We start from the raw sequence: 115,343 nt of genomic DNA on the forward strand, positions 1-115,343 counted from the left end.
GGACTCAATCACTTATCAAACCAGCTTTTCATCTGTTCCTCGAAACGCTGAGCTACATTTTCCCAACTGTATTTTGAAAACACCAGGGATTTTGCTTTTTCGGCAATCTGGTGGCGTTCCTTATCAGCAAGCGCACGGTTAATATCATTAATTATACTGTCGCTCGACATAGGTTCTGCGAGGTGATAGCCCGTTATGCCATCTAACACAAATTCGCTAATCCCCCCTTTTTTGCTGGCAAGAACCGCTTTTCCTGCTGCCATCGCTTCTACAGCCACCATGCAAAATGCTTCTTCAACCTGAGATGGCACAATAACCAGATCGGCTATATGATAGAAGTTATGCATCTGGTCAGGAGATTGCCCCCCAGCCATAATACAATCAGTTCCAATCTCTTTTGCGGCGTCCAGTACTTTCTTTTGATACTCTGCTTTTTCACCCTTGCGGCTTGCATAAGGATCGCCAACAACGACAAGTTTAATATTACTTCTTAAGGTACGTAATTTTTTGAACGCCTGCAAAAGCAACAGGATGCCTTTATCAGGCGAAATTCTCCCGGCATATAAGAGAACGGTGGCATCTTCCGCAATATTTAATTGCTGACGGAGGTTATTTTGTGGGTTTCTTTTATAAGTCTCAGCACAAAAACCATTAGGCACAATACTAACAGCAGCGGCGGGCAATCTTTCTTCATAAAACGCTTTAAGAAACTGACTGGGCACGATAATTTTTGCATCCTTATCAGGAAGTTCTGGTTCAAATGCGTTATGCATGTGCATAACCAGTTTTGCATTCGGATTGCGCTCTCTGATCTGCCGATACAGTTTCATACTATTATGAATAACAATGACGCTATCTTCCTGGGTAGTCACTTTATCTCTAATATTAAGGACGCGCTGGGAATAGGGTAGTGGGTCGAGACGAGTCCATTTCTGAAAAAGACGCTTATAAACTTTACTAAACCCGATGTAATGAATATCACAGTTATCGTTTATTTTATTATATTCAGGATAGCCAGCATTCTTTATACAAGCAATAGCATTCGGTATTGATAGTCGTTTTGCAACCTGGTAAATCCAGGTTTCTACCGCAGCCGCGCCACGTGGAGGAATTGAAAATATAGGAGTAACAGTAAATATGATTTTTTTAATCATAATAGCTATAATCCAGAATAGTTAACTTTATAGAAAAAGAAATGTTATAGAAAAAGAAATGCGTGCCGAAGCAACTCAAAATAATGATGTATCTAGTGTCTAGACAATTTTATCGTAATATATTTCATCCTCAAGTTCCGAGGCTGTAATATATGGAATAATATCGTAATGAATTGCAGTATCATCTGATAAATTAAAGATATTTAAATCACTCACATTTTTTCTCATAAAAGTAAAAATGGCAGTATTTTAAACAGGTCTTTACTAAGCTCAGATGGCATAGGGCTGGTAGATTCGTCATAGAAACGTGGGCAACTCCCTGTTAAGTCAAGCCCAGAACATATAATACGGCCATACTTGAGGGAATAAGCAACCTGAATAGCGGTATAAGCAATAGTATGGCAAGAGCAATACCCGATGCTGATATCCTTGCAAAATCCAGCCAGTCGCCCTCTTTTCGAAAGGGGAACTGAAATAAGTAATGCTTTATGAACCCGCTTGAGGATATTAAATTTAATTTTCTTTAAAAAGCCCCCTTTTTCTCGGCGATAAAAGGAGCGAATAATTAAACAGTTTTCTTCAATATATTTTTGATCATCCACTGAAGCCTGTTCGTACACATCAAGATTGACGATAGTAAACTGACTGTTACGGCTAAAGTTATAAAAATCTTCGCGCCGGCGATGGAGGAAGCGAACATCCGTCAGAAGGTACAAAAATGGCTTGACGTTATTGTTTAGCAAATATTGAACAGAACCATTGACTGCAATGACATCTTTCATTCGTAACAAGGACAGCGGCGTCTTTCTGGACGTAGGACCAGAAAGAAAAATAATACAATCTTCAGCCGTTCTTTTCGCAATAAGTTGCAGAACATCGGCGTGAGTTATGAAGTTAACGCTGCCCATAAAAAACTCGTATTTTTATCATGCAACCTATAAATAAATGTTATATTCAATAACTAATATTACATCTCAAATTCTCTCAAGTATGTCATAACGCTGCAGCAAATAAAAGTCAGTCAGTCCCTTAAATTAAACCAAACGTGCTACATTGATCAGCGCTTTTCCTTACCCTTAATACGACGCAAGAAATTTCGAAGTTTTTTCTTATAAATCAATAAGTAAAATCCGATATCTCTCACATTATTTTTGATACCATAATGTCTTTCTAAATCAATACGATCCTTTGCTTTTCGTTGTCTGGAAGGTCTTTTTCCGGACAAATCGATAATTCTGATCTCATTGCCTTGCAGGATAAAGTTACCTTTATGGGGATCGCCCGAAACCATACCATGCTGATGCAGAGAATATATCGACTGTTTGATTTTCCCTCTCACCTCGTCAGAAATTTCTGGCATATCAACAAGTTCAATACCTTCAATATACTCAATTATCATCACGTATGTTTTTACATAGCGTAATGTTTTAATTTCCGCCAGCAGGTAAAAATCATTAAGCGCCGTAAACCCTTCTCGCCGAACACGATCTGTCTGATGAAAAAGCTTTTCGTAGTAATCTCCTTTTACTAACGATTTGAAAAATCGTTCAGTATTTTTTACTTTTGGACTAAATACCTTGAGAATATATTTTCCGTAGTCTGTATTAATCAATACAACTTTTGTATCTTCTATATTACGGAAGACTTTAATAACCTGATGATTATAAGATAGAAAATCTTTGAATATCTCAATGTATTTTTCACCGTCTTTTTTGACAAAGACGGTATAGTTTTTAATCTTTTTTTCAATAATCATAATGGAGATTTAGGCAGGGGAATTATTTGTGGAAAAGTTTACGATAAAGATATGCGCTTCCAGCCATAAGGCCTTTAAAATAATGACCCTGCACGAGAAGATGTTTATATCGCTTCTTAAATTCGACTATGGTACGCGCATCTTTTGCAGGAGAATCTTTCCAGGGCGAGTTCAGTCGTGCATTTTTATAATAGATAACTGAAGGATAATTTGCCCAGGCATGCCATGGTTTTGTAGCGCCCGTATAATGAATTAAAACAGTATTATCATTAATTATATTGCTATATTTTTTATGTGACTTATCTTTCAACTCACTTTTGATAGTATAAATGGTATTATATGGTCGCGGTAGAAAAATGACTTTATCCTGTAGGAGAATATTCAAAACATCCTGATCGGGATATTTAAAAGAGTCAGCCTCTTTACCTGCCAAAAGTAAAAATGCCTTTTTGGTTAAGGCATTCTCTTTCCATAATTTCAGGTTAACAAAAACCACGCCGGAGTTAAAATAACCACCTTGTAAATTAAAAGCGCTTAATCTCTCATTTACCTTATTCTGGATGGAATCAACATCTTTTACGACCGCAGCAATCTTCTCTGTCAAATCAAGCCGTAGAAGATCTTGCAAAGATCCTTTGCATACAACATCGGCATCCAAATAAAGTAAGGTATTTACCTTCTTGCTGAGATAATCGAAAGCAAATAAACGAAAATACATTGCTCTCGACCATACTTTAGTTTGAGGCAATACCTCAAGGCTTTCTACTTTAATAAGATAAAGAGAAATTTTTATGTGATGCTGTACGGCTAAACGCTCTATATATTTTACAAAACACGGGGAGTATGAATCACAAATAATGTGAAAAGCGAGCGGGATATTATTGTTTAATACAACTGAAGCGATTGATACCCCCACACCATCAAGATAGTTTTCATCAACACCATAAGAAATGTTTAATACGTTATCATCATTATTATTATTACTTTCATCAAAAACTTTATATTCAGCTATTTCTATCTCAGGAAATGAATCCATTACATCACCTATGGGTTTTATTCAAGAAGTTTACGTTTAAAGTAGGCTATATAGTAATTTATACCCGAAGTATAATGCTTCTGATTAAACATATGCTTTGCCGCATAACGTAACTGATGGCTAGTGACTGGATTTAAAAGTGCACAATGAGACCACGGTGAGTTGCTCTTAGCCTGTAAAAAATATTGTGACACAGGGTAAGCCCCCCAACTATGCCAGGGCTTCGTTGGTCCGATATAATGAACAAATACAGTCTCAGCATCGACTGGATTAATAACTGAATCTTTTAATTCATAGTTAAGACTAAATTGTGTATTAAACTTTTTATCAACAAAACGCGCTTTATTCACTAACAATATATTTAATACATCCTGATCAAGGTGCGTTATGCGCTGTACTACCTCTGGATCTTTTAGCATTTCAATCGCTTTCTTAGAGATATTTTCTGCGGTCCAAAGAGGTATGTTAATTAAAATAAAACCGGCATTAAAATAGCCAGAAACCAGCCCAGGCGTTGCCAGGCTAACCGAGCGCTTAGTCCACCATTCCAACTCGCCTTCAGCAACGACAGCCGCAATCTCATTTTCAGCAAAATTAAGATCAATAAGTTCCTGAATACTCCCCTTACATGCAATATCTGCATCCAGATAAAGTACTCTATCTGTTTTATCTGAAAAATAATCGGCGATAATGAATCTAAAGTATGTTGCATAGGTCCAGTTTTTGGTACTGGGTAGCGATTTTAAGCGCTCACAGTCGATTAGGTAAACAACAATCTGCGTAGCGTACTGTTTTGCTAATGCCTCAAATCGCTGCTGGTCTTCAGAGCCAAAGAAATCGGTAAAAACATGGAAAGCTAACGCCTTCTCTGGGTTAGCGAGGAGAACCGATGCAATAGAGACACCACAGCCAAAAAGAAAGTTTTTATCAATCCCATAAGCTATATTAAATTTAGCAGCATCACTATGTTGTGCATAGTTATAATCTAAAGTCTGTTGAATGACTTCTTCTTCAAAATATTTTCTGCTCATAGTGATCACTTTTGTAATTTCGAGAATATTGCATTATTAAAATTTTTAAAATATAGCACATCGTAAAATCTCTCAATCGTGCCGGGAATAATATCATGCTGATATTTTACTTCACCAGAAATAACGCGATTAAGGTGTCCTACAAAATCATCTATAGCACCCGGAGTGTAAAGCTCACCATTCAAACCGGGTTTAATCATATCGCGCGGGCCAGACATACAATCAGAACTAATACACGGAATTCCATATGACATTGCTTCCAGCAGGGTCATAGGAAATCCCTCAAACGCAGAGGTAAGTAGTAACGCGGTGACATTTTTTATTTTTTGCTGTACGACTTGCCACGGCGCGCTTTGCCAACCATACCAGATCACACGCTGCTCAATACCAAGCTCCCGACTATAGGCCTGGCACTTTTCAAAATCTGAGCCATCACCAATAATATGTAGCTGCCATTCCCCTGTCGTACGAGTTAAGCCATCAAATAAATCTTTAACTCTTTTCTGTCCTTCAAATTTAAGACGCCCTACATAGAGAAATACAGCGGGTTTATCGCGCTCAGGCGGCGGCACAATGATTGTTTTAATAGAGACAGGATTATAAACGACGCTAATATTTTGCGCTGAGATACCCCGTGCCATCATCTGTTCTTTAATACCACTACTTATGGCCAGATGATAATCCGCGTACGTTATACATTCTGCATGTTTTTTATGGTCGAGCGAAAAATGCGGCCACGAGAAAATAGTAAACTGTTTACCACTTTTCTTTCGTGCTTTATTGGCATAAAGACATGAGATGATATCAATACATATCACAATATCCGGTGACGTTTCTTTCAGCCACTGACTAAAATTATAAACATGCTTAGCTCGACGAAGAAAACTTAATTTTATATTTGAGAATGATTGCGCATATTTAATCTCTTTTAGCCATGCTTTATCCATTTTGTCATTACGACAAAAGAAAAACATTTCACAGTTGATTTTCGGAGAGCTATTTTCAAACGTATGGATAACGTTGCTAATAACGGTTTCCATCCCTCCAAAACCAGATACCGCTTCGCCAATAAATGCTATTTTCATATATACCCCAGAGTTAAAACCTTAATCTAAAGACTTTAGATATTAAATAGCAAAAATAGTAATATAACCCTATGGAGTAATTTTTACCTGACATCTCTTTTTTTGCTTTAAGGCGTATTCAATATCTTTATTATTTTCGATAATGGAATATATTGCCACACCTGTTGGCATTATAAAACCATGATCAAAGCAAAGAGCAATGTCCAGTCCTCTTCCAAAAAAATCATCATGTTGAATTATGTTTTTTTGGTTTGAAATATAACTTTTAATGTCAGACATTCTGTCTATCCTTGTCTCACTCATAAATTACTCACTGAGTGCATAATTATTATAATTACAGATTTTTTCTTATTGTTCTTTCTTTAATTCGAGCGGCTTTAACATCCGCCTGGTGAATCAACCCCGATTCTTTTTGCAAAATCTCTCGCAGGGGAAGAGAGAAATACTCACGCATAAACCGGAATATATCTCGCTGAGTCAGGCCAATATTCATTGAAGAAAAATAAAGCCCAATTAAATCTTTGTCACGCCAGCGAAGGGGAACACGCTGGCGTATCTGCGCGCGATGCAGGTCGATTACGGAGATTTTTAAATCCTCTTCGCGACCAGTGAAAGGTAAATGCAGAAGAAAGTGGCAAATATAACAGTCGCGATGGTTAATTCCCCCGGCGTGCATTTTACGTACCATAGTCGCAACACGCTTAATGATCATCCACTTCACCTGCGCGTCCGGTGGATTAACAGCCCAGTCAGCGCAGTAGTCTTCAAGGCTAATGGTAGGCGTTAAATCTTCGGTGATAATAAATGATGTTCTGGTTAGCGGGTTTACGCCTTTTTCACCAAAACCAACGCCGTGCATCGTATCAACGCCCAGCTCATGTAGACGATGAATGGCGTGCCATTCTCTGTCAGCGCCCAGAACAGGCATACGTAACGAAATCAGGTTCTTCACAATTTCTTTCAGCGAAGTACCTTTATGCCACTTCAGGAAGTAGCTTTTACCGTCCAGCTCAAACCGCAATGTTCGACGCGTCTCCAGCTCTCTGAACACTTCGCCCTGTAACGTTTTTACTTCCTCAAAAGCATCTTTACCGCGCCATAGTGTGGTTAACGGCGCTTTCAGCTCAACCATCTAAATCACCTGTAATAATATCCGCGGCCTTCTCCGGTAAGCTGTATAAATCCTGGGTATCAGCATAATACCGCGCATTTTCAGCCCAGGCGTTGCGTAAGGAAGGCTGTGTCAGCGCTTTGAGTAAAACCTCATTTAGCGCATCCTGGCGGAATGGTTCAGTCATCGCTTCGCCACAGTTTGCATCCACAATATAATGTGCATAACCGCACACCGCGGTTGTCAGCACCGGCAAACCAGCAGTAATGGCTTCCAGCAAAACAATACCAGCAGCTTCCTGATAGGCTGGATGCAGTAAAAGGTCGGCTGCCGCCATTAACTCCGCGATATCATTACGTCCGGAGAAAAAATGCACATTCGTGCCGACGCCGCTTCTTTCAGCCAGTGCTGCAAACTTCTTCGGCTTATCCTGCCCGACAACATAGAGCACCGTATTTTGCCGTAAAGATTCGGGTAGCGATGCCAGCGCTTCAATAGAGCGATCCACACCTTTACGGGTAAAGTCAGACCCTACTTGCAACAGTAATTTTTGCTGTTCTGAGATACCATTTTTCTGACGATAAATTTGACGACTGTTTGGGATCTGTTGGCTATATTTTCTGTCCGGGTAAATCCCCGGAGGAAGAATATGGAAACGCTCCGCTTCAGTCTGATAATGTTTTTGGAAGTCAGCAATCTGCTTATTCGTCAGCATTAATAGTTGCGTCGGCTTGCCGTGTTCAAACGTGGCGCGTTCAAAAGCAGCATAATGCCGATAGCGTGATGTCAGGCGATAGAAAAATCCTTTTTCCTGTGCGACTTTTTCGGCGTAACACACGTCTGCGGCGTAATACACATCAAGGCCCGGCATCTTATTGAATCCAACCACCCGATCGACAGGGTGGTCGCGCAAATGGTGTTGCACCCAGGCATAATATTCTGCGTTACGACCGTGGTTCGTCCGGGATTTAACCGGCACGCGGATTAATTCAAAGTTATCCGGGCATTCCCCTTCCCATGACTGAGTATAAACACGAACCTGATGACCTCGCGCCGCCACGGTTTGAGCAATACGCATAAAATCACGCTGCAGACCGCCAAAAGGAAAATATTTATATAAGCAAAAGGCAACTCTCATAGCAGGCTGTCCAAATCTATGGGGCGTGCCTCATGCGGCAGCATTTTTTCCGTCGCGGCGATAACATCTTCAGCCGGAATCACGGAAAGGTATTTTTTATTACGATCAAGCTCATGCCGTTCAGGCATCGGCTGATAATTTCCTGCCCAAAACTGAATGATGTCGTCGGTCCAGGGACGCCAGAATACATGATCCGTCGCGCCAAAAAGACAAATGACCGGCGTTTTGACTGCTGCGGCAATATGACCGGGGGCCGAATCAACGCCGATAAAGAGATCCGCATGGTCAATCAATGCGCCCAATTCAGGAAAGCGAGTTTTACCCGCCAGACCAGTAACCGGTTTTGTCTCACAGCCGCGTGCAATAGCATCCACGCAGGCCATCTCGTCTGCGGCCGGGCCTGACGTCAGTACAACCTGATAACCGCGGCGCTGCACGGCATCAATAACCTGCGAGAATTTATCATTATCCCAGCACTTAAATAGCTGCCGTGCCGTAGGCTGAATAACAACATATTGTCGGGTCACACCAAGTTGTTTGAGCTGTTGTCGCATGTTTTCCCAATGTTCCGGGCGATAGCTCATGGTGGTTTCCGTGACATACTGTTTTAGCGCTAACGGCTTTAGCGCGGATAATGTGCGCTCAACAGCATGTTCTCCCGCATAAGGTACTAAATGCGTAAAGCTCTTTTTCCATAAAGCAGACTGACGATTACCGAAATCCTGCGAGATTTTTATTTTTGCGTTTAAAAAACGCACAATAAGCGCCACGCTCCACTGATCGGTGAGATTGACGACCAGATCATACGAGTTAGCACGCAATTTTTTGATTAGCGATAGCGCGTTTTTGATCTTCTCTTTTGTTCCTGCGCCTTTGTTACTGATGCCGTAGAGTGCATTAATCTCCGGATTTTCCGACAATATCGGTATGGTGTTCTGGTAAAGAAGCACATCGATTTTTGCATCGGGATAATTCTGCTTCAGCGTGCTGATGACAGGGGTGGTAAGTAACATGTCTCCATGAAAACGCATTTTTATAATCAGAATTCTTCGAAATGGCTTTTCCACAAGCGACTCTTTGGTTGAAATTGTCCGGATAAATAAGCAGAAAAAAGCACGCTACCGCCCCAGGCTTCACAGCAACCCGATGGCTAATACCGCACTCATTTTAGATGCGCTAGTGTAACACTTCTTTCGCAGCAATCCGATACGAATAATTTTTATACACAATCATTTTTTTAATCATAAATTCAAAGAGATATTAATTTATCCCTCTCTTGTGAATGGTCATTCCCATTGTCTGGGGCGACAAGGGCGGCAAATTTCAATGGATTGCGTAAAAATGCAAAAATAATGGGGTTCAGCGCCTGGAATCCTCGCTTCTGAGCCAATTTGGCGCAAAAATGGGAAAAGTAATGGTAAAGCCCAGGCTAAATACATAGAATCCCCAGCACATCCATAAGTCAGCTATTTACTATGCTCGAATTGCTTTACACCGCTCTTCTCTACCTTATTCAGCCTCTGATCTGGATACGGCTTTGGGTGCGTGGACGTAAAGCGCCGGCCTATCGTAAACGCTGGGGTGAACGCTACGGATTCTACCGCCGTCCGTTGAAACCGGGCGGAATCATGCTGCATTCCGTCTCGGTGGGCGAAACTCTGGCGGCCATCCCATTGGTCCGCGCTCTACGTCATCGCTATCCCGATCTGCCTATTACCGTAACGACCATGACGCCGACCGGCTCGGAGCGCGTCCAGTCCGCCTTTGGCAACGATGTTCAGCACGTTTACTTGCCTTATGATTTGCCCGATGCGCTCAATCGTTTCCTCAATAAGATTGATCCTAAGCTGGTATTGATCATGGAGACTGAGCTCTGGCCAAATCTGATTGCTGCGCTGCACAAACGTCATATTCCGCTGGTTATCGCTAATGCGCGGCTTTCCGCCCGCTCCGCCGCGGGTTATGCGAAGCTTGGCAAGTTTGTCCGTACGCTCTTGCGCCGTATCACCCTGATTGCCGCGCAAAACGAAGAAGATGGCGAACGCTTTGTGGCATTGGGCGCGAAGAACAATCAGGTCACGGTCACCGGCAGTCTGAAATTTGATATTTCAGTTACGCCGCAGCTGGCGGCTAAAGCCGTTACGCTACGCCGCCAGTGGGCGCCGCACCGTCCGGTCTGGATTGCCACCAGCACCCACGATGGCGAAGAGAGTATCGTTATCGCCGCTCACCAGGCGTTATTACATCAATTCCCGAATTTATTACTGATTCTGGTGCCCCGCCATCCGGAGCGTTTCCCGGATGCTATCAATCTTGTGCGTCAGGCAGGGTTAAGCTACATCACTCGTTCTTCGGGCGAAGTACCGTCCGCCAGCACCCAGGTCGTGGTAGGCGATACCATGGGCGAATTAATGTTGCTCTATGGCATTGCCGATCTCGCCTTTGTTGGTGGTTCGCTGGTTGAACGCGGCGGTCATAACCCGCTGGAGGCCGCCGCTCATGCGATTCCGGTACTGATGGGTCCGCATACCTTTAACTTTAAAGATATTTGCGCCCGTCTGGATCAGGCGAGCGGACTTATCACGATTACCGATGCGGCTACGCTGGCAAAAGAAGTTTCCTCTTTACTGACCGACGCTGATTATCGTAATTTCTACGGACGTCACGCAGTTGAAGTGCTGTATCAAAATCAGGGCGCGCTCCAGCGTCTGCTGCAACTGCTGGAACCTTATCTGCCACCGAAAACGCATTGAGGACTGTCATGCAAAAACGGGCGATTTATCCAGGTACGTTTGATCCGATTACTAACGGTCATCTCGATATTGTGACGCGCGCAACGCAGATGTTCGACCATGTCATTCTGGCCATCGCCGCCAGCCCCGGCAAGAAACCCATGTTCACCCTGGACGAACGTGTGGCGCTGGCGCAAAAAGCGACCGCACACCTGGGTAACGTAGAGGTGGTGGGCTTTAGCGACCTGATGGCCAATTTCGCCCGCGACAGACAGGCGAATATCCTGATTCGTGGTCTGCGCGCGGTGGCGGATTTTGAATATGAAATGCAGTTGGCGCATATGAATCGCCATCTGATGCCGCAACTGGAAAGCGTTTTCCTGATGCCGTCCAAAGAGTGGTCGTTTATTTCATCGTCGCTGGTCAAAGAAGTGGCGCGCCATCAGGGCGATGTGACCCACTTTCTGCCGGACAATGTGCATCAGGCGCTAATGGATAAGTTGAAATAAGTTTCCTTCCCTGCCGGGCCTGGCGTTTTACTTCTGACAGTGACGGCAATAGAACGTCGCACGCTGTGCGTGTTTCGTTGCGACTATCGGCGTACCGCATACCCGACACGGCTCGCCTTTGCGCCCGTACACCTGCAACTCCTGCGCAAAATAGCCCGGTTTCCCATCGCTTTGCAGAAAATCCTTCAGCGTTGTCCCGCCTTGTTCAATAGAGCGCAGCAAAACGGCTTTAATCACCCGTGCCAGCAGGTCGCACTCCTCTGTCGAGAGTGACGACGCCAGGCGGTCAGGGTGAATACCAGCGGCAAACAGCGACTCGCTGGCGTAGATATTCCCCACGCCGACCACCAGCTTGTTATCCATCAGCCAGGGTTTAATCGCCGTCTTCTTCTTCGCGCATTTCTGCTGCAAATATTCGCCATTAAACTCATCGCTTAGCGGCTCCGGTCCCAGATGCGCCAGTACGTTATGCCCTTCCAGCTCTTTGGTCCATAACCAGGCGCCAAAGCGGCGAGGATCGGTATAACGTAGAATTTTGCCGTTGCTCATCACCAAATCGACATGGTCGTGCTTTTCCGCCGGCAGCGCTTCCGACAATATCCGCAAGCTTCCCGACATCCCCAGGTGAATAATTATCCAGCCGTCAGGCAGCTCCAGCAGTAAATATTTAGCACGACGCTGAACGCTAAGGACGGGTGTATCGCTCAGACGATAAATTTCGTCTGAAACCGGCCAGCGCAGACGGCCGTTACGGATATGGGCGTGCAGGATAGTAGCGCCAACTAAATGGGGTTCAATACCCCGGCGGCTGGTTTCAACTTCGGGTAATTCAGGCATAACGTCTCCGGCTGTGTGGCAGGTCTCATTAATATGGGGACGGCCAGAAAACAAAAAACCCCGCCGAAGCGAGGTTTTTGTTACATCAAAGCGAGAATTATTTGATTTTCGCTTCTTTGTAGATCACGTGCTGACGGACAACTGGATCGAATTTTTTCAGTTCCAGTTTTTCCGGTTTAGTACGTTTGTTCTTCGTAGTGGTATAGAAGTGACCAGTACCAGCAGAAGAAACCAGCTTGATTTTCTCACGAATACCTTTAGCCATGATTTATTTCCTCTTAGTACTTAGTACTTTTCGCCACGGGCACGCAGTTCAGACAGAACTGTTTCGATGCCTTTTTTATCGATGATACGCATACCTTTAGCAGATACACGCAGGGTGACAAAACGCTTCTCGCTCTCAACCCAGAAACGGTGAGAGTGCAGGTTAGGCAGGAAACGGCGTTTAGTCGCGTTCAGTGCGTGGGAACGGTTGTTACCGGTCACCGGACGCTTGCCAGTAACTTGGCAGACTCGGGACATGTCTATTCTCCAAAAATCAAATTAGCTCGAGCTTCGTATGGGGTATCGGCGCCTCGTCAGGCTTTACAGCCTGGTCATCGCGCAGTTCTATTGAACTCTCGATTGCCAGGCCCAAATGCCAAACCCGAGATTCTCAAAGGTGGCGTAGTATACGCTGACCCGGCGATATGCTCAAGTCCCGAACAGACAAAGATCCCGATGGATCGCGCAAAGAATCTTAAATCCAGCCGCGTTCGGCAAAAGAAACGTACTCTCCGCGCCCAATTATCAGGTGATCGAGCACCCGGATATCCATAAACTGGCAACACTTTATCACGCGCTCAGTGATAAGTTTATCTGCTTTACTTGGCTCTGCGCAGCCTGAAGGGTGGTTATGCGCCAGAATGACCGCTGAAGCATTGAGTTTAATCGCTTCCCGAACAATCTCACGCGGATGCACCTCTACGTGGTTAAGCGTGCCGGAAAACAGGCGGCTGTGCTGAAGCACCCGGTGCTGGGCATCTAGGAAGATCACCAGAAAGATCTCACGCTCTTCGCCCGTCAGTTGGCTTTGCAGAAATTCCCGCGTCATTTCCGGACTCAGCAACGCACTTTCCTCATTCATGCGCACGCTGTAATAGCGCCTTGCCAGCTCAGCAATGCCTTTCAACTGCGCGAATTTCGCCAGGCCGATGCCGTTTACGCCGCGAAACTGCGCAAAGTCCGCCGACAGCAGGCCATACAGCGACCCAAAGTGCTGCAATATCTCTTTTGCCAACGTCATAACATCTTTTCCCGGCGTGCCGGTACGTAAAAAAAGCGCCAGCAGCTCCACGTCGCTGAGGGAAGCAATGCCGGATCTGAGCATTTTTTCACGCGGTAATAATTCGTCCAACGTATCCATACGCGCACCTCCTTTTTTAAGGAAGCGGCATAGTGGCACAGCCTTTGGGAGAGATCGACGCCCCGATTTTGCTCTTGCGTAGCGCCTCGCAAAGTGGAGCGCAGGCAAAGACACGACGCCGTAGAGATTGTGATAAAATAGCCGCCTTTCAAAGTCACCCAACAGGAAAGACATGATGAGCCTGGCCGGTAAAAAAATTGTTCTCGGCGTTAGCGGCGGTATCGCTGCGTATAAAACGCCGGAGCTGGTGCGCCGTTTACGTGAGCGCGGCGCTGACGTGCGCGTGGCAATGACCGAGGCGGCAAAAGCCTTTATTACCCCCCTGAGCTTACAGGCAGTGTCGGGCTATCCCGTATCCGACAGTCTGCTTGACCCTGCCGCCGAAGCCGCGATGGGGCATATCGAGTTGGGGAAATGGGCCGACCTGGTGATTCTTGCTCCCGCGACCGCCGATCTGATCGCCCGTGTAGCATCGGGTATGGCTAATGATTTAGTCTCCACCATCTGCCTGGCGACGCCAGCCCCGGTGGCCGTGCTTCCGGCCATGAACCAACAGATGTACCGCGCTGCCGCCACGCAACATAATCTGGAGGTGCTCGCCTCTCGCGGCCTGTTCATTTGGGGGCCGGATAGCGGCAGTCAGGCGTGCGGCGACGTAGGCCCAGGCCGAATGCTGGACCCATTAGTTATCGTTGATAAGGCCGCCGCGCAAATCGCTGCCGTCAACGATTTGCGACATATTAATATCATGATTACGGCAGGCCCGACGCGCGAACCGCTCGACCCGGTGCGTTATATTTCCAACCACAGCTCCGGTAAAATGGGCTTCGCTATTGCGGCGGCCGCCGCGCGTCGCGGCGCAAATGTCACGCTGGTCTCCGGTCCCGTTTCGTTACCGACGCCGCCTTTTGTAAAACGGGTTGATGTCATAACCGCGCTGGACATGGAAGCCGCTGTTCAGGCCGCCGTTCAACAGCAGCATATTTTCATTAGCTGCGCCGCCGTGGCTGACTATCGCGCAGAGACTATTGCCAGTGAAAAAATCAAAAAACAGGCGGCGCAAAGTGATGAATTAATAATAAAAATGGTCAAAAACCCGGACATTGTCGCCGGGGTGGCCGCACTCAGTGACAATCGCCCCTACGTTGTTGGGTTTGCCGCGGAAACGAATAATGTGGAAGAATACGCCCGGCAAAAACGTATCCGTAAGAACCTTGACCTGATTTGTGCAAATGATGTTTCTCTTTCAAATCAGGGATTTAATAGCGATAAAAACGCTTTACACCTTTTCTGGCAGGATGGAGATAAAGTCTTACCGCTTGAGCGGAAAGAACTCCTGGGCCAATTATTACTCGACGAGATCGTGACCCGTTATGATGAAAAAAATCGACGTTAAGATTCTGGACCCGCGTGTTGGTCAGCAGTTTCCGCTGCCGACTTATGCTACTTCTGGTTCTGCCGGGCTTGACCTGCGCGCCTGTCTCGACGACGCCGTAGAACTGGCGCCTGGCGCAACGACGTTGGTACCTACCGGACTGGCCATTCATATCGCCGATCCATCACTGGCGGCAGTCATGTTGCCGCGTTCGGGCCTGGGCCATAAACATGGTATCGTGCTGGGCAACCTGGTCGGGCTGATTGATTCCGATTATCAGGGGCAACTGATGGTTTCGATCTGGAACCGTGGTCAGGACAGTTTTACCATTGAACCGGGCGAACGTATCGCGCAAATGGTGTTTGTTCCGGTCGTTCAGGCCGAATTTAATCTGGTGGAAGCATTTGACGCCACCGAACGTGGCGAGGGCGGCTTCGGTCATTCTGGCCGTAAGTAAATTTTACGCATCCCCATAACGTCATAATACTGCCGCAAGCGCTGAGTTTGCGGTTATAGCGTGGGTGCTCGCCTGGCAAGTGCTTATTTTCAGGGGTATTTTGTAACATGGCAGAAAAACAAACTGCGAAAAGGAATCGTCGCGAAGAAATACTTCAGTCACTGGCGCTGATGCTTGAATCCAGCGATGGAAGCCAACGCATCACGACGGCAAAACTGGCGGCCTCGGTCGGCGTTTCCGAAGCGGCGCTATACCGCCATTTTCCCAGCAAGACCCGCATGTTCGATAGCCTGATTGAGTTTATCGAAGATAGTCTGATTACCCGTATCAATCTGATTTTAAAAGATGAAAAAAACACCAGCACGCGTTTGCGCCTGATTATGTTGCTGATTCTGGGTTTTGGCGAACGCAACCCTGGCCTGACGCGCATTCTTACCGGGCACGCGCTGATGTTTGAACAGGATCGCCTGCAGGGGCGCATTAATCAGCTTTTTGAACGCATCGAAGCGCAGCTCCGCCAGGTGCTACGAGAAAAAAGAATGCGTGAAGGCGAAGGCTACACGACGGATGAAAATCTGCTGGCAAGCCAGCTGTTAGCCTTCTGTGAAGGTATGCTTTCACGGTTCGTGCGTAGCGAATTTAAATACCGCCCAACGGACGATTTCGACGCCCGCTGGCCGCTCATTGCCGCTCAGCTACAGTAACGCTGACTGGATAGTGGCTCACGCCTTATCCAGGCGACAGAAACATAAGCCCGGTAAAGCGCCACCGGGCAATTCGCTTACACGCCAAATTCTTCCCGGTATGCTCGCACAGCCGCCAGATGCTCAGCCATATCAGGTTTTTCTTCCAGATAGGCAATCAGGTCTTTCAGCGTAATGATGGAGATAACCTTACAACCATAGTCGCGCTCCACTTCCTGAATCGCGGAAATCTCGCCGCGGCCACGTTCCTGACGATCCAGCGAAATCAGTACGCCAGCCAGCGTAGCCCCGTGCGCCTGAATAATCTCCATCGACTCGCGAATCGCCGTACCTGCGGTAATCACGTCATCCACCAGCATCACGCGGCCCTGTAGCGCGCTGCCCACCAGACTCCCGCCTTCGCCATGATCTTTTGCCTCTTTGCGGTTAAAGCAGTACGGCAGGTCTTTATCGTGATGTTCCGCCAGCGCAACCGCCGTCGTCGTCGCGATCGGAATACCTTTGTACGCGGGGCCAAACAGCAGATCAAATTCAATACCGGAATCCACCAGCGCTTCGGCATAAAAACGGCCTAACAACGCCAGGTCGCGCCCGGTATTAAACAGCCCGGCGTTGAAGAAATAGGGGCTTTTGCGCCCGGATTTCAGCGTAAACTCGCCAAACTTTAGTACCTGCTTGTTAAGCGCAAACTCAATAAACTGGCGCTGATACGGTTTCATGGATTCGCTCCTTTTCTTACTTTCATCATTTACGAAATTTACGGACAAAAAAAAGGCGACTTTTCAGTCGCCTTAAAATCAATTTTCTAACGCCGCCTTCTGCGTCGCCACAATGGATTCAATTCCCCCTCGGGCCAGCGCCAACAAAGTGAGAAGTTCTTCATGGCTGAACGGCTCGCCTTCCGCGGTACCCTGTACTTCAATAATGCGGCCGTCTTCAGTCATCACGACGTTCATGTCGGTTTCTGCGGCGGAATCTTCAACATATTCCAGATCGCAGATCGCTTCGCCGTTAACGATGCCTACGGAAACCGCCGCCACCATGCCTTTCATCGGATTGGTTTTCAGCTTACCGTTGGCAACCAATTTATTCAGCGCATCCGCCAACGCCACGCAGGCACCGGTAATAGACGCTGTACGCGTACCGCCATCGGCCTGGATTACATCGCAGTCCAGCGTAATGGTAAATTCGCCGAGCGTTTTCAGATCGACCGCCGCACGCAGCGCACGCGCGATCAAACGCTGAATTTCCATAGTACGGCCCCCCTGCTTACCCTTTGCTGCTTCACGCGCATTACGGGTATGGGTAGCGCGAGGCAACATGCCATACTCTGCGGTGATCCACCCCTGGCCTTGTCCTTTCAGAAAACGTGGGACGCCTTCTTCAATGGAGGCGGTGCACAACACTTTGGTATCTCCAAATTCGACCAGTACCGAGCCTTCAGCGTGTTTTGTATAGTTACGGGTCAGGGTTACGGGACGCACCTGATTAGCGCTACGGCCTGCTGGACGCATATTGAGATCTCCGGCTTAAAACGAATGTGGCTGCGCATTATACGGACTTCCGATGGTTATTCCTATCCTGACAAGGCATGGATAGCTATAATCCCCTCATCTCTCCTTTAAAAACGGGAACATCTATGATCCGCAGTATGACCGCCTACGCCCGGCGTGAAATCAAGGGTGAATGGGGTAGCGCGACCTGGGAAATGCGCTCGGTAAACCAGCGTTATCTGGAAACTTACTTTCGTCTGCCGGAACAGTTCCGTAGTCTTGAACCCGTCGTGCGCGAACGCATTCGTACACGCCTGACGCGCGGCAAAGTCGAATGTATGCTGCGTTTTGAACCCGATGCCAGCGCGCAAGGCGAGCTTATTCTGAATGAAAAGCTCGCGAAACAATTAGTTAGCGCCGCAAACTGGGTCAAAATGCAGAGCGACGAAGGGGAAATCAATCCGGTTGATATTTTGCGCTGGCCAGGTGTCATGGCGGCGCAAGAGCAGGATCTGGACGCGATTGCCGCAGAAATTTTAGCCGCACTGGACGGTACGCTGGATGACTTTATCGTCGCGCGCGAAACGGAAGGCCAGGCGCTGAAAGCGCTGATTGAACAACGGCTGGAAGGCGTCAGCGCCGAAGTAGCGAAAGTCCGCGCGCATATGCCGGAAATCCTGCAATGGCAGCGTGAGCGCCTGGTCGCGAAGCTGGAAGATGCTCAGGTTCAGTTGGAAAACAACCGTCTGGAGCAAGAGCTGGTGATGATGGCGCAACGCATTGATGTGGCGGAAGAGCTGGATCGTCTGGAAGCGCACATCAAAGAGACTTACAACATTCTGAAGAAAAAAGAGGCGGTAGGTCGCCGTCTGGACTTCATGATGCAAGAATTTAACCGTGAGTCGAACACCCTGGCCTCCAAATCCATCAACGCTGATGTAACTAACTCCGCTATTGAATTAAAAGTGTTGATCGAGCAAATGCGCGAGCAAATCCAGAATATTGAATAATTCTGGCGCTCAATATGTCACAGAGCCCGCCTTATGCGGGCTCTCGCGTTTATCGGTAGTACGTTTTTAATTTCCGGCGAATAGCGTCGATAAGGCGCCGCTTCCACTCTACCGTTGAAGCCCGATACTGCATAAAAATAGCGCCTTCCGCCTGCTCCCCGGCAAGCGGCAGGACAAAAAGACCGCGCTTATCGGATAAATTTTCATACCAGGGGCACGGTACAATCGCCATTAGCGGCGCCGACTGGACAGCAGGCGCAAGTTGACTGTAATCATGACAAACAAACGCCAGCGGACGTTCAAACCCGGCACGAGCCTGCTGCCTGTCCAGTTCGTTGTTCTCTTTTGTCCACGGCAAACAGTAAATGTGTTGATAATGCTGCAGATCAACAAAATTCAACGCTGCGGCATTCTCCAGACGTGAACGCAATGGCGCGCCATAAACCGCGATCAAACGCGTCGTCCCCACCCGCTCGTAATGCAGAGCGCTGACCTGCTTTTGATGGTCGCCAATTGCCAGCACCAAATCAACCGAGCTATCCAACAGTTCATCACGCCAGGGTCGGCGGGCAAAAGGAAGGCACTCGATCACCGCCTGATGAAGATGACCTTTCTCTGCGAGAACGGGCGTAAGCAGCGCGTTCAATGCGGGAGGAAGTACCACCCGGAAACAACGGGAGCCGTTCTCTTTATCGCCAAACAGCTCCTCATTAAGCGAAACAAACACAGGCGCCAATTTGTCACGCAGCGCCTGCGCATAAGGCGTAGCAATCTGGCGGTTCCCTTCCCGTCGAAACAACGGGTCGTTTAGCGCATCGCGCAATCTCATTAACGCATGACTTACCGCAGAAGGCGACAAAGCCAGCTTTTGCGCCGTTTTCCCCGTAGAGCTCGTCTCCAGCAGCACATACAGTACTTTTAACAGGTTCATATCCATTTGCAGCAAGTTCATTAAACGTCTCTCTTATTGAACCTGGCTAAATTACTGCCAGGTATACTGCGGGCGCTTCAATCAGGAGAACATTATGAATCGCTATGCATTATTCTTTGTATGTATATTTTCAACATCAGCACTTCCTGCCATGGCGGCATTAGATCCTTCACAACCGTTATCACCCGCGCCTCCGTTATCACTGTTTAAAGCGTGGGCTAAGCCTATAAAGCCGTTTCAAATCACAGAAGGCGTGTGGTATGTCGGCACGAAAAATCTCTCTTCTATTCTGCTGACCACTCCGGCAGGGCATATTCTTATTGATGCGGGGTTGGATGAAAGCGCACCGCAAATTAAAGCGAATATTGAAGCGGCAGGATTCCGCCTCACAGACGTGCGCTATCTGTTGAACAGCCATGCGCGGCTGGATCAAGCGGGGGGCATGGCACGTTTGAAAGCGTGGAGCGGCGCACAATTGGTCGCCAGCCAACCCAACGCCGATCAGATGGCGAGGGGTGGACGAGAGGATTTTGCGCTTGGCGATGCGCTCCCCTCTCCGCCCGTCACCACCGATAAAATTATCCACAACCAGGAAAGCATCAGCCTCGGAGGGATAACCGTGACAGCACTATTCACGCCTGGACATCTGCCCGGCTCAACTTCCTGGCGCGTAACGCTCCGCAACGGCAAGACGCTAATTTACGCAGATAGTCTCGCCACGCCCGACTATCTGCTGATTAACAACAAAAATTACCCTGACCTGGTTACTGATATTCAGAGCAGCTTTAAGACACTGGCCGCCCAGCATGTTGATATCTTTATTGCCAACAAAGGTGACCGCTTCGGGCTACTGGAGAAACGACAGCAACTTCGCAACGGCGATACACAGGCATTCTTTGATTCCAATGGCTTGCAACAGTATGTGGAACGCTCGCGCCAGCGCTTCATCACACAACTTACCGCACAGCAGCCATAATGAAATAACTCACCGGCGGCGCGTCCAGGGCGCCGTTCTTTTAAATTATCTAAGTTAAAACAGAAAAATCTCGCATACAATAAACCACAAAAATGATGTTCAATTTATTGATATTTATAATAAATAATTATTAATTATAAATTTAAAATCATTACTAAAATTTATTAATCGTGTAATGCCTTAGAAAATCTCAATCGTGATACAGCGCACAAATCGTTAATCTTCGCCCCCAGTAAATTAGGGGGAAATCATGCTGTTGCACGTTCTTTATTTAATTGGCATCACTGCCGAGGCCATGACGGGCGCACTCGCTGCGGGTCGTCGTCGCATGGATACATTCGGCGTAATTATTATTGCTACCGCCACCGCCATTGGTGGAGGCTCGGTTCGCGACATTCTGCTCGGTCACTATCCGCTGGGTTGGGTGAAGCATCCCGAATATGTCATTATTGTGGCGACTGCCGCTGTATTGACCACCATTGTTGCCCCCGTCATGCCCTATTTACGCAAGCTTTTCCTGGTACTTGACGCGCTGGGGTTGGTGGTTTTCTCTATTATTGGCGCTCAGATAGCCCTTGATATGGGCGAAGGGCCAATTATCGCCGTGGTAGCCGCCGTCACTACCGGCGTCTTTGGCGGCGTGCTCCGCGATATGTTCTGCAAACGCATTCCACTGGTGTTTCAAAAAGAGCTATATGCCGGCATTTCGTTCGCCTCGGCGGTGCTCTATATTGCGCTGCAACATTACGTCATGAATCCGGATGTCGTCGTTATCTCTACGCTACTGTTTGGCTTTACAGCAAGGTTATTAGCGCTACGTCTTAAACTTGGCCTGCCGGTATTTTATTACCGCCATGAAGGGCACTAAGACCCAAATCCGGGAATATGCTGAGCAGCCAGCCATCTGCTCAGCGTTTTGATCTGCGGATTATCCCGCCAGTCGATAACTCTCCCGGCACGGCGCTCGCCCGTCGCTGGCAACTGCCGCCAGTGTTGCTCTGTTCGCATTAATAACTGCTCCCATGAGCGATCGCCGCTGGCCTGTAATGCGGCCTGCGTTAAGGGGATATCCATCGCCATGATCCAGCGGGTAAACGGCTGCCGGCGCGCCAGGTTAAATTGCCGCCATATCTGCTCGCTTTTTCCTTTAGCAAAGCCTGGCGTGTTGGCTATTTGTGCTGACGTCAGGGCAAGCCAGGAGAAGATATGCTCAAAGCGATGCGTCTGATGCAAGGCCCGCCAGCTGGCTTCGCCCATTCCGTCCAGACCCAACGCCGACCGTGACCCCAGCCATACCAGCCTGGAGATAAACTGTTCCTGACACGTTTCCGACGCGTAAAAGCAGGTCAGCGAGTTGAAATGGCTATCAGGCGGTACAGGCTTACTCCGCTCACGACTCCGCCAGACGACCTCATCAAGCCGGGGAATGCCTTGCCCCGCCAGACTCACCAGGATCTGATCGCCCGGCGCGATATCCCACGCTTCCCAACGCTTCACAGAACCGATATTGACCCGCTGAACCCGCTTATCATCCAATATAACGGGGACAAGCGACGCTACTACGGTAATTTTGCCGCTTTTCCCCACCGAGAACTGAATAGCGCTCACTTGCGCGACCTGCGCTACTGGCGGATATTTCCATGCTGCCAGCCAGTCGCCCTGCCCGGGTCGCCAGTATTGTGACGCGGGTTCTTTAGCCATGCGTATCACTACGCCATCCGTCACAAAGGGTAATGCTGACGTCAGCCATGACTGGCGCGCCCGCTCGACCTCGCTGGCATCTTTTACCGCCAGAGAATATTTCTTCGTCAGACTGAATCCAGCCTTAGCAAGTTGGCTTAATCTTTCGGGCATATTTGCCGGACCGTCCGGCCACGCCCAAATAAAAATACCCAACGAATTTAGCGCGGAGGCGTTATCCTGGCGCATTAACATTCCTGCGGCTTTCGAGCGCGCATTCATCCCGCCCATCCGTTGCTGGATATGCCCCTCGCGCTGTAGAAAGATTTCGCCCTGCAACACCGCGTTAGCTAGCGCGCCTTGTGTTGTCTGCGGTATAGAGGGGATCAGGCGAATTTTTGGCGTCCAGTCCTCGCCTTGTAGTCCGTTACCCCGGCTAATGGCCCTGGTCAGTTTACCGTTTTGATAAACCAGTGTTACCGCTACGCCATCCACTTTTGGCTGTACCCAAAGCTCGCTGCGCCCGCGCATCCACTGTTCTACCGCCTGTCGGTCCGCGAGTTTACGTACGCCCGTGTGCGCAACAGGGTGCATTGTTGTACCGTTTAACGGCGGTGAAACCGGAGTAGATGAAACATCCTGACCAACACAGCGTTGCCACTGAACCAGCCTTGCGCTGAGCTGGTCGTACACACTATCGTCAACCGCGCTAACACCTTGTTTCCAGTAGATGTCATTCCAGTCAGCGAGCTGTTGCTGTAAACGGGTGATTTCTTCAGCGGCCCTTGCTGGCGGCCAGGCCGGGCAAAGCGCCCCACTCTGCGAATGCCACAATAAAATTCCCCACGCCATACTTTTCCATAATCTCATCACGACCTCCTGCGCACATTGCCCGGCAGGTATAGCGCTTTAGTGAATAAAAACCGACAGGTAAAAATGCATCATCCGAGCCGCTTTCCAGATTTTTTGGTGGGTTGCTGCAACGACGCGATAAAAGCGGAAAAAGGGACGCAAAATGCAATAATCTGGCGCAAAAAGTGTGACAAAGACTACGTCGCATAACGGCGATGTGTATAATAAGCCCGTATCAAGGCTCTATTTCGATAATCACAGACGTAAGATACTCATGGCTCAAGGTACGCTTTATATTGTTTCTGCCCCCAGTGGCGCGGGTAAATCCAGCCTGATTCAGGCTTTATTAAAAACCCAACCGTTGTATGACACTCAGGTTTCCGTTTCACATACCACGCGCGCGCCGCGTCCGGGTGAAGTGCACGGTGAGCACTATTTCTTTGTAAATCATGATGAGTTTAAAACCATGATTGGCAGGGAGGCGTTTCTGGAGCACGCGGAAGTGTTTGGCAATTACTACGGCACTTCGCGCGAAACCATTGAGCAAGTGCTGGCAACCGGCGTTGATGTTTTTCTGGATATCGACTGGCAGGGCGCCCAGCAAATTCGCGAAAAGATGCCGCAAGCACGCAGCATTTTTATTTTGCCGCCATCAAAGATCGAATTGGATCGCCGTTTACGCGGCCGCGGGCAAGATAGCGAAGAAGTCATTGCCAAACGAATGGCGCAAGCGGTTGCAGAAATGAGCCATTACGCCGAATATGATTATCTTATTGTGAATGACGACTTTGATACCGCGTTAAGCGACTTGAAAACCATCATTCGCGCTGAACGTCTGCGTATGAGCCGCCAAAAGCAGCGTCATGACGCTTTAATCAGCAAATTGTTGGCAGACTGAACCCACTTTCAGTATCATGCCCAGTCATTTCTTCACCTGTGGAGCATTTTAAGTATGGCACGCGTAACTGTTCAGGACGCTGTAGAGAAAATTGGTAACCGTTTTGACCTGGTACTGGTCGCCGCGCGTCGCGCTCGTCAGATGCAGGTAGGCGGAAAGGATCCGCTGGTACCGGAAGAAAACGATAAAACTACCGTTATCGCGCTGCGCGAAATCGAAGAAGGTCTGATTAACAACCAGATCCTCGACGTCCGCGAGCGCCAGGAACAGCAAGAGCAGGAAGCCGCTGAATTACAAGCCGTTACCGCTATTGCTGAAGGTCGTCGTTAATCACAAAGCGGGTCGCCCTTGTATCTGTTTGAAAGCCTGAATCAACTGATTCAAACCTACCTGCCGGAAGACCAGATTAAGCGTCTTCGGCAGGCGTATCTCGTTGCACGTGACGCTCACGAGGGCCAGACACGTTCAAGCGGTGAACCCTATATCACGCACCCGGTAGCGGTGGCCTGTATTCTGGCCGAGATGAAACTCGACTACGAAACGCTGATGGCCGCTCTGCTGCATGACGTGATTGAAGATACCCCCGCCACCTATCAGGACATGGAACAGCTTTTCGGTAAAAGCGTTGCCGAGCTGGTAGAGGGGGTGTCGAAACTTGATAAGCTCAAGTTCCGCGATAAGAAAGAGGCGCAGGCCGAAAACTTTCGCAAAATGATTATGGCGATGGTGCAGGATATCCGCGTCATTCTCATTAAGCTTGCTGACCGTACCCATAACATGCGCACGCTGGGCTCGTTACGCCCGGATAAACGTCGTCGTATTGCCCGTGAAACGCTGGAAATCTACAGTCCTCTGGCGCACCGTTTAGGTATTCATCACATTAAAACCGAGCTGGAAGAGCTGGGTTTTGAAGCGCTGTATCCCAATCGTTACCGCGTCATTAAAGAAGTGGTAAAAGCGGCGCGCGGCAACCGTAAAGAGATGATCCAAAAAATCCTCTCTGAAATCGAAGGACGCTTGCAAGAGGCGGGAATTCCGTGTCGCGTTAGCGGTCGCGAAAAACATCTTTACTCGATCTACTGTAAAATGGTGCTCAAAGAGCAGCGTTTTCACTCGATCATGGACATTTACGCGTTTCGCGTGATCGTTCATGACTCCGATACCTGCTATCGCGTACTCGGCCAGATGCACAGTCTCTATAAGCCGCGTCCGGGACGGGTGAAAGACTATATAGCCATTCCCAAAGCGAACGGCTATCAGTCTTTGCACACCTCGATGATCGGCCCGCACGGCGTTCCTGTTGAAGTCCAGATCCGTACCGAAGATATGGATCAGATGGCGGAAATGGGGGTCGCGGCACACTGGGCGTATAAAGAACACGGTGAGACCAGCACCACGGCGCAGATCCGCGCCCAGCGCTGGATGCAGAGCCTGCTGGAGCTACAACAGAGCGCCGGTAGTTCGTTTGAATTTATCGAAAGCGTAAAATCCGATCTCTTCCCGGATGAGATTTACGTTTTCACCCCGGAAGGGCGCATTGTCGAACTGCCCGCTGGCGCTACGCCGGTGGATTTTGCCTATGCAGTGCATACCGACATCGGCCACGCCTGCGTCGGCGCGCGTGTCGACCGCCAGCCTTATCCGCTGTCGCAGCCGCTTAGCAGCGGTCAGACCGTCGAAATTATTACCGCGCCGGGCGCGCGTCCCAACGCCGCCTGGCTGAACTTTGTCGTCAGCTCTAAAGCGCGCGCTAAAATTCGTCAGTTGCTGAAAAACCTCAAACGTGATGACTCCGTAAGCCTGGGCCGTCGTCTGCTTAACCATGCTTTAGGCGGCAGTCGTAAGCTGGCGGAAATTCCGCAGGAAAATATTCAGCGCGAATTGGATCGTATGAAGCTGGCAACGCTTGACGATCTGCTGGCGGAAATCGGTCTCGGCAACGCGATGAGCGTAGTGGTCGCGAAAAATCTGCAGCAAGGCGAAGCCGTGGTGCCGACCGTTGCGCAATCGAATCACGGCCACCTGCCGATTAAAGGCGCGGATGGCGTGCTTATCACCTTTGCGAAGTGTTGTCGTCCGATCCCAGGCGACCCGATCATCGCTCACGTAAGCCCAGGTAAAGGACTGGTGATCCACCACGAATCCTGCCGTAATATCCGTGGATACCAGAAAGAGCCAGAGAAATTTATGGCGGTCGAATGGGACAAAGAGACGGAGCAGGAATTCATTACCGAAATCAAGGTGGAAATGTTTAACCATCAGGGCGCGCTGGCTAACCTGACGGCGGCGATTAATACCACCACCTCCAATATTCAAAGCCTGAATACTGAAGAGAAAGATGGTCGCGTCTATAGTACCTTTATTCGCCTTACCGCACGCGATCGCGTACATCTGGCGAATATCATGCGCAAAATCCGCGTGATGCCAGACGTTATTAAAGTCACCCGTAACCGAAACTAGCGCTATGAATCCAAAACGTTATGCGCGTATATGCGAAATGCTCGCCAGGCGTCAGCCTGATCTCACGGTCTGCATGGAGCAAGTCCACAAACCTCATAACGTTTCTGCAATCATTCGTACCGCAGATGCCGTTGGCGTCCATGAAGTCCATGCTATCTGGCCAGGTAGCCGGATGCGCACCATGGCTTCCGCGGCGGCGGGCAGCAACAGTTGGGTACAGGTGAAAACTCACCGTACCATTGGCGATGCGGTAGCCCATTTGAAAGGACGGGGAATGCAGATTCTGGCAACCCATCTTTCTGATAAAGCCGTAGACTTTCGCGAGATTGATTACACGCGCCCGACCTGTATTCTGATGGGTCAGGAGAAAACCGGTATTACTCAGGAAGCATTAGCCCTGGCGGATCGGGACATCATCATTCCGATGATCGGCATGGTACAGTCGCTGAACGTTTCCGTCGCCTCCGCGCTCATTCTTTATGAAGCCCAGCGCCAGCGTCAGAACGCGGGCATGTATCTGCGTGAAAATAGCATGTTGCCGGAAGATGAACAGCAGCGCCTGCTGTTTGAGGGTGGTTATCCGGTGCTGGCGAAAGTCGCTAAACGTAAAGGTCTGCCTTATCCTCGCGTCAATCAGCAGGGCGAAATAGACGCCGATGCTGACTGGTGGGCGACGATGCAGGCGGCAGGGTAATCACCATGTCAGGCCGCTTGTTAGACGCTGTTCCGCTCAATTCCCTGACAGGCGTCGGCGCAGCGCAAAGCAGTAAACTGGCGAAAATTGGCCTGCACACCGTGCAGGACCTCCTGCTCCACCTCCCTCTGCGTTACGAAGACCGCACCCATCTCTACCCCATTGGCGAACTGCTGCCTGGCATCTACGCCACCGTTGAAGGCGAAGTGCTGAACTGCAATATCACTTTCGGCGGTCGTCGGATGATGACCTGCCAGATTAGCGACGGTTCCGGCATTCTTACCATGCGCTTTTTCAATTTTAACGCAGCGATGAAAAACAGCCTGGCGACGGGACGACGTGTGCTGGCCTACGGGGAAGCGAAGCGCGGCAAGTATGGCGCAGAGATGATCCATCCGGAATATCGCCTGCAGGGCGATCTCAGCACGCCGGAACTTCAGGAAACGCTCACCCCCGTCTATCCGACCACCGAGGGCGTGAAGCAAGCGACACTGCGCAAGCTTACCGATCAGGCGCTGGAGTTGCTCGACACCTGCGCCATTGCCGAACTACTGCCGCCGGAACTGGCGCAGGGTATGATGAGCCTGCCGGAGGCGCTACGTACCTTGCATCGCCCGCCGCCGACGCTCCAACTCGCCGATTTAGAAACCGGCAAACACCCGGCGCAGCGGCGGCTTATTCTTGAAGAGCTACTGGCGCATAATCTCAGTATGCTAGCACTTCGCGCAGGCGCGCAGCGCTATCACGCGCAGCCGCTAAGTACCAACAACATATTGAAAGACAAGCTGCTGGCGTCGTTGCCGTTTAAACCCACCAGCGCACAGGCGCGGGTGGTAGCAGAGATCGAACGTGATATGGCGCTGGATGTGCCGATGATGCGTCTGGTTCAGGGCGACGTCGGCTCAGGGAAAACGCTGGTTGCGGCGCTTGCCGCCTTGCGCGCTATTGCCCACGGTAAGCAGGTGGCGTTGATGGCGCCGACCGAACTGCTGGCTGAACAGCACGCAAATAATTTCCGCAACTGGTTCGAACCGTTGGGCGTTGAAGTGGGTTGGCTGGCCGGTAAGCAAAAAGGTAAAGCGCGTCAGGCGCAGCAAGAGGCTATTGCCAGCGGTCAGGTGCAGATGATTGTCGGCACCCACGCTATCTTCCAGGAACAGGTGCAGTTTAACGGGCTGGCGCTGGTTATTATCGATGAGCAGCACCGCTTTGGCGTCCACCAGCGGCTGGCATTGTGGGAAAAAGGCCAGCAGCAGGGCTTTCATCCGCATCAGTTGATTATGACCGCAACGCCCATTCCGCGCACCCTGGCGATGACTGCCTACGCCGATCTCGATACCTCGGTGATTGACGAGCTACCGCCGGGCCGTACCCCTGTCACTACCGTTGCGATTCCGGATACCCGTCGCCATGAAATCATTGATCGTGTGCGCAACGCCTGCACAACCGAAGGCCGTCAGGCCTACTGGGTCTGTACGCTGATTGAAGAGTCAGACCTGCTGGAAGCGCAGGCAGCGGAAGCCACCTGGGAGGAGCTCAAGCTGGCGTTACCGGAGTTGAATATCGGCCTGGTACACGGCCGCATGAAGCCCGCCGAAAAACAGGCGGTGATGCAGGCCTTTAAGCAGGGCGAACTGCATCTGCTGGTCGCCACTACGGTGATTGAGGTGGGGGTCGATGTTCCTAACGCCAGCCTGATGATTATTGAAAACCCGGAGCGACTGGGCCTGGCGCAGTTACACCAGCTCAGAGGGCGCGTTGGCCGTGGCGCGGTCGCATCGCACTGCGTGCTGCTCTATAAATCGCCGCTGTCGAAAACGGCGCAGAAGCGTTTACAGGTATTGCGCGACAGCAACGACGGCTTTGTGATTGCACAAAAAGATTTAGAGATTCGCGGCCCGGGGGAATTACTGGGCACGCGCCAGACGGGTAACGCCGAATTTAAAGTAGCTGATTTGCTGCGTGATCAAGCCATGATTCCCGAAGTTCAGCGTATTGCCCGTCATATTCACGAACGTTATCCGCAGCAGGCACAAGCGCTGATTGAGCGCTGGATGCCGGAAACCGAACGTTATTCCAACGCCTAGTGAGCACGGCGGCTTTAATGCCGCCGTACAAACCCTTATTGCGCGAAAATCGGTAACATCAGGTACAGCTTAATCACCAGCGCATTGACGATATCGATAAAGAACGCGCCGACCATCGGCACCACCAGGAACGCCATATGCGAGGGGCCAAAACGGTCGGTAATCGCCTGCATATTAGCAATGGCGGTCGGCGTTGCGCCAAGGCCAAAACCGCAGTGACCCGCCGCCAGCACCGCCGCATCGTAGTTTTTCCCCATCATGCGCCAGGTGACGAAGATCGCGTACAGCGCCATGAAGATGGTCTGTACCACCAGAATCGCCAGCATCGGCAGCGCCAGTGACGCCAGTTCCCACAGCTTCAGGCTCATCAGCGCCATTGCCAGGAACAGTGACAAACTCACGTTCCCCAGTACCGAAACAGCACGCTCAAATACGCGATAAAAACCCACCAGCGCCAGGCCATTGCTGAGGATCACCCCAACAAATAGCACACAAACGAAGACCGGCAGTTCAAGCACCGTTCCCGCCAGTAGCTGCGCTACGATTTTGCCCACGGTCAAACAGATAGCAATCAGGGCGATGGTTTCGATTAGCACCAGAGAGGTGATCATACGGCCCACATCCGGCTTTTCAAAGGCTGTCGGCACGGCCTGATCGTCAGGCATTCCATCCGGCGTGGTGGAGTGTTTCACCAGATAACGCGCTACCGGGCCGCCAATCAACCCGCCCAGCACAAGGCCAAAGGTTGCACATGCCATCGCAACTTCGGTGGCATTGGCAAAACCATAACGTTCGACAAACAGTTTACTCCACGCCGCGCCGGTACCGTGTCCGCCGGACAGCGTAATTGACCCGGCAATCAGCCCCATTAACGGGTCCAGCCCCAGCAAACTAGCCATGCCGATACCGATGGCATTCTGCATCAGCAGTAATCCGACCACGACGACCAGGAAGACGCCAACAACGCGTCCCCCCTTGCGCAGGCTGGCAAGGTTAGCGTTAAGGCCGATCGTCGCGAAAAACGCCAGCATCAACGGATCGCGCAGGGTCATATCAAAGTTGACCTCCCAACCGACGCTTTTTTTCAGCACAAGCAGAGCAACCGCGACCAGTAACCCCCCCCGCCACCGGTTCCGGAATCGTATATTTCTTCAGTAAGGAGACAGACTGGACCAGCTTGCGACCCAGTAGCAGCACCAGCGTGGCGGCGACAAGGGTCGATAAGGTATCGAGTTCAAACATTTAAAGCTCCTGTAGTGCGCTGTGACATGTGCGCACAAATCATTTCCTGAGTCAGTTTTTTAGCTCTTTGCGAGTCTTCGGCATGGATTTTAAGCAGAAAAAGGCAAAAAGTTATATAAAAAGGTGCATTTATCTTTTTTAAATATTAAGAATATTCGCTCGCAATCGTTTGCTTTTACCACCTGGTCAGATAAAATCACCGCTTTTCCACCACGAGAATGTCCCTGATGTCCGTTAACGCCATCGAGCCGGCAGATGCGCAACCGGTTGCGCAGACGCAAAACAGCGAATTAATTTACCGTCTTGAAGATCGCCCGCCGCTCCCTCAAACCCTTTTTGCCGCTTGTCAGCATCTGCTGGCCATGTTTGTCGCGGTAATCACGCCAGCGCTGTTAATCTGCCAGGCGTTGGGTTTACCGGCGCAGGATACGCAGCACATTATCAGCATGTCGCTGTTCGCCTCCGGCGTAGCCTCTATTATTCAAATCAAAGCGTGGGGGCCGGTAGGATCGGGGCTGTTATCCATCCAGGGAACCAGTTTTAACTTTGTCGCCCCGCTGATTATGGGCGGTACCGCGCTGAAAACCGGCGGCGCGGACGTCCCGACGATGATGGCGGCGCTGTTCGGCACGCTGATGCTGGCAAGCTGCACCGAGATGGTGCTTTCTCGCATTCTACATCTGGCGCGCCGGATTATCACGCCGTTAGTCTCCGGCGTCGTGGTGATGATTATTGGCCTGTCGCTGATTCAGGTGGGGCTAACTTCCATCGGCGGCGGCTATGCCGCCATGAGCGACAACACCTTTGGCGCACCGAAAAACCTGTTACTGGCCGGCGTCGTCCTGGCCATTATCATCCTGCTGAATCGGCAACGTAATCCCTACCTGCGCGTGGCTTCTTTGGTTATTGCCATGGCGGCAGGCTATCTTTTGGCCTGGTTTATGGGCATGTTGCCTGAGAATAACGCGCCGGTCTCGCAGGACATCCTGATGGTGCCGACCCCGCTGTATTATGGTCTGGGCATTGACTGGAACCTGTTACTGCCGTTGATGCTGGTCTTTATGATTACGTCGCTGGAGACCATCGGAGACATCACCGCCACCTCTGATGTCTCCGAGCAGCCGGTATCCGGCCCCTTGTACATGAAACGGCTAAAGGGCGGCGTACTGGCTAACGGCCTGAACTCATTTGTTTCAGCGGTATTTAATACGTTCCCGAATTCCTGTTTCGGTCAGAACAACGGCGTAATTCAGTTGACTGGCGTCGCCAGTCGCTATGTGGGATTTGTTGTCGCGCTGATGCTGATTGTACTCGGCCTGTTCCCGGCGGTAAGCGGTTTTGTGCAGCATATCCCGGAACCGGTGCTCGGCGGCGCCACGTTGGTGATGTTCGGCACCATTGCCGCCTCCGGGGTGCGTATTGTCTCGCGTGAGCCGCTGAACCGCCGCGCGATTCTGATTATCGCCCTGTCGCTGGCCGTGGGTCTTGGCGTCTCGCAACAGCCGCAGATCCTGCAGTTCGCGCCGGAATGGGTGAAAAATCTGCTCTCATCCGGAATTGCCGCTGGCGGCATCACGGCTATCGTGCTGAACCTGATTCTCCCGCCGGAAAAACCGTAAAAACCCTGCGGCGGCGACACGATTCGCCGCTGCTGTAACGCTCTTTCACCATTCCTGTCTTGAGGATTGCACGCAAATCGTGCATAAATCCCCTATGTGCATTTCACGGGATGGAAGACCATGAAATTGATTGGGAGGTTGCTTCTCTACGTGCTGATCGCCTGTTTAGTGGTGATTTTCGGCTTTTATTTTCTGCTGCAAACGCGCTGGGGCGCAGATCATGTCAGCAACTGGGTATCAGAGAACAGCGGTTATCACCTCACATTCGACGTGATGGATCATCGTTTTTCCGCCCCATCCCATCTTTTACTGGAGAATGTGACCTTTGGTCGTGATGGTCAGCCTGCTACCCTGGTCGCGAAAACCGTAGATATCGGTCTGAGCATTCGCCAGTTAACCGCGCCGCTGCATGTCGACACGATTCTGTTACAGGACGGCACGCTGAATATTTCAGTGCAAACTGCCCCTTTCCCGTTTGAGGCCGACCGCCTGCAACTTCGCAATATGGCGCTCAATAGTCCCGGTAGCGAATGGCGGTTGAGCGCCCAGCGCGTTAACGGCGGCGTTATGCCATGGCACCCCGAAGCCGGTCGGGTATTGGGCAATAAAGCCCAGATCCAACTGAGCGCCGGTTCGCTGACGTTAAACGACGTTCCCGCCACTAATGTGCTTATTGAAGGCAGTATCGACCATGATCAGGTGATGTTAAACACCGTCGGCGCCGATATGGCGCGCGGAGCGTTAACCGGCGTCGCCCGGCGTAACGCTGACGGTAGTTGGGTCGTTGAAAATCTGCGGCTGAATGATATTCGGTTACAAAGCGATAAATCCCTGAGCGAGTTTTTCGCGCCGCTTACTACGGTTCCATCTTTGCAGATTGGTCGTCTTGAAGTGACGGACTCCAGCCTGCAAGGACCAGACTGGGCTGTCACCGATCTTGACCTGAGTTTGCGCAATCTGACTCTGCGCAAAGAAGACTGGCAAAGTCAGGAAGGTAAATTATCGATGAACGCCAGCGAGTTTATTTACGGCTCGCTGCACTTGCTCGATCCAATCCTGAACGCCGAATTTTCACCACAGGGCGTTGCGCTACGCCAGTTCACCACCCGCTGGGAAGGCGGTATGGTCAGAACCTCCGGCGCCTGGTTACGCGAAGGCAAAGCGCTTATTCTGGACGATACCGCTATCGCCGGGCTGGAGTATACGCTGCCGGAAAACTGGAAGCAGTTATGGATGAAGCCGCTGCCCGACTGGTTGAACAGCCTGACGCTGAAAAAATTCAGCGCCAGCCGCAATCTGGTGATCGATATCGACCCGGCCTTCCCGTGGCAAATCACCGCCCTAGACGGCTACGGCGCAAACCTGGAGCTGGTACAACATCATCAATGGGGCGTCTGGAGCGGCAATGCGACTCTCAACGCCGCAGCGGCAACCTTTAACCGTGTGGACGTGCGCCGCCCGTCGCTGTCGTTGACGGCTAATGCCAGCACGGTCAACATCAGCGATCTGAGCGCGTTTACTGGAAAAGGGATGCTGGAAGCCACTGCCAGCGTATCGCAACTGCCGCAGCGTCAGACGCAAATCAGCCTGAACGGACGCGGCGTACCAATGGATGTGCTACAGCAGTGGGGCTGGCCGGCATTACCGATTGCTGGCGATGGCAATATTCAGCTCACGGCCAGCGGCAATATTCAGGCCGATGCGCCGTTGAAACCGACGGTAAACGGGCAATTACACGCGGTCAACGCACAAAAGCAGCAGATAACACAGACGATGCAAGCGGGCGTGGTGTCCGGCGGTGAAGTTACGTCAACGGAGCCAGCGCTGTAATTGAGGGCTTGCCCGGTGGCGATGGCGCTTACCGGGCTTACGGTTCTTGCTCATTTGTAGGCCGGATAAGCGCAGCTCACGGCGCCATCCGGCGATTCAGATTTAAAGCGTAATCACCACTTCATTTCCCAGCGGGGTAACCACTACGCCCAGTTCACTTCCCGCATATGAGCCGCATTTGGTACCGCTAATCTGCGTAATATTACGCAGACACAGCGTCCAGTTGCGCGCCTCGCCTTCGCCGCTCACCGTAATGGTATTGCCTGTGCGTTTCGCCTGCAGCGTAAAGATTGTCGAACCATCCGTAGCAGGGACTTCGCAGACCGCTTCGCAGCCGTCATCCAGATGGAATAACTGGAAGGCCGTACCCTCATGCCAGGCGTAATCGGGCTTCTGGCTATTGTTGCCCAGCGCCAGTAGTGTATTGTCACGCACATACACTGGCAGGCTCAGGAAGTCATGCTGCTGTTTATGCCAGCGACTGCCCTGCACTTCATCGTTGCGCCACAGGTGCGTCCAGCGGCCTTCTGGCAGGTAGAACTCCACGTCGCCCGCTTCACTAAATACCGGCGCTACCATGACCGCATCTCCCAGCATGTACTGGCGATCAAGATAATCACACGCCGGATCGTCCGGGAACTCCAGCATCATCGCCCGCATCATTGGCGTACCGGCTTCGTTGGCACGCGCCGCTTCCCGATACAGATACGGCATCATCCGGCACTTCTGTTCAGTGAAGAAGCGCACCACGTCACAGGACTCGTCGTCATAGGCCCACGGAACCCGGTAGGATTTGCTACCGTGCAGGCGGCTGTGGCTGGAGAGCAAGCCGAATGCGCACCACCGCTTGTAGACATGCGCCGGCGCGGTATTCTCGAATCCGCCAATATCATGACTCCAGAAGCCAAACCCTGACAGGCCGATGGACAGCCCGCCGCGCAGGCTTTCCGCCATCGATTCGTAGTTGGCGTAGCAGTCGCCGCCCCAGTGCACCGGGAACTGTTGCGCGCCCACCGAGGCGGAACGGGCGAACAGCACCGCCTCTTCAACGCCGACGGTCTCTTTCAGCACGTTCCACACCAATTCGTTGTAGATGTAGGCATAATGGTTGTGCATTTTCTGTGGATCTGAACCATCAAACCACTGCACATCCGTTGGAATGCGTTCGCCGAAGTCAGTTTTGAAGCAGTCCACTCCCATCTCCACCAGGCCCTTCAGCTTGTCGGCATACCATTCGCAGGCTTGCGGGTTGGTGAAGTCGTAAATCGCCAGTCCCGGCTGCCATTTATCCCACTGCCACAAGGAGCCGTCCGGGCGTTTTAGCAAATATCCTTTCTCTTTCAACTCCTGGAAGACCGGGGATTTCTGGCCGATGTAGGGGTTAATCCACACGCAGACTTTCAGCCCTTTCGCTTTCAGGCGGCGAATCATCCCTTTCGGATCGGGGAAAGTCACCGGGTCCCATTCAAAATCGCACCACTGAAAAGCTTTCATCCAGAAACAGTCGAAGTGGAAGACGTGCAGCGGCAGATTGCGCTCGGCCATACCGTCGATAAAACTGTTAACGGTCGCTTCGTCGTAGTTGGTGGTGAATGAGGTGGTCAGCCACAGGCCAAACGACCAGGCGGGCGGCAGCGCCGGACGACCCGTAAATTGGGTATAGCGGTTCAGCACGTCTTTCGGGGTCGGGCCGTCGATGACGAAGTATTCCAGATACTCGCTCTCGACGCTGAACTGAACTTTGGAGACTTTCTCGGAGCCAATTTCAAACGACACGCACTGCGGATGATTCACCAGCACACCGTAGCCACGGTTGGTGATATAGAACGGGATATTCTTGTACGATTGCTCGGTGCTGGTGCCGCCGTCGCGGTTCCAGGTCTCCACCGTCTGACCGTTACGCACCAGCGCGGTAAAGCGCTCGCCCAGCCCGTAGACGGTTTCGCCCACGCCGAGATCCAGACGCTCGAACATGTAGTTGCGCCCGCTGTTGGTATCCTGCACATAGCCGTTATTCTTCAACTGGCTACCGGTGATACGTACACCGTTGCGCAGAAAATCCAGAGACCAGATCTCGCCTTTGGTGACGCGCACGCTCAGGCTGCCGCTCTTGAGTTCGGCAAATTCGGCGTTGTTCTGCATCTCCACGTTGATATCTTGCAAGACATTGAGCGGATAATGTGGGCCGTTATCCAAAGCGCCCTGGAAGTGTTCCATCCGTACACCTATCACTCCTTCCTGCGGCGAGAAAAAGCGCAGGGTAAACAACGGGGTATCCAGTTGCCAGGTTCGTTCGCGGACATCACGCGGCGCGGCATAGATCACCATCTCATTCCCGTGCTGTTCAACGTCGAACACCTGAACCGGGTGAATCAAATTAAGGCCAGGCTGGATCAGCCAGTTTCCGTCGCTAATTTTCATAGTCTGTTCCTTTAGTTTTGCAATTCTTTATGGGTAAATTCTTGTTCGTTGCGGTGTGCGCCCTGCGCCAGTTGTTCCAGAATGGTTTTCAGGAACGGGCTTTTCAGGGTGTAATAGCGTTTAGCGATCGCGGCGCTCAGCAGATAACAGATGGCCGGAACGATAGTGAACAGAGCGATGATGATGCTGATCGTGGCGCTGTTTTGCGTTTTCGCCGCCGCGTCGTAACCGCCGCCTGCCAGCATCCAGCCAATCAGCGCCCCGCCGAGGGCAAGACCCAGTTTCAGCACGAACAACGTGCCGGCAAAACTGATCCCCGTCAGGCGTTTGCTGTTACACCATTCGCCGTAGTCGACGGTGTCAGACATCATCACCCACTGGATAGGCGTGACTAACTGGTGCAATACGCCAATCACGAAGATAAAGACGAACATAGCGATCGTGGCGTGCATCGGTACGAAGAACATCGCCACGCTGATTACTGCGAGTAAAGCGTTGGTCCACCAGAAAACGCTCACTTTGCATTTCCAGTCGGTCAACGGTTTTGCCAGCGCCGAGCCAATCAGGTTGCCGACGCAATAGGTGGTGAGGAAGGCGACAAACACGCCCGGTTTGCCCAATATCCAGGTGACGTAATACATCATCGCCCCGCCGCGCACGCATACCGCCAGAATATTCAGGATGGTGAGCAGGCCGACTATGCGCCACTGGTCGTTGTGCCAGATATCACGCAGGTCTTCACGCATGGAGGTATGGGTGGCAGGCGCTTCAACGCGCTCTTTGGTGGTAAAGAAACAGAACGCCAGCATCAGGAACGCCACCACCGAGAGCGCCGCGATACCCCCCTGGAAGCCCAGCGCCTTATTCTCGCCGCCAATCAGTTTCACCAGAGGCATCATCAGTACGGTAGAGAGCATTCCGCCCGCCGTTGCCAGCACAAAGCGCCAGGATTGCAGGGAGATACGCTGCGTTGGGTCATTGGTTATTACACCCCCAACGCGCAGTAAGGGATGTTGACCACAGTGTACAGAAGGGTGAGCAACGTGTAGGTGATGGCGGCATAAATCATTTTGCCGTTCAGACTGAGATCCGGCGTGCTATAAGCCAGCACACAAACGATACCAAACGGCAACGCGCCAAACAGCACCCAGGGTCGGAATTTGCCCCAGCGAGAGCGGGTGCGGTCGGCCAGCAGGCCCATGCAAGGGTCGGAGATGGCATCAAGCGCACGCGCCAGTAAAAACATGGTGCCGACAAAACCAGCGGGAATACCGAAAATATCGGTATAGAAGAACATCATATATAACATGACGTTATCAAAGATGATGTGGCTCGCGGCATCGCCCATACCATAGCCAACCTTCTCCTTAACGGAGAGAATCTCACTTTTCATTACGCATCCTTAACGCTCACAACGCTCACTGATACCGGTTACAGTTTTTGTAAACCTTCCCTGCGAGCGTGAATATTCCGTTATTTAGTTATCAAATTACGATTCTTGTTTTCTGTGATCAGGGTAGCGTCAAAAAGTGTGATGAAATGTAACTAATGGATTTTATGGGGGTTTATATGAAACCGGTCATGGCAGAAGGAAAGGGAAGTTAAAAAAGCACGGGAGGGGATGTGGAAACGCCAGGAAGTAGCTATAATGCGCGCGCCTCCATGTAGCAATCGAGGCGCGGAAGATCGTCGTCTCCGGTGAGGCGGCTGGACTTCAAATCCAGTTGGGGCCGCCAGCGGTCCCGGGCAGGTTCGACTCCTGTGATCTTCCGCCAACATCCTTCTCTCATGCCCACCATTCGTCCTCTATTTCGGGACAAAGTATTTGCTTATTATTAAGACCAGTTCTTGCATATAATACGAAAGGAAAGGTGGAGAGAGAAAGTGGAATATTATTTTATTAATCACCATTTACCGATTTCTAAAACCGAACGTCCATTTATTGTGGGATATCGTCTGCAAAGAAGGGATAAAAGTACGCCAGGACTAACGCGGGCGGGACTTAACTAATCACCAAACGAATTTGTGGGTTATACTTACAGGCTCATCCTTTCTCAAAAGAGATACGCTTACCAGGCCAAAATTATGAGATCAACGTATAGAGCCATCCGGATAAAGATACATGCCTCCCTCCAGATACACGGGTTCTCCTTCTTCTACCGCTAAATTATGATACAGCGATTGCATTTCATCATCTGCACTTTCTTCCGGTTGGTTTTCAACTCGATAATAGGTATCTACATCATAGTTCTGTTTACGGAGATCGTCGTCGCTGTATACGCCAAGCCGTTTTTTTAAGCCTGTTATATTAAATATCCATTTTAACCCATCTTTAATATAATAGGCATCACCATAAGCATTTTCATCGGGGCATTCTTTATAGCCCATCCGCAATGCAACATCACAGCCATGCTTACCAACATATTTATAACTCATATCCCCCCCAATATGTTGCTTCAATATCCCGGATAAAATTCATAACGAAAACCTATCCTGATAACCTATGCCACATGAAGGATAGAATTTAAACTAAAGTACGCGTTATATTATCCCCTAAGTCCGTATCAAGTATGCGTATTCTGTAGTAGTTAGTAATATGTTCTAATTTATTAATGTGAGTTATATATGAAGAGATTATTTACAGCGATGATTATCGCTTTTATTACCGTCACGGCATCATCCAGTGCGCTTGCCTGCCCAAAGGGTCAACATCCACATGGGGATACAGGCTCACATCATAAGGGTGGATGGTGTTCATACGAGCAGTAACGTCGCAGCTTACTCATCTACTTGAAGGCACTATAGCCTTACGTTTATCAACGCAGGCGCTACGTTTGTCGATGCCGTAACTTTCTGAAGAAAAAACATGAACGAGTTGGTATCGATCGCAAAGAATATGGTTACCAGCAACAGTCACCTTGTCTCCAGGCTGTCGATATTCTACGGACACGACAGGAAAGGATTTTATTAATTTCTTATAAAAACCATGTTAATCAACAGGATAAATAGTTAAAACGTGATAAAAGGCGTAACCTTTACCCGCTTAAAGCGGGCAAGATTGCAGGCAAGAGATGTTATTATACTAAAACATAAAAACAGGTGAGGCTAGTGTAATGAGAATCGACAAACTTTCACTGCTTCACTTTCGTTGTTTCAGGCAGCTCGATATTACTTTTGATGAACACATTACGATTCTGGTTGCACCAAACGGCGCGGGCAAGACGACAGTACTGGATGCGGTACGCCTGGCGCTGTTCCCCTTTATTCGTGGCTTGCCGGCCTCTATGTAAAAGATAAATCGCTGGTGATCCGTACAGAAGATGTACGTCTGGTTTTCCGCCCTGAAGCGCTGAACATGGAAATGTCATCTCCGGTCATGATTACAGCTACCGGAGAATGGGAAAGCGGAAAGACGGCAACCTGGATGCTCGACAAGCGAGGAGAACAGCCGCCGCATGAAGATAAGACGGCGGCGCAGCTTACCCGTTGGGGTGAACAACTTCAGACGCTGGTGCGTGAAGAGCATAATTTGCTGCAGGTTGAACTTCTCCTAATGCTTTATCTGGGGACTGCTCGCTTGTGGTATCAGGAACGTTATGAGGCACAGCCTACTGAACAGCGTCTGGATAACAGCGCCTTTTCACGTTTGTCTGGTTATGACGATTGCCTCTCGGCCACATCAAACTATAAACAGTTTGAGCAGTGGTATAGCTGGCTATGGCATAGCTACCGTGAACATCAAATCACACAACTTGAATCACCTTCAACAAAGTTAAAAGAAGATGTTCGTATTCGCGGATGAAAGAAGCTATTCAGGCTATCCAGCAAGCCATTAACTGTCTGACAAAAGACGTAACTGGCTGGCGCGATCTGGAATACAGCTCCAGCCATAACCAGCAACTGGTAATGAATCATCCGCAGCACGGCAAGATCCCCTTAGCCCAGCTCAGCGACGGCCTGCGTAATGCGGTTGCGATGGTAGCGGATATCGCGTTTCGCTGTGTCAAACTCAACCCCCATTTACGCGATGAAGCCGCCTTAAAAACACAGGGGATTGTGCTGATCGATGAAGTCGATATGTTCCTGCACCCAGCCTGGCAGCAGCAAATTATCCAGTCTTTGCGCAGCGCATTTCCACTAATCCAGTTTATTGTCACTACCCATAGCCCGCAGGTTATCAGCACGGTAAAACGTGAGTCTGTTCGCCTACTTGAACAGGACGAGAAAGGTAATGGTCTGGCGTCAATACCACCGGGGCGACCTACGGCGAGCCAAGTAATGATGTACTGCACAGCGTGATGGGCGTCGATCCCCAACCTCCGGTTAAGGAACAGGATGTTTTCGAACGTGGGATTATCAATGTATTTAAGGGGTTAAGCCAGGAGTACAAAACCAATAATCCTTGTTATTTCGGCAAGAAGATTATCGTCAACAATCTGGTGAAGCATGACCGATGGGGCTACAGCCTGAACTGGGGCTGGCGACGCGACCAGCTCGCCGATCTGGAACGAATGCTCTACCTGCTGGATAGTAAAACCATTCCTGACAACCGGCATGATGTCTCTATCCGGTTTATGGACTTCGTGCGCGATAATCCGCGTGAGCAGGTCTTTGAAGACGATATGTTCACCATCCGCTACTTTTAGAAGGGCAGCGGACATATCACATTTAAGCGTCTGGATCTGGTGGAGAATATGAATGATATCGTGGCGAAGCATTATCCGGGGGCGCTGCCCGCAAAATAAACGCTATCTGCGTAATAAGCTTCACCAGGAATTTCTGGCATACTAGGCAGATTACGGCATTGCGAGTCAGATAATAAGCGGAGGCGGCATGGCAGACAAATACTTAACCCAATCCCCGGCAGGCGAATTTGTTATGTTTGCCAGCGATGACGGTGAAGTTCGTGTGGAGTGCCGCTTTGAGCAAGAGACGCTATGGCTCCCTCAGGCAACCATCGCCAACCTTTATCAGATCACTCCCCAGGCAGTTACACAGCACATTAAAGCGATCTATGAAGAAGGCGAACTTGAGCAAAACGCAACCTGTAAGTCTTACTTACAAGTTCAACAGGAAGGTAGCCGTCAGGTAAGCCGCAACAGGCTTCACTACAGCCTGCCTGTCATCCTTGCTGTCGGCTACCGCGTTCGTTCCCCGCGCGGCACACAGTTCCGCCAGTGGGCAACCCAGACGCTCCAGAAATACCTGATCAAAGGTTTTGTGATGGACGATGAGCGCCTGAAAAATCCGCCCGTGGGTTCATCGGCTGTACCCGACTATTTTGATGAGATGCTGGAGCGTATCCGCGATATTCGCGCCAGCGAACGTCGGGTTTATTTGCGGGTACGAGAGATCTTTGCGTTAGCCGCCGACTATCAACCATCGCTCAAAGAAACCACGCAATTTTTTCAAACCATCCAGAACAAGTTGCATTTTGCCTGTACCGGACATACCGCTGCTGAACTCATTCATCAGCGTGCTGACGCCAGCCAGCCGCATATGGGGCTGACCAGCTATAAAGGTGAAGAGGTACGTAAGGGTGACGTGACGGTGGCAAAAAATTATCTCACTCAGGATGAAGTCAGCGAGCTTAACCGCGTAGTTAACATGTGGCTGGATTTTGCCGAGGATCAGGCCCGTCGTCGTCAGCAGATCTTTTTACGCGACTGGCAGGATAAGCTGGATCAGTTCCTGCAATTTAACGACCGTGAGGTTTTACAAGGCGCAGGTAAAGTCACTAAGAAAATGGCCGATGAAAAAGCGCAGGCGGAATATAGTCAGTTTGCTGAACAACAACGGCGCTTAAAAGAAGCCGAAGGTGAGAAGGATATCGCCGGTTTGCTACAATGGAAAACAGAACCTAAAAAGTAGCTCAGAATGCCCCGAACCCCACAAGCAAAATCATTTGGGGGCACAATAGTGGGCACCAGTAAAAATCCAACAAGATAAAAATCAATAAATTCAACAGACCAAGATATCAAATTAGACTCCTGTGATTGCATGATACCGTCGTGAATATGGCGGTTTTATCCAGGCGTAAAGACTGTGGGTAGTAATATCAAGACGTGTTGCGACGCTGGAAACAGAATGGCCGCGCTCAATAACCTGTTTTACCGCTTTAATTATAAACTCTTCGGGATAACGTTTACCGCTCATGGGCTCCTCTCTTTAAGCTATCTTAAATGACTCTGCGGTGTCTGTTAAACCTGTGGCGATTCATTTAATTTTTTGTACGTATCCCACATAATCGTGCTATTCACATTTAGAGATCACGTCATCGATCTGCTAACGAAGGAATCTCTATGTGTAAATCCCGTCTCACTGAGCATCAGAACATCGCCGTAATTAAGTTGGCCGAAGCCGGATGAATGGTTAAAGATATCTGCCAGGAGGCGGATATTTGTGAAGTGACTGACTATATCTATGGACATTGGGTTTCACCACATCCTGTTTCTCACTAATGTGCTCCGGGAAAGAGTTTTCATCAGATGAGCGATTGAAAAGAGAAGCCAGAAGCTGAAGTTGCTTCGACCGATAAGTCTGTCGGTTGCTCAGACTGTCACGATCAGAATTAAGTCAGATCAACTTATTGGCAAGGTATGACTCCCGGCGTTAAGTTACAAAATTTTCTCATGGCATTAGCATTACACCCTCTTAAAGTTTACATGCGTCTCTATAAAATAGTCTTAAATTTGTATATAAGAAGTTGATGAGAGCACAAATGTCACCATTAAGTCATTGAATAACAATGCAATAAAAGAAAAAATCTTAAATTAGCTTTTAATAATAAGAATTCATTACAGGTTTACAGGAATTACTTTTATATTTCATCACATCACCCCGATAGTGACAAAGGCAGCAGACAGATGGTATTGAGAACCGTTATTTATCACTCTCATGATTTAGCAAATAGTGCTGTTTTAAGATTTTTTATGATATTGGAGATACTGTATAAAAATCTCAATGCGTGAAATACAAATCCGAAATGATGTATTACGACTGTCGGATCTGTCATGGTTTTTTAAAGCTGTATTTTAGTGCTTTCCAGGAGTTTATGACACTGACAATATTTCGCGACTTTTGACAGTCGTAGTACTTTATATTATCTGGATTGACACATTTATTTACCAATGAAATATTAATAGAAACATCGACAGGAGTCGTTCAGGATGATGAGAAAGCCGTCACAAATTGTCCATTGCATTAGTTGCGATTTATCCTGTCAATTATTTCCTGACAGCGCAGTACGGGTGCAATACTGTCATAATGCGGCATTTTCCATCTGGCCAGATGTTAATGCTTTCCTGAAAAAAGGGTTTATTGAAAAGTTATTGCTTGATAGACACAACCATTTATCCAGCGGTTTTATCTTTGTTGATTTTTCTTTCCCGAATCTTCGACGATTTACCGATTTGCAATGGGCTGACAGTCTGGCAGACAGTGGCATGCATATTGTCCTGATTTCTGACAGAAGTTTAACTCCGCTGGCCAATTACTGGATTTTGAAAAGCAATAAAATACAAGGAATTATTTATTCCGATGACGATGATATTGTGCAACAGCAAAAGATGCACCGCTTGTTTACCGGTCGGCTTGCCAACAGTAAACGTGGACGAACGCTTAACTATACGGAATTTATATTACTGAAGCGCTTTGTATCAGGAATAAGTATTCAGCAGATTGTAAATATTGACAATATTGATATTAAGAAACTTTATGTGCATAAGCTGCGGCTTGAAAATAAGCTAGGGCATAGCATTCATAAAATAATATCAAATATTTTATAGATCCGTTTCCATTTTTATTATTTCCATATTATTGCGATGTGGAAGACGCTTTACGCCATAATGCAGGAGGCAGAATGCCAACTCCCCAAAATTACTCATTCATCGCCATAGCGGTATCAGCAGCGTTAGCCTCTATGGTATTTCCCTCCCAGGCGGCCTGGGTTGACGTTGATAGTCTGCCATCCAGTGGGCTGGTCAGCCAGTTGCCGCCGGAATTACAGGCTATTATTCCCGCTCAGGCCAGTACCGGTTTCACCAAAGTCGGTACTATGCCCAACTACGTTTATCAGTGGAACACCGGCACCATCCCGGTTTATGGCAATGGCCTCACGCTTAATGGGCCGGGCGCGGAGGCGTTTGAACACACTGTCACGGTTATTCAGAACAGCGGGACGGGAAATCCGGGCGTGATTTTTGGCAACGACCTGACCATTCGGACGCAGTCGGCGAATGCCGCGAATAATGGTAGAGACGTCGATGGCATCCGTACTCACGGCGCAAATACTCCGGATAACCCGGTATTTATTATTACCGGTGACCGTACCAACATCTACGTGGATGGTCAGGATGGTGACGGTATTAACGCCGGATATAACTCACTGGGCCAGGGTTGGACCGGATCGGCCAATATTTACGTCGGCGACGATCTGTATATCAAAACGACCGGTAGCCAGGGACGTGGCATTACAGCTAACGCCATGCGGGATGCGTCACGTGCCAAAAATACGATTGTCGTCGGCAATCGTGCGCATATTGTTACTACCGGCGACAGTTCAGAGGGGCTGCGTACCGGACAAAGCGGTTCGTTGATTCGTCTGGGTGACGATGCAACTATCGAAACATCCGGCGCATCCTCAACGGGGATTTACGCAGCATCCTCCTCCAGAACCGAGCTTGGCAACAACGCTACTATTACGGTGAACGGTGCCAGCGCACACGCGGTATATGCAACTAACGCTACCGTTAATTTGGGAGAGAATGCCACTATTAGCGTTAACAGCGCCAGTAAGGCTGCATCCTATAGTAAAGCCCCTGCCGGTTTATACGCCCTCTCCCGAGGCGCCATTAATCTGGCAGGCGGTGCGGCTATTACTATGGCGGGCGATAACAGTAGCGAAAGTTACGCCATCAGCACGGAGACTGGCGGCATTGTTGACGGTTCTTCAGGAGGTCGTTTCGTCATCGACGGTGATATTCGTGCTGCTGGCGCCACCGCTGCCAGCGGTACGCTACCGCAGCAGAACAGTACGATTAAGCTCAATATGACGGACAACTCGCGATGGGACGGGGCGTCGTACATCACCAGCGCTACGGCGGGCACAGGCGTTATCTCTGTACAAATGAGCGATGCGACCTGGAATATGACCAGCAGCTCAACGCTCACTGACCTGACGCTGAATAGTGGCGCAACCATTAACTTCAGCCATGAAGATGGCGAACCATGGCAAACGCTCACCATCAATGAAGATTATGTAGGCAACGGCGGTAAGCTGGTCTTTAATACTGTGCTCAACGATGATGATTCCGAAACGGACAGGCTGCAGGTTCTCGGCAATACTTCAGGCAACACATTTGTTGCAGTAAATAATATTGGAGGAGCCGGGGCGCAAACCATTGAAGGTATTGAAATTGTTAACGTTGCTGGCAATTCCAACGGTACTTTCGAAAAAGCAAGCCGTATTGTTGCCGGAGCCTATGACTACAACGTGGTGCAGAAAGGTAAAAACTGGTATCTGACCAGCTACATTGAGCCGGACGAACCGATTATTCCTGATCCAGTAGACCCTGTTATCCCTGACCCTGTCGTTCCCGATCCGGTGGACCCTGATCCAGTAGACCCGGTTATCCCTGACCCTGTGATTCCCGATCCGGTGGACCCTGATCCAGTAGACCCTGAGCCAGTAGACCCGGTCATCCCTGATCCGACAATTCCTGACATAGGGCAATCTGACACACCGCCGATAACAGAACATCAGTTCCGTCCGGAAGTGGGCAGCTATCTTGCCAACAACTATGCGGCAAATACGCTGTTCATGACGCGTCTCCATGACCGTCTGGGTGAAACCCAGTACACCGACATGCTGACGGGTGAGAAGAAGGTCACCAGCCTGTGGATGCGTAACGTCGGCGCCCATACTCGCTTCAACGATGGCAGCGGGCAGCTAAAAACCCGCATCAACAGCTATGTGTTACAACTGGGAGGCGATCTGGCACAGTGGAGCACTGACGGTCTTGACCGTTGGCATATTGGTGCAATGGCAGGTTATGCCAACAGCCAGAACCGCACGCTGTCGTCCGTGAGTGACTATCATTCCCGTGGTCAAGTCACCGGTTACAGCGTCGGCCTTTACGGCACCTGGTATGCTAACAATATCGATCGGTCTGGGGCTTATGTGGATACCTGGATGCTGTACAACTGGTTTGATAACAAGGTCATGGGTCAGGATCAGGCCGCTGAGAAATATAAATCCAAAGGAATTACCGCCTCGGTTGAAGCCGGTTACAGCTTCAGGTTAGGTGAAAGCGCGCATCAAAGCTACTGGTTGCAGCCCAAAGCGCAGGTGGTATGGATGGGCGTGCAGGCTGACGACAATCGCGAAGCCAATGGTACCCTCGTCAAGGATGATACCGCCGGTAATCTGCTAACCCGCATGGGCGTAAAAGCCTATATTAACGGCCACAATGCTATTGATGACAATAAATCTCGAGAGTTCCAGCCATTCGTGGAAGCGAACTGGATCCATAATACGCAGCCTGCCAGCGTGAAGATGGACGATGTCAGCAGCGATATGCGTGGTACGAAGAATATTGGAGAACTGAAAGTAGGTATTGAAGGACAAGTTACCCCGCGCCTGAACGTATGGGGTAACGTGGCGCAACAGGTGGGTGACACAGGTTATAGTGATACCCGAGGAATGTTGGGGATGAAATACAGTTTCTGATTCAGGTAACAACAGAGCCGCTGATCTTCAGCGGCTTTTACCCGGAAGCGCTTTCATTTAGCTGATAGGTTTCATGAACGGCTCCCAAAACCGCTTAATGTGTACAGAAAAATATCGGGCGTTTCCCGATGGTGAACATAAAGCCACGATGGCCCTGAGTCAGGATGGTGTAACTGATACTTTTCCCTGGATAGACATAAAAATCGGGTAAAACCGTCTCGATAACCGCATCGGACAGTGTTTCGTCACGCGTGACTTTGTTGATATCCGTCGATATAAAATGGGTGCTGTCTTTATTTTCACTCCATACATAGGAAACATCACGGCGGATCACGCCGCTCATTTTATTATCGACGTAATATGTTCCGCTGATGGAAACCACCCCAGTGCGTTTTTTCAGCGAATACATAAAGTCCAGCGTCAGGTTAGCCTGAGTATTGTTATAAAACACAATCACAGGCGCCGTACATTTCTCTGGATCCCGGTTCTTTTCCGTATACAAATGAAAAAGATGCCCAAGCCCTACTCCCAGAAACAGTAGAGTCAGGCAGGCTAACATCAGTGCCTTTTTACCCATGTGTCACCCCGCGGAAAAAAAGCGTCACGCAACCTGTATCACCGCGCGTTTTATAAGGTTGCTGACAAATCAATGCCGTAACCGCTGGGGTGCGACTGCTGGAAGGGAAATAGACCCATGGGTATTTCTGACAATCCATACCGGTTTTTAGAATCATTGACTTATAGCTTGCAAAGCGGCTGCCGCTTTCGATATCTTCATTCCGCGAGAAAAAATGACAGCCCTGAGTTGTTTCAACCAGCGTGTAGCGATCGTAAAAATCCTTATCGGGAACGGTTTGCCAGCTGATAGTGCCAAGCAAAATACCGACAGCAAATGTCCCGGTCATCCAAAGTACAGGTACATAATGTTTAAACCAACGCCCTGACATACGCGGCGGCGTCTCACCCTTTTTTTCTATTGCCTGAGCGAAGTCTTTGCGGATGGTCATGATGCTCACACCAGGCTCAATCTGAAAGCCTCTACGCAGAACCGTGATTATCAGCGTATCTTCATTTTCGCCAACGGTACGTAATCCGCGGCGAATAATGGAGATATTCTGATAAAGCGTATTTGCCGACACCACCATGCCGTCTTCTTCCCACACTTTTTGAAAGAATGTTTGTTGTGAGACGACGGAGTGGGCGTTTTCCAGCAGAAGGCGCAAGCAGCGGCTGGCGGGCGTTGTCAGAATAATGTTGAGATCTGGCCTCGATAATGACGCCAGGCGATTCATTTCTGGATTAAATTCAATATTATCGTTAATTATCCATAACATCGCATTGTTACCATGCCAAAACATAACGTAGTTGGAGAGGGTTAATAGACACCACTGAGTATAGTCTGATGCTGTGGCTGCGCAGCAGGACATGGATTGTCCCTTGCACATACCGATCATATAGAAGAGCGAGAGGCATAAGACATTAACAGGTAAGCGTAGACACCGCTTTTCTCATTATAGCAGACTCAGGGGTGAAAGTACGTTTGGTTTTCTTGTTCGTTAAGTCTCCTGTTTTGTATTGAGGTGAGAATATCACCTTTAATCAAGTGGCCAAATTTACTGTGCCGCTACGCTTTAATATCTCATAGATAAATCATGAGAAAATATATCCTGACAATCTATATCATATGAAGGACAGGGTTTTATTGAACGTGTTCTCTATAATGGCTTGTAATATCCAAAAAAGCGCATTCGTTATGTAGGGATAGTTTCCAATTTATTAAGAATTACAGTAGCCATACTTAATAGCAGCACGCTTCCCACTTAATATTTAAGCTGTGCTTTATATTATTTAAATATAAATGAGTTAACTCTTAATTGAATTATTTCAAACTTATACTAAATAAGTTTAAAACTATCTATCAGAAACAATTTGTAGGGATATAGTCTGTTTTTTCAATAAATAATCCTCTCTGCCATGTAAAATAGAAACATTTATTCATAATATGAATATTGTTGTGATAACAGATTCGCGTGAAAGTAAATCGACTGAAGGTGATGCCGATGAATATTTCTTCAGAAAGAACTCAATAAGGTAATCCAGGATCGGCAACAGATTACTGTCATCAGCTTAAAAACGGAAATCGCCCCGGCGATTAATGACTTTAACACTGATAGTGACTATCAGTGAAAGGCAACAACAAGGAATGAATTATGTCTACACCCGCGAATTTTAACGGTCAACGCCCTGCCATTGATGCTAACGACGCAGTAATGCTGCTGATTGACCACCAAAGTGGCCTGTTTCAGACCGTCGGCGACATGCCGATGCCGGAATTACGCGCGCGCGCCGCGGCGCTGGCTAAAATCGCTACCTTATGCAATATGCCGGTCATTACTACCGCATCCGTACCACAGGGACCAAATGGTCCGCTGATTCCGGAAATCCATGCGAATGCCCCCCACGCGCAATATGTCGCGCGTAAAGGGGAAATTAATGCCTGGGATAATGACGATTTTGTACAAGCGGTAAAAGCGACAGGCCGTAAAACACTGATCGTCGCCGGTACTATTACCAGTGTCTGCATGGCTTTTCCAGCCATCAGCGCCGTCGCGGAAGGGTACAAGGTATTTGCGGTAATTGATGCCTCCGGCACGTACAGTAAAATGGCGCAGGAAATTACGATGGCCCGCGTGGTGCAGGCGGGCGTAGTACCAATGGATACCGCGGCGGTAGCCTCTGAGATGCAACGTACCTGGAATAGGGAAGATGCCGCAGAATGGGCGGATGTATATACCAAAATATTCCCGGCCTATCAGCTACTGATTGAAAGTTATACCAAAGCGCAGGAAGTAGTAAAAAATAATGAACTACTGGATTCTCAACGCGCATAAATAACGCCCTGAAGCGGCTAAATAGCCCCATTTAATGGGGCTATTTTACTTGCCATTTTGGACCTGGGCAGTGCTCGCCAAAACGCATTAGCGTTTTGAACGCCGCTTGCGGCGGCCCGAAGGGCGAGCGTAGCGAGTCAAACCTCACGTACTACGTGGATAGGCTCTTAATCAAATACGCCATTAATAATCGCCGTGACCACCGCGGTACTGAGCGCGATCAGCACCAGATTATCCCCAACGATTTTCCACTCATAGCCCGGATAATAAGGTAATTGTCCCAGCATAGACGCCGGCACCGTTTTTTTAGCGATTCCCGGCGGCAGCGGTTTTCCTCTCGCCAGATTTTTCGCAATCCCCGGTGGTAAAGACTGATAACCCGTCAGCCCTAAATTTACTGCCAGTTGCCTGGCGACAGCGTAGCTAATGTCCGACTCGACGTGATCCGGTTTACCGCCATTTTTACGGTGTTCCGTTCTTTGCCCGGCATTTCCTTTATGCCCGTTACCGTTATTACCCTGATTAGCCGCGTTATTACTATGTCCGCCGCCATTACCATTTCCCGGATTCGCCAGCACAGGCGTAGCGCTCAGGGAAAACGTAATCAACGTCGCCAGGACGGCGGTTAAACCACGACGATTGTTCATGATATTGCCCTTCTGATGTGGGATACCATGAAAATAGCGCCCCGCCATAAAAAGAACAACTACATCGATTCTTATTTTAAGCGGGGCTCGCCAACAGCAGCTTATCGTATCCAGATAGTCAGTAAAATCAGGATGATTGCTATCAGGACAACCTGATAAAAAATTTTGTCCAACCCTCTTTTTTGCATGGCGTCACCTCGTTAGAAAACGATTTGCCAGAGGGCTAAACACAACACCAACAGGCTAATCAGTAAAAATATCAGCGCGATGATTTTATCGGGTGAGCGATTCATCTGGGCGATCCTCAAACATCATTAAAACCACTGGCCAAAGCGTTTGATATAAAAGCGCTTCATGCCTTGCGCCACCAGACAGTAGCTCAATAGTGTCGCCACCAACCACGGGAAGTAGCTCAGTGGCAGCGGCTCCAGTCCAACCATCGCGCCCAGAGGTGAGAATGGAATATAAATGCCTATCGCCATAATCAAGCCGGTCGTCAATAATACCGGCAACGTCGCCCGACTTTGGATAAACGGTATTTTCTGCGTCCTTAGCATATGCACGACCAGTATCTGCGAGAGCAGACCCTCAATAAACCAGCCGGACTGAAAGAGCGCCTGCGCCTCTACGTTATTAGCTGCAAAGACGTACCACATCAACGCAAAGGTTGTGATATCGAAAATAGAAGACGTTGGGCCAATCCATAGCATAAAACGGCCAATATTTTTCGCGTCCCATTTCCGCGGCTTACGCAGGAACTCTTTATCCATTTTGTCCCACGGCAACGACAACTGCGAAATATCGTACATCAAATTCTGGATCAACAGATGAATCGCCAGCATCGGCAGAAACGGAATAAACGCGCTGGCTACCAGTACCGAAAAAACATTGCCGAAATTAGAGCTGGCGGTCATATTCAGGTATTTAATGATATTGCCAAAGGTTTCCCGCCCTTTGATAACGCCTTCCTCAAGCACCATGAGATCTTTTTCCAGCAGAATAATATCTGATGACTCTTTAGCAATATCGGCGGCGCTATCGACGGAAATCCCCACATCCGCATCACGAAGCGCGGGCGCGTCGTTGATCCCATCCCCAAGAAAACCAACGGTATGACCATTTTTCTGTAGCGCTTGCAAAATACGCGTTTTTTGTAACGGCGTCAGCCGGGCGAATACTGCGCGTTTCTCCACCTCAGACGCCAGTTCGGCATCTGACATCGCCTCAACCTGGGTTCCGGTCAGGATATCGTGCGTATCAATACCCACTTCCAGACAGATACGCGCCGTCACAACCGGATTATCGCCGGTGAGGACTTTGACCGCCACGCCGTTATCCCGCAACGCGGCAATAGCTTTTCCGGCGCTCTCTTTCGGCGGATCGAGAAAAGTGAGCATCCCTTCAATGGTAAGTTCGGTCTCATCCTCCACACTTAATGTCGGATTGTTCCCGGAACCATCCAGCTTACGTGTCGCTATCAGCAATACACGGAATCCCTGCGCATTGTAATCTTCGGTTTTCGCCAGCAGCAGCTCGCGGCGTGTTTCCGTCAGCGCCACCACACGATCGCCTTCGCGAAGATGGGTGGCTACCATCATCATCTCTTCAACAGCGCCTTTGCAGATCAGGCATCTATCTCCATGCTGCGTATCCTCCACCAGTACCGATACCCGGCGACGTACAAAGTCGAATGGCAGTTCATCGCGTTTAATGAAGCGCGCTTTTGTCGATGGTGCGATTCGACCCTCGCCAAAACGCAGTATGGCGCGATCCATCACATTCCGGGCGCCGCTCTGGCTGCTACTATTCAGCCAGGCCAGCATCAATACCCGGCTGCTTTTTACACCGCTCACATCCAGATGATGCTCCAGAAAAATATTGTCCTGGGTTAAGGTGCCAGTTTTATCTGTACACAGCACATCCATCGCGCCGAAGTTTTGAATAGCGTTCAGGCGCTTGACGATCACTTTGCGCCGCGACATCGCAATCGCGCCTTTTGCCAGGTTGGAACTGACAATCATGGGCAACATTTCCGGCGTCAACCCCACCGCAACCGCCAGCGCGAACAGCGAAGCCTCTACCCAGTCTCCCTTACTGAAACCATTGATCAGCAGGACAACCGGCACCATGATCAGCATAAAGCGTATCAACAGCCAGCTCACGCTGTTGACTCCGCGATCGAAAGCCGTCTGGGTACGCGTACCCACAATGGATTTCGCCAGCGAGCCGAACCAGGTACGGCTTCCCGTCGCGACCACGACCGCTTGCGCTCTGCCGCTGGTTACATTGGTTCCCATCAGACAGATATTGCCCAAATCTAGCAGGCTTTTATCTTTATCAGGCAATTGCTCGCTGTCTTTACCTGCCACATCAGCCATAACATCGTATTTTTCTACGGGTAATGATTCACCACTAAGAATTGACTGACTGATAAAGAGATCGCGCGACGCCAGCAGTCGAACGTCGGCGGGCACCAGATCGCCTGCGGCCAGAAAAACCACATCGCCCGGCACCAGTTCTTCAATGGGAATCTCTTCCTGCACCGCGCCTATATTGCCCGGCCCACGACGCAACACCGTGGCGGTGGTGCGAACCATCTTTTTCAGCGCCTGTGCTGCTCTGTTAGTGCGAAACTCCTGCCAGAAACGCAATAACCCGCTCAAACTGACCATCGTCAGAATAATCAGCACGCCAGTGAGATCGGTCTCTTCGCCACGGCGTAACGGGAGCCAGTAATCCGTGATGAAACTAACCCCTGCCAATGCCATCAGAACGTAAATAAACGGGTTATTGAATGCCTGCAGAAGCTGAATCAGCGCCGGAGGAACTTGCTCATGCGCCACTTCATTGCGCCCATACACTTTCAACCGTTCGCTGGCCTCTTCTATCGTGAGGCCCTGACGATGGCTGTTCAGCCGCGCCAGTGTCTCCTCCGGGCTATGAAAAGCTTCCGCTTCGATCGGAAATACTTTTTTATGCTGCTTATCATTTTCTGACGCCGGGCGATTGAGTTTCCGGTTTTCAATGTTCATGTCAGTCATGATGAATCCCCAAAATTAAGGTGTAGTGTTTCCTGCATATCACGCCCGGGGAATAGCAAACTCACGATTTCAAGGTGAATGCCCCGGGAGAATTATCTATGCATAAAAAAGGTTATTGCTTACTCACTATTTTGAGTGGGTTTTATTTTATCGACTCGGGAATATCCATCATTCCCTCCTTATACGCCTGGCGTAATGTTGCAATTGAATAAAAAACTATTATTGACTATCAATGCTCCAGTGAATTGCGGTGATATTATCGTTATCACCTATTCTGGATATAATCAGTTCTCGCGTTTTACGATAATCAGCATGACCCACGAGCTCGGCACGAATTTCTTTATAGCCCTGTTCCTGAGCGGGGACCGAACCTAACCCTTGTAAACAGATCGCGGCCTCTTTTACGATATTCAGTAACCACTGACGAACCTCGCTTTCATCTTCTTTATTACAGGTTACTTTCAGGATATAACGTTTTTCTCCCTCGGCGGATACCGGGAGTTGATTTATACGCTGCGCCGCTTCACGCAGTAAAATATTGGCGCAAAGAATAATGATCGTCGCCGCCAGCGCATTTTTGAACTGCCCTAAGCCGCATAACACGCCGATGCCCGCCGAACACCATAGCGTTGCCGCAGTGTTCAGCCCGCGCACATTCATCCCTTCGCGCATGATGACGCCCGCCCCCAGAAAGCCAATACCAGAGACAATCTGCGCCGCAATTCTCCCGGGGCTGTCTGGCGATGTCGTCATGGAGCTCAGAATAAAAACGGCGGCGCCTGTCGCCACCAGCGCATTAGTGCGTAATCCCGCCATACGTTGACGCCATTGTCTTTCCGCGCCAATCAGCGCGCCCAACAGCATAGCGGCCAGTAAATTCAAAATATAAGGAAACATTAACATACGTTCCTCCATTTTTTCTGGAAGAATAAGTACGTGCTATATTTAGCACACGACAAATTTCTGCCCTGAGGCAATTAGCGTCGTGTTAACGGCGGAGGAAATAAAGCGTGTTTAAACATGAACATGACGATTACCTCGCGACAATGCGCGTGTTGTAACATTATTGGGATGACAATCGTCACAAGGGGAGATTGCTGCCCACCGGTTCGGCAAGCAGCGCAGGAATAGCGTGCGTTAACTTGCCAGATGATTTACGTAAAAGTGACTGTCCAACATATTACTCCTGCATGAATTTGCGCTTATTATAGTCAGCCAATATGTTCCGTAAAGTGCAAAGGCGGGTTTAGTGACGTTCTGTTTAAGTTTGTTTGATATTTTTTCTTATGACAAAAAAATGACAATATTATGTCGATAACAAGCTCGTCTGAAATCATTAAACAATAAATTCCTGCTTAATACCGGCGATAGCTCTGTTATGATGCCTGCACGTAAAAAAATAAAACAACATGACGAGGAAAAAATGGGTTCCACCAGAAAAGGGATGCTAAACGTCCTGATTGCCGCCGTATTGTGGGGGAGTTCAGGTGTTTGCGCGCAGTACATCATGGAGCAAAGCCGTATGTCGTCACAGTTCCTGACGATGATACGTTTGTTATTCGCCGGGCTGATACTGGTGACCTTCTCCTTTATGCACGGCGATAAGATATTTTCGATTCTTAAAAACCGCAAAGATGCCCTGAGTCTGCTGATTTTCTCCGTGGTGGGCGCGCTCACCGTTCAGCTAACCTTCCTGCTTACGATTGAAAAATCCAATGCCGCCACCGCGACAGTGCTGCAATTTTTATCGCCGACCATTATTGTAGCGTGGTTTGCATTAGCGCGAAGAACACGACCAGGCATTCTGGTCTTAACCGCCATTCTTACATCGCTTATCGGCACCTTTTTACTGGTGACTCACGGCAATCCAACATCGCTGTCGATCTCTTCAGGCGCGCTGTTCTGGGGTATCGCCTCCGCATTTGCCGCCGCCTTTTATACGACCTGGCCTTCCAGGCTAATCGCCCAATACGGCACGCTGCCAGTGGTCGGCTGGAGTATGTCCTTTGGCGGCCTTATTCTGCTGCCCTTCTACGCTAAAGAAGGAACGCACTTTGCGGTGAGCGGCAGCCTGATTCTGGCCTTTTTCTACCTTGTGGTGATCGGTACGTCGCTGACGTTCAGCCTGTATTTGAAAGGCGCGCAACTGATTGGTGGCCCCAAAGCCAGCATTTTAAGCTGCGCGGAACCGTTAAGCAGCGCCCTGCTGTCGCTACTGCTGTTGGGGATTAGTTTTACCTTGCCGGACTGGCTGGGCACGCTGCTCATTCTCTCGTCAGTGATTCTGATCTCCCTCGATTCCCGTCGACGCGCGCGGGCCGCTTAACGCCGTTGATAATCACGATGACCGGGCGGAAAAGGGAAAAGTTTAATGGCGCTTTGCCTTAATCTCTTCGTCAGAAAGCCCGGTAATCATCAGCACCATCTCTCGCTCGATCCCCTGTTCCAGCATCGTATGCGCAATACGCAAGGCTTCCTCCTGCTTACCTTGATGTATACCTTGCTGTATGCCTTGTTGCACGCCTTCACGCTTACCTTTTCTGCGCCCCGATTCACGTATTCTGTCTACGATCGTCATTAATCTCTCCTTGTGTTGGGGAACACGACGCGCCACCTCGCGGATAAACTTGCCAAAACGAGGCGTGCTGCCATGCTGTATTAGCAAATAATTAAACAGCGCTTTTAGCTGACTGTCATTAGCGTTTCCCGTAATCAGAAGTACCGCTAAGCGCTCGACCAATCCCATCAGGTCGCGTTGACGTATATGCTTTTGTACCAGCTCCAGCATCGCGATACGTCGATGCTGCATAATCTCGTTATCCGGCACCACCGTAATGTCTACCAGTGGAAATGCCGTCGCATAAAGCTGACGCGCCAGTGCAGGATCGTCAAACTCATCCAGCCAGCACAGCGAAAAGGGATACGGGCTTTTCGCGCCATGGTAAAACAGCATGGGAATCACCAGCGGTAACGTTTTATGGCCAGCATCCAGATGGCGCTGCATCGCGGCAGTCGCGTAACGCATTAACCGGAACGCCATATGCGCGTCCGGCGTACTCTGATGCTCTATAACGACATAGATATAACCGTCGCCTTCACACGTTTTTAGTGACCAAAGGACATCGGAATAAAACGCGCGTAAATTTTTCTCGATAAAACTGTCCGGCGCCAGTTTCAACGTCGTCAGATCGCAACGTATTCTTAGCGAATGGGGAAGATGAATATTGAGAAAATCCCGCGCGGTATCCGGATGGCGTAAAAACGTTTTGAATACCGCATCATGAGGCGTGGACGTGGGGCTTTTTTTCATGGCGATCCGTCACCTGAGGAATAAGATGACGCCACTGTACTCGCCAAAAATACAGACAGCATTCAGGAAAATTTACCCCTGCGAGGAGGCTCGAAAGGGAATCACTGACGGCTGCAATACGTACATTTTTGCCCAGCCTGCTACGCATTATCGCCCAATAGCGTAACGCTAACCGGGCCTACAAATACACGTCATCTGTAGGCCAGGTAAACGTAGCGCTCTTCGGCGATAAATCTCACACCAGCGCTTTGACTATCTCCATCAACCGAATGACGTCTTCGGGGCGCGTATTGCCGGTTTGCGGATCGATAATCGAGCTGTAAACATGCGGCATAACGCGCGGCACGCCTGCTTCCAGGCAGGTTTGCAGGATAATACCGAAATTATCCAGTGAGATACCGCCGGTCGGCTCGATAAGCGTCATGCCGTGGCGGGCAGCGGTTGTCGCCAGCGCATAGAGTTCCGGTAACGACTTTTCGCCGCCCATCGGGAAAAACTTCGCCGCATGTGCGCCCATATCCTGCATCATGCGTACCGCCGCTTCACAGGAAACGCGGGCTGGCGTTCCCTGGCTGCTGCTGACGCCGGTAGAAATCAACACCTCGCCAGGCGTTCCCGTCGGGCTGACCAGGGCGTTAATATGTGTTTGCTCGCCGCCTGTCGCCGCCAGTGCGCCCGCTGCGAAGCCGCTGCCGGTAAAAGTCTGGTTGACGTGGGCCGGGTGAGTATGGGCGGCAATCATCGCCGCTTTGTAGTACTGCGCCGGGTCGCCTGCGCCCAGTCCCACCGAGATAGACGGCACCTCCGCCATCCAGCGTTTCACCTCCGGCACGCCCTCTTCTACCGTAGCGAACTGCGCGGAAAGTACGCCAATGACCGCATGGCCTTCGGCGGCTTCATAGATAGCCTTCGCGTTGGCGATATCCTTTGCCAGTACGTTAATCGCTACCCGCTGACGATAAAAATTAATCTGCTGCATGTTCTGCAATCTCCCTGAGTCGCGCCACAATCAATGCCATTTCCCCTTCAGCTACCGTGCGTGGATCGAGGCTAAAAACCCCCTGATGAAGCTGATATTTGCGGGCGTAAATCGCTATCTCGCCGCCGCGCAGCTGCGCTTCGACGTCCTGCGCGTTCAGCCCCAATTCAGATGCGTTCACCCGCACACGAATACGCCAGATTGCACGCCCGGCCTCATCCTGTTCGATATCGGCATAAAGCCCATGGATAGCGGAAATCGCTTCTGCGACCGGCTGTAACTGTGCTGCGGTCACGGTCGTCTGGCCCTGGTGGTAATTCTCCAGCGCATACACCAGCCCAACCATGTTTTCCTTGCCGATTTTCATTGCTCTGGCAATCCCCTGGTGCTGCGCTTTGCAGGCGGCAATCCACGTTTTCTTACCAGTGATAAAGCCGGAGGTTGGCGCATTAAAGGCTTTCGCGCCGCTATAGATAACCATATCCGCGCCGCTCGCCACCCAGCCGCGCAAATCCTCTTCCGCCGCGGCATCGACAATCAACGGCAGGTGGTTGGCCTGCGCCACCTGTACAAAATCGTCAATGCTCAACATGCCTTTCTGTACGCAATGGTGTGATTTCACATACAGTAGCGCGGCGGTCTTTTCGTTAATGGCGCTTTCCAGTTGCCAGCGGGCCGCCAGATTGCTCGACCCCACTTCCACTATGCGCCCGCCGCCAAGACGAATGGCGCTGGTGACTGGCGCGCCGTAGTCAACGTTATGCCCGCGCAGCATCACTACCTCATTGGCCATACCGCTACTGTCCGGCATCAGGGCGACGCGCGCCCGCTCGCCGTGGGTGATGGCGGCAGCGACGGCAATGGCAATACCCGCCGAGGCGCACGAGGTGATATAGCTATCTTCAGCACCCGTATAGCGCGATACCAGTTCGCCGGTTTTTTCCACCAGCGCGTCAATCTCGACGAAAGCGGAAGCCGCGCGCGCGGTGGCCTGCATGACCTCCGGCGCGACGCTTGAGACGCCCAGAATGGTCATTTTGCCGCAGGCGTTAATGACCTTTTTCAACCCCAGTTGTTGATAGATATTCGGCGTCATGATTTACAGCACTCCCAACAACGAACAGACTATGCTCAGTGCGACAATCGACAGCAAAATGGTGGTGTAGCGCGGCCCTTTTTTTACCAGATAGAAGTAGATGGCGAATACCGCCGCCAGTGGCAGTAAGCCCGGCGCGATAGAGTCGAGGATCTGCTGAACCACCACTTCAGATCCTTTCAAAGCGCTAATTTTTAACGGCGTGGTGATTTTGACGTAGCTGGCGGAAAGCGCGCCCATCATGATCAAACCCAGCACGTTGGCCCCGTAGATCAGTTCTTTGATTCGCCCCCCTTGCAGCAGGCCGATAATCGAATCACGCCCCAGCGTATATCCCTTGTGGACCATACCGTAGCTGATCGCCAGGGTGATCGCCGGGTAGAGAATCAGCGGGATAATACCGCCCATCGCGCTGCCATTTGCCGCGAACGGAATAAAGATCGCTATCAACAGCGGCATCACCGCCGCCCAGATAATCGAGTCGCCCATCCCGGCAAGCGGCCCCATCAGGCCAGTTTTAATGCCGGTGATAGACGAGTCGTTAATCGGCTCGCCGCGCGTTTTTTGTTCTTCCATGGCAATAGAGATGCCCTGAATCACCGCGCCGAAGGTCTGCTCGGAGTTAAAAAAGTTAAGGTGGCGTTTTAGCGCTTCTACCTGCTCCTCTTTTTGTGGGTAGAGTTTTTTGATGATCGGCGTCATCGAGGCGCAGAAAATCAGGCTTTGTAAGCGCTCATAGGAGCTGGAAACCTCGGCGCCCAGCCAGTAGATAAACCAGGCTTTGGTGATATCTGCTTTGGTCAGCGCCCCGCTTTCCCGCGCGCGCTCAACCAGTTCATGCTGCATTACGTCACTGTTCATCATGCTGCTCCTTCATTTTTCGCCAGGCCTTTAATCAGGAAGGCGACACAGGTGCCGAAGATGGCCATCGCCATGATGTCGACCTTGAGGTACAACACCGCGAAGAACCCGCCGATAAACCACGGCAACAGGCTCTTTTTACCGATCACCATAATGGTGATGGCAAAGCCCAGCGCCGGCAGAATGCCGCCCATGATTTCAAAGGAGTGGGTTAACCAGTGCGGCATCAGTTTAAGGAAACTTTCCACCACATCCTGGCCAAAGTAGTTAGCGGCAAAGACCACCGGGAAGCGCAGCACCAGCCCCAGCAATGCCGGGTAAAGAAAGGCGCAACGCATGATGCCCGCCATGTTTGCCGTTTCCGCGTGTTTATCCGCCATATGCACCCAGGCGGCGTTCAGCGTGCGCCTAAGCTGATCGAGAAACACGCCAATCACGCCAAACGGGATTGCCAGCGCGATCGCCAGGTTTGGGTCCATACCGGCCTTCACCGCGATAGGAATGGAGATACAGGCCGCCAGCGCCGGGTCCGACGGCACGTTGCCGCCCGGCGTTGAGGTCACGCCCAAATAAACGAGCTGCATCCCTGCGCCGATGATCATCGCGGTCTGCATATTGCCAAGCAAAAGCCCGACAAATACCGCGATCACCACCGGTTGTAACAGCATCGCGGAGAAGGTGTAGCCGAGGCGTAAACGGGCAAACCAGTAATACAACCCCATCAGGCTTGCAAAGAGTAAGGTATCCATAGTGTTATCCTACACACTTCATCCTTCAGGCTGCCTCTTTGTTGGCTGCCTTCGCTCACCCCAGTCACTTACTTTAGTAAGCTCCAGGGGATTCACTCAGTTGCCGCCTCGATGCATCCAGAATGATTTTGTGTCTATTAAAGGGTTAGAATTTTTTCAGGATATCGTCGAGCGGCTGCGGCTTATCTTCCGGAATGGTCTGGAAAAATACCTGAACGCCACGGTTTTTCAGGTCGTTAAGAATGCCGACGTCTTTTTCATCCAGCGTAATATTCTGAAAAACCGCTTTGCGGTTTGGCCCGCCGCCGAGACCGCCAACCTGAATGCGGGTGACGTCAAAGCCCAGTTGTATGGCGTCCTGCACCGCCGCCAGTGAGGGAAAAAGCACCAGCACGTTACCGTCGCCAAGCTGATTTTCTTTCCATGCGGCGGCAAAACTCTGGTTGCCGAAGCAATCCACTTTGATATTTGGCGGCGCGGCCATCAGGTAGATATTTTTCATAAACGGATCGGCATCCAGTTCATCACTCACAACGGCTATCCGGTTCGCCTGAGATTGTCCGACCCACTTCGTGACAACCTGCCCATGAATGAGACGGCTGTCGATGCGGCATAAAACGATATTGGCCATGATGTTTTCCTTAGAGTGATTGTTGTAGCTGACGTACATGGGCGACCACATCCAGGCAGCTACTGCGCCCGGCCTCAACTAACTCATCCACGCAGGCGGTTAGCATCCCTTGTTCGCGCCTGTCCAGCGCCTCCAGCAGTAGCGACGCATTCAGTCCGGCAATCACCGCCACCGGATAATCGGCGCTTAGCCGCGCCGCGACGTTGGACGTTGTGCCGCCGACAAAATCCGTCAGGATCAGCGAGCCTTCCGGCAGCGTTTTCACCACGGCCTCGACGCGTTGATAAAACTCGCCCAGCGTATCGACAGGCATTAGCGCGATTTCCGTCACGCCTTTAATTTCGCCCGTGACCATACGCAGGCTGTTGCAAAGCGGTTGTCCCCAGCCGCCATGCGTCAGCAGCAGGATGTGGGGCAACGGTTGTGTGGTAGTCAAAATGGCCTCCTGGCGCAATTACATGAGGACACCGGCATATATTGCCCGGTGGCACTGCGCTTACCGGGCCTACAGAACGCTCCCGGTAGGCCGGATAAGGCGTTTACGCCGCTATCCGGCATAACGCATCATCAGAAGAGCAAAGGTTGTGCCAGAATTTGTGTCACGCGAGGAAGAAGAAAGGTCTGGCGAGGCGCGAAGCCCCGCCAGTAAAAGGATTAGCTATAGAGCAGTTCGTAGATATAAAAATATTCCGCATCTGATAAACGGATGGCGTAGGCATCTTCGATCGGCAGAAAAGCGGATTTGATGACACTAAACGCGCGCGCGTCCAGATTCGGCTGACTTTCCAGCGCCATCTGTAACGGTTTTCGGTTAATCACAATACGCTCTACCATACAGCAGCAGTGGATCAGGAAGCGCAGTGTCACCTGGCGGCTTGGTTTCAGGGAAAGCGAAGACGTCAGATGGTTAAAAACGCCCTCCATCTCTTTCAAAATACGCTGCGGGTTAAGCACGGAAATATGGTTGATGATACTCTCCATCGTTAGCGCGCTGATAAAGCGCATCGCGCTGCGCTCCATCTCCAGACGGCGTTCAGCATTGGACAGATCGGGCGTTAACAGGCTCAACACCAGTTCCGGCCCTTGTTCGGAGAAAAGCTCTTCCAGCGAAATAAACGGAATATCCGGCAGCCCCGGCTGGAAAGTGCCGACAATCCCCGCCAGCCGCTCGCTGGCATTCAATGCCTGCTGAACGCGCTCCAGACTTCGTACCTCGTTATAATCAAGGATCACCATCCTGGTGTCCTGCGACATCAGTTCGCCAAAGCTCTCCTCCAGCACCTTTTTGATTTTTTCCGCCGTTCCCATGCCGGTAATACAGGAGATGACCAGCACTTTGCCACCGTTCTCCTGCTGCGGCGTACAAAGCTGGCAGGGGATATTTTTACTCTGCAGGAGCGCCGTCAACTGTGGTAAATCGCTGGTTTCATAGCTTAAATCCAGCCCGACTTCCAGTAGACTGGTCAGCGTGATGTTCGGCATGAGCAAAACATCTATCTGGAATAATTTACTGATGGTGCTGCCGAAATGGATCAATGAACCGATGTCCACCAACAGGATAAGCCGCCGATATTGGCGGGTTTGAATCATTTGGGTCAGCGTTTCCAGCGTGTCATGCACCGACTGTTCAAACGGCATGTCGATGGCGCTGAACAACTCGCGCTCCAGCACGCGGTTGACATATTGCGCCTGACTGGTGGCGGTGGTCGCGCCGTGGGCGATCAAAATGACCCCGCAGTCGGGGCTGGCATCGATGCGCTGACGATAATGGCGGCACTCTTTCAGGAACAGGCATAGCCAGACCACTTCCGTCGCCGGACACTGAATATGCAGCAGTTCGTTGATTTTCCGACACAGCAGCGTGGCGTTGTCATATTCGTCTTTGCAGCGATCCAGGATCAAACTGGAAGAGTAAAGCTGCGGGATCAGGCCGCGCTGCACGTAGCCTATCAGCGCCAGGAAGTGTTTACGCAGTGGGTTAACCAGATTTTCCGGCAGCGAAAAGCCCAACACCTGCTCTACGCAGCCAATCAGCAGCGTCACGCGCTCTTCAATCTGGTCGCCATAGCGCGGCGGATGCGCCACGCTGTCGCGGCTGTAGAGACCGTATTCAAAAATCGAGCTGAGTTTATTTTTCAGGATCGCCAGCGTCTCCGCCGGGGGGACGTTACTGTTGCGCAAATTAACATATTCGCGCGTCAGGAAGCTGTAAAAGAGGTCGCTCTCTTCAATTTCCGCCCCGGTCGCCAGCGACGTCTTCAATGCGGGCAGCGTGCGCGCGTCTATATTTAGCCGCGCTTTACCGTCAAACAGAGTATCCACCAATAGACGCTGTTCCGGCGTCGGGTTAACCGACATCTCCGCCAGCCGCTTATCCAGCTGTAGCGTGTCGTTATGCTCGGTCATTCCCGATGCCCACGCCTGAGCGCAGAGAAACTGAATATCGCTTTTTAGCTGACCGATATTGCCTTCAAGGGGTTTATTCAGCAACCAGAGCAACAACGGTTTATCAATGCTGACCGTGCGTTCTATTTTGCGGCTTTCCCGCTGTAAGAACCCCACGATCAGTTCGATCTGTTCTTCAACGGAGCGCTGGCGAATGCCCGGCAAATCAATGCATACCTGAATACGCCGCTGGAAAGTACGTAACAGCGCCGACCCGACCGGCTCGGTAGTGGCGCAAATCAGGCGTACCGAAATTGATCGCGGCTGGCTGCTCACGCCAAGCGGACGGTACTCGCCTTTATCCAGAATAGAGAACAGCTTTTCCTGCCCTTCATAAGACAGACGGTGCACCTCGTCCAGCAGCAGATAACCACCGTCCGCCTGCTCCACGAGGCCTGTTTTATGTTCATTCGCGCCGGTAAACGCCCCCTGCCGATGACCAAACAGATGCGAGGAGAGCAGTTCCGGGTTATGGGCGTATTCCGCGCAGTTAAAGTAGACCAGCGGCGGGATAGCGCCGCTCGCCTGTTCACAGGCGAAACGGTGCATCAGTTCCGCAAAAAAGGTTTTACCGACGCCGGACGGCCCGGTAAGCAGAACGTGTAAACCGTGCGGATAGAGCACCGCCGCACGGCCTTTTTCTACCGCATCGCGCAGGCTGCGATCGTAACCAATCAGGCTGGTAAACGGATCGTCGGGCGCGTAATGCTCTTCATGCGGCAGCACATCCGCCACCGACCGCACTTCGCGTTCAGACTCTTCCAGCTGTCGTCCCAGCAACGTTTCCAGCGCCTGGCGATGCAGAAAATAGACCGGGCGGCCACGGCTTTTGATTGCCAGGCCGTCATTCTATAACTGATTGAGATCTTTGCTGACGGAGTTACGCGCCAGCCCAAGATTGAAACCTATCGCCTCCGCCGTAAACGCCGTCTCCTGCGCCAAATCGGCAAGGCATAGCCCGCGCGTCAGCCGTTCCAGCTCTCCCAGTACGATCTCAATACGTCTCATTACACTACCGCTTACGAAATAAAAGAGTAGTCAGAACATACACTATTCTGCCACGCAAGAAAGTGAAGGCGCAGCGAGAAACCGCCTTCCCACTTTTGCCTGACTTCAACGCCAACGGATAGCACGCCCCGATGAGTGAACGTCGCACGGTCTACACTTACTCTTGAAAAAGTGCAAACCGATAAGGATACCGTTTATGAAACGAAAAACGCTTCTGCTTATTGCCGCGCTTGTCGCGCTACCGGGCGTCACGTATGCCGACTCTCCGTTTAGCTCACTCCAGTCGGCGCATGAAAAAAATACGATTTTAAAGGATTTGCGCAAAATGTGTACGCCCAAAGGCGCGCTAACCGATGAAGCCTGGGAGAAAAAAATCATGGCAAGCGAGGGGAACCAGCAGCATATTCGGGAGGCGATGATCGCGATAGAGCGCAACAATCAGCATAACTACTGGCAGGCTCTCGGCAAGGTGGAATGCCCGGAGATGTAGCACAGCTTTTCCGCTTTTTGGTCGCGAAAATGCGGACTGTAACCGGTTTCTTTTCGCTAAAACCGCGTATTCTGGAGCGAATTTACGCGATCAAGGAGTACGACAATGCGATACCGTTTTCCCGATAACTTCTGGTGGGGCAGCGCCTGCTCAGCGTTGCAAACTGAAGGGGATAGTCTGAATGGCGGTAAAAGCCAGACCACGTGGGATGTGTGGTTCGAGCGCCAGCCTGATCGTTTTCACCAGGGCGTCGGTCCAGCGGAAACCTCAACGTTCTATCGCCACTGGAAGCAAGACATCGCGCTACTGAAACAGTTAAAACATAACAGTTTTCGCACCTCGCTAAGCTGGGCGCGGCTCATTCCAGACGGCGTAGGCGAGGTGAATCCACAAGCGGTGAGCTTCTACAATCACGTCATCGACGAGCTACTGGCGCAGGGCATCACGCCGTTTATTACGCTGTTCCATTTTGATATGCCGATGGTCATGCAGGAGAAAGGCGGCTGGGAAAATCGCGACGTCGTAGAGGCGTTTGGTCGGTACGCGCAAACGTGTTTTACCTTGTTTGGCGACCGCGTGAAGCACTGGTTTACCTTTAACGAGCCGATTGTGCCGGTGGAAGGCGGCTATTTGTACGACTTCCACTATCCCAATGTGGTGGATTTTAAACGGGCGGCCACCGTGGCGTACCATACCGTGCTGGCGCACTCGACCGCCGTGCGCGCCTGGCGCGCCGGGCGCTACGACGGTGAAATCGGCATAGTACTGAATCTGACGCCGTCCTACCCACGCTCGCAGCATCCCGCCGATGTGCAAGCCGCGCACCATGCGGATCTGTTATTCAACCGCAGTTTTCTTGACCCGGTATTAAAGGGAGAATACCCGGCGGACTTGGTGGCGCTGCTGAAAACCTATGACCAGTTGCCTGCCTGTCAGCCAGGCGACCGTCAGCTTATTGCCGACGGCAAAATCGATTTACTGGGGATTAACTATTATCAGCCGCGCCGCGTGAAATGCCGTGATACGGCGGTGAATCCGCAAGCGCCGTTTATGCCGGAGTGGTTATTTGACTATTACGACATGCCGGGGCGCAAGATGAACCCTTACCGCGGCTGGGAAATTTACGCGCCAGGAATTTACGACATCATTACCAACCTACGGGATAATTACGGCAATCCGCGCTGTTTTATCTCCGAAAACGGGATGGGCGTTGAGAACGAGCAGCGTTTTGTGCAAGCGGGACAGATTCACGATGATTACCGGATTGACTTTATTTCTGAGCATCTTAAATGGCTGCATAAAGGCATTAGCGAGGGCTGTCACTGTCTTGGCTACCACATGTGGACCTTTATCGATAACTGGTCATGGCTGAACGGCTATAAAAATCGCTATGGTTTTGTACAACTGGATTTAGCCACCCAAACGCGCACGGTGAAAAAAAGCGGAGAATGGTTTGCCGCCACCGCAGAGCATAACGGTTTTGATTAAGCATTTATTATTGCCGGATAACGACTAACGTCGTATCCGGCCTACAAATGGCAGCAATATCAACTCATTGGCGTAATACGGACTTTCGCCGCCACGACTAACGCCGTCAACAGCATCAGACCGCCGGAAAGCGCCAGTGGCGAAAGCAGCCCGAAATTGTCGAGCGCATAACCGCCCACCGCCGCGCCACAGGTATTTGCCAGTTGAATCACCGCGACCTGGATGGAACCGGCTTTTTCCGCCTGATCGGCAAGAGAACGAGTGATCCACGTTGACCATCCCACCGGCACCAGCGCAAACGCCAGCCCCCAGATAATCGCTATTGCCGCCGCCACGGTTTTGTCGCTTCCCCACACAATGAGCGTCAGCGCGCTCAGCGCCAGTAGCAGCGGCGCACCGGCCAGCGCCAGTTTTACCGAACGTTTCAGTACGTAGGAGGAGAAAGAAGTGCCAACGAAGCTGGCAATACCAAAACTGAGCAACACCAGCGTCAGACCATCAACGTCAAAGCCCGCCAGATTCATATAGACCGGGCGAATATAGGTAAAGAAAGCGAACTGCCCGGCAAAAGACATAAAGATGGCGATCATCCCGGCCATCACGCCAGGGCGTTGCAACAGGCTAAACATATTCTGTTTCTGGTGAGAAGGTTCGCCCGGCAGCGACGGCAGTGATTTCACCACCCAGATGACGCACAGTACGCCCATCACCGCAGCGGCGTTAAAGACATTACGCCAGCCAATAATACCGCCCAAAAAACTGCCCAGCGGCGCGGCGATCACTAACGCGATGGAGACCGCGCCAAAAATCACCGACAGCGCTTTCGGCACGGTACGCGCGGGAACCAGTCGCATGGTCAGCGACGCCGACATCGCCCAGAATCCGCCCAGCGCCAACCCAAGACAGGCGCGGCCCAGCAATAGCAGCGTAAAGCTGTTGGCAAAGGAGACCATCAGACAAGAAGCCGTCAGCAAAACGGCGAACAGAATAACGATATAACGCCTGTCGGTCGCCTGAATAATCTGGGTAATGAACAGGCTGGAAAACATCGCGACAAACGCCGTAACGGTGACCGACTGACCGGCGATGCCCTCGGAGATCCCCAGATCCTGCGCCATCGGCGTCAACAGACTAACGGGCAAAAACTCAACGGTAATCAGGCAGGCGACACAAAACGCCACGGCAAAAACGGCTGACCAGTTAGGCCTGGCAACCCCATCAGCGCGGAATTTTTCTGCGATATTTTCATTCATTGTGGTTACCTGCGTCGTTTTAGTGCGGAAAATCCACGCAGTGTAACATTACAAAATGTGATCTGATTAACGTTTTAGCAACTGACATTGTTGCGCTGCATTTTGCGAGGCTGGTCGAGAGTTGAGAATTATCTTCTCTCGCTGCGTGTAAAACCAAAAGGTAAGACATAGTGTATCACCTGGTGCTACACTTTAGATTACAGGATGTCAACCTGATGCGAACCTTCAAAACCAGGTGGTTTAACAGAGAAGCGAAGCCCCACACGATAAAAGATGACGAGTTAAGCGAGGCCATCAACGCCGTACTGCAAGGAAAAGCAGATAATCTTGGCGGCGGGGTTTATAAAAAACGTCTCAATCAAAATCGCGATCGCGCAATCGTGTTGGCAAAGGGAGGCGAACATTGGTTTTACACCTTCCTGTATGCCAAACAGGATATGGCCAACATTCGCTATCGCGAACTTGCGGGTTTCCGTGAGTTAGCAAAACACTATGCTTGCCTGACCGAAGATCAGATAACGGCACTCATTAATAACAAAGAACTGGTAGAGGTGCGCCATGTCAGCAAAAACTAAATTCAAAAGCCCTGCCTTTGAAGCGATTCATAGCGCGGCATCTGGATTATTTAGCGTGGATGCCATTCCCCAGGAGACAATGCGCAGTTTTGACACGGCCTGCTTAAGCAGCATCAAAGACCTGCAGCCACTTGAAATAAAAGCGTTACGAGAAGAACTCAACGTTAGCCAGCCGGTTTTCGCTCGGTACCTGAATACCAGCGTATCAACGGTTCAAAAGTGGGAAAGCGGCGCCAAGCGTCCCAGCGGGATGTCACTGAAACTACTTAATGTTGTCCAAAAACACGGGCTAAAGGTGCTGGTATGAGGGTTTTACCGATGGTCTGTTAAGGCTAAGTCGGATGTCTGGGGGTGGGCAAATTCAGTGTGCCACTACAATGTTTTCATGGTGCGCGCCTAAACATTTAGAGTTGTCTATAGACAATCATGTACAACTTCGAGTTTATGATAAGAAATTTTGAGACAGGAGGTATGGCAAGGAGTCACAGTTTTAGTGTTCAAAACAAGATCACATTTCCGTGATATATGTCACGGAAATGAGGAGCTACAAGTCTCTGACGTTTTGGCGTCGTTAGCGGTTATTCGGTGCGTTACTTCTGTGGCTCACCCTTAGCAAATACGATGGCGGCTACGCTTTATTTGGCTAACGATGAATCGCGCCATCCGGCCGTTAATCGTGGCTCGCCGCCCTTGCCAGCCTCATTCATCTCGTCTTTTGTTAACGAGATAGTGAAGAGTATCAATGCAGCCAGTGGACACCCTCTTCCGGCTGAAAAAAGGCGTTATAGCGCAGTTGAAACGCGTTGATCTCCTGCATATCGGGTTCCATTTCGCGCAAAAAGCCCAGCGCCAGCCGTACCTGCGTATCGGTGATCGGCGCGGCTAAACGCGCTTTTTGCAGCAACCGATGCCACCGCTGCAAATTCTGATCGCCGCCATCGACAATCACCATTTGCCAGATCAGTAACACCTGAGCGGCATTTTGCAAATGCGATTCATCAGGGCGATGCAGATACTGTAAAAACTCACCGCCCGCCGTTTTACCCATCTGATCAATCATCGATTCTATCGGCACTACATCAATATTCAGACGTTCGCTCAGACGGCGAATCGCCCGGCGGGTATCCGATGTCAGCACCCGAAAACCCACAATAAACACCACCACAAACGTGGCCAGAATCAACCAAATCATGCGCACATCCGTCACCAAACAGGATGCCCATCATAACGGTAAATTTATAACTGTCGACGTTCTGGCCTGTCAGGATGTGATTTATTAACGCCTGTCTTCATTTACGCCAGACACCGGATGTCCTGTCTGACGAACGCAAGGCATAAAAAAGCCCGGCGTTAAGCCGGGCAAAACGTTACCAAATGCACACATTTAAGCGATATTGACTTGCTGAATTTTTTTCTCACGGCGGATTTTGCGCTCTTCCATCACGGCGACCATCGCCATCAGGCAGATACAGCCGATCGCGGCGGCGTCCAGCGCGGCGAAGGTGCCCGCCCAGCCGGTCAGACCAAAAACGGGGGTGCCGTCGGCAATCATGCCCAGACCCAGCTTGGCAAAGCTATCGCCGATAAGATAAGCGAAGGTTCCTTTGATACCGTCCGCAGCGCCGATGGCTTTTTTCGGTACGAAACCGACTGCCGCCACGCCAATTAATAGCTGCGGCCCAAACACCAGGAAACCGAGCGCGAACAGCGAGGCCAGATAGACATACTGGTTGCTGGCGTGCTGGTAGACGCCGAGGGTGGCGATGATCAACGCCAGCGCCACACAGGCTACCAGCGCGCGACGACCGTTCGCCAGGTCAGAGAGCCAGCCCCACAGCAACGTGCCGACCAGCGCGCCCACTTCGAACAGGGTAAAGCCCTGAATCGCCACCTCTTTTGAAAGTTTCAGTTCCTGGAAGGCGTAGACGGTTGACCACTGGTCGATACCAATACGTACCACATACAGGAAGATATTGGAGAAACACAGCAGCCAGATCACTTTGTTTTTCAACACATATTCAACAAAGATCTGCCACTTGGTCATTTCGTTTTCTTCAGTCTCTTTATCCTCTTCGCTGATCTCTTCGCCGAACAGTTCTTCAGCTTTGCCCAGACCGTAAGACTCCGGGGAGTCGCTGCCAAAACGCAGACCGATAAAGCCAACAATCAGCGCGATAATCGACGGGAAGATAAACATGCCGATGACGTGACCGTCGAACAGGTAGTTGGCGCCGAACAGCGCCACGCCTGCCGCGCCCGCGCCGCCGAGGTTGTGGGAGATATTCCAGAAGCCGAGAAAGGTGCCGCGTTTACGACGCGGAGTCCATTTGGTGATGGTCGAGTAGCTGCACGATCCGCCGGTACTCTGGAAGAAACCGCTCAGGGCATAGAAAGCGATCATCAGAAACAGACTGGTTGACCCCGCGCCCATGCTGGCGCTGAAGCCGAGCATACAGATAGCGGAGAGGATCAACATAAACGGTAGAAACTGCTTGGTATTTTTACCGTCAGCGTAGTAGGAAACCAGCGTTTTCCCCACGCCGTAGGTGATCGAGAAGCCCAGGCCAATCATCCCCAGCTCGGTCATGCTCAACCCGTAGGTAGAAATCATGTCGTTCTGCGCGATGTTAAAGTTTTTGCGGATCAGGTACATGGTCAGGTAGCCGATAAAAACCACCAGATAGGACTGCATGAACGGCTTGAACCACATTTTACGCCGCACATCGAGCGGCAGATCCAGGGTCGGCTTGCGCACCTGGTTTAAGAAGGCCAGCATGGATTACTCCTGAGCTAATTTTTATACCTGCGAATGGCAGGCATTGTAAAAATCCACAGGAAAAGGGGCCTGCGACAGCGTCCAGGCAAAACCGGGAAAATTTCTTAGTTTTGCCCCATTCAGCGCAAAAAGGTGAGGTGCATCACGCTTCGCTGGTCTCGCGCGGGGCCTGAGCGTTCAGAAATGGCAGCAGCAATAGCGCAGAGATCCCCGCCGCGATGGCGATGACCGCAAAAAAACCGGTCCAGTGCCAGATCTCCAGTACTTTCGCTAACGGCCAGCCGGAAAGCGACGCGCCGAGATAGGCGAACAGGCCGACAAAGCCGGTGGCCGCGCCCGCCGCCTCTTTATGCGAGCACTCCGCCGCCGCCATGCCAATGAGCATCTGCGGGCCGAAGACAAAGAAACCGGTGGTGAAGAAACAGGCCGCCTGCATCACGTAGCTGGCGAACGGCATCAGCCACAGCGAACCCACAGAGAGCAAAATCCCGGCGGCGAAGATTAAATTCATCGGTCCGCGGTTGCCGTTGAAGAGTTTGTCCGAGCCCCAGCCCGCCACCAGCGCGCCGATAAATCCACCCAGCTCAAACATCGATACTGCCGTGTTGGCCGTGACCAAATCTACGCCCAGCGTCTCGGACATATACAGGTTGCCCCAGTCGTTGATCGCCGCGCGCACCACGTACACTAAGACATAACATAGCGAAAGCAGCCAGATATAGGGATTCAACAGCACATATTTAGCGAGGATTTCTTTGCGACTTAGCCCCGCGCCCTCTTGCTGTTGGGCGACCTCCAGCGCATCGTGCCGCCAGTCCCCTACCGGCGGTAAACCAATCGCCTGCGGACGGTCGCGCAGCCGCCAGCAGAGGACCATGCCCACCCCGATGGCAAGCAATCCGGCCACCATCATCCCGACGCGCCAGCCATAATGCAGGGCGACAGCGGCCATAACGAGAGGGATCAGCGCCCCGCCGACATTGTGCGCGGTGTTCCATAACGCCCACCAGCCGCCGCGCTCGGTACGCGAGTACCAGGCGGTCAGCAAACGGGCGCAAACCGGCGATCCAAACCCCTGGAAAAAGGCGTTCAGCGCCCATAGCAGAGCAAAGGCCCACAGCGAGGTCGAGAAGCCGAACAGAATATTCACTACGCCGGTCGCAATCAGCCCGATGCCCATAAAATAGCGAGCGTTAGAGCGATCGCTAACGATGCCGGAGACAAATTTCGACACCCCGTAGGTGATGTAAAACAGCGTCGCCAGCAGGCCGATATCGCTGCGGGTCAGAATGCCGCTGGCAAGGATTTCCGGCGCGGCGGCGTTAAAGCTTTTACGGGTGAAATAGAACAGCGCGTAACCCAACCAAATGGTGATCAGGATATGCCGCCGCCAGTAGCGATAGCGGGCGTCAACCTCGTGCTTATCGGTGATGAGCGGCGCGTTGGCCGGGGCTTTTAAAAACGAAAGCATTATCCTTCCTTAAACGTAACGCTGGGGCAACGAGACGCTCACCCGCGTACCGTGGGTACAAGAGATGGTTAGCGTCCCGCCGAGCGCCGACACGCGTTCGCGCATTCCGGTCAGGCCGAAGCCCTGCTGGTGAGAGCCCGGCGGCAGGCCGCTGCCGTCATCCTCAATCACCAGCATCAGCCGCTCATCCTGCTGCCAGCCCTGGAGCGTCACCGCGCTGGCATTGGCATGTTTTACGATGTTATTCAGCCCTTCCTGACAGACGCGAAACAGCGTCACGCGCTGACTTTCACTCAGCGCCGTTTCGTCAATTCGCCAGTCGAGGTGACTGACAATACCGCGGCTTTCCAGCTCCATTTCGCGCAGCAACGAACGGATGGCCTGCGCCAGCGTTAAGTCGTCTAGCTGACGCGGGCGCAAGCGCCCCAGCAGGCGACGCACGGCGTCATACACACCCAGCGAAAGCTGCTCGATAAGTTGCCCGCTCTGCTTCACGCCGCCGTTATCCGCCGCCAGTCGTTGCACAATGCCCGCCTGGGTACGAATCGCGGTGATGGTCTGTCCGATGTCATCGTGCAGCTCACGCGCAACATCGCGCCGCACGCTCTCTTCGGTCTCCAGAAGACGCTCCGCCAGCCGATGGTTGCGCGCCAGCTCCTTTTGCAACGACTGGTTCAGCTCGCGCAGACGCTGAATGCCCGCGCCAAGCAGTAGCCCGGTCAGGCTTTGCGCCAACAGCGAAAGTAATAAATCGACGGGATGATCGTGCCAGGTCTGGCTGGCGATCAGCGCGATAGCATTCATCAGCGTGGCAATGAGCGCGCCCTGCCAGCCATAATGCCAGGCGAGCGCGATAATCGGCAACGCCAGGCAGAACGGCGTAAAGCGCGAAAGTTCAGCAGGTAAACCCAGTTGCAGCCACAGACTGACGATAAACAGCAGCAGATACCAGATCAGATGCCGCCCGCGCCAGTTTACCGGCTGCGATACCAGCGATGGTCCCAGCGGCAGCCAGGTAGTGCTGGTGAGATAGTGCCAGAAAACCAGGCAGATGGGGGCCAGCGTCAGACCACCCGTGAGGGTCAGCAGTAGCGCGTTCCATGCCGCTTCCCCCTGCCCCAGCCAGGGCAGAGATTGCAGTAGCGCCGCGGCGGTGAGGGCCGCGCCCTGAAGCAATAACGTGCGCCAGTCGCGCTGATGGCGGTAACGCGAAGTCAGCGCCACGGGCAGTAGCGTCAACACACCACCGATCATCAAAAGCGGCAGATGGGTCAGCGCAACTTCCTGCGCCAACCAGTACACCAGCAGCCACTCCGCGCCCAGCAATACTGGCCAGTATCCACGCGGGCATTGCAGCACAAGTCCCAGGCGCAGGCCGAAGGGAAAGAGTAGCGCCGCCAGCTCCGGGCGCTCTACCAGATGCAGGCTGATACTCCACAGGCAGAACCACGCGGCGGAGAAAATAAAAAAGCAGGCAACAACGGTGATTAAACGGGAAAAAAAGGTGTTCATTACCAACCGTCAAACATGCGATGCGCCAGTTCAACGTCATTGCTGACGCCTAATTTTTCCAGTAGATTCGCGCGATGGACATGCACCGTTTTTGGCGACAGCCCCAGTTCGGCGGCAATCTCTTTTACCGCCATACCCTGGGCGAGTTTTTCCGCCACTTGACGCTCGCGTTTGGTCAGCGGATCTTGCCGACCCGCCGCCAGTTTCACGGCAATATCGGGGGTCAAATAGCAGCCGCCCGTCGCCACCGTATGCACCGCGGCGATCAGTTCATCCGGACTACAGCGTTTAGAGAGAAAACCGCGCGCGCCGGCGTTCAACGCCTGTTCCACCAGCGCCGGGCTATCGTGAACCGAGAGCATGATCGTCGCCATCCCTTTTGGCAGTTGGCTTAGCAGCTCCAGTCCGGAAATATCCGGCATCGAAATATCGCAGATACACACCTGTACGCCGCGCCCCGGTAAACCTGCCAACGCTTCGCGCCCGGAACCAAACTCAGCGACCACCTGCAAATCAGGTTCCAGCCCCAGTAGCTGTGCAAAGCCGGAGCGGACGATAAGGTGGTCGTCGATAAGGGCAACGGTGATCATGGGTTCTGTCCTGATGGATAAAAAAACGCGCTTACCTTAACGATAAGCGCGCGGCTGTTCAAGCCTTGAGCGGTCAGACAATGCCTGTCGTGACGGTGAACGTCCGGGTTTGCTGCGGTTCCAGTTGAAGCAAGGTTCCATTTCGCTGCGCCGCGAGAAAACCTTCAGGCCGACAGGTCGCGGGCAGGGCAAAGGCGGCAACCTGCTGATCGCCGTTATAAAGAATCCAGCGGGTCACGTAATTTAGCTCCGCGCTGGCGAAACGTGTCACGAACGTGGTGCCATCCGGGGCGATCATACTGAATTCCGGGGTATCCGTGTACTTGTCCAGTTCATCGGCGAAGAATACGATTTCCGGGTCGTAAAAGCCAGGCGCGTTGAGCGTTGCCAGCGAGGCTTCACCCTGCAAAAGTCGTTGATTAAACGCCAGCCACTGCGCCGTGGGTTTGACATGCGCCGGCACCGACTCGCGTAGCTTCAGCGCGGTATCCGGGATATTCTGACGGAACGTGGCGTTCGGCACATAGGCATAGTTCATGTGGCACATGTACTGTAGCGGCATGGCGACTGAAGCCTGGTTAGTCACTGTCATCTGAATATCAAACAGCGCGCTTGCTTTACGCATTACCACCGCAGGTTGCGCCTGATAATGATGACCGAACCCCATCACATACTCGTAGCGCCCGGTCACGCGCAGACTGTCGCCCTCTAACTCCAGCCAGGCGTCGTCCATGGCAGCGCAGGGCATCTCGCCGTGCAGCGGATGTGTATCTTCCGGCGACGGGCAGCCATTCGCCAATAGTCCGGAATGGAAAGCAAAGCAACCATACGTTGCCACCACTTCCGCAGCCGGCTTCGGCTGACGGAACATGTTGCGCATAGTCAGATCATGACCGTCAAACTGCGCGTCCCAAATCATCTGCCCCATCCAGGGCAGAATCACCAGATGACCGCGGCTGTTTTGTATTTTCAGTCCTTCCACGCCGCTGGCGTAACGAAACGCCGTAACCGTAAAATCATCATTTTCCAGCAAGATACGCGGCTGCTCGTTAAAAAGCTCCCGCCATAATGTAATACGTGTTGTCATGGTTGATCTCCTCAGGACGCGGCGACTTCAGCCAGGTTGCCGCGCACTTTGCTTTCGCGCCAGAAGTAAACGCCAACGTAAACAAAGCACAGCATGGAAACCAGGAATGAGAGCTGTAGCGAGTGGAACATGTCCGCCACGTAGCCCTGAATCGCGGGAACCACCGCCGCGCCGACAATCGCCATCACGATCACCGCCCCCGCCATTTCGGTATGTTCGTTATCGACGGTATCGAGCGTTCCGGCATAAATGGTCGCCCAGCAGGGGCCAAACAGAACACTGACCAGCACCGCCACGTATACCGCGCTAAAGCTGGGCGCCAGCGCCACATAGGCCAGGAACAGCGCGCCGATCACAGAGTAAAGGATCAGGACTTTTTCCGGGTTAAAGCGTGTCATCAGAATGTTGGCGATAAACTTGCCGATAAAAAAGCAGGCGAAGCTGTAGACCATAAAGGTTGAGGCATCGCGCTCATTGATATCGCCTAACTCCAGCGCCAGACGGATAGTGAACGACCAGACCGCCACCTGCATTCCCACATACAGGAACTGCGCCACAATACCGCGACGGAAACGGGCGTTGCTGGCGAGATAGCGTAACGTATCCAGCGCCGAGGGGCGTTTATGACTCGCGGTTTGCGCGACTTTACAGGTCGGGAAACGCGTCAGCAGGAACAGTACCATCACCACTACCAGAACCATAATCATGTACTTATAGGGTTCCAGAGTGTTTTCCAGCATCAGCACCTTGAAGTTGTGGACTTGCTCGGCATTCATGCCCGCCATCTGTTTTTCCAGGCTTTCCCCTTCGGAAAAGACCAGATATTTACCCAATAAAATTCCTGCCGCCGCGCCGATCGGATAAAAGGTCTGGCTGATATTCAGCCGCAGCGTGGCGTAGGCTTTCGGCCCGATCATCGAACTGTAGGTATTCGCCGCCGTTTCCAGGAAACTCAGGCCAATCGCAATGGCGAAAATCGCCGCGAGGAACATGGTGTAGGTCGCCATGTGCGACGCCGGGAAAAAGAGCGTGCAGCCGACAATGTATAGCGTCAGACCGATAAGTATCGCCACTTTATAACTGGTTTTTTTAATGACCAGCGAGGCCGGAATAGCAATTAAAAAATAACCGCCATAAAAGGCGCTTTGTACTAATGCCGAAGCAAAGTTGCTCAGCGAGAATACACTTTTAAATTGCGTAATCAGAATATCATTTAACGCGGCTGCGCATCCCCATAATGGGAATAAACAGGATAACAAAATAAACTGGAACAGAGGTGTCTTATTCAGATACCCGTCGGGCATCTGAACGATGTTTTTATCGTTCATAGTGCTACCTTTAACAGTGCAGGGTGATTGTTATTCGTTCAACGAAAGATACTCATTAAATTGCTCAATACTTGGATAAGAGGATTGGGTGCCTTTCCCGGTGACGCTGAAAGCGGCAAAGAGGACGGCTTTTTTCATGGCGGCTTCCACATCCCCGCTCTGGACGTAGTAATGCGCGAAACAGCCGATAAAGGCATCGCCCGCGCCGCTGGTATCGACAGCGTTCACTCGAAACGCCGGAACATGGACTTCCTGGTCACGCGTCATCCACAGCGCGCCTTTCTCACCCATGGTGACAATAATATTGTTCAGCCCTTTATCTACCAGCGAACGTGCCGCTGCGCGAATATGGTCATAGGTATCCACTGGCATACCGGTTAATATTTCCAGCTCGGTTTCATTGGGTACAAAGAAATCGCATTTACAGGCATAAGACATATCTAATTCCCGTAATGCTGGCGCAGGGTTTAATAACACTTCAATCCCGTGTTTCTTGCCAAATTCTATTGCGTGATAAACCGTTTCAAGCTGAACTTCCAGTTGCAGAACAATAAGCTGGCATTTTTTTAAATCTTCCGCCGCGCGATCGATATCTTCCGGCGAGAGAAACTTGTTAGCGCCTTTGATGATCAGAATGCTGTTGCTGGAGTTGGCGTTGACGAAAATCGGCGCTACGCCGCTGCTGGTACACGGTACTTTTTCTACATACGTCGTATTGATCCCCCAGGATTCGAGATTACGAATGGTGTTGTCGGCAAAAATATCGTCGCCCACTTTGGTCAACATCAATACTTTTGAATTGAGCTTAGCGGCCGCCACGGCCTGGTTCGCCCCTTTTCCGCCGCAGCCGATTTTAAACGCCGGCGCTTCCAGAGTTTCCCCTTCTTTGGGCATCTGGTTGGTGTAGGTGATAAGGTCCACCATGTTAGAGCCAATAACCGCGATATCCATTTTACTCCCTCTCAGAAATCGTCACACGACAATGATATTAAAATAACATTACCATGTTACTTCCGTATCATTTGTGACTATGATCGCGATTAGAGGATCATTTTGCCATTTACTTCGTGAACAATCCCTGGCGGAACATACGCGCACCAAATCATTTTTATTGTTACAATTTACTGAAAATTAACTATTTATTGTTATAAAACGCGAATAAACCCACTTTTATTTCCTGACAGCCGGACGTATAGTAGTGCCACACTGTAATGTTCTCAGAAACACATAAATGTTACTGATGGAACATAACAACATGATTTGCGGAGAGGGTGAATGGAGACCAAGCAAAAAGAACGTATCCGACGCTTGATGGAGTTACTGAAAAAGACCGATCGAATCCATCTGAAAGACGCCGCGCGGATGCTGGAAGTTTCGGTGATGACCATTCGCCGCGATCTCAGCCAGGATGATGACCCTTTACCGCTGACGCTGCTCGGCGGCTATATCGTCATGGTAAATAAGCCTGCGTCTTCAACCAATATGCCGCTGCCGGCGAAAAAGACGCATCATCGGGACGACCTTCCCGTTGCGATCCTGGCCGCCGGCCTGGTGCGTGAAAACGATCTGGTTTTTTTTGATAACGGTCCGGAAATGCCATTAGTTATCAGCATGATACCGGATGATATTACCTTTACCGGGATTTGCTACTCGCATCGGGTATTTATCGCGCTGAATGAAAAGCCTAATGCCACGGCGATTCTGTGCGGCGGCACCTATCGGGCCAAGAGCGATGCCTTTTATGATGCCAATAATCCTTCGGCGCTGGATTCGCTCAATCCGCGCAAAGTGTTTATTTCCGCCAGCGGCGTACATGAACATTTTGGCGTGAGCTGGTTTAACCCGGATGATCTTGCCGCCAAACGTAAAGCGATGGAACGCGGTCTGCGCAAAATTTTGCTGGCGCGTCACGCCCTGTTTGATGAGGTCGCGCCTGCCAGCATTGGTCCGCTTTCTGCCTTTGATGTCCTGATTAGCGATCGCCCATTACCGACAGATTATGCCGTTCACTGTCGGAATGGTTCCGTCAAAGTCATCACGCCTGATTCGGAAAGTGAATAACTTACTCAAAAAAGACGGCAATTTTATTGAACATGGTGGGATCGGACTGGTTTCGTACCACCTTCGCCACGTCTTCCAGTTTATCGATCTGACTGATCATCTGTTCAAGTCGCTGATCGTCATTGACCAGAAGCCAGATGCGGCTCTGATCGCTACCCTGAATCGGTAAACAGAGAATACCCTCAACGTTGAAAGCGCGTCGGGCGAACAGCCCGCAGACGTGGGTCATCACGCCAGGATGGTTGCGAACGGTCAGCTCCAGAATAACGTTATCATGTGATTGTTTCTGCATGGCTTATTCCCCCACCATCTCTGTATTTGCCGCGCCCGGCGGCACCATCGGATACACTTTTTCTTCTGCATCAATGCGCACATGGATCAACGCCGGTCCAGGACGACGAATGATAGCCTGCAACGCCGCCTGCGGATCGGCTTCGTTATTCAAATCACAGGTGTCCAGACCAAACCCGGCGGCAATCTGCATAAAGTTGATGCTTCCCGGATAGGTCGCCGCAAAAACGCCCTGTTTATAGAACAGACTCTGTTGCTGATGTACCAGTCCCAGCGCGTCGTTATTCATCAGGATGATTTTCACATCCAACTGGTTTTCACTGGCGGTAGCCATCTCCTGAATATTCATCATCAAACTACCGTCGCCGGAAAAACACAGCACCTTGTTGCCCGGATTCGCCAGCGCCGCGCCAATCGCCGCGGGCAGACCAAACCCCATGGTGCCCAGCCCGCCGGAAGTCAGCCACTGACGCGGACGGTTGAGCGGATAAGCCTGCGCGGTCCACATCTGATGCTGACCTACGTCAGTGGTAATAATCGCGTTGTCGTCCACACAGGCGGCGACCGCGTTAATCAGCCCATAGTGACTAAGCGGGTTATTTTCCTGGGGAATACTGCAAGGGAATTCTTGCTGCAAGTCCGCCACCAACTGATGCCATGCTTCCCGCGGCTGTGCCTCGATATGGGGAATTAACTGTGCCAGTACATCATCGACATCCGCCTGAATAGCCACATGCGGCTGCTTAATTTTGCCTAACTCGGCGCGATCGATATCCACATGGATGATTTTGGCGTTCGGACAAAACTGCTCCGTTTTGCCAATCGCCCGGTCATCAAAACGCGCGCCCAGAACAATCAGTAAATCGGCCTCTTGCAGAATAAAATTGGTACTGCGCGCGCCGTGCATCCCCAGCATTCCTAACGACAGCGGATGCGCCTTAGGCAGCATTCCCAGCGCCATTAAGGTCATTGTCGTCGGCAGTTGCGCTTTTTCCGCCAGTTCGCGCACGCGTGTCGGCGCATTGATCACGCCGCCGCCCAGATACAGCACCGGACGCTTCGCCGCGTTAATCATTGCGGCGGCCTCGCGGATACTCTCCGCGCTAAACTCCGGCGGGGGTGATTTTTCCGCCGGCGACGGCAACGCATCCAGCTCAATTGTCGCCGTCTGCACATCTTTAGGAACGTCTATCCACACCGGGCCGGGACGCCCCGACTGCGCCAGACGAAAAGCATCGCTCATCACCTGAGGCAACTCATTGATATTTCTGACCAGATAGTTGTGCTTGGTGATGGGGATAGAGATACCGTAGGTATCCACTTCCTGAAACGCGTCAGTACCGATCATGGACGCCGGAACCTGCCCGGTAATACAGATTAACGGAATAGAATCCAGGCGCGCATCGGCAATGGCCGTGACCAGATTGGTCGCGCCCGGCCCGCTACAGGCCATACAAACAGCAGGTTTACCCTCCGTCCGCGCCATCCCCTGCGCAATAAACCCCGCGCCTTGTTCGTGGCGCGCCAGAATATGACGGATTTGCGTACTTTGGCTTAACGCGTCGTAAACGGGGAGGATCGAACCGCCGGGAATGCCGGTGACGATACGAATCCCCTGGCGCTCCAGAAAATGAACAATAAATTCCGCGCCCGTAAAGCGCTGAGGTGTAGATGTTGTGCCCGAACTTGCCATGCTCCATTCCTTTTATTCTGAGCCGACGTTCCGGGAAGGTGTCTTAAACAAAAAACCCCGCCCGGTTTGCGCCGGCGGGGTTTTGGAATCGTGTGTGTTCCGGACCCTACGGCGCATTGCCGACGACCACCACCACACGCACGACGACCACTGCGCGAGATGGCGCAGTTGTTAGTAGGGTCGCGTTCAGCATGGAAGGGTTCATTAGGGGCCTTGTCTGTTTGTTATTAACACGTTTTATACAAGCACAGCGCTTTCAGCATGACAACGGAAAAATTTTCATCTGCACAAAAATGCGTCAGCGATCACATTTTTCTACGAATTTACACGCTTTGAGTATAGGCGTAATAAGCGTAGCGCCCTCCGGTAATCGCCGGGATTGATGATTACGCGTTTCACAATGCCGGAAAACAAAAAACCTCGCCGAAGCGAGGTTCTTACAGCGTAATGCGGGTGGTAGCCGCGAAGCACACTGTGTTATGTCAACAGCAGAAGTATACGCGTTCTGTGCAGAACGCGCAATTTCGGCGCGAATTTTGATGAATTTGAGTATGGATCAGAAGCTCCGTTCTGTCTATAAATTACTGTTAATTTATACAGTACTTAACTATAATGTCTTTGACACAATGTGTTATGCGGGGGCCGCATCGTAAACCGGCGCAACGAAGTCCTGGCTGAAACGGGTGGTGCCGTCAGCGCCTTAACCCCCTCGTGAGCACACTGTGTTATGTCAACACGCACACTATTCCTCGCAAAAGGGATCGCGTGCGCAACAGCTGACAACAGGCAGCGGAAAGGTACGTCGGCTGGCAGTGCTCCTTAACCACAGGAGACGCGTATGAGCGTAGTGGATATCACCATTCTTATCCTGAAACTCATTGTTGCAGCACTGCAACTGCTTGATGCTGTTCTGAAATACCTTAAGTAATTCAGATTCAAGCCGCACCGAAGGGGAGCGGGCAACCGCTCCCCTTTCACCTTATCCGCTGGTCTTTCGCTTCCCGGGTATGTTACGTTTTTATGACACCCTCAACGACGCCTGACACTATGACCCTTTCCGTTTTCTGCATTTTGCTGTTCGCCGCGCTGCTACATGCCAGCTGGAACGCCATTGTCAAAGCGGGAAACGATAAGCTCTACGCCGCGATCGGCGTCAGCGGTTCCGCGGCGGTCATGGCATTGATCCTTTTGCCCTTCTCGCCGCAGCCAGCTCACGCCAGTATCCCTTTTTTAGCGGCCTCTACCGCGCTCCAAGTGGTGTATACCGTCCTGGTGGCGAAAACCTATCAGGTCTCGGACATGAGCCAGACCTATCCTCTTATGCGCGGCACCGCGCCGCTGCTGGTGGCGCTCATTAGCGTTCTGTTTCTTGGCGACAGCCTGTCGTCGATGGCCTGGGTCGGCATCGCAGTGATCTGCATGGCGATACTTGGGATGGCCTGTAATGGCCGCGCCAGTTCTCAACGTGGTGTCGTGCTGGCATTAACTAACGCCTGTTTTATTGCCGGATATACGCTGGTGGACGGGACCGGCGTAAGACTCTCCGAAACGGCGCTGGGCTATACGCTATGGTCATTTTTTCTCAACGGCGCCTGCCTGTTAACCTGGGCGATGATTGCGCGGCGGCGGGAAGCGTCGCGTTATCTGGCGCAACAGTGGAAAAAAGGCATTTTGGGCGGGATTGGCACTATGGGATCTTATGGGCTGGCGCTATGGGCCATGACCCAGGCGCCGCTGGCGGTGGTCGCCGCGCTGCGTGAGACGTCGATTTTATTCGGCGCGCTGATAGCCTGGCTGTTGCTTAAAGAGAAAGTGGCCGGGCTACGTCTGGTGGCGGCTGGCGGGATTGCCCTCGGGGCGATTTTACTCCGTCTGTCATGATCGCCCAATGACAGCCGCAGACGTAACACATTCTCGGCAACATTTGTTGCCGCTTTTGTTTACATATCCTGCCGTTCCTTCGTCTGCCATTGCTGGTTGCTGTCTGGCCTTCTTTTTCTGGTGTGATAGATTCCTCTCGCATTTATGGGAATGCGCAGCAAGTTATTCTTATTTTTTCTTTTTTTGAAAAGTAATCAGCGAAATGAAAAGGCAGAGAAACGTCAATTTGATGTTGATGTTGGTGTTACTGGTGGCCGTAGGGCAGATGGCGCAAACCATTTATATTCCCGCCATCGCCGATATGGCACAAGCGCTAAACGTCCGGGAAGGCGCCGTCCAGAGCGTAATGGCTGCTTACCTCCTGACCTACGGCGTCTCGCAACTGTTTTACGGCCCGCTTTCCGACCGGGTTGGGCGCCGCCCCGTAATCCTCGTCGGCATGTCTATTTTTATGGTAGCGACCCTGTTCGCCATGACCACGCATAGTTTGACGGTGTTGATTGCCGCCAGCGCCATGCAAGGGATGGGAACCGGCGTTGGCGGAGTAATGGCGAGAACGCTCCCGCGCGATCTGTATGAAGGAACGCAACTTCGTCACGCCAATAGCCTGTTAAATATGGGGATTCTGGTCAGCCCGCTGTTAGCGCCGCTGATTGGCGGCCTGCTGGATACCCTGTGGAACTGGCGCGCGTGTTACGCTTTCCTGCTGGTGCTTTGCGCTGGCGTCACCTTCAGCATGGCGCGCTGGATGCCGGAAACCCGCCCCGCCGGCGCGCCGCGCACACGGCTGATCGCCAGCTATAAAACGCTGTTTGGTAACGGCGCATTTAACTGTTACCTGCTGATGCTAATCGGCGGGCTGGCTGGCATTGCGGTCTTTGAAGCCTGTTCCGGCGTGCTGATGGGGGCAGTATTAGGTCTCAGCAGTATGGTGGTAAGCATTCTGTTTATTCTGCCGATTCCGGCGGCGTTCTTCGGCGCCTGGTTTGCCGGACGCCCGAATAAACGCTTCTCAACCCTGATGTGGCAGTCAGTTATTTGCTGTCTGCTGGCAGGCCTTATGATGTGGATTCCCGGCTGGTTTGGCGTGATGAACGTCTGGACGCTACTCATCCCCGCTGCGCTGTTTTTCTTCGGCGCCGGGATGTTATTTCCACTGGCCACCAGCGGCGCGATGGAGCCGTTTCCGTTCCTCGCAGGCACCGCTGGCGCGCTGGTCGGCGGGCTGCAATATATTGGTTCCGGCGTACTGGCGTGGCTTTCGGCAATGCTGCCGCAAACCGGTCAGGGCAGTCTGGGATTGCTGATGACCCTTATGGGATTGCTGATCCTGGCGTGCTGGCTGCCGCTGGCGTCACGGATATCGCATCAGGGGCAGACGGTTTAACGTTTCCCTCGCCCGGCGTTTTGCCGGGCGTTTCACATTCCGGCGCGATCATCGCATTGAGCAGGGACTCCTGCGCCGGACGCCACGCTCCTTCTTCGCCGTCATAAAACTGAGTGTCCGCGTTTATCGCATACGGAATATGCGCTTTTTTCAGCTCGCAGGCCATAAAACGGGCAAACGCGAACTGTGAAGCGACCGGCGTCATTTTTATCGACTCTCCCGGCGCCCATCCGCCCACCCAGCTTGCATGGCCGGTCTTATGCTGCCAGCGAACCGCAGCGTTGATCCGTGCCCGAATCGCCGCTTTTTCCGCCGCCGTGCCTGACGTCCACGGATATTTACCGCCGCTTTTCAGGGGTCCCCACGGGAAGATGTGCCACTCCGCCAGTACATAGTTCTGGCTTTGCGCCGGCAGTTTAAGCGCCGACAAATCCTCCGGCGCGGCGCGCATGCGGGGGGCAACGAAAATCATCCGCTGTGGGTCAATGGCGTGAATCAGGCGGATGGTTTTGTCATATACGCGATTCAGCGACGCCATATTATGATTAAGTTTGTCGGCAGGCTCATAAATGAGATCGAACCCCAGAAGCGGGGATGTCTGACCAAAATAGCGCGCGACCACGCTCCACCAGTTGATCAGCTCCTTTTCATGGCTGGCGCTGGGATCGGTTTTATACGCATCCGCCTGATAGGCAATAATGGGTATGACGCCATAGTATTCGCAGGCCTCTACCAGCTTACGCAAATGGATGAGGCGCGCTTCCGTCGGCGCGCCTGCCACACGAATACGGACATGCGTTAACCCTTTTGCCTTAAAATCCCGCACGACCAGCGGATCAAACTCGCGGATACCCCGTTCCGTTCGCGCCCAGTCAACATCCATCCCAACGCCAAGCTGCTGCGCATAGCGCGCCGCCGTCAAAGGCATCGGTTTCGCATAGACGACCGCGCTGGTCAGCATGAGAGAGGCAATAAGCGGTTTAAACACGACGCCCCCTAAAATTTTTACCACGGTGATAGCACGTATTTAGCATATTCACTCCCGGCAGGTGTAGCGACAAAGCGTAATAAATCTTCACACCTGTTCCTGCAACCAGCGAATAAATGCCTCGATTTTCGGCCACTGCCTGCCAGGCAGAGTGGTGACATAATAATGCTGATGACATTTCAGCCTCATGTCACCAAAAGGCGCAATCAGTTCACCGCTGTCGAGACGCTTTTGCACCAGCCGTTTACGCCCCATCGCCACGCCAATGTGGTTCATCGCGGCAATCACCGCTAAATCAGAACGATCGAAGCCAATGCCGGATGAATCCGGCAAATTTACTGCAAAATGCTGCGCCCAACTGTGCCACTCATCGGTGCCCGAATCGTTACTCCACGCCTGTCTGTCGTGTAAGAGCGTACAGTGCCGTAGGTTATTCAGGTTATCCTGCAAGGCGAAACGACGGGCATAATCCGGGCTGCAAACGGGCAAAATCGCCTCATCCATTAAAAAATGGTGCGTGAGCTGCGCCGACGGCGCATCGTCAAAATAGATAGCCAGGTCAATGCCGGCACGCTGTAGGTTAACGTTATCGTTGCCGGTCAGCATAGTGAGAGAAATTGACGGATAGCGACGGGTAAAGTCCCCCAGCGCAGGCACCAGCCAGCACTGGGCGATAGAGGGACGTGAATACACGGTCAGCGTGCCGGACAGTTCCTGATTTTTGATATCGAGGATTTCCTGATTCAACGTATCCAGCGACGATTTCAGCGCCCAGAATACCCGTTTGCCTTCATGGGTAAGCTCCACTTTACGGTGAGAGCGGACAAATAGCTGGATTCCCAACTCGGCTTCCAGTTGATTGATACGATGGCTTACCGCACTGGGGCTTAACGACAGCTCATCTGCCGCCAGAGCAAAGGACTGGTGTCTGGCCGCGACTTCAAAAGTATAGAGTTTGGATAACTGCCAGCCGTTGAGTAAGCGGTTTCGGGTATCGCGAAGGGGTTCCATGGCAACCTCAGTCATCTTTTAATTTCCCGAAGTGTAAAAAAACACGCTGAAAAAATCCGCACATAGATGAAGCAAAATGAACCATATCGCAAAATAAAGGCAATATTAGATGGAAATCACATAGTTGATTCAATTTACATCATGTGAATGGCAAATTATATCGTTTGTCAGGAGGTGCTGTTTTTCTGTCCAATAAGAACAGATTAATCACAGGGTAGGTGAGATATGCACGCTCAAATCTGGGTAGTGAGCACGCTGCTGATCAGCATCGTGTTAATCGTATTGACCATCGTGAAGTTTAAATTCCACCCCTTCCTGGCGTTACTGCTCGCCAGTTTCTTTGTCGGCGCGATGATGGGCATGGGGCCGCTGGAGATGGTCACGGCGATAGAAAACGGAATAGGCGGTACGCTCGGTTTTCTGGCCGCCGTTATCGGTCTTGGCACCATCCTCGGCAAAATGATGGAGGTTTCCGGCGCGGCGGAACGCATCGGGCTTACGCTCCAGCGCTGCCGCTGGCTCTCTGCTGACGTGATCATGGTACTGGTGGGGCTGATTTGCGGTATCACGTTGTTCGTGGAAGTGGGCGTCGTGTTGCTCATCCCACTGGCGTTTTCTATCGCTAAAAAGACCCATACCTCGCTGCTGAAGCTGGCCATTCCGCTGTGTACCGCGCTGATGGCCGTCCATTGCGTGGTACCGCCGCATCCGGCTGCGCTGTTTGTCGCAAATAAACTGGGGGCGGATATCGGCTCGGTGATTGTCTACGGTCTGCTGGTCGGACTGATGGCCTCATTGGTCGGCGGTCCGCTGTTCTTAAAGTTTCTGGGTAATCGTCTGCCGTTCAAGCCCGTACCGACAGAGTTTGCGGATCTTGAAGTGCGCGCCGAAAACACCCTGCCGTCGCTGGGCGCAACGCTGTTTACCGTTCTGCTGCCGATTGGCCTGATGCTGGTGAAAACCGTCGCTGAACTGAATATGGCGAAAGACGGCACGTTGTATACGCTGCTGGAGTTTATCGGTAATCCGATCACCGCAATGTTTATCGCTGTCTTTGTGGCGTATTACATACTCGGTCTGCGCCAGCATATGGGTATGAGCGCGCTACTTACCCACACCGAAAACGGCTTTGGCGCCATTGCGAACATCCTGCTGATTATCGGCGCGGGCGGCGCGTTCAACGCCATTCTCAAAAGTAGCGGGCTGGCGGACACGCTGGCGGTGATCCTCTCAAATATGCATATGCACCCGATTCTGCTGGCATGGCTGGTAGCGCTGATTCTGCACGCGGCGGTCGGCTCTGCGACGGTAGCCATGATGGGCGCCACGGCGATTGTTGCGCCCATGCTGCCGCTCTATCCTGACGTCAGCCCGGAGATCATTGCGATTGCCATTGGTTCCGGCGCCATTGGCTGCACGATCGTGACCGATTCCCTGTTCTGGCTGGTCAAGCAGTATTGCGGCGCTACGCTGAATGAAACGTTTAAATACTATACGACGGCCACGTTTATCGCATCTGTCGTTGCACTGGCTGGCACATTCCTGCTTTCCTTTATCATCTGATCGTAAAGAGACGTACTATGGAAAACATACAAAAGCTCATCGCCCGGTATCCTTTGGTCGAGGATCTGGTCGCCCTCAAAGAAACCACCTGGTTTAACCCGGGCGCCACCTCTCTTGCACAAGGTCTACCGTATGTCGGCCTGACGGAGCAGGACGTAAACGCCGCCCATGACCGTCTGGCGCGCTTTGCGCCGTATCTGGCGAAAGCGTTTCCGCAAACCGCCGCCGCTGGCGGCATGATCGAATCTGACGTGGTCGCTATTCCGGCCATGCAAAAACGGCTGGAAAAAGAGTATGGGCAAACGATCAACGGTGAAATGCTGTTAAAAAAAGACAGTCACCTGGCAATCTCTGGTTCCATTAAAGCGCGCGGCGGCATCTACGAGGTGCTAACGCACGCGGAAAAACTGGCGCTGGAGGCGGGTCTGTTAACCACCGACGATGACTATAGCGTGTTGCTTTCGCCGGAATTTAAACAATTCTTCAGCCAGTACAGTATCGCCGTCGGTTCAACCGGCAATCTGGGGCTATCGATCGGTATCATGAGCGCCTGCATCGGTTTTAAAGTGACGGTACATATGTCTGCCGACGCCCGCGCCTGGAAAAAAGCGAAGCTGCGTAGCCACGGCGTGACGGTCGTAGAATACGAAGATGATTACGGCGTGGCGGTTGAGCAGGGCCGTAAAGCAGCGCAATCCGATCCAAACTGTTTCTTTATCGACGATGAAAACTCTCGCACGCTATTTCTGGGCTATGCGGTAGCGGGTCAGCGTCTGAAAGCGCAATTCGCTCAACAGGGACGCGTCGTTGACGCCAGTCACCCACTGTTTGTTTATCTGCCGTGCGGCGTTGGCGGCGGCCCTGGCGGCGTCGCCTTTGGCCTGAAACTGGCGTTTGGCGACAACGTCCACTGTTTCTTTGCCGAACCGACCCATTCACCCTGCATGTTACTCGGCGTTTATACCGGTCTGCACGATGCCATCTCAGTACAAGATATCGGTATTGATAACCTGACGGCGGCTGACGGCCTGGCGGTAGGTCGTGCTTCGGGCTTTGTTGGTCGGGCAATGGAGCGTCTGCTTGACGGCCTCTATACCTTAGACGATCAAACAATGTATGACATGCTGGGCTGGCTGGCGCAGGAGGAAGGAATTCGACTGGAGCCATCAGCTCTGGCGGGGATGGCCGGGCCACAGCGCATTTGCGCCGCCGCCGCGTATCAGCAAAGGCATGGATTCAGTCAGACGCAGCTCGGCAACGCGACGCATCTGGTATGGGCAACCGGGGGCGGCATGGTGCCGGAGGATGAAATGGAACAATACCTGGCGAAAGGACGCTAATACTCGCTCAGTGCCGGAAAGACGGCAGCGCCATCCGGCACGCCATCGCCTGATGGCGCTACGCTTATCAGGCCTGTGACGTTAACGCAGCATCGCCATCAACTCCTCCGGCGAGCGATGCTGCTTCAGTAAATCCCGCATCACCCGCATATGCGGCGAGGAGTAGTTAAAAAAGGTCTGGTAGCCCTCGCAAAGCTGATTTTTCCCCTGGCTATCCCGATGCTCAGGGCATCCGCCGCCGCAAAATCGTAATAAAGAACACTTCTGACATTCAGCGCTTAGCGGCGCCTTGTCCGGCGCTTCAGCGCCATTCCTGCCGCCGCACCACTGCTGTAGCGTCTCATCAAAAAGGCGAACCGAGATACGCTGAATATCTTCACGTACCCAAATATCAAATACGCTATTTAAAAACCGCCCCCAGTCTGCTGAACACAATGAATCCTCGGTCAACATTCCGTTCCGGTCATGTTCCAACAATGGGATAAAATGGACATTGCGAATGCCGAGCCGTTGTAAGTTACGGTACAGTTGCTGAGGGCGCTGGCTATTCTGGCGATTTACGACGACCTGAATCTGGTCATCACTCACGACAATGTCCTGACGTCCTGTCATATAAAATTCCCGATAAATGCAATAAGTTGGCGAATATGGGTAACAGCAAACAGGATTGCGAGCGACAACACCGCGAGGGAGATCAAAAATTTGTCACGCACGACATGAGTTTCGGAAAAATCGCTATGCGCGACATCCATCAAATTACGACTCAGGGTATAACGCCAAAGAATCACCGCCACTATCGCCAGAACGCTGATTGACACCCAGAACAAGAACCCCGCCTGATGCCAGTGGTGCCTGACGGCTAACGCCATTAACGCCCCGTATCCCAGCAGCGTGCGAAACCAGGCCAGCGACGTACGCTCCGGTTGCAGTCCCGGATCGTTCTGCCGACGGGCTTTACGACTATCCGGCATACAGTACCAGCCCCATCACTATCACCGCGACAATCATCAAAATAACGCTGATGATCAACAGGCTATGGGTATAAGGCAAATCCTCTTTCAGGCGCATCGCTTTTTCATTACGTAACCAGCGTAGATAGCCATAAATCGCCAGGCCGCCCGCAAACAGACACAACAGTAGCGCCAGCAGTTCACGGATCACCGGCGTGGCAAAATCCGGGGCGAGCTGATCAAGACCGACGCCTGCCGCCAGAAATCCCAGCGAGGTGCGAATCCACGCCAGAAAGGTGCGCTCATTTGCCAGTGAGAAGCGATAATCCGGCGCTTCTCCGAGGCGGGAAATCTTCATGACGACTCCTTTTACGTTCTTATGTATTCCCGTTCGTTTTCAGAATACCACTCACGTTGTTGCTGATATGCTTCACATTATCCCGCAGCAAGGGAATCTTATTGCAAAATAACTGTAGTTCACTGGTGACGTGTTTCGGCGCAACCGCGCTCATTCCCGCTATTTTTCATTTCAGTTGCGACCTTTTTCAACGCCACCGCCAGGAAAGGCATTATTGCCGAATTAAAAGCTGAAAAACCACCCGTCGCGACGAAAAAAAAGGCGATGAAGATTGATAACTAACTGAAAAAAATTGGAATTATGCTCGTTGCCATTACGCTGATTAGCGCGTTCATTGAGGAAGAAGATAAGAAGAAGAGCAGAAGTGTGGCCGGTGCGGCGCGCGTTATCCAGCCTGGATTTAACACAGTGCATAGGCCGGATAAGCAACGCGCCATCAGGCGCTAACCCATTCCCCAAAAAATCACCGCCAGCAGTTGTGGCGTGATAATACGCAGGAACATCACTAACGGATAGACGGTCGCGTAAGAGAGCGCCGCCGCGCCGCTGGTGGCATGAAGATTGTTGGCAAATGCCAGCGCTGGCGGATCGGTCATCGAACCGGCCAGCATCCCGCATAGCGTCAGATAGTTCATTTTGGCAAAAATCCGCGCCAGCAAACCGACGGTAATCAACGGAATTTCGGTGATGAAAATACCGTAGCCAATCCAGCTTAATCCTTCGCCCTGTGTCAGCGTATCGACAAAATCGCCGCCGGATTTCAGCCCAACGACCGCCAGAAACAAAACGATGCCTAATTCACGCAGCGCGAGGTTGGCGCTCGGCGGCATAAACCAGTACAGCTTACCGATGCTGCCGATACGCCCCAAAATTAGCGCCATGATCAGCGGCCCGCCAGCCAGCCCCAGTTTTAACGCGACCGGGAATCCCGGCACAAACAACGGGATTGACCCAAGCAGAACCCCTAATCCGATGCCGATAAACACCGGCAGCATCTGCACCTGCTGGAGTTTTTGCTGCGCGTTGCCGACCACATTGGCTACCGCATCAATCGAGGCTGGACGCCCCACCAGATTGAGAATGTCGCCAAACTGCAGGCTAGCGTCACTACTGGCGACCAGCTCAACGCCCGCGCGGTTAAGGCGGGAGATAACCACGTCATAACGCTCTTTAAAGTGCAAATCGCGGATACGTTTGCCGAGCACTTTTTCGTTGGTGACGACCACACGCTCGACGCGTAAATCCGTGCCACGCGTCGACAACGAGGTGTCCACTTCCTTACCGATCACCAGTTGCGCGTTATGCAGGTCGGTAGGTTGGCCGACGAGGTGCAGCAGGTCGCCTGCCTGGATAATCGTCCCCGGCGACGGCACCATCAGCGTGTCATCGCGTTTCAGGCGTGAGCAAATGATTTTATCGCTGTTCAGGATCGGCACATCCTGGATAGCCATATTATTGAGGTTCGGATTCTCGACACGGATATTCATTGTCTGAATTAATGAATGGCCGTTAGCGAGAGAGGATTCGTGCTTCTGCGCCTCCGCCTCGACGTTAACGCGAAAAATCAGCCGCATCAGCCACATGGTGAGCAAAATACCGCAGATGCCAAACGGATACGCCATCGCATAGCTCATCCCCATCTGATCTACCAGATCCACTGGCGTTCCCAGATCGCGCAGGATTTGCTGACCCGCCCCTAACGCAGGCGTATTGGTGACTGCGCCGGAGAAAATCCCCAGCACCACTGGCAGCGGAATAGCGAAAATTTTATGCAGAATCGCGGTGACCAACCCGCCCATAATCACAATCAGAACAGCAAACAGATTGAGACGCAGCCCGGAAACGCGCAGCGAGGCGAAAAACCCCGGCCCCACCTGTATGCCGATGGTATAAACAAAAAGGATCAGGCCGAATTCCTGGATAAAGTGCAGCATATCGCCGCTCAGCGTCACCCCAGCCTGATCGACGAAGTGGCCGACGATAATACCGCCGAACAGAACGCCGCCAATACCAAAGCCGACACCGCGCACTTTAATGTTGCCGATCCATAAACCGACAACCGCCACCAACGCCAGAACGCTGACCGTCAATGCGATATCACTCATCTTTTCTTCCCTGTGAGTAACATTTCAATTTATAGGGATTATGACTGAACCGTTAAGGCATATATACAGCATGGCGCACATTCTCATGTTACAAAACCGCCCAGACGTCCTGACTTCGGCAGCGTCTTACCCTTTTTCGTGGCACAAAAAAGCCCCGCCATCTCTGGCGGGGCAAGGCAAGGAGCTCATTAGCTATTTAATGCGGAGCGTTCGTTAATGGCGATACGCTGCGGCGCAATGGTTTCCGGCTCGTTACGGGTTAAATCAATATGCAGCAGGCCGTTGGTAAACGTCGCGCCGGAAACTTCCATATTCTCAGCCAGCGTAAAGCTCAGGCTAAAAGGCTGCATGACCAGGCCCTGATGTAACCATTTGGGCTCGTTTTCCGGCTGTTCCGGCGTACCTTTCACCGTCAGGCGCGTGCCTTCCAGTTGAATATCCAGATCTTCCTGACGGAAACCGGCTAACGCTAAGGTAATGCGATAATGGTTATCGTCGCTTTTTTCGATGTTATAGGGCGGGAAGCTCTGGCTTTCGCCGCTGTTTTGCAGCGCATTGGCCAGCTTGTCAAAACCGATCCATTGACGCAGCAGTGGGGATAAATCGTAGTTACGCATAATCATTTCTCCTTCTAAGAAGCGAGTTTTTACCTTCACACTTTACGTGCGAATATGCTCCCTGACGGCGAGCATGGGATGACAGGCCGCGCAACGCGACCCGACGGAATCAGTTAATTTCGATACGGCGCGGTTTGTTCGCTTCCGGAATCACGCGCTCCAGTTCGATATACAGCAGCCCGTTGACCAGGTTTGCGCCGCGAACGTGAATGTTCTCCGCTAACTGGAACTTACGTTCAAAGTTACGCTCGGCAATGCCCTGATACAGGTAAGTACGTTCTTTCTGCTCGTCCGCATGAGCGCCTTTTACCACCAGTAAATTATCCTGGGCAGTAATCTCCAGTTCGCTTTCCGCGAAACCGGCAACGGCAATGGCGATGCGGTAGTGGTTTTCGTCTACCAGCTCAACGTTGTACGGAGGGTAGCCGCCATTACTTTGGCTTTGGTTATTTTCAAGCAGGTTAAACAGACGGTCAAAACCAATGGCAGAACGGTACAGCGGGGATAAATCAAAGTTACGCATAATCATAAACTCCTGAAATCAGCGAGAATGTCAGACCTTCCATCATGGACAGGCCAGGATTGCCAGAACACCCATCAGGCGTGCCCTTCTATTCACTACGTCTTATAAATGGGTCTGAATACGTACTTTTCAAGTATTTTAATCCGACTTTTTTTTGCAGTTTATTGGCTATTGCATAGACTGGTTGGGACAGCACTGATTGTTAAAGTGCGATTACCGCCACAGTGCCACGTACTGGTGATGTTATTTTTAGCAACGGATCGCTATAACTCATCATGCAAATAACGACAACCAACAGATGAATGAGTGATGATAAAAAACGTGTGGTTAACGCTGATAATATGGAATGGGATGCTTTTATTAGGCGGTTGTTCAAGCGTCATGTCGCACACCGGCGGTAAAGAGGGTACTTATCCTGGCACGCGCGCCAGCGCTACGATGATCGGTAACGATGAGACAAACTGGGGCACCAAATCGTTGGCCATCCTGGATATGCCGTTTACCGCCGTGATGGATACGATCCTTCTGCCGTGGGACATCTTCCGCAAAGACAGTTCGGTAAGATCGCGCGTCGAGAAAAGCGAGGAGGAGACGAAAATGACCAATGCCGTCATCCCCCCGGCGAAGATGCCTCCTCCCTGATTTATCGCCCGGTTTCCGTCACCCATAGCTGACGGAAACCTTTCACCTCTTCCATCCATGCGACGTGTCGCCCATCCGGTGAAAAAACGACGGCGTCCGCAGACGGCGGGTTGTCGTGCCTGGCGGTTAAGAAGTCGATCTTCCCACTTTGTGCGTCGCAGCAGGCAATCCGATTTTCCAGCACCAGTCCCAGCCATTTACCCGACGGATGCCAGTTAAACGCTGACTGTACGCCGGTCGCATGATGCGTTAACTGCCGGGGCTCGCCTCCCTGCGGCGATATCAGCCACAGTTGCGCTACGCCGTTATCGTCCCGCATCAAAAAGGCGATCGCCGTCGCCTGCGGATTACTGCGAACCCAGTGGCGTGGTTCGTTAGTGAGTCCTGGATAAACACGCTGGTGAGTAAAGGTAAGACGCCGCTGAACTACGCCCAACGGCGGCGATGGCATCGTTGATTCGGTTCCCGTCAGCGGCGTGTCGCCTGCCTGTTTCCAGCCGTTTTCATGACACGGTAAATCGACAATAAACAGCTCCGGGACTTTTTTGCCCGTCAGCGACAGCGTATCGCCAATAAAGGCGATCTGGCGGTTGCCCACCCAGCCCTCTTCATAGGCGCGGTTAATGTCATCGCTGCCAGGTCTCGGCGCAGGCGTCGTGCGGCTAACCAGTACGCACCAGTAGCTACCGCTGTATTCGCGCGGATGCTGAACCGGCACCGTTACCGGCCCATACGGCGCGGCCACGCCGACATTACGCAGATCCAGCGCCGGATCGCGCTCATGCAGAACGTGGTCATTATAGGTAAAACTCACCAGCTCGCCGTTCGGGCTAAACACATGGACGTGACTGCCGCCGCGCAGCGCGCCGGGAGTATACGGCGCAGTAATATCCATCGCATCGAGGTTAGTCACACCCTCCGACGTTGCAATAACGCCCCGGCGGTGGTGAAAATCGTAATGCCACGTCTCATCAGGGTTTTCAGGGCCATGAATAAACACATAGTGGTTGTCGGCAGGATGCACCGTCACCACGCCGACATGCGCGCCCTGCACGGCGCGATAAATCACCTCCACGTCGCCGGTATGCACATTGACACGCTCAATAGTCTTGCCCGTAAATGACGCGCCTGAAGGCCGCACATCAAAGACCAGCCACTGGCTGTCAGGTGTCCAGGTATTGGTGTTGGTAAGCTGGTGATGGCGCGGCGTAAAGGTGATTTGTTTCATGGGATGTCCTGATAAGAGACGATGCTCGTCATCATACTGCACACGGGCTTCACTTTCAGGCTTTAGCGTATCGTTGGGATAGCCAGGCCCGATGGCGCCGCGCCACCGGGCCGTCAGGGTCTTATTTCTCCTGCGCCAGCCGGATACTGCGCTCTATCACCGCCCGCCGGGTATCGTCTGCCGGCAACAGTTTCAGCATCATCTCCCAGGCCGCCACCGCCTCGCCAAAGCGCTGCTGCTCAAAGGCGTTAAACGCATACAGGCTTAACACCCGGATATCCGTGTGGTCGCGGCTCACCAGCTGACGCAGCAGCTCCCCGCCGCGGCGGTTATCCTCCGGGTCGGACGAGCGCGTCAGCGCCTCCGCGTAGCCCAGCGCCGCATCGCTGTTTTTCGGGGCCAGACGGTAGGCGTTCGCATACGCCCCGGTGGCGGTACCGGCATTACCCAGTACCATACCGGTGCGCCCCAGCATGAGCCAGCCCTCAACATTGCCGGCATCATTCTGCAGGCGGGTGCGCAGCCCCAGCGCCAGCCGCGCCATCTCCTCTTCATTCAGCGGCTGCGCCGCCGGGTCCAGCGCCCGCGCCAGCAGCCCGGGCGTCTGCGCCGTTGCCTGCTGCCAGGCCCTGACCTGCTGATAGCTGCCGGTCAGGGCGTAGCTGCCGGCGCCGACCGCCAGCGCAATGACGGCCCCCGGCACGTAAACGCCCCACCCGGCGCGCGCGCCGCAAACCGGGGTGTCCGCCGGCAGCGGTTCCCGGCGCAGGCGCACCCGCCGGCGCGTGCGGGCAACGATTATCCACCCGCCCGCCACGATGGCGGCCAGCGGCAGCACCCACAGCAGCACCGTCAGCGGGGTCAGCGGCGGGTCGTAGGTGACGAAGTTGCCGTAGCGCGCCACCATGTAATCGATGATTTCCTGGCGGCTCTTCCCCTCCTGCATCAGGTCATACACCCTGCGGCGCATGTCGGTGGCTATCATCGCGTTCGAGTCCGCAATGCTGTTGTTCTGGCATTTCGGGCAGCGCAGCTGCTCCGTGAGCTGGCGGAACTGCTGCTCCTGCGCTTCATCTTTAAACGGCATCACGTCGGTGGTCGCCCGCGCTGACCCGGAGATAACCAGCACCAGCATCAGCATCACCATGCCCGGTAACAGTCTCATTGCGCCGCCTCCCGGCTGTATCTGTCCCACAGCGGTTTCAGTTCACTCTCCCACACCCGGGCATTCAAATCGCCCGCATGGCGGTAGCGGATAATCCCCCTGCCGTCGATGAGGAAGGTTTCCGGCGCGCCGTACACGCCCAGGTCCAGCCCCAGCATCCCGTCGCTGTCCGATAAACTCAGCGCATACGGGTTGCCCAGTTCCTTTAACCAGGCCACCGCCTTCGCCCGGTCGTCCTTATAGTTCAGCCCGACCACCCGGATACCCTGCGCAGAAAGCTGGTTCAGGTACTGATGCTCGGCGCGGCAGGTCGGGCACCAGGTGGCCCAGACGTTAAGCAGCACCGGTTTCCCCTGCGTCAGCACCTCCGCCTCATAGTACTGACCCGGCGTCTCCAGCGATTCCAGGCGGAACGCCGGCACCGGCTTCCCGGTCAGCGCCGATTCGAGATTCGTCGGGTCATCCCCCTGCGCGTTGCGCGTCAGCTGCCACAGCAGCGCCGCGGCAATCAGCAGAAAAATCAGTAACGGTAATAACAGTACGTTGCGTTTCATCCGGCCTCCGGCAATGGTTTACGGCGGCGGTAGCGCGGGTCCACCAGGCACAGCAGCCCGCCCAGCGCCATCAGCAGCCCCCCGGCCCATATCCAGCGGACAAACGGTTTGTAGTACAGGCGCACGGCCCACGCGCCGTTGTCCAGCTCCTCCCCGAGCGCGGCGTACAGGTCGCGGGTCAGCCCGCCGTCAATCGCCGCCTCGGTCATCACCATCCGGCTGGTGTTGTAGAGCCGTTTCTCCGCGTGCAGCACCGCCTCCGGCTCGCCGTGGCGCGTCACCCCGATGAGGGCCACCCCGCCGCGGTAGTTGGGCCCGGTGATGTCCCGCACCTCCCGGAAGGTGAAGCGGTAGTCGTGAATGGTCACGCTGTCGCCCGCCCGCATCCGCACGTCACGCTCCACGCTGTAATTCTGGCTGAAGGCGATACCGGTAATCGTCACCGCCAGCCCGAGGTGCGCCGCCACCATTCCCCAGTAGCTGAGAGAGGTTTTCGTGCCGCGGGACACGCGCTGTACGGCTTCGGCCACCGCCAGCACCGCAATCCAGCAGGCCATCGCCATCCCCACCGCCGTCATGGCGATGATTTTATCTTCCAGCAGCCATGGCAAAAGTACCGACAGCACCAGGGTGGAGACCAGGGCGGTGAGCAGCAGTTTCCTGATGTTACGCGGCCGGTCCCGGCCCCAGCGCACCAGCGGCCCCACCCCCAGCAGCAGGGCAAAGGGGACCATCAGCCAGGTGAACATGGTGTTAAAGAACGGCTCCCCCACCGAAATGCTGCCCAGCCCCAGCTGTTTGTGCACCAGCGGCAGCAGGGTGCCCAGCAGTACCACCAGCATGGCGGCCATCAGCAGGACGTTGTTGCCGAGCAGCAGCGACTCGCGCGACCACAGCGCGTTGTTCACCCGCGAACGCACCCTGTGCCCGCGCACGGCGAACAGCAGCAGCGAGCCGCCGGTGACCAGCACCATAAAGGCGAGGATAAACATTCCGCGCGCCGGGTCGGAGGCGAAGGCGTGCACCGACACCAGCACCCCGGAGCGCACCAGGAAGGTGCCCAGCAGGCACAGCGAGAAGGCGCAGATGGACAGCAGCAGCGTCCACGCCTTAAAGCCGGCGCGCTGTTCGGTGACCGCCAGCGAGTGCAGCAGGGCGGTACCCGCCAGCCACGGCATAAAGGAGGCGTTCTCCACCGGGTCCCAGAACCACCAGCCGCCCCAGCCCAGCTCGTAGTAGGCCCACGCCGAGCCGAGCACGATGCCCAGCGTCAGGAACACCCACGCCGCCAGCGTCCACGGGCGGGCAAAACGGGTGAACGCGCTGTCCAGACGCCCGCTCAGCAGCGCGGCGATGGCGAAGGCGAAGGCCACCGAGAAGCCGACATAGCCCATGTACAGCAGCGGCGGGTGGAAAATCAGCCCCGGGTCCTGCAGCAGCGGGTTCAGGTCGCGCCCCTCCACCGGAAAGGCCGGCAGCGTGCGGGCGAACGGGCCGGAGGTGAACAGGATGAACGCCAGAAAACCGGCGCAGACCATCCCCATCACCGCCAGCACCCGGGCGACGATATCCGCCGGCACCCGCCGGCTGAACACCGCCACCGCCAGGGTCCAGCCGCTCATCAGCAGCACCCACAGCAGCAGCGAGCCCTCGTGCGCCCCCCAGGTGGCGGCCACCCGGTACCACACCGGCAGCTGCGTGTTCGAGTTGCCGGCGACATAGGCCACGGTGAAGTCGTTAACCACAAAGGCGTGCACCAGCACGAAAAACGCGCCCGCCACGCAGATAAACAGCAGCCAGGCGAACACCCCGGCCGACGCCATCATCCGCGCGTCGCCGCGCGCCACGCCCCACAGCGGGTAAACGGACAGCAGCAGCGCCACGCCGAGCGCCAGGCACAGCAGCGCGTGGCCGTATTCAGGCATCATGATGAGGTGTCCTTATCAGCGCGTTGCGGGCGGCGGTGGTTTTCCTGCATCGCCTTTTCCACTTCCGGCGGGGTGTAGTTCTCGTCATGCTTGGCCAGCACCTCGTGCGCCAGGACGTGGTTGCCCTTCTCCAGGGTGCCCTGCACCACCACCCCCTGCCCCTCGCGGAACAGGTCCGGCAGTATCCCCTCATAGCTCACCGTCACCGCCCCCTCGGCGTCGTAGAGGCTGAAGTTCACCTTCAGCGAGTCCGGGTCGCGCCTGACGCTGCCGGGCATCACCATCCCGCCGACGCGCAGACGCTGGCCCACCGCCGGCAGCTGCTGCGTCTCGCGCTTGCCGTAGAGGATTTCGCCGGGGGTATAGAACAGGTCGATATTCGCGCGCAGCGCGTACAGGACCAGGGCGGTGGTCAGCCCCAGGCCCGCCAGCACCGCGCAGACCACCCATAGCCGGTTTTTACGTCGCAGGTTCACGCGGCCTCCTGTTGCGCCTGTGCGGCACGCATCCGCGCCTCGCGCGCCCGCTGCTGCGCCACGCCGCGCAGAATGGCCCGGCGCTGCAGCACCGTGTGCAGCACCAGCAGCGCCAGCGGCGCCACGGTCATCGCCACCGCCAGCCAGACAAAAAAGGCGTACCCGCCCATGGCGAAAAAATCGCTCCACGATGAAAATGCCGGACTCACCGGTGCCCCCTTTTCAGTATCAGTTCGCTCACCCACGGGCGGCGTTTTTCCATCAGTAAAATCAGGTTGCGCATCCGCATCAGCGAAAGCGTCATAAAGAGCAGCAGGTAGCCGGCGATGGCCCAGCGCAGCGGCGAGCGCATCGCCGGGTCGATACTCTGCTGCATCCGCGTCGAGCCCTGGTGCAGGGTGTTCCACCACTCGACGGAATAGTGGATAACCGGCAGGTTCACCACGCCGACCAGCACCAGAATGCCCGCCGCGCGCCCGGCCATTTTACGGTCGTCAAAGGCGTGCCACAGGGCGATGACCCCGGCGTAGAGAAACAGCAGCACCAGCTCCGAGGTCAGGCGCGCGTCCCACACCCACCAGGTGCCCCACATCGGTTTGCCCCACGCCGCGCCGGTGACCAGCGCGATGAAGGTGTACACCGCCCCCACCGGCGCCATCGCCGCGACGGCAAGGCTGGCCATTTTCATCTGCCAGACCAGCCCGGTGAACGCCGCCACCGCCATCGCCGCATAGATACCCATCGACCAGATGGCCGCCGGGACATGCAGGTACATAATGCGGTAGCTCTCCCCCTGCTGGTAGTCCGCCGGGGCGAAACCAAAGCCCCGGACCCAGCCGGTGGCCAGCGCGATGATGCCGGCTGCCGCCAGCCACGGCACGAGCCTGCCGCAAATCTGATACAGCCGGGGCGGCGCCGCCAGCTGATGAAGGGTTTTCCACATCGTTGTCACCTGACCTCCTGAAACCAGTAAAATGTCCGTCGCGCCGGGGCGCTACTGCACGCTGAGGCGCAGCGCCGCCGCGGTGGCGAACGGGCTTAACGTCGCGCTGCCCGCCAGCAGCGCCCCCAGCACCGCCAGATAGCCGTCAACGGGTAAATGCATCGATGCCGCGTCCATCGCCGCGGTGGCGAAAATCAGCACCGGGACACTCAGCGGCAGCACCAGAATGCCCAGCAGGACGCCGCCGCGCCGCAGGCCGGCCGTCAGCGCGACGCCCGGCGCGGCGAGAAACCCCAGCGCCGGCGTGCCGAGCAGCAGCGTCAGCGCCATGATTTTCCAGCCGTACACGTCCATCCCCAGCAGCAGCGCCACCAGCGGGGAGAGCATCATCAGCGGCAGGCCGGTCACCGCCCAGTGGGCCAGCACCTTCGCCAGCACCACCGCCGGCAGCGGCACCGGCAGCAGCATCAGCTGCTCCAGGCTGCCGTCCTGCAGGTCGTCGCGAAACAGCCGCTCCAGCGCCAGCAGCGAGGCCAGCAGCGCCGCCACCTGGATGATGCCCGGCGCGATACGCGCCAGCAGCTGCGGCTGCGGCCCGACGCTTAACGGAAACAGGGTGATGACCATCAGGAAGAACCACAGCGGGCCGGCGATGTCCGCGCCGTGGCGGAACGCCACGCGCAGCTCGAGACAGAAGACACGCCACATCACAGCCCGGCCCCCCCGCCGGTCAGCGCCAGGCGGCGGACGGTGTCCGCGGCCCCCGGCAGCGGCTGGTGGGTGGTGAGAATGACCATCCCGCCCTGCGCCGTGTGCGCCGCCATCCGCCGGGTGAGGCGCGCCACGCCGTTAACGTCAATGGCGGTGAACGGCTCGTCGAGCACCCACAGCGCGGCGCGGGTCAGCCACAGGCGGGCCAGCGCCACCCGGCGCTGCTGCCCGGCCGAGAGCTGAGCGACCGGCACGTCCTCAAATCCCGCCAGCCCGGCCTGCGCCAGCGCCTCCGGGAGACGCGCGCCGTCGCCGGGGTGGAAAAAGTGCAGGTTCTCCCGCGCCGTCAGGCGGGATTTAATCCCCGGCTGGTGCCCTATCCACAGCAGGCTGCGATGGAAGCTGTCGCGCACGCGGCGCAGGGGCTCGCCCTGCCAGTACACCTCCCCGCCGTCCGGGCGCGCCAGCCCGGTCAGCAGGCGCAGCAGGGTGGTTTTTCCGGCGCCGTTGCCGCCGGTGACCTGCACCCACTCCCCGGCCTCCACGGTGAACGACAGCCCGCGAAACAGCGTCCTCTCGTCCCGCTCGCAGTACAGATCTCTGGCTTCAAGCATCATTGTCATTGCGCATATTCAGGTTGATATGGCGTATAAACACCGGTCAGGCTTTCCAGGAAGGCGACGATATCGTCAATATCGTTTTGCGGCAGATCGGTGCCAACCTGATAACGCAGCATCAGTTTTACCGCGCCATCCAGCGTCGGTACGTCGCCCCGATGGAAATAAGGCGCTGTTAACGCGACGTTGCGTAAGCCCGGGACTTTTTGCCGTAATTTATCGCGAACCTCTTTGGTGACGTTCATACGACCAATATCCGCTGCGGTAATTTCGCCAAAATTAAAGTCTCGCTTTAATCCCAATGGTTCAAAAGAGCGCCCGCCTAAAATGATACCGCCGTGACAGGTTGCACATTTATTCTCTTTAAATAATTGATAACCGTGTTTCTGTTGCGCGGTCAGCGCATTTTCATCTCCACGTAGCCATTTATCAAAGGCGGAATCCGGCGTTATCAACGTTTTTTCAAATTCGGCGATCGCATCAGTAATATTTTCCCCGGTAAATCCTTGCGGATAAACCGCCTGGAAATCTTTTTTCAGGGCAGGATCTTTATCAAGCTTGCTAATAATTTCATCCCAGGATTTAGAGGCCATTTCAATAGGATTTAACGGTGGTCCGCCTGCTTGCTCCTGCAGGGTTGCAGCACGACCATCCCAAAATTGTTCGATATTAAATACGGAGTTGAATACCGTCGGCGCATTTATTGGTCCTACCGCGCCGCCAACGCCAATTGAGGTTTTTCTGCCATCGACACCGCCCGCATTTAACGCGTGACAATGCGCACAGGATATTGTGCTGTCGCCGGATAAACGTTCATCATGATAAAGACGGAAACCTAAGTCGACTTTTTTCGCATCGACGGGAATATTGCGCGGAATAGGCTGAACGGGTTCATTCCGGTGCGCGGGGTCGGTATCGGCGCTGGCATAGTTGCGCTCACGCTGATCGGCTATCCAGTTCAGGATGTCAGTACGCTCTTTATCGCTGACGCCCCCCGCCCAGTGCAGCGCGACATAGCGGGTTGGCGGCATAGTCTGATGTTGCATAACCCATTCAATTTTATTCAGTTCGCTTTGCGGCACCGGCGTATCCGCAATCAGGGCGGCCCGTACCGCCTCCAGGTTAAACGACTTGTAACCGAGCTGGATATCGTAATCCATTAACTGCTTTGCCACCGGAAAAGAGGAATAAAAAGGCAATTCAGCGGAAGGCGTATGACAATAATCACATCCTTTCTCCCTGAAATAACCCAGTATTTTATTATTTTCACCCACAACCGAGGCCTGCACATCGCTTTTTTTACTGCGCTGTTTGTCGTAATACCATACATACCCGGACAAACCTAAATAACATAACAGCCCAACGGTGATAACCGTTGTCGCATAGAGGGTAATTTTTTTCATATCACTATCCTTATGGGGTATTGCGGCATGATTAATTAAATTTTATTTTTTTACTCATGAGGCCCGTCAATACTAAATACAAACCCATCATGGATATTGATTGGTATCAATAATTACAATTGGCTAAACCTATAGATATGATAACCCCCGACTATCGTAAGATTTATTTTGCGATGCCCGTCACAGGGTTTATTCAACCGCAACAATGGATAAATCCTCTTTTCCGTCATCAAAACGAACGATAGCCAACAATAATTGACTTAACGCAGCATAAAAACCATAGGGATCATGCTTAAGGCAATTATTTGTAAATTCCGGAAGCCACTCCAGTAATGACGACAATGTTTTCTGGCGTAATTTATTCATTCTCCGTTGTTGGAACGATTCACCCAATGAAAAATGTAAATGGCTGAGTAATTCCAGATAAATCGCCAGGTGGTCGGCCGGCTCTTTAAAATCGTCGTTGACTTCCATCCCGGCTTCAAGCAATAAATGTTTAATCATGCCGGGTTCCTGCTGCGGGTATTGCGAGGCGTAGGGCAAGGCCGATTTTTTATCCGTCATCAGGAACAATCCGCAAAAATCCGCTGCCAGCTCCAGCTGCGCATCCTGACGCAGGCTAAGCGCGGCAATTTTTTGTTCGAGTAACGCCACCGACGCCGCCAGCGCTGGCTGACGCTTTAACAGCGCCAGCCAGTCCGCGATTTCCGCGGACTGTAATTGTATTAACCCTTCATCATCCACTTCCCGGAAAAAGAGTAACGCCAGCCATGCATATACGCAGGCGTACTGTTCCTGAGCAAGCGCTGGCTGCTTAATCATGCGGATTCCCCTGCGATGCGGGTACATATTCACACTGCGCGACCATCTCGACCGGACCGTTAAACGCCGTGACGTTATCCATAGGGCCGGTATATTTTTCAATTTCCACCAGCGTCGTATGCGCGCTGGTCGCCTGCGCGAGCTGTGATGTACCGATATCCAGTGTTAATACGTTAGGGTTGCCGTACTTACATAACGCGTTGAGATCGCCGCCTTTATCAGGATCGTACCAGGCGCCTTCATGAATTCGCGCCACGCCCGGCGCATAGCGATCGGAAACTACCGCTCCCGCCAGTACCTGCCCGCGTGCATTGAATACCCGCACGATGTCACCGTTGCGGATCCCGCGCGCGCTGGCATCCTGTGGGTTAATAAAGACCGGCTCCTTGCCGCCAACGGCATATTGCTGACGCAGCGTTTCCGACTCGCACAGTTGGGAATGCAGACGGAAATCAGGGTGGACGGACTGTAAGTGCAGCGGCCAGCGCTGCGATCCCGGCCCGCCATGCGAGCGTTCGATTTTTTCGAACCACATGGGATGGCCCTGACAATCGTCGTATTGCATGTCGGCGATCGTTTTGGAGTAAATCTCGATCAAACCGCTTGGCGTGCCCAACGGCTCCAGGTCCGGATCTTCACGGAAAGCCTGATGGCGCACAAACATCTGCGGATGATCAAACTCGATGTACTCCTGTTGATTCCAGAACACCTCGAAAGTCGGTAAGTGGATACCGCGACCTTTTCCCTGCTGGCTCCCTTCCTGCCAGATGCGTTTCAGCCAGCCCATTTCATCAAGACCTTCCGTGAATGCCGCTTCACGGTTAAAGCGTCGGCAGAGATCGCGGAAAATATCAAAGTCGTTACGCGCTTCAAACTGCGGCGACACCACCTGTTTCATGGCGATAATGCCGCGGTTAGAGTGGTTGCCGAACTGATCGAGGTCGTTACGCTCAAATTGGGTGGTAGCCGGCAAAACGATATCCGCAAAGCGGCAGGTCGACGTCCACTGGTTATCAATAGCGATGACCGTTTCCAGCTTGCGCCAGCCTTCAATTATGCGGTTAATTTGTTGGTGTCGGTGGAACGGGTTGGTTCCGGCGAACACGCACATCTTCAGCGGCGGTAATTTAACCGATTTGCCGTTCCAGTTAATGTCCTTGCCCGGTTCAAGGATGGCATCCATAAAACGCGCAATAGGAATGGTGCTGCTGTAGCCTTTGTAATCCGTGCTGTCGTGCACTGGCGGAACGGTCGTCGAACCGGAAAAGCCGCTTAAAATGATCCCTTTACGGCCAGGCGTCCCGGCGCCGTTGTAGTGCCAGCCAAAACCAAAGCCGCCGCCCGGTAAACCAATCTGTCCCAGCATTGCCGCCAGCACGACGACCATCCATGACCACTGTTCGCCATGCTGCATACGTTGTACGCACCAGCCAGCGATGATTTGCGTTCTGTCGCCCGCCATCTGCCGCGCCAACGCGCGGATGGTGTCGGCGTCAATACCGCACAGTTTTTCCGCCCAGGCGGCATCTTTGGGCTGTCCATCTTTCTCGCCCAGCAAATAGGGCAGGAACTGGTCAAAACCGACGCAGTAGTTATCGAGGAAATTTTTATCGTACAGTTTCTCGCTGTACAGGGTATGCGCCAGCGCCAGTTGTAACGGGACATCCGTCTGCGGGTTAATGGCGATATGTTTGACCTTATCGCGCCCCAGATAATCGTGCGTGGAGGTGACGACCGGGTCGATGCTGATGACCGAGATAGCGCCGCTGGCAACCTTCTCTTTTAATTGTTCATAGTACTGATAGACATCGTGATCCGGGCACCACCAGTTTGCCTGCTGGTTTTTCACCATATCAGAACCCCATAGCACAATCGTTTTACTGTTCTGTAAAACCAGAGGCCATGACGTTTGCTGCTCGTACACTTCCATTGAACCCACCACGCGCGGCAGAATCACCTGCGCCGCGCCGGTCGAATAGTCCCCTCCCGTGCTAACGCTATTGCCATGTAGCGCAATCGCGCGCGCCAGCATCCCGGAGGCGTTATGGAACATGCCGGTAGATTGCCAGCCGCTCGCCGTCAGTAACGCGCTCGGCCCGTAGGTTTTTTGCACCCGCTCCAGTTCCTGATAGAACAGATCCAGCGCTTCATCCCAGGAGACGCGCACAAAACGATTATCGCCGCGCTGAGAGGTGTCGCTTTGATGACCTTTGCGCATCCAGTCGACACGCACCATCGGATAACGGATACGCGCCGCGTTGTGGACGTGATCGGGCAGACCGGCGATCATTTTGGACGGGTATTTATCCTGTTCAAACGGTTTTGCCGCCACAAATCGACCGTCAACCACCGTGGCGCGAATCGCCCCCCAGTGAGAACCGGTCAGGATACCCTCTTTCGTCGCGGCACCTGGCGCAACGGCATCCGCTGCGCGGGCGCTACGGGGCGTCAGCAGTGACGGCCCCAGCATTCCTGCCACCGTCAAACCGCCAAGCTGCGCCAGAAAACGTCGACGAGAGACGTGTAGCGCGTCCTTATTTTTCATTGTGTTCTCCCTTATCGCTGTGCGGCGTGTTGGTGGTATCAGACGCATTCATCTGGAGATATTTCAACAAGGTACGTTCTTCACGCTTATCCAGACTGGTGAAACCGATCATGCCGTTGAGCGTGCCGATCCAGCCGTTAGCGTCAAAGTGCGCTTTGTCCGGCGCGCCGTGACACTGATTACAGGTGCCGTTATAGAGGGAGTCGGCATAGGCCCAAATCGGTTTAATGTCATTTACCATGTCGCCTTTTTGCATCCACGCAGTTGCCTGTAATTTGCTCCACTGAGTATTGGTCGCCGCGACGGTGGTCTCTTCCAGCGTTTTCACATGCTGTTGCACATCGCCGCGAATCGAGGCGACAAAAATACGTTTACCGGGCAACTGCGTCAGTACACGCTGGCGACCGTCCGTCTCCGTCCAGCCTTCGATTTGCACTTGCAGCCAGTCACCGTCCCGTTTAAGGACTTTCACTTCAGAAGCAGGTAACAGCGAACCTGCCGGTTCTTTATCGCCTTTAGCGGCGTAAATCGGCTTGATATCCAGCGAATAGAGCGTATCGCCGTCATTATGCGTACTGGCGCTGGCGCGCAGTTCATCAAACTGTTTGCGGAAACCGCTGCTCATATCCGGTAGCTGGTGGGCAATCCCTTTATGGCAGTCGATGCAGGACTGATTTTCTTTCGCGGCGATTTTCATTTGCCGCGCCGCTTCCGGGTTCTGTTTCGCGTGATCCATCGCATCGTAGTTATGGCAGGAACGACAGGTCGCGGAGTTATTCTCTTTCATGCGCGCCCATTCACGCTCGGCAAGCTCGGCGCGTTTGGCTTCAAATTTTTCCGGGGTATCAATCGAGTGGGCGATAAATGTCTGGTAAAGATCGTTGCTGGCTTCCAGCTTACGTTTCACCATGCCTGGAATATCAGGGGGGATATGGCAATCGTGGCATTCCGCGCGTACGCCGGAAGCATTCTGGAAATGTACGGACTGTTTATATTCCTGATACACCGGCTGCATACTATGGCAGCTGACGCAAAACTCTGTCGTACTGGTCAGTTTGATACCGACGTGAGGTAACACGATCAGCGCAACGCCGATCACAATCCCGACAATGACCAGCGCCAGTATCGACCAACGGGCGCTTGGCCTGAGTAGCGCTCTCCAGAGTTTTCGCATAATAGCCCCTGTAATTATATGGTTTAATGCGCAGATCTTATTCCGCAAATATGAACAGCGTCACTGGTCAGGATGAACGGGATACGGCAATATATGAACAGATATGAACAGAAAGAGACCGCGCGCAGGATGTCACATCACATTGTTATTGTTGAGGATGAACCTGTTACTCAGGCCAGATTACAGGCCTATTTTGAGCAGGAGGGATATCGCGTTTCGGTGACCGACAGCGGCGCGGGCCTGCGCGACATCATGGAGCATGAGCACGTTTCGCTGATCCTGCTGGATATCAACCTCCCCGACGAAAACGGGTTGATGCTGACCAGGGCGCTACGCGAACGCTCCACGGTGGGCATTATTCTGGTGACGGGGCGTTGCGACCAAATCGACCGCATCGTCGGGCTGGAGATGGGCGCGGACGACTACGTCACCAAGCCGCTGGAACTGCGCGAGCTGGTAGTGCGGGTAAAAAATCTTTTGTGGCGTATCGATCTGGCCCGCCCCACGCCGCAAAATGCCAGTGAAAACTGCTATATGTTTTCCGGCTACTGCCTGAACGTGATGAATCACACGCTGGAGCACAACGGTGAAGCCATTAAGCTTACGCGCGCGGAGTACGAGCTGCTGCTGGCCTTTGTGACCAACCCAGGCAAAGTGCTGCATCGCGAACGTCTGCTGCGAATGCTTTCCGCCCGCCGCGTAGAGACTCCGGATCTCCGCACGATTGATGTCCTGGTTCGCCGCTTACGCCATAAAATTACGCCGGAACTGCTGGTCACACAGCATGGCGAAGGCTACTTTTTAGCCTCGGAGGTGTATTGATACAAATAGACGGGCCGAAATCCCGGAGGCGATAGCGAACGACGAACGCGCGCGCTGTCGGCGTTGTTATGCGTCAAAATAAGCACCGGCGGGCTGATATTTTCAGGCACCGGTTGCCCCTGTAAGACCTTAATCGACTGCGTTATCGCTAATTCTCCCTGCCAGGCCATCTGATCGCTGAGCGCCATCAGGATATGGCCGCGTTTTAAACCGCGATAAACCTGATGCGTCAGATAAAATGAGACGATCGTGAGCGGAGTCGTCAAATTTCGCCCTTCGCCCATCGCCGCCTCCGCCGCTATCGCCGACCCGGCGACCACATTGGCGTCCGGATGACGCTCCAGCATTTCCTGGAGTAAGTTTCGCTGCACTTCAATGTCGTTATCGCCCCAGGCGATATCCACAATGTTGATGGCGCTGCCTTTAATTGCCTGACGAAAACCCGCCACCATCTCCCGACTGCCGCCAGCTTCTTCCGGCCCCGGGAAGAGTAAAACGTTAAGCGCTTTTCCTTTGTTCCACTGCACCAGGAAACGTCCCGGCAGATACCCCATCTGAAACCACGGCAGACCAACGCGGGTTGCGACGCTGGCATCGTGAATCATGTTCACCAGTTCAATAACCGGCACATTACCGGCATACCGTTCCAGTTCCGGGAAACGATCGGTACTGCTGCCAAGCAGAATAGCGTCGGCGCCCCACTCCCGGCATTGCAACATTTGCTGTTGTTGCGTCGCCAGTTGCCGATAGCCATTCGCTTCCAGCACTTTTAAATCAACGCCATACAATTTGGCCGCTTTTTGCATCCCGTAGTTGACGGACAACCAGTAAGAATCTTTCAGGCTGGGGTATAATGCGCACAGTTTCCAAGGTTTACTCGCATTGACTGACGTTTGCCGCCAGGGAATCGCCCGATCGGCGCGCGTCCAGTGTAGCAGTCCGGTTTCGGCTGACGCCGTTTCTACATTCGAGACGATGATTATCAAAAAAAAGAACGAAATAAGCGCGCGCATGATAGCCCCACCAGCAACAAGGTTTTATCCTAATGGTTTTTCCGGCGGCAACTCAACCCATTTCACCCGCGGCGCATAAATGTCAACGCCTTCACTGACCCGCAGATTATGGCTGGCCTTCGCCCTGATGGCGGCGCTCACCCTGCTCAGCACCGTGATCGGCTGGATAAGCCTGCGCGTCATTAGTCAGGTGGAGCAAACCAATACGCAAGCGCTGCTCCCGACGATGAATATGGCCAGGCAGTTAAGCGAAGCCAGCGCTTACGAGCTCTTTTCCGCGCAAAATCTGACCAATGCCGACAGCGAGGGCGTTTGGCTGGCGCAGGGGAAGATGCTGAAAGCGCAAAGCCTTAAAATTAACCATCTTTTGCAGGCATTAAGCGAGCAGGGATTTAATACCTCGGCCATCGCCCGGCAAGAAAAAGAGATTGCGCAAACGCTTGGGCAACAGGGAACGCTGGTCGGTGAAATTCTCACGCTGCGCGCACAGCAACAGCAGTTAAGCCGCCAGATTGCGGAGGCGGCGGAAAGCATTGCCGCCCAGGCTCACGGTCAGGCCAATAATGCAGCGACATCTGCGGGCGCCACCCAGGCCGGTATTTACGATCTTATCGAAAGCGGTAAAGGGGACCAGGCTGAACGCGCGCTTGACCGGCTGATTGATATCGACCTTGAGTATGTGAATCAGATGAATGAGTTGCGGGTCAATGCCCTGCGGTTTAAGCAGCTCACTGTGACCTTAAAAGACGCGCAAGGGCTGAGCGATGCCGAGGAAACCGATGAAAAACTTAATCAGTTGGTTAAAATTTTATCCCGCCGCCAGCAGCGTATAGAAGATCCTACCGTTCGCGCCCAAATCGCCGACGCGCTGGAGAAAATAAACCAGTACACCACACTGGTTACCCTGTTTCGTAAGGAAAACGCCATCCGCGACCAGCTTCAAACGCTTATGGCCAATAACCTCTTTCAGTTTACCCGCTTCAGTACGGAAGTATCGCAGTTGGTGAACGCCATCGAAAAACGAAACGAGGCTGGGTTAGCGCGTCTTACACACGCCAGTCAGCGTGGGCAAATAGGGTTAGTGATCTTAGGCATCCTGGCGCTGTGCTCATTAAGTTTTATTCTTTGGCGAGTGGTTTACCGTTCCGTATCCCGCCCGCTGGCGCAACAAACGCAGGCCTTACAGCGGCTACTGGAGGGCGATATTGACTCGCCGTTTCCGGAGGCGGCTGGCGTCAGCGAACTGGATACCATCAGCCGTCTGATGGAAGCGTTTCGCGCCAACGTGCGCAAATTGAACCGCCATCGTGAGGATTTGGCGGAACAGGTGCGATCGCAAACGGCGGAGCTTCATGCGCTGGTGCTGGAACACCGGCAGGCGCGCGCCGAAGCGGAAAAGGCCAACGAGGCGAAATCGACGTTCCTTGCCGCCATGAGCCATGAAATTCGCACGCCGCTTTACGGCATTCTCGGTACGGTACAATTGCTGGCCGATAAACCGCTCATGGCAAACTACCGCGACGATTTACAGGCCATTAATGATTCAGGCGAATCGCTACTGGCGATTCTTAACGATATTCTTGATTACTCGGCGATTGAAGTAGGCGGCACCAACGTTTCCATTAGCGAGGAACCGTTTGAACCGCGACAATTGTTGAATAGCGCGCTGCATTTAATGCACAGCCGCGTGCAGGTGGCGCTCATCACCGACTTTAGCGAGCAACTCCCTTCCACGCTACAAGGCGATCCGCGCCGGATACGTCAAATTGTGATTAATCTTTTAAGTAATGCGGCGAAATTTACCGATCGCGGCAGCATAGTGCTGCGCACGTTTTGCGACGATCAGAGCTGGTTTATTGAGGTTGAAGATACCGGATGCGGTATCCCTGAAGCGAAGCTGACGGCTATTTTCAAACCGTTTGTGCAGGCGACAGGACGCCGGGGCGGGACGGGCCTGGGGCTGGCTATCAGCGCCAGCCTGGCAGAGGCGATGGGCGGGACGCTAACCGTCACCAGTACGCTTCATGTTGGCAGTTGTTTTCGTTTACAACTGCCGGTTTGCCACTCCAAACCCGCAAGTAAAAGTGCGTTCAGGGAACCGATAAATCTTAACGGACTACGCTTGTTGCTGATTGAAGATAATATGCTGACGCAGCGTATTACCGCTGAAATGCTCACGGGTAAAGGGGTGAAAGTCTCAGTAGCTGAAAGCGCGAATGACGCGCTACGCTGTTTAGCCGAAGGCGAGTCCTTTGATGTCGCGCTGGTGGATTTTGATTTACCGGATTATGACGGCTTAACCCTGGCGCAGCAGTTGATGAGCCTGTATCCCGCCATGAAACGCATTGGTTTTAGCGCGCATGTGATAGACGATAATCTTCGTCAGCGTACCGCCGGTCTTTTCTGCGGGATTATTCAAAAACCCGTTCCCCGCGAGGAGCTTTACCGCATGATAGCGCACTATTTACAGGGCAAATCTCACAACGCGCGGGTGATGTTGAATGAACATCAGCTTGCCGGCGATATGGCGTCTGTCGGCCCGGAAAAACTCCGGCAATGGGTCGCCTTATTCAAAGACAGCGCGCTGCCTTTAGTCGAGGAGATCGAGGCGGCGCGCGCCATGAATGACGACGTTAACATTAAGCGGCTGGCGCATAAATTAAAAAGCGGCTGCGCCAGCCTGGGGATGACGCAGGCAACCGAAGCCTGTCGGGAGCTGGAATTGCAACCGCTAAGCGATATAGATATTAAAACTATCGTGACGCAGGGAGTGACGGCGCTCGACGCATGGATAGCCGGTCATCCTTCGCCATAATAGCTTCCGGCTCGCCACGGCCAACTTATCCGACGCGTTTCACATCGCCCACTAACAGGATGTAAGACAGCGCGCCCAGCAGGGCCACAACGGAGATATAGACCAGCGCCGGAGCAAAACCGTAGCTTTGCGCCAGATAACCAATCACTAACGGTACGCTAATCCCGCCCAACCCACCGATAAAGTTAAACATACCGCCGGTAAGGCCAATCAACCGCATCGGCGCAAGGGAAGAGATTAACGACCAGGTAATGGACGCAAATCCGTTGCCGAAGAAAGCTATCGCCATCAACGCCATAATCCACAACGGATCGTTAGTGTAGTTAGCGCCCATAATGCATGTGGAGATGAGCAAACCGCAAATAATCGGCGTTTTGCGCGCCACGCCCAGCGAGAAGCCTTTTTTCACCAGTTTATCCGCCAGCCAGCCGGAGAGCAGTACGCCAAAAAAGGCAGCCAGGAACGGTACGGTCGTCATAAAGCCCGCTTTTAGCGCGGTAATGCCTTTTTCCTGGGTCAGATAATTAGGGAACCAGGTCAGAAAGAACCATAGCGTAGAATTTACGGCGAACTGACCGAGGTAGACGCCCACCAGCTTACGATGGAACACCAGTTTCCAGTCGGCTTTCGTCAACGGCTGGCGGGCCTCTTTTTTCGCTGGCGCATCGCCATCCACCAGACCGCCGCCATCGCGAATATACTCCAGCTCCGCCTGGCTAAGGCTTTTCGTCAAACGCGGCGGTTGATAAACCTTAAACCAGACCAATGACCAGATAATCCCGATACCGCCGGTGACGATAAAGACCCAGTGCCAGCTCAGCATTTCCTGAATCCAGATCAGCAGCGGCGTAAGGAATGCCAGTCCGACGAACTGTCCGGAGGTGTAGAACCCGACTGCGGATGCGCGCTCATGCTCCGGAAACCAGCTAGTGACCATCCGGTTATTTGCCGGAAAGGCTGGTGCCTCGAAAATCCCGGTAATAGCGCGCAGGCCGATAAGCGACAATAGTCCCGTCGCAAACCCCTGCAATAGCGTCGCGACTGACCAGCCGAAGATAGCGATAAAATAGGTCAGCCGGGACCCAATACGGTCGAGAAACCAGCCGCCAGGGATCTGGCATAACGTATAGAGCCAGGCAAAAGCGGAGAAGACATAGCCCATTTCCGCTTTGGTAATGCCGAATTCTTTTTGAATATGCATGGAAGCCACGGCAAGGTTGGCGCGATCGACGTAGCAAATCACCACGGTAATAAAGATCATCACCAGCGTCAGATAGCGGCGACGCCCCGGCTGTGCTGCTGTAACTGAAATATCCATCGTCATCTGTCTCCAGATTCTGGGCATAGCGAGGCCGCTCACCATGCCCTGTAAATTACAGAGGGTGTGTTTTTATATTTAAATTGGGTTGCCCGGAGGGCGACGTTTGTTGAGCCTACAGCGTGGCGATCACCACTCGGCTACCGATCCGTCAGCGTGCCGCCACAACGGATTACGCCAGTCCGGCGCGCTTTTGCTAAGTTCAATCACCCTGGCCTCGTCAATGTCTACGCCAAGACCCGGTTTGGTTAAGGGTTTAAAGAAGCCGCCGTCCATGCTGAAGTCTTCTTTGTTTTTCACAAAGTCGAGCAGCTCCGCGCCCTTGTTATAGTGAATGCCCATGCTCTGCTCCTGGAATACCGCGTTGCGCGAAACAAAATCGATATGCAGGCAGGCAGCCAGGGCGATTGGACCCAGCGGGCAATGCGGCGCCAGCGCCACATCATATGCTTCCGCCATTCCGGCGATTTTATAGCATTCGGTAATGCCGCCCGCGTGGGATAAATCCGGCTGTAGAATCGCCAACCCGCCCGCGTCCAGCACGCGTTTAAATTCAAAACGCGAGAACATACGTTCGCCTGCGGCAATCGGAATATGCGTTTGCGCTGCCAGGCGCGGATAATATTCCGCCTGTTCCGCCAGCACCGGCTCTTCAATAAACAGCGGGCGATAGGGTTCCAGTTCTTTAATCAGCACCTTCGCCATCGGCGCGCTAACGCGACCGTGGAAGTCGAGCCCAAACTCAATTTCACTGCCGAAAGCTTCGCGGATTTGCGCCACGGTATTGACCGCCGCATCCACCGCACGGGAGTTATCAATCACGCCCATCTCTTCACAGCCGTTCAGCTTGAAGGTGTCAAAACCAATACCGCGCAATTTTTCAATACCGTCAATGACGTCTGCCGGACGATCGCCACCC

Annotated in this window: 103 protein-coding genes, 1 tRNA gene, 9 pseudogenes and 1 other annotated feature (1 of these 114 only partly in view); of the genes and pseudogenes, 38 read left to right on the forward strand and 75 right to left on the reverse strand. The window is 52.7% G+C overall.

All coding sequences use genetic code 11. The annotated features are described in order from the left end of the window. Window positions 1–8 precede the first annotated feature (8 nt). The 10 genes and pseudogenes from N7E69_RS07665 to rfaQ all read right to left on the reverse strand — a co-directional run bounded on the left by N7E69_RS07665 (window position 9) and on the right by rfaQ (window position 9,378). The gene (locus N7E69_RS07665) at window positions 9–1,154 is read right to left on the reverse strand and encodes a lipopolysaccharide N-acetylglucosaminyltransferase (protein ID WP_000591821.1); all 1,146 of its coding nucleotides are present in this window, start codon (window positions 1,152–1,154) and stop codon (window positions 9–11) included. A gap of 99 nt (window positions 1,155–1,253) precedes the next feature. Beyond that, window positions 1,254–2,062 (reverse strand): annotated as a pseudogene (waaZ, locus tag N7E69_RS07670) (3-deoxy-D-manno-oct-2-ulosonate III transferase WaaZ). A 149-nt stretch (window positions 2,063–2,211) separates the two neighbouring features. Next, a complete protein-coding gene (rfaY, locus tag N7E69_RS07675; protein ID WP_000582810.1) occupies window positions 2,212–2,910 on the reverse strand; it encodes a lipopolysaccharide core heptose(II) kinase RfaY in 699 nt (232 codons plus the stop codon). A gap of 22 nt (window positions 2,911–2,932) precedes the next feature. Next, complete coding sequence (gene rfaJ / locus N7E69_RS07680; RefSeq protein WP_000376877.1) at window positions 2,933–3,946, reverse strand: lipopolysaccharide 1,2-glucosyltransferase RfaJ; 1,014 nt, start codon at window positions 3,944–3,946, stop codon at window positions 2,933–2,935. 17 nt (window positions 3,947–3,963) lie between these two features. Continuing rightward, the gene (waaO, locus tag N7E69_RS07685) at window positions 3,964–4,977 is read right to left on the reverse strand and encodes a lipopolysaccharide 3-alpha-galactosyltransferase (protein WP_000088475.1); all 1,014 of its coding nucleotides are present in this window, start codon (window positions 4,975–4,977) and stop codon (window positions 3,964–3,966) included. Between the two features lie 5 nt (window positions 4,978–4,982). Next, complete coding sequence (gene waaB, locus N7E69_RS07690; RefSeq protein WP_000683975.1) at window positions 4,983–6,062, reverse strand: lipopolysaccharide 1,6-galactosyltransferase; 1,080 nt, start codon at window positions 6,060–6,062, stop codon at window positions 4,983–4,985. A gap of 117 nt (window positions 6,063–6,179) precedes the next feature. Next, a pseudogene (locus tag N7E69_RS07695) lies at window positions 6,180–6,341 on the reverse strand (glycosyltransferase family 8 protein); the annotation flags it as partial. A gap of 55 nt (window positions 6,342–6,396) precedes the next feature. Continuing rightward, on the reverse strand, window positions 6,397–7,194 hold the full coding sequence (gene rfaP / locus N7E69_RS07700; RefSeq protein WP_000229830.1) for a lipopolysaccharide core heptose(I) kinase RfaP: 798 nt from the start codon (window positions 7,192–7,194) through the stop codon (window positions 6,397–6,399). Then, window positions 7,187–8,311, reverse strand: a complete 1,125-nt coding sequence (locus N7E69_RS07705) for a glycosyltransferase family 4 protein (RefSeq protein ID WP_001261577.1) — start codon at window positions 8,309–8,311, stop codon at window positions 7,187–7,189. The genes rfaP and N7E69_RS07705 overlap by 8 nt, the downstream gene beginning before the upstream one ends. Continuing rightward, entirely contained in the window at window positions 8,308–9,378 is a 1,071-nt protein-coding gene (gene rfaQ / locus N7E69_RS07710; protein WP_001522125.1) for a lipopolysaccharide core heptosyltransferase RfaQ, read from the reverse strand. The genes N7E69_RS07705 and rfaQ overlap by 4 nt, the downstream gene beginning before the upstream one ends. A 408-nt stretch (window positions 9,379–9,786) precedes the next feature. On the opposite strand from rfaQ, the gene waaA reads away from it, so the two are divergent. Both waaA and coaD read left to right on the forward strand, forming a co-directional pair. After that, a complete protein-coding gene (gene waaA / locus N7E69_RS07715; protein WP_000891582.1) occupies window positions 9,787–11,064 on the forward strand; it encodes a lipid IV(A) 3-deoxy-D-manno-octulosonic acid transferase in 1,278 nt (425 codons plus the stop codon). 8 nt (window positions 11,065–11,072) lie between these two features. Further along, entirely contained in the window at window positions 11,073–11,552 is a 480-nt protein-coding gene (coaD, locus tag N7E69_RS07720; protein ID WP_001171884.1) for a pantetheine-phosphate adenylyltransferase, read from the forward strand. A 27-nt stretch (window positions 11,553–11,579) separates the two neighbouring features. On the opposite strand, the gene mutM is transcribed toward coaD, so the two are convergent. From mutM to radC, 4 genes are all read right to left on the reverse strand, one after another. Beyond that, window positions 11,580–12,389 (reverse strand): bifunctional DNA-formamidopyrimidine glycosylase/DNA-(apurinic or apyrimidinic site) lyase, encoded by an 810-nt coding sequence (mutM, locus tag N7E69_RS07725; RefSeq protein ID WP_001114515.1) that lies wholly within the window; start codon window positions 12,387–12,389, stop codon window positions 11,580–11,582. A gap of 97 nt (window positions 12,390–12,486) precedes the next feature. Then, window positions 12,487–12,654 carry a 50S ribosomal protein L33 gene (gene rpmG / locus N7E69_RS07730; RefSeq protein ID WP_001051798.1) on the reverse strand — a complete coding sequence of 56 codons (168 nt, stop codon included), beginning with the start codon at window positions 12,652–12,654 and terminating at the stop codon, window positions 12,487–12,489. Window positions 12,655–12,674: 20 nt separating this feature from the next. Beyond that, window positions 12,675–12,911: a 50S ribosomal protein L28 gene (gene rpmB, locus N7E69_RS07735; protein WP_001519051.1), complete on the reverse strand. Its 237-nt coding sequence runs from the start codon at window positions 12,909–12,911 to the stop codon at window positions 12,675–12,677. Between the two features lie 217 nt (window positions 12,912–13,128). Beyond that, complete coding sequence (gene radC / locus N7E69_RS07740; RefSeq protein ID WP_000380129.1) at window positions 13,129–13,794, reverse strand: RadC family protein; 666 nt, start codon at window positions 13,792–13,794, stop codon at window positions 13,129–13,131. A 175-nt stretch (window positions 13,795–13,969) separates the two neighbouring features. Here radC and coaBC point away from each other — a divergent pair, with 175 nt between their 5' ends. The 3 genes from coaBC (at window position 13,970) to slmA (ending at window position 16,330) form a co-directional block, all read left to right on the forward strand. Then, entirely contained in the window at window positions 13,970–15,190 is a 1,221-nt protein-coding gene (coaBC, locus tag N7E69_RS07745; protein ID WP_000050177.1) for a bifunctional phosphopantothenoylcysteine decarboxylase/phosphopantothenate--cysteine ligase CoaBC, read from the forward strand. Continuing rightward, window positions 15,168–15,626: a dUTP diphosphatase gene (dut, locus tag N7E69_RS07750; RefSeq protein ID WP_000976078.1), complete on the forward strand. Its 459-nt coding sequence runs from the start codon at window positions 15,168–15,170 to the stop codon at window positions 15,624–15,626. The genes coaBC and dut overlap by 23 nt, the downstream gene beginning before the upstream one ends. Window positions 15,627–15,733: 107 nt before the next feature. After that, window positions 15,734–16,330, forward strand: coding sequence for a nucleoid occlusion factor SlmA (gene slmA / locus N7E69_RS07755; RefSeq protein ID WP_000818606.1), 597 nt, complete (start codon window positions 15,734–15,736; stop codon window positions 16,328–16,330). Between the two features lie 77 nt (window positions 16,331–16,407). Here the strand turns inward: slmA and pyrE are convergent, their stop codons facing one another. Further along, window positions 16,408–17,049 carry an orotate phosphoribosyltransferase gene (gene pyrE, locus N7E69_RS07760; protein WP_000806167.1) on the reverse strand — a complete coding sequence of 214 codons (642 nt, stop codon included), beginning with the start codon at window positions 17,047–17,049 and terminating at the stop codon, window positions 16,408–16,410. 78 nt (window positions 17,050–17,127) lie between these two features. Then, on the reverse strand, window positions 17,128–17,844 hold the full coding sequence (rph, locus tag N7E69_RS07765) for a ribonuclease PH (protein WP_001247078.1): 717 nt from the start codon (window positions 17,842–17,844) through the stop codon (window positions 17,128–17,130). A 125-nt stretch (window positions 17,845–17,969) separates the two neighbouring features. On the opposite strand from rph, the gene N7E69_RS07770 reads away from it, so the two are divergent. Next, window positions 17,970–18,833 (forward strand): YicC/YloC family endoribonuclease, encoded by an 864-nt coding sequence (locus N7E69_RS07770; protein ID WP_000621351.1) that lies wholly within the window; start codon window positions 17,970–17,972, stop codon window positions 18,831–18,833. 49 nt (window positions 18,834–18,882) lie between these two features. Here the strand turns inward: N7E69_RS07770 and N7E69_RS07775 are convergent, their stop codons facing one another. Further along, window positions 18,883–19,785 carry a LysR family transcriptional regulator gene (locus N7E69_RS07775; protein ID WP_001050864.1) on the reverse strand — a complete coding sequence of 301 codons (903 nt, stop codon included), beginning with the start codon at window positions 19,783–19,785 and terminating at the stop codon, window positions 18,883–18,885. Window positions 19,786–19,858: 73 nt separating this feature from the next. Between N7E69_RS07775 and N7E69_RS07780 the strand changes: the two genes are divergently transcribed. Both N7E69_RS07780 and N7E69_RS07785 read left to right on the forward strand, forming a co-directional pair. After that, entirely contained in the window at window positions 19,859–20,740 is an 882-nt protein-coding gene (locus N7E69_RS07780; RefSeq protein ID WP_001082965.1) for an HARLDQ motif MBL-fold protein, read from the forward strand. Window positions 20,741–20,990: 250 nt separating this feature from the next. Next, complete coding sequence (locus N7E69_RS07785; RefSeq protein ID WP_000924334.1) at window positions 20,991–21,608, forward strand: trimeric intracellular cation channel family protein; 618 nt, start codon at window positions 20,991–20,993, stop codon at window positions 21,606–21,608. On the opposite strand, the gene ligB is transcribed toward N7E69_RS07785, so the two are convergent. Next, window positions 21,605–23,290 carry an NAD-dependent DNA ligase LigB gene (gene ligB, locus N7E69_RS07790; protein ID WP_001241843.1) on the reverse strand — a complete coding sequence of 562 codons (1,686 nt, stop codon included), beginning with the start codon at window positions 23,288–23,290 and terminating at the stop codon, window positions 21,605–21,607. The genes N7E69_RS07785 and ligB overlap by 4 nt on opposite strands. Before the next feature lie 256 nt (window positions 23,291–23,546). Between ligB and gmk the strand changes: the two genes are divergently transcribed. The 5 genes from gmk to recG are packed head-to-tail and all read left to right on the forward strand — an operon-like array spanning window position 23,547 to window position 29,411. After that, window positions 23,547–24,170, forward strand: a complete 624-nt coding sequence (gene gmk / locus N7E69_RS07795; protein ID WP_000046966.1) for a guanylate kinase — start codon at window positions 23,547–23,549, stop codon at window positions 24,168–24,170. 54 nt (window positions 24,171–24,224) lie between these two features. After that, window positions 24,225–24,500 carry a DNA-directed RNA polymerase subunit omega gene (gene rpoZ / locus N7E69_RS07800; protein WP_000135058.1) on the forward strand — a complete coding sequence of 92 codons (276 nt, stop codon included), beginning with the start codon at window positions 24,225–24,227 and terminating at the stop codon, window positions 24,498–24,500. An 18-nt stretch (window positions 24,501–24,518) separates the two neighbouring features. Beyond that, a complete protein-coding gene (gene spoT / locus N7E69_RS07805) occupies window positions 24,519–26,630 on the forward strand; it encodes a bifunctional GTP diphosphokinase/guanosine-3',5'-bis pyrophosphate 3'-pyrophosphohydrolase (RefSeq protein ID WP_000280481.1) in 2,112 nt (703 codons plus the stop codon). A 4-nt stretch (window positions 26,631–26,634) separates the two neighbouring features. After that, window positions 26,635–27,324 (forward strand): tRNA (guanosine(18)-2'-O)-methyltransferase TrmH, encoded by a 690-nt coding sequence (gene trmH / locus N7E69_RS07810; RefSeq protein WP_001068433.1) that lies wholly within the window; start codon window positions 26,635–26,637, stop codon window positions 27,322–27,324. 5 nt (window positions 27,325–27,329) lie between these two features. Beyond that, window positions 27,330–29,411: an ATP-dependent DNA helicase RecG gene (gene recG / locus N7E69_RS07815; protein ID WP_000016748.1), complete on the forward strand. Its 2,082-nt coding sequence runs from the start codon at window positions 27,330–27,332 to the stop codon at window positions 29,409–29,411. Window positions 29,412–29,446: 35 nt separating this feature from the next. On the opposite strand, the pseudogene gltS reads toward recG, so the two are convergent. Beyond that, window positions 29,447–30,653: pseudogene (gene gltS, locus N7E69_RS07820) on the reverse strand (sodium/glutamate symporter). A 227-nt stretch (window positions 30,654–30,880) separates the two neighbouring features. Here gltS and xanP point away from each other — a divergent pair. Further along, window positions 30,881–32,272 carry a xanthine/proton symporter XanP gene (xanP, locus tag N7E69_RS07825; RefSeq protein ID WP_000115428.1) on the forward strand — a complete coding sequence of 464 codons (1,392 nt, stop codon included), beginning with the start codon at window positions 30,881–30,883 and terminating at the stop codon, window positions 32,270–32,272. 120 nt (window positions 32,273–32,392) lie between these two features. Continuing rightward, a complete protein-coding gene (locus N7E69_RS07830; RefSeq protein ID WP_000766659.1) occupies window positions 32,393–34,102 on the forward strand; it encodes an AsmA family protein in 1,710 nt (569 codons plus the stop codon). Between the two features lie 102 nt (window positions 34,103–34,204). Here N7E69_RS07830 and yicI read toward each other — a convergent pair whose 3' ends face one another. After that, a complete protein-coding gene (yicI, locus tag N7E69_RS07835) occupies window positions 34,205–36,523 on the reverse strand; it encodes an alpha-xylosidase (RefSeq protein WP_000702990.1) in 2,319 nt (772 codons plus the stop codon). An 11-nt stretch (window positions 36,524–36,534) separates the two neighbouring features. Further along, window positions 36,535–37,916, reverse strand: a pseudogene (locus N7E69_RS07840) (glycoside-pentoside-hexuronide family transporter). 287 nt (window positions 37,917–38,203) lie between these two features. Between N7E69_RS07840 and N7E69_RS07845 the strand changes: the two are divergent. Beyond that, window positions 38,204–38,298, forward strand: a tRNA-Sec gene (locus N7E69_RS07845). A gap of 316 nt (window positions 38,299–38,614) precedes the next feature. On the opposite strand, the gene N7E69_RS07850 is transcribed toward N7E69_RS07845, so the two are convergent. Continuing rightward, window positions 38,615–38,959, reverse strand: a complete 345-nt coding sequence (locus N7E69_RS07850; protein WP_000120776.1) for a hypothetical protein — start codon at window positions 38,957–38,959, stop codon at window positions 38,615–38,617. A gap of 411 nt (window positions 38,960–39,370) precedes the next feature. Between N7E69_RS07850 and N7E69_RS07855 the strand changes: the two are divergent. The 4 genes and pseudogenes from N7E69_RS07855 to rhuM all read left to right on the forward strand — a co-directional run. Continuing rightward, a pseudogene (locus N7E69_RS07855) lies at window positions 39,371–39,532 on the forward strand (TA system toxin CbtA family protein); the annotation flags it as partial. Window positions 39,533–39,636: 104 nt separating this feature from the next. Further along, window positions 39,637–40,822, forward strand: a pseudogene (locus tag N7E69_RS07860) (AAA family ATPase). Between the two features lie 29 nt (window positions 40,823–40,851). Then, window positions 40,852–41,268: pseudogene (locus tag N7E69_RS07865) on the forward strand (DUF4942 domain-containing protein); the annotation flags it as partial. An 88-nt stretch (window positions 41,269–41,356) separates the two neighbouring features. After that, window positions 41,357–42,394, forward strand: coding sequence for a virulence protein RhuM (rhuM, locus tag N7E69_RS07870; RefSeq protein ID WP_000774140.1), 1,038 nt, complete (start codon window positions 41,357–41,359; stop codon window positions 42,392–42,394). A gap of 153 nt (window positions 42,395–42,547) precedes the next feature. Here rhuM and N7E69_RS07875 read toward each other — a convergent pair. Next, window positions 42,548–42,679 (reverse strand): annotated as a pseudogene (locus tag N7E69_RS07875) (transposase); the annotation flags it as partial. 1,013 nt (window positions 42,680–43,692) lie between these two features. Here N7E69_RS07875 and N7E69_RS07880 point away from each other — a divergent pair. Then, a complete protein-coding gene (locus N7E69_RS07880; protein WP_000984813.1) occupies window positions 43,693–44,310 on the forward strand; it encodes a helix-turn-helix transcriptional regulator in 618 nt (205 codons plus the stop codon). A gap of 74 nt (window positions 44,311–44,384) precedes the next feature. Then, window positions 44,385–47,252 carry an intestinal colonization autotransporter adhesin MisL gene (misL, locus tag N7E69_RS07885; protein WP_001143034.1) on the forward strand — a complete coding sequence of 956 codons (2,868 nt, stop codon included), beginning with the start codon at window positions 44,385–44,387 and terminating at the stop codon, window positions 47,250–47,252. A gap of 94 nt (window positions 47,253–47,346) precedes the next feature. Here the strand turns inward: misL and N7E69_RS07890 are convergent, their stop codons facing one another. Continuing rightward, window positions 47,347–47,811: a hypothetical protein gene (locus N7E69_RS07890; protein ID WP_001521985.1), complete on the reverse strand. Its 465-nt coding sequence runs from the start codon at window positions 47,809–47,811 to the stop codon at window positions 47,347–47,349. Window positions 47,812–47,821: 10 nt separating this feature from the next. Then, window positions 47,822–48,679 (reverse strand): transcriptional regulator, encoded by an 858-nt coding sequence (locus tag N7E69_RS07895; protein ID WP_077917139.1) that lies wholly within the window; start codon window positions 48,677–48,679, stop codon window positions 47,822–47,824. A 783-nt stretch (window positions 48,680–49,462) separates the two neighbouring features. On the opposite strand from N7E69_RS07895, the gene N7E69_RS07900 reads away from it, so the two are divergent. Beyond that, entirely contained in the window at window positions 49,463–50,143 is a 681-nt protein-coding gene (locus N7E69_RS07900) for an isochorismatase family protein (protein WP_000106466.1), read from the forward strand. 167 nt (window positions 50,144–50,310) lie between these two features. On the opposite strand, the gene cigR is transcribed toward N7E69_RS07900, so the two are convergent. From cigR to N7E69_RS07925, 5 genes are all read right to left on the reverse strand, one after another. Beyond that, the gene (gene cigR / locus N7E69_RS07905; protein WP_001065327.1) at window positions 50,311–50,790 is read right to left on the reverse strand and encodes an anti-virulence regulatory inner membrane protein CigR; all 480 of its coding nucleotides are present in this window, start codon (window positions 50,788–50,790) and stop codon (window positions 50,311–50,313) included. A gap of 101 nt (window positions 50,791–50,891) precedes the next feature. Continuing rightward, window positions 50,892–50,978 carry a magnesium transporter protection protein MgtU gene (gene mgtU / locus N7E69_RS07910; protein ID WP_252515021.1) on the reverse strand — a complete coding sequence of 29 codons (87 nt, stop codon included), beginning with the start codon at window positions 50,976–50,978 and terminating at the stop codon, window positions 50,892–50,894. A gap of 12 nt (window positions 50,979–50,990) precedes the next feature. Beyond that, window positions 50,991–51,083, reverse strand: a complete 93-nt coding sequence (gene mgtR / locus N7E69_RS07915; RefSeq protein WP_001082117.1) for a protein MgtR — start codon at window positions 51,081–51,083, stop codon at window positions 50,991–50,993. Between the two features lie 21 nt (window positions 51,084–51,104). Next, entirely contained in the window at window positions 51,105–53,831 is a 2,727-nt protein-coding gene (gene mgtA / locus N7E69_RS07920; RefSeq protein WP_000131291.1) for a magnesium-translocating P-type ATPase, read from the reverse strand. Between the two features lie 219 nt (window positions 53,832–54,050). After that, window positions 54,051–54,746, reverse strand: coding sequence for an MgtC family protein (locus N7E69_RS07925; RefSeq protein ID WP_000392700.1), 696 nt, complete (start codon window positions 54,744–54,746; stop codon window positions 54,051–54,053). A 508-nt stretch (window positions 54,747–55,254) separates the two neighbouring features. On the opposite strand from N7E69_RS07925, the gene N7E69_RS07930 reads away from it, so the two are divergent. Beyond that, complete coding sequence (locus tag N7E69_RS07930) at window positions 55,255–56,157, forward strand: EamA family transporter (RefSeq protein WP_000535970.1); 903 nt, start codon at window positions 55,255–55,257, stop codon at window positions 56,155–56,157. A gap of 42 nt (window positions 56,158–56,199) precedes the next feature. On the opposite strand, the gene N7E69_RS07935 is transcribed toward N7E69_RS07930, so the two are convergent. From N7E69_RS07935 to N7E69_RS07975, 9 genes are all read right to left on the reverse strand, one after another. Next, window positions 56,200–57,141 (reverse strand): Rpn family recombination-promoting nuclease/putative transposase, encoded by a 942-nt coding sequence (locus N7E69_RS07935; protein WP_000749540.1) that lies wholly within the window; start codon window positions 57,139–57,141, stop codon window positions 56,200–56,202. 235 nt (window positions 57,142–57,376) lie between these two features. Next, a complete protein-coding gene (gene dagF, locus N7E69_RS07940; protein ID WP_001186140.1) occupies window positions 57,377–58,120 on the reverse strand; it encodes a 2-dehydro-3-deoxy-phosphogluconate aldolase in 744 nt (247 codons plus the stop codon). Continuing rightward, window positions 58,107–59,216, reverse strand: coding sequence for a D-glucosaminate-6-phosphate ammonia lyase (dgaE, locus tag N7E69_RS07945; RefSeq protein ID WP_000188476.1), 1,110 nt, complete (start codon window positions 59,214–59,216; stop codon window positions 58,107–58,109). Before dgaE ends, dagF begins: the two co-directional genes overlap by 14 nt. A 3-nt stretch (window positions 59,217–59,219) precedes the next feature. Continuing rightward, complete coding sequence (locus N7E69_RS07950) at window positions 59,220–60,080, reverse strand: PTS system mannose/fructose/sorbose family transporter subunit IID (RefSeq protein WP_001575156.1); 861 nt, start codon at window positions 60,078–60,080, stop codon at window positions 59,220–59,222. Continuing rightward, complete coding sequence (locus N7E69_RS07955; protein WP_000380259.1) at window positions 60,077–60,826, reverse strand: PTS mannose/fructose/sorbose/N-acetylgalactosamine transporter subunit IIC; 750 nt, start codon at window positions 60,824–60,826, stop codon at window positions 60,077–60,079. The genes N7E69_RS07950 and N7E69_RS07955 overlap by 4 nt, the downstream gene beginning before the upstream one ends. 145 nt (window positions 60,827–60,971) lie before the next feature. After that, window positions 60,972–61,457 carry a PTS system mannose/fructose/N-acetylgalactosamine-transporter subunit IIB gene (locus N7E69_RS07960; RefSeq protein ID WP_001284295.1) on the reverse strand — a complete coding sequence of 162 codons (486 nt, stop codon included), beginning with the start codon at window positions 61,455–61,457 and terminating at the stop codon, window positions 60,972–60,974. 10 nt (window positions 61,458–61,467) lie between these two features. Further along, a complete protein-coding gene (locus N7E69_RS07965; protein ID WP_000214106.1) occupies window positions 61,468–61,893 on the reverse strand; it encodes a PTS sugar transporter subunit IIA in 426 nt (141 codons plus the stop codon). 218 nt (window positions 61,894–62,111) lie between these two features. Next, window positions 62,112–64,736, reverse strand: a complete 2,625-nt coding sequence (gene dagR / locus N7E69_RS07970; RefSeq protein ID WP_223151223.1) for a transcriptional regulator DagR — start codon at window positions 64,734–64,736, stop codon at window positions 62,112–62,114. A gap of 15 nt (window positions 64,737–64,751) precedes the next feature. After that, complete coding sequence (locus N7E69_RS07975) at window positions 64,752–64,910, reverse strand: hypothetical protein (RefSeq protein WP_001675645.1); 159 nt, start codon at window positions 64,908–64,910, stop codon at window positions 64,752–64,754. Between the two features lie 196 nt (window positions 64,911–65,106). Here N7E69_RS07975 and N7E69_RS07980 point away from each other — a divergent pair, with 196 nt between their 5' ends. Both N7E69_RS07980 and N7E69_RS07985 read left to right on the forward strand, forming a co-directional pair. After that, on the forward strand, window positions 65,107–65,400 hold the full coding sequence (locus tag N7E69_RS07980; RefSeq protein WP_000824212.1) for a YicS family protein: 294 nt from the start codon (window positions 65,107–65,109) through the stop codon (window positions 65,398–65,400). 105 nt (window positions 65,401–65,505) lie between these two features. Beyond that, complete coding sequence (locus tag N7E69_RS07985) at window positions 65,506–66,888, forward strand: glycoside hydrolase family 1 protein (protein WP_001270467.1); 1,383 nt, start codon at window positions 65,506–65,508, stop codon at window positions 66,886–66,888. A gap of 59 nt (window positions 66,889–66,947) precedes the next feature. Here N7E69_RS07985 and nepI read toward each other — a convergent pair whose 3' ends face one another. Beyond that, window positions 66,948–68,141 carry a purine ribonucleoside efflux pump NepI gene (gene nepI, locus N7E69_RS07990; protein ID WP_001004789.1) on the reverse strand — a complete coding sequence of 398 codons (1,194 nt, stop codon included), beginning with the start codon at window positions 68,139–68,141 and terminating at the stop codon, window positions 66,948–66,950. A gap of 215 nt (window positions 68,142–68,356) precedes the next feature. Between nepI and N7E69_RS07995 the strand changes: the two genes are divergently transcribed. Together N7E69_RS07995 and N7E69_RS08000 are read left to right on the forward strand one after the other, a co-directional pair. Beyond that, window positions 68,357–68,716 (forward strand): type II toxin-antitoxin system RelE/ParE family toxin, encoded by a 360-nt coding sequence (locus tag N7E69_RS07995; RefSeq protein ID WP_001258723.1) that lies wholly within the window; start codon window positions 68,357–68,359, stop codon window positions 68,714–68,716. After that, window positions 68,700–69,023, forward strand: coding sequence for a helix-turn-helix domain-containing protein (locus N7E69_RS08000; RefSeq protein ID WP_001274841.1), 324 nt, complete (start codon window positions 68,700–68,702; stop codon window positions 69,021–69,023). The genes N7E69_RS07995 and N7E69_RS08000 overlap by 17 nt, the downstream gene beginning before the upstream one ends. A 432-nt stretch (window positions 69,024–69,455) precedes the next feature. Here the strand turns inward: N7E69_RS08000 and N7E69_RS08005 are convergent, their stop codons facing one another. The 8 genes from N7E69_RS08005 to rbsK form a co-directional block, all read right to left on the reverse strand. Continuing rightward, window positions 69,456–69,908, reverse strand: a complete 453-nt coding sequence (locus N7E69_RS08005) for a DUF1198 domain-containing protein (RefSeq protein ID WP_001519640.1) — start codon at window positions 69,906–69,908, stop codon at window positions 69,456–69,458. 192 nt (window positions 69,909–70,100) lie between these two features. Next, entirely contained in the window at window positions 70,101–71,492 is a 1,392-nt protein-coding gene (gene uhpT / locus N7E69_RS08010; protein ID WP_000879181.1) for a hexose-6-phosphate:phosphate antiporter, read from the reverse strand. A 142-nt stretch (window positions 71,493–71,634) separates the two neighbouring features. Then, window positions 71,635–72,963 carry an MFS transporter gene (locus tag N7E69_RS08015; protein ID WP_000948174.1) on the reverse strand — a complete coding sequence of 443 codons (1,329 nt, stop codon included), beginning with the start codon at window positions 72,961–72,963 and terminating at the stop codon, window positions 71,635–71,637. Window positions 72,964–72,972: 9 nt separating this feature from the next. Continuing rightward, entirely contained in the window at window positions 72,973–74,475 is a 1,503-nt protein-coding gene (gene uhpB / locus N7E69_RS08020; protein WP_001091270.1) for a signal transduction histidine-protein kinase/phosphatase UhpB, read from the reverse strand. Beyond that, window positions 74,475–75,065, reverse strand: coding sequence for a transcriptional regulator UhpA (uhpA, locus tag N7E69_RS08025; protein WP_000633672.1), 591 nt, complete (start codon window positions 75,063–75,065; stop codon window positions 74,475–74,477). The genes uhpB and uhpA overlap by 1 nt, the downstream gene beginning before the upstream one ends. A gap of 73 nt (window positions 75,066–75,138) precedes the next feature. Continuing rightward, window positions 75,139–76,152, reverse strand: a complete 1,014-nt coding sequence (locus N7E69_RS08030) for an aldose 1-epimerase family protein (protein ID WP_000213193.1) — start codon at window positions 76,150–76,152, stop codon at window positions 75,139–75,141. Window positions 76,153–76,163: 11 nt separating this feature from the next. After that, complete coding sequence (gene fucP / locus N7E69_RS08035) at window positions 76,164–77,480, reverse strand: L-fucose:H+ symporter permease (RefSeq protein ID WP_000998359.1); 1,317 nt, start codon at window positions 77,478–77,480, stop codon at window positions 76,164–76,166. 30 nt (window positions 77,481–77,510) lie between these two features. Next, window positions 77,511–78,431, reverse strand: a complete 921-nt coding sequence (rbsK, locus tag N7E69_RS08040; protein WP_000350272.1) for a ribokinase — start codon at window positions 78,429–78,431, stop codon at window positions 77,511–77,513. A gap of 324 nt (window positions 78,432–78,755) precedes the next feature. Here rbsK and N7E69_RS08045 point away from each other — a divergent pair, with 324 nt between their 5' ends. Next, window positions 78,756–79,541: a DeoR family transcriptional regulator gene (locus N7E69_RS08045; protein ID WP_000448638.1), complete on the forward strand. Its 786-nt coding sequence runs from the start codon at window positions 78,756–78,758 to the stop codon at window positions 79,539–79,541. A 1-nt stretch (window position 79,542) separates the two neighbouring features. Here the strand turns inward: N7E69_RS08045 and ilvN are convergent, their stop codons facing one another. The 3 genes from ilvN to ivbL all read right to left on the reverse strand — a co-directional run bounded on the left by ilvN (window position 79,543) and on the right by ivbL (window position 81,730). After that, window positions 79,543–79,833: an acetolactate synthase small subunit gene (gene ilvN, locus N7E69_RS08050; protein WP_001171826.1), complete on the reverse strand. Its 291-nt coding sequence runs from the start codon at window positions 79,831–79,833 to the stop codon at window positions 79,543–79,545. A 3-nt stretch (window positions 79,834–79,836) separates the two neighbouring features. Then, the gene (ilvB, locus tag N7E69_RS08055) at window positions 79,837–81,525 is read right to left on the reverse strand and encodes an acetolactate synthase large subunit (RefSeq protein ID WP_000168439.1); all 1,689 of its coding nucleotides are present in this window, start codon (window positions 81,523–81,525) and stop codon (window positions 79,837–79,839) included. 106 nt (window positions 81,526–81,631) lie between these two features. Continuing rightward, window positions 81,632–81,730 (reverse strand): ilvB operon leader peptide IvbL, encoded by a 99-nt coding sequence (gene ivbL / locus N7E69_RS08060; RefSeq protein WP_001541152.1) that lies wholly within the window; start codon window positions 81,728–81,730, stop codon window positions 81,632–81,634. Between the two features lie 522 nt (window positions 81,731–82,252). Here ivbL and N7E69_RS08065 point away from each other — a divergent pair. From N7E69_RS08065 to emrD, 4 genes and pseudogenes are all read left to right on the forward strand, one after another. Further along, window positions 82,253–82,367, forward strand: a pseudogene (locus N7E69_RS08065) (hypothetical protein). Next, on the forward strand, window positions 82,364–82,453 hold the full coding sequence (gene tisB, locus N7E69_RS08070; RefSeq protein ID WP_000117642.1) for a type I toxin-antitoxin system toxin TisB: 90 nt from the start codon (window positions 82,364–82,366) through the stop codon (window positions 82,451–82,453). Before N7E69_RS08065 ends, tisB begins: the two are co-directional and overlap by 4 nt. Window positions 82,454–82,545: 92 nt before the next feature. Further along, the gene (locus N7E69_RS08075; RefSeq protein WP_072103989.1) at window positions 82,546–83,406 is read left to right on the forward strand and encodes a DMT family transporter; all 861 of its coding nucleotides are present in this window, start codon (window positions 82,546–82,548) and stop codon (window positions 83,404–83,406) included. A 202-nt stretch (window positions 83,407–83,608) separates the two neighbouring features. Beyond that, window positions 83,609–84,793, forward strand: coding sequence for a multidrug efflux MFS transporter EmrD (gene emrD, locus N7E69_RS08080; RefSeq protein ID WP_000828751.1), 1,185 nt, complete (start codon window positions 83,609–83,611; stop codon window positions 84,791–84,793). Here emrD and N7E69_RS08085 read toward each other — a convergent pair. Together N7E69_RS08085 and dsdC are read right to left on the reverse strand one after the other, a co-directional pair. Then, the gene (locus N7E69_RS08085) at window positions 84,720–85,805 is read right to left on the reverse strand and encodes a cellulase family glycosylhydrolase (RefSeq protein ID WP_000238929.1); all 1,086 of its coding nucleotides are present in this window, start codon (window positions 85,803–85,805) and stop codon (window positions 84,720–84,722) included. The two genes, emrD and N7E69_RS08085, sit on opposite strands and share 74 nt — an antisense overlap. 63 nt (window positions 85,806–85,868) lie before the next feature. Beyond that, complete coding sequence (dsdC, locus tag N7E69_RS08090) at window positions 85,869–86,792, reverse strand: DNA-binding transcriptional regulator DsdC (protein WP_001541637.1); 924 nt, start codon at window positions 86,790–86,792, stop codon at window positions 85,869–85,871. A gap of 225 nt (window positions 86,793–87,017) precedes the next feature. On the opposite strand from dsdC, the gene dsdX reads away from it, so the two are divergent. Continuing rightward, window positions 87,018–88,355, forward strand: a complete 1,338-nt coding sequence (dsdX, locus tag N7E69_RS08095; protein ID WP_000543317.1) for a D-serine transporter DsdX — start codon at window positions 87,018–87,020, stop codon at window positions 88,353–88,355. Between the two features lie 17 nt (window positions 88,356–88,372). Continuing rightward, on the forward strand, window positions 88,373–89,695 hold the full coding sequence (dsdA, locus tag N7E69_RS08100) for a D-serine ammonia-lyase (protein ID WP_000427995.1): 1,323 nt from the start codon (window positions 88,373–88,375) through the stop codon (window positions 89,693–89,695). 81 nt (window positions 89,696–89,776) lie between these two features. Here the strand turns inward: dsdA and N7E69_RS08105 are convergent, their stop codons facing one another. From N7E69_RS08105 to ibpA, 6 genes are all read right to left on the reverse strand, one after another. Then, on the reverse strand, window positions 89,777–90,307 hold the full coding sequence (locus N7E69_RS08105) for a radical SAM protein (RefSeq protein WP_000147830.1): 531 nt from the start codon (window positions 90,305–90,307) through the stop codon (window positions 89,777–89,779). Further along, window positions 90,304–90,666: a DUF202 domain-containing protein gene (locus N7E69_RS08110; protein WP_001113454.1), complete on the reverse strand. Its 363-nt coding sequence runs from the start codon at window positions 90,664–90,666 to the stop codon at window positions 90,304–90,306. The genes N7E69_RS08105 and N7E69_RS08110 overlap by 4 nt, the downstream gene beginning before the upstream one ends. After that, a complete protein-coding gene (locus N7E69_RS08115) occupies window positions 90,656–91,003 on the reverse strand; it encodes a YidH family protein (RefSeq protein WP_000703964.1) in 348 nt (115 codons plus the stop codon). The genes N7E69_RS08110 and N7E69_RS08115 overlap by 11 nt, the downstream gene beginning before the upstream one ends. A 443-nt stretch (window positions 91,004–91,446) precedes the next feature. After that, a complete protein-coding gene (locus N7E69_RS08120) occupies window positions 91,447–93,108 on the reverse strand; it encodes a putative transporter (protein ID WP_001279788.1) in 1,662 nt (553 codons plus the stop codon). Between the two features lie 188 nt (window positions 93,109–93,296). Then, window positions 93,297–93,725 (reverse strand): small heat shock chaperone IbpB, encoded by a 429-nt coding sequence (gene ibpB / locus N7E69_RS08125; protein WP_001246919.1) that lies wholly within the window; start codon window positions 93,723–93,725, stop codon window positions 93,297–93,299. 109 nt (window positions 93,726–93,834) lie between these two features. Then, entirely contained in the window at window positions 93,835–94,248 is a 414-nt protein-coding gene (ibpA, locus tag N7E69_RS08130; RefSeq protein WP_001532742.1) for a small heat shock chaperone IbpA, read from the reverse strand. After that, window positions 94,242–94,315, reverse strand: a sequence feature (ROSE (Repression Of Heat Shock gene Expression) occurs in the 5'-region of heat shock genes and acts as an RNA thermometer to modulate expression.). It overlaps the preceding gene by 7 nt. 242 nt (window positions 94,316–94,557) lie before the next feature. On the opposite strand from ibpA, the gene N7E69_RS08135 reads away from it, so the two are divergent. Then, on the forward strand, window positions 94,558–94,890 hold the full coding sequence (locus N7E69_RS08135; RefSeq protein ID WP_001675643.1) for a YceK/YidQ family lipoprotein: 333 nt from the start codon (window positions 94,558–94,560) through the stop codon (window positions 94,888–94,890). A gap of 1 nt (window position 94,891) precedes the next feature. On the opposite strand, the gene N7E69_RS08140 is transcribed toward N7E69_RS08135, so the two are convergent. From N7E69_RS08140 to torC, 13 genes are all read right to left on the reverse strand, one after another. Beyond that, a complete protein-coding gene (locus N7E69_RS08140) occupies window positions 94,892–96,118 on the reverse strand; it encodes a DUF3748 domain-containing protein (protein ID WP_000809954.1) in 1,227 nt (408 codons plus the stop codon). A gap of 121 nt (window positions 96,119–96,239) precedes the next feature. Next, a complete protein-coding gene (locus N7E69_RS08145; RefSeq protein ID WP_001238339.1) occupies window positions 96,240–97,283 on the reverse strand; it encodes a cytochrome c-type biogenesis protein CcmH in 1,044 nt (347 codons plus the stop codon). Beyond that, window positions 97,280–97,837, reverse strand: coding sequence for a thiol:disulfide interchange protein DsbE (dsbE, locus tag N7E69_RS08150; RefSeq protein ID WP_000828305.1), 558 nt, complete (start codon window positions 97,835–97,837; stop codon window positions 97,280–97,282). The genes N7E69_RS08145 and dsbE overlap by 4 nt, the downstream gene beginning before the upstream one ends. Next, a complete protein-coding gene (locus tag N7E69_RS08155; RefSeq protein ID WP_000982526.1) occupies window positions 97,834–99,765 on the reverse strand; it encodes a heme lyase CcmF/NrfE family subunit in 1,932 nt (643 codons plus the stop codon). The genes dsbE and N7E69_RS08155 overlap by 4 nt, the downstream gene beginning before the upstream one ends. Further along, window positions 99,762–100,241, reverse strand: a complete 480-nt coding sequence (gene ccmE, locus N7E69_RS08160; RefSeq protein ID WP_001675710.1) for a cytochrome c maturation protein CcmE — start codon at window positions 100,239–100,241, stop codon at window positions 99,762–99,764. Before ccmE ends, N7E69_RS08155 begins: the two co-directional genes overlap by 4 nt. After that, window positions 100,238–100,450 carry a heme exporter protein CcmD gene (gene ccmD / locus N7E69_RS08165; protein WP_000074112.1) on the reverse strand — a complete coding sequence of 71 codons (213 nt, stop codon included), beginning with the start codon at window positions 100,448–100,450 and terminating at the stop codon, window positions 100,238–100,240. Before ccmD ends, ccmE begins: the two co-directional genes overlap by 4 nt. After that, window positions 100,447–101,184: a heme ABC transporter permease gene (locus tag N7E69_RS08170; RefSeq protein ID WP_000266005.1), complete on the reverse strand. Its 738-nt coding sequence runs from the start codon at window positions 101,182–101,184 to the stop codon at window positions 100,447–100,449. Before N7E69_RS08170 ends, ccmD begins: the two co-directional genes overlap by 4 nt. Before the next feature lie 51 nt (window positions 101,185–101,235). Then, complete coding sequence (gene ccmB, locus N7E69_RS08175) at window positions 101,236–101,895, reverse strand: heme exporter protein CcmB (RefSeq protein WP_000990039.1); 660 nt, start codon at window positions 101,893–101,895, stop codon at window positions 101,236–101,238. After that, on the reverse strand, window positions 101,892–102,509 hold the full coding sequence (ccmA, locus tag N7E69_RS08180; RefSeq protein WP_000888535.1) for a cytochrome c biogenesis heme-transporting ATPase CcmA: 618 nt from the start codon (window positions 102,507–102,509) through the stop codon (window positions 101,892–101,894). The genes ccmB and ccmA overlap by 4 nt, the downstream gene beginning before the upstream one ends. Window positions 102,510–102,514: 5 nt before the next feature. Continuing rightward, entirely contained in the window at window positions 102,515–103,915 is a 1,401-nt protein-coding gene (locus N7E69_RS08185) for a cytochrome-c peroxidase (RefSeq protein ID WP_000724474.1), read from the reverse strand. Between the two features lie 189 nt (window positions 103,916–104,104). Then, the gene (torD, locus tag N7E69_RS08190; protein ID WP_000595416.1) at window positions 104,105–104,737 is read right to left on the reverse strand and encodes a molecular chaperone TorD; all 633 of its coding nucleotides are present in this window, start codon (window positions 104,735–104,737) and stop codon (window positions 104,105–104,107) included. Beyond that, window positions 104,730–107,282, reverse strand: coding sequence for a trimethylamine-N-oxide reductase TorA (torA, locus tag N7E69_RS08195; RefSeq protein WP_000790637.1), 2,553 nt, complete (start codon window positions 107,280–107,282; stop codon window positions 104,730–104,732). The genes torD and torA overlap by 8 nt, the downstream gene beginning before the upstream one ends. Continuing rightward, the gene (torC, locus tag N7E69_RS08200) at window positions 107,272–108,456 is read right to left on the reverse strand and encodes a pentaheme c-type cytochrome TorC (protein ID WP_001230254.1); all 1,185 of its coding nucleotides are present in this window, start codon (window positions 108,454–108,456) and stop codon (window positions 107,272–107,274) included. Before torC ends, torA begins: the two co-directional genes overlap by 11 nt. Window positions 108,457–108,585: 129 nt before the next feature. Between torC and torR the strand changes: the two genes are divergently transcribed. Beyond that, window positions 108,586–109,278, forward strand: coding sequence for a two-component system response regulator TorR (gene torR, locus N7E69_RS08205; protein ID WP_001562512.1), 693 nt, complete (start codon window positions 108,586–108,588; stop codon window positions 109,276–109,278). On the opposite strand, the gene torT is transcribed toward torR, so the two are convergent. Continuing rightward, a complete protein-coding gene (gene torT / locus N7E69_RS08210) occupies window positions 109,251–110,291 on the reverse strand; it encodes a TMAO reductase system periplasmic protein TorT (protein ID WP_001202034.1) in 1,041 nt (346 codons plus the stop codon). The genes torR and torT overlap by 28 nt on opposite strands. A gap of 79 nt (window positions 110,292–110,370) precedes the next feature. Between torT and torS the strand changes: the two genes are divergently transcribed. Continuing rightward, window positions 110,371–113,106, forward strand: coding sequence for a TMAO reductase system sensor histidine kinase/response regulator TorS (gene torS / locus N7E69_RS08215; RefSeq protein ID WP_000106959.1), 2,736 nt, complete (start codon window positions 110,371–110,373; stop codon window positions 113,104–113,106). 25 nt (window positions 113,107–113,131) lie between these two features. Here the strand turns inward: torS and N7E69_RS08220 are convergent, their stop codons facing one another. After that, window positions 113,132–114,469, reverse strand: coding sequence for an MFS transporter (locus N7E69_RS08220; RefSeq protein WP_000253524.1), 1,338 nt, complete (start codon window positions 114,467–114,469; stop codon window positions 113,132–113,134). A gap of 84 nt (window positions 114,470–114,553) precedes the next feature. Beyond that, window positions 114,554–115,343 carry the 3' portion of a galactonate dehydratase gene (gene dgoD / locus N7E69_RS08225; protein ID WP_000704735.1) on the reverse strand. It continues 359 nt past the right edge of the window, so the window shows 790 of its 1,149 coding nt (coding positions 360–1,149); its start codon lies beyond the right edge, outside the window; the stop codon is at window positions 114,554–114,556.

Origin of the sequence: Salmonella sp. 3C, from assembly GCF_025426275.1 — a bacterium.
Classification (GTDB): Bacteria; Pseudomonadota; Gammaproteobacteria; order Enterobacterales; family Enterobacteriaceae; genus Salmonella; species Salmonella enterica.

Coding starts and splice junctions, on each gene's coding strand:
- N7E69_RS07705 (WP_001261577.1), bottom strand. CDS start 8,311: ATGAGAGTTGCCTTTTGCTTATATAAATATTTTCCTTTTGGCGGTCTG.
- tisB (WP_000117642.1), top strand. CDS start 82,364: ATGAGCGTAGTGGATATCACCATTCTTATCCTGAAACTCATTGTTGCA.
- N7E69_RS07975 (WP_001675645.1), bottom strand. CDS start 64,910: ATGAGACGTATTGAGATCGTACTGGGAGAGCTGGAACGGCTGACGCGC.
- N7E69_RS08115 (WP_000703964.1), bottom strand. CDS start 91,003: ATGAAGATTTCCCGCCTCGGAGAAGCGCCGGATTATCGCTTCTCACTG.
- torT (WP_001202034.1), bottom strand. CDS start 110,291: ATGCGCGCGCTTATTTCGTTCTTTTTTTTGATAATCATCGTCTCGAAT.
- N7E69_RS07930 (WP_000535970.1), top strand. CDS start 55,255: ATGGGTTCCACCAGAAAAGGGATGCTAAACGTCCTGATTGCCGCCGTA.
- waaA (WP_000891582.1), top strand. CDS start 9,787: ATGCTCGAATTGCTTTACACCGCTCTTCTCTACCTTATTCAGCCTCTG.
- N7E69_RS07950 (WP_001575156.1), bottom strand. CDS start 60,080: ATGATGAACAGTGACGTAATGCAGCATGAACTGGTTGAGCGCGCGCGG.
- N7E69_RS07850 (WP_000120776.1), bottom strand. CDS start 38,959: ATGAGTTATAAATATGTTGGTAAGCATGGCTGTGATGTTGCATTGCGG.
- trmH (WP_001068433.1), top strand. CDS start 26,635: ATGAATCCAAAACGTTATGCGCGTATATGCGAAATGCTCGCCAGGCGT.
- rpmG (WP_001051798.1), bottom strand. CDS start 12,654: ATGGCTAAAGGTATTCGTGAGAAAATCAAGCTGGTTTCTTCTGCTGGT.
- ibpA (WP_001532742.1), bottom strand. CDS start 94,248: ATGCGTAACTTTGATTTATCCCCGCTGTACCGTTCTGCCATTGGTTTT.
- rpmB (WP_001519051.1), bottom strand. CDS start 12,911: ATGTCCCGAGTCTGCCAAGTTACTGGCAAGCGTCCGGTGACCGGTAAC.
- N7E69_RS08000 (WP_001274841.1), top strand. CDS start 68,700: ATGTCAGCAAAAACTAAATTCAAAAGCCCTGCCTTTGAAGCGATTCAT.
- dsdX (WP_000543317.1), top strand. CDS start 87,018: ATGCACGCTCAAATCTGGGTAGTGAGCACGCTGCTGATCAGCATCGTG.
- N7E69_RS08135 (WP_001675643.1), top strand. CDS start 94,558: ATGATAAAAAACGTGTGGTTAACGCTGATAATATGGAATGGGATGCTT.
- torD (WP_000595416.1), bottom strand. CDS start 104,737: ATGATTAAGCAGCCAGCGCTTGCTCAGGAACAGTACGCCTGCGTATAT.
- fucP (WP_000998359.1), bottom strand. CDS start 77,480: ATGAACGATAAAAACATCGTTCAGATGCCCGACGGGTATCTGAATAAG.
- yicI (WP_000702990.1), bottom strand. CDS start 36,523: ATGAAAATTAGCGACGGAAACTGGCTGATCCAGCCTGGCCTTAATTTG.
- recG (WP_000016748.1), top strand. CDS start 27,330: ATGTCAGGCCGCTTGTTAGACGCTGTTCCGCTCAATTCCCTGACAGGC.
- ilvB (WP_000168439.1), bottom strand. CDS start 81,525: ATGGCAAGTTCGGGCACAACATCTACACCTCAGCGCTTTACGGGCGCG.
- N7E69_RS07985 (WP_001270467.1), top strand. CDS start 65,506: ATGCGATACCGTTTTCCCGATAACTTCTGGTGGGGCAGCGCCTGCTCA.
- N7E69_RS07895 (WP_077917139.1), bottom strand. CDS start 48,679: ATGTCCTGCTGCGCAGCCACAGCATCAGACTATACTCAGTGGTGTCTA.
- N7E69_RS08075 (WP_072103989.1), top strand. CDS start 82,546: ATGACACCCTCAACGACGCCTGACACTATGACCCTTTCCGTTTTCTGC.
- N7E69_RS07780 (WP_001082965.1), top strand. CDS start 19,859: ATGAATCGCTATGCATTATTCTTTGTATGTATATTTTCAACATCAGCA.
- ibpB (WP_001246919.1), bottom strand. CDS start 93,725: ATGCGTAACTACGATTTATCCCCACTGCTGCGTCAATGGATCGGTTTT.
- torR (WP_001562512.1), top strand. CDS start 108,586: ATGTCACATCACATTGTTATTGTTGAGGATGAACCTGTTACTCAGGCC.
- torA (WP_000790637.1), bottom strand. CDS start 107,282: ATGAAAAATAAGGACGCGCTACACGTCTCTCGTCGACGTTTTCTGGCG.
- rfaY (WP_000582810.1), bottom strand. CDS start 2,910: ATGATTATTGAAAAAAAGATTAAAAACTATACCGTCTTTGTCAAAAAA.
- N7E69_RS07935 (WP_000749540.1), bottom strand. CDS start 57,141: ATGAAAAAAAGCCCCACGTCCACGCCTCATGATGCGGTATTCAAAACG.
- rpoZ (WP_000135058.1), top strand. CDS start 24,225: ATGGCACGCGTAACTGTTCAGGACGCTGTAGAGAAAATTGGTAACCGT.
- rbsK (WP_000350272.1), bottom strand. CDS start 78,431: ATGGATATCGCGGTTATTGGCTCTAACATGGTGGACCTTATCACCTAC.
- uhpT (WP_000879181.1), bottom strand. CDS start 71,492: ATGCTGGCCTTCTTAAACCAGGTGCGCAAGCCGACCCTGGATCTGCCG.
- gmk (WP_000046966.1), top strand. CDS start 23,547: ATGGCTCAAGGTACGCTTTATATTGTTTCTGCCCCCAGTGGCGCGGGT.
- pyrE (WP_000806167.1), bottom strand. CDS start 17,049: ATGAAACCGTATCAGCGCCAGTTTATTGAGTTTGCGCTTAACAAGCAG.
- ligB (WP_001241843.1), bottom strand. CDS start 23,290: ATGAGATTATGGAAAAGTATGGCGTGGGGAATTTTATTGTGGCATTCG.
- emrD (WP_000828751.1), top strand. CDS start 83,609: ATGAAAAGGCAGAGAAACGTCAATTTGATGTTGATGTTGGTGTTACTG.
- dgaE (WP_000188476.1), bottom strand. CDS start 59,216: ATGACGCCGAATATCTATCAACAACTGGGGTTGAAAAAGGTCATTAAC.
- N7E69_RS07960 (WP_001284295.1), bottom strand. CDS start 61,457: ATGGCCAATATCGTTTTATGCCGCATCGACAGCCGTCTCATTCATGGG.
- mgtR (WP_001082117.1), bottom strand. CDS start 51,083: ATGAATCGCTCACCCGATAAAATCATCGCGCTGATATTTTTACTGATT.
- dsdC (WP_001541637.1), bottom strand. CDS start 86,792: ATGGAACCCCTTCGCGATACCCGAAACCGCTTACTCAACGGCTGGCAG.
- N7E69_RS07770 (WP_000621351.1), top strand. CDS start 17,970: ATGATCCGCAGTATGACCGCCTACGCCCGGCGTGAAATCAAGGGTGAA.
- rfaJ (WP_000376877.1), bottom strand. CDS start 3,946: ATGGATTCATTTCCTGAGATAGAAATAGCTGAATATAAAGTTTTTGAT.
- N7E69_RS07995 (WP_001258723.1), top strand. CDS start 68,357: ATGCGAACCTTCAAAACCAGGTGGTTTAACAGAGAAGCGAAGCCCCAC.
- torC (WP_001230254.1), bottom strand. CDS start 108,456: ATGCGAAAACTCTGGAGAGCGCTACTCAGGCCAAGCGCCCGTTGGTCG.
- N7E69_RS08170 (WP_000266005.1), bottom strand. CDS start 101,184: ATGTGGAAAACCCTTCATCAGCTGGCGGCGCCGCCCCGGCTGTATCAG.
- waaO (WP_000088475.1), bottom strand. CDS start 4,977: ATGAGCAGAAAATATTTTGAAGAAGAAGTCATTCAACAGACTTTAGAT.
- mgtU (WP_252515021.1), bottom strand. CDS start 50,978: ATGCAAAAAAGAGGGTTGGACAAAATTTTTTATCAGGTTGTCCTGATA.
- radC (WP_000380129.1), bottom strand. CDS start 13,794: ATGGATACGTTGGACGAATTATTACCGCGTGAAAAAATGCTCAGATCC.
- N7E69_RS08110 (WP_001113454.1), bottom strand. CDS start 90,666: ATGCCGGATAGTCGTAAAGCCCGTCGGCAGAACGATCCGGGACTGCAA.
- N7E69_RS07890 (WP_001521985.1), bottom strand. CDS start 47,811: ATGTTAGCCTGCCTGACTCTACTGTTTCTGGGAGTAGGGCTTGGGCAT.
- waaB (WP_000683975.1), bottom strand. CDS start 6,062: ATGAAAATAGCATTTATTGGCGAAGCGGTATCTGGTTTTGGAGGGATG.
- N7E69_RS08030 (WP_000213193.1), bottom strand. CDS start 76,152: ATGACAACACGTATTACATTATGGCGGGAGCTTTTTAACGAGCAGCCG.
- N7E69_RS08220 (WP_000253524.1), bottom strand. CDS start 114,469: ATGGTGAGCGGCCTCGCTATGCCCAGAATCTGGAGACAGATGACGATG.
- N7E69_RS07830 (WP_000766659.1), top strand. CDS start 32,393: ATGAAATTGATTGGGAGGTTGCTTCTCTACGTGCTGATCGCCTGTTTA.
- dagF (WP_001186140.1), bottom strand. CDS start 58,120: ATGCAGCAGATTAATTTTTATCGTCAGCGGGTAGCGATTAACGTACTG.
- ccmA (WP_000888535.1), bottom strand. CDS start 102,509: ATGCTTGAAGCCAGAGATCTGTACTGCGAGCGGGACGAGAGGACGCTG.
- xanP (WP_000115428.1), top strand. CDS start 30,881: ATGTCCGTTAACGCCATCGAGCCGGCAGATGCGCAACCGGTTGCGCAG.
- dsdA (WP_000427995.1), top strand. CDS start 88,373: ATGGAAAACATACAAAAGCTCATCGCCCGGTATCCTTTGGTCGAGGAT.
- N7E69_RS07785 (WP_000924334.1), top strand. CDS start 20,991: ATGCTGTTGCACGTTCTTTATTTAATTGGCATCACTGCCGAGGCCATG.
- N7E69_RS08105 (WP_000147830.1), bottom strand. CDS start 90,307: ATGACAGGACGTCAGGACATTGTCGTGAGTGATGACCAGATTCAGGTC.
- coaBC (WP_000050177.1), top strand. CDS start 13,970: ATGAGCCTGGCCGGTAAAAAAATTGTTCTCGGCGTTAGCGGCGGTATC.
- N7E69_RS08185 (WP_000724474.1), bottom strand. CDS start 103,915: ATGAAAAAAATTACCCTCTATGCGACAACGGTTATCACCGTTGGGCTG.
- N7E69_RS07775 (WP_001050864.1), bottom strand. CDS start 19,785: ATGAACTTGCTGCAAATGGATATGAACCTGTTAAAAGTACTGTATGTG.
- mgtA (WP_000131291.1), bottom strand. CDS start 53,831: ATGACTGACATGAACATTGAAAACCGGAAACTCAATCGCCCGGCGTCA.
- dsbE (WP_000828305.1), bottom strand. CDS start 97,837: ATGAAACGCAACGTACTGTTATTACCGTTACTGATTTTTCTGCTGATT.
- rhuM (WP_000774140.1), top strand. CDS start 41,357: ATGGCAGACAAATACTTAACCCAATCCCCGGCAGGCGAATTTGTTATG.
- cigR (WP_001065327.1), bottom strand. CDS start 50,790: ATGAACAATCGTCGTGGTTTAACCGCCGTCCTGGCGACGTTGATTACG.
- rfaP (WP_000229830.1), bottom strand. CDS start 7,194: ATGGTTGAGCTGAAAGCGCCGTTAACCACACTATGGCGCGGTAAAGAT.
- N7E69_RS07925 (WP_000392700.1), bottom strand. CDS start 54,746: ATGGAGGAACGTATGTTAATGTTTCCTTATATTTTGAATTTACTGGCC.
- N7E69_RS07955 (WP_000380259.1), bottom strand. CDS start 60,826: ATGGATACCTTACTCTTTGCAAGCCTGATGGGGTTGTATTACTGGTTT.
- N7E69_RS07900 (WP_000106466.1), top strand. CDS start 49,463: ATGTCTACACCCGCGAATTTTAACGGTCAACGCCCTGCCATTGATGCT.
- uhpB (WP_001091270.1), bottom strand. CDS start 74,475: ATGAACACCTTTTTTTCCCGTTTAATCACCGTTGTTGCCTGCTTTTTT.
- N7E69_RS08120 (WP_001279788.1), bottom strand. CDS start 93,108: ATGAGTGATATCGCATTGACGGTCAGCGTTCTGGCGTTGGTGGCGGTT.
- N7E69_RS08045 (WP_000448638.1), top strand. CDS start 78,756: ATGGAGACCAAGCAAAAAGAACGTATCCGACGCTTGATGGAGTTACTG.
- dut (WP_000976078.1), top strand. CDS start 15,168: ATGATGAAAAAAATCGACGTTAAGATTCTGGACCCGCGTGTTGGTCAG.
- N7E69_RS08145 (WP_001238339.1), bottom strand. CDS start 97,283: ATGAGACTGTTACCGGGCATGGTGATGCTGATGCTGGTGCTGGTTATC.
- mutM (WP_001114515.1), bottom strand. CDS start 12,389: ATGCCTGAATTACCCGAAGTTGAAACCAGCCGCCGGGGTATTGAACCC.
- N7E69_RS07880 (WP_000984813.1), top strand. CDS start 43,693: ATGATGAGAAAGCCGTCACAAATTGTCCATTGCATTAGTTGCGATTTA.
- N7E69_RS08005 (WP_001519640.1), bottom strand. CDS start 69,908: ATGATTTGGTTGATTCTGGCCACGTTTGTGGTGGTGTTTATTGTGGGT.
- slmA (WP_000818606.1), top strand. CDS start 15,734: ATGGCAGAAAAACAAACTGCGAAAAGGAATCGTCGCGAAGAAATACTT.
- torS (WP_000106959.1), top strand. CDS start 110,371: ATGTCAACGCCTTCACTGACCCGCAGATTATGGCTGGCCTTCGCCCTG.
- N7E69_RS07980 (WP_000824212.1), top strand. CDS start 65,107: ATGAAACGAAAAACGCTTCTGCTTATTGCCGCGCTTGTCGCGCTACCG.
- N7E69_RS08155 (WP_000982526.1), bottom strand. CDS start 99,765: ATGATGCCTGAATACGGCCACGCGCTGCTGTGCCTGGCGCTCGGCGTG.
- rph (WP_001247078.1), bottom strand. CDS start 17,844: ATGCGTCCAGCAGGCCGTAGCGCTAATCAGGTGCGTCCCGTAACCCTG.
- uhpA (WP_000633672.1), bottom strand. CDS start 75,065: ATGATCACCGTTGCCCTTATCGACGACCACCTTATCGTCCGCTCCGGC.
- ilvN (WP_001171826.1), bottom strand. CDS start 79,833: ATGCAGAAACAATCACATGATAACGTTATTCTGGAGCTGACCGTTCGC.
- N7E69_RS07665 (WP_000591821.1), bottom strand. CDS start 1,154: ATGATTAAAAAAATCATATTTACTGTTACTCCTATATTTTCAATTCCT.
- N7E69_RS08140 (WP_000809954.1), bottom strand. CDS start 96,118: ATGAAACAAATCACCTTTACGCCGCGCCATCACCAGCTTACCAACACC.
- coaD (WP_001171884.1), top strand. CDS start 11,073: ATGCAAAAACGGGCGATTTATCCAGGTACGTTTGATCCGATTACTAAC.
- misL (WP_001143034.1), top strand. CDS start 44,385: ATGCCAACTCCCCAAAATTACTCATTCATCGCCATAGCGGTATCAGCA.
- ivbL (WP_001541152.1), bottom strand. CDS start 81,730: ATGAACCCTTCCATGCTGAACGCGACCCTACTAACAACTGCGCCATCT.
- nepI (WP_001004789.1), bottom strand. CDS start 68,141: ATGAATGAAAATATCGCAGAAAAATTCCGCGCTGATGGGGTTGCCAGG.
- N7E69_RS08015 (WP_000948174.1), bottom strand. CDS start 72,963: ATGCTTTCGTTTTTAAAAGCCCCGGCCAACGCGCCGCTCATCACCGAT.